Raw genomic sequence first — 115,343 nt, 5'->3', positions numbered from 1 at the left:
ATCGGCAACGACCTCATCGTATTTATAGTTTTGCTCGTCGCGGATGGGGGGATTGGAGCGGGTAAACTCATAGATTTTATCCACCTTGCCCTTATAATCCTTGAGCTTGGCATAGCGGCTATCCAACTTTGCTTTTACGGCATCTTAAGCCTGTTCGTAATAGGTTTCAAACTGCTCACAGAGTCCCTTAAGGGCAAAAACCTCTGCCGTATCTTCTTCTGTATGTTCTCGGCTTTTGAGCTTGCCAAAGATATCGCTTTGGGCATTTTTCAATCGGTCCAATAGCTGATCAAAGGTATCGACTAGTTTGACGGCCTGTTCTTTTGGGGCCTTAGCGCTAATATCCAGCTCATGTTTTTGGGCCGGGGCGGTAGCGGCGGCGGGAGCTTCTTCCGTGGCGGCTTCTACGGCCTCGGCAACAGCAGCTACGGCCAGTTCTAGTTCCATTTTAGCCTTGGCCAAGACGGGCGCCAACTTCTGCTGCATGATTTCGGGGCTCAGGCCTCCTTTTTTCAGCTCAATTTTGGCTTTGAGGCCTTCTTCCGTTTGCTCTAGGGCAAAGCTACCGCCTCCGGTCTTTTTCATCAAGTGAATTTTCTCCTGCTTCACTCTTTTAACGGCCTTTTGCATCTCCGCTTCCTTCTTAAAGGGAAGCATCAGGCTAATTTTTTTGGCCCCTAGTTTATAGTCGGCTAAGACCAATACCGCCTTGGCTTTTTTCCAATTGGCCTTTGCTTTTAGGGCCTTGAGGTAATCGGCGGGGGTCAGCTCCGACAGCTGATCTAAATTTAGTTCTACGGACATAATTTGACAATAATTAGATAGGTATAAGGTAGGTATTTTGGCTTTTTTTAATGTTCATCGGCAGGGACGACCACAAAGCAGTTTTCCTGCTGCAGCTCATCCACAATTAAGACCTTTTGGCCCTTCTTGATTTGTTTTTCTATGCTTTTGGCCGAAATCGTAGAGACCGAATCATTCACAAAGACCTTAATCTGGCCCATGCTATCTGGGGCAATCTCTGTGAGGACCGTCCCCACTTTTCCTTTATAATCTATCGCCTTTACCGAAGTATCTAACTTGGCAAAAATAGGCACCAAAGGCGATGACAAAATTTTCATGATTAAAGCACTGACCAAGATATTGGGCAAAAGAGAAATGAGGGCCAGCGTAATTGTATTCTCCGGATTGTAAAAGCTTCCCTCATGGTTCAATAAGACCGAAATGCTCCAAGCACTCAATATAAATAAGGAAAAGAGAATCATAAAGGGCAGTTTGCCCAAATTGAGAAAACGAAGCGTACCGATCCACCAAGAAACCTGCGCCCCGGCAGAAACCTCAGTATCTGCATCGGCATCTACATCCGCGTCTACATCTGCGTCTACATCCGCATCTACATCAATGTCTGCATCTACATCCACATCCACGTCTACATCTACATCTACATCTACATCTACATCTACGTCGACATCTGCATCTAGGTCCATATCAAAGCTCTCTATATCTAGAGCGCCCAATACTACCGACAACCAATATAAGATGACCAATACAAACAGAACGGTCCAAAGAAGATTGGAGGCCGATAAGGCCGCCTGGATAAGCTCCATCATAGGGGAATAATTAAATCTAGGGGTTCATGAACCTATTAAAATGAATAGACATCTAGCCTAAGGTTTCTTTCTTAACAAAGGTTCCCATTCTGTTAAGATGTCTTAAGGCCTTTAATTTAGCTCTTTTTGGGCGAATACCTAATATGGAAGGGCAAAAACTCTAGGCCTACGGCCTGAAACCCTATTTGGAGGATAATATTTTTTTGGGGCCTGCCGCCTTTGGCGGCCGGGCCCTTGCAGGGCTCGCAGCTCTGCTCGGCCCTGCGTCGCCTTCGGCTCTTTGGTCTGGCCTGCGGCCACCCTTTCAGGCCCCTAGGCCGTTTGGCCTGCGGCCCTGCGGGCCTGCTATCTGGGCCTGTAGGTTGAAACCTACAGCAACAAAAGGGGCCATGCTAAGCCCAATAAAAATGAGCCGACGGTTAAAACCATCGGCCCATAACGACTGCTAATACAAGCAAACAAGGGCTTTAGCCCGCCAGTTTGCACAGACCCGCAACCATGGGCTTCAGCCCATGGGAAAATACGCTCACTACCCCCTTAAGCTTCTATTCTTACTGCCCTGGGCTGAAGCCCAGGGTTGTTGACTGAGCGAACTGAGGGACTAAAGTCCTTGTTCGCTTTTTCTCTACCGTTTGGCTTTCGGCCATAGGCTGCAGATAGCGGCAAAGCCGCCATGGCCGAAGGCCAAACGGCCCAGCGCTGCGCAGGGGTGGCCGAAGGCCAGACCGAAGGCGAAACGAAGTGTAGCCTGAAGGGCCGAACAGACCTGTGAGCCCCGCAGCATAGCGGCGGCCGCCCGCCCTTTTTGGGGCGGCCGCGGGCCCCAAATTCTAGAACTTATATTGCATGACTAGCTTGAGGAAAAAAGGAGTTCCGGGCGTAAAGTGAATTTCCTCTACCGATTCGCTTTCATTAAAAAGGCGAGACTCGGTGGCAAACTGTGTTTCGTTCCATGCTGTATTAAAGAGGTTTTGAATCTGCACAGCAAAATCAAATTGTTTATACTCATAGCCTAGGTTGGCATCGACCAGGGTATACCCTTCTGCTACGATAGAATTATCTTCATTGGCGGGGCGGTCATTGATATGTCTTAGGTTGAGGCTCCCATACAGTCCGCTAGAGTGTTTATAATTCAGGCCTGCTTGGAGGGTGAAATCTGCTGCTAGGGGGATATAATCTTGGCCGACTTCCTCCTCTATACTTCGGGCGTGGGTATAATTGGCATCCAGATTAAAAAAGAGGGAAGTGACAGGTTGGTATCGATAGCTAAGGTCGATCCCTTGTCTTTGGCTACGGCCAGAGGGTTCTACAATACCGGCATCGCCTACATAGACAAACTCTTGTTCCATGTAGAGGTACCAATAGGCCATATTGAGGAACATTTTGGGGCTAATTTTCCAGTTATAGCCTAGATCAAAGCCATAGGTAGCGGGCAAGATTTCGTCTAAATTTTGGGCAATGACTAGGCGGCTATCATTGGAGTGGAAGCCCTTTCCTCCTTTGAGGTAGAGCTGCAAGCGATTGGACTGTTGGTAAGCGATATTGAGTTTTGGGCTCAAGATGCTTTTTGTTCTAGCGCGATGGTCATATTCGCTGCTCAGATGATTGGTATAAGCAAAATCAAAATAATCTAGGCGCAAGCTGGGCTGGATCAGCCATTTGCCAATATTTAATTTTGCGCCTAGATAAGCAGCGGCATTTTTTTCTTGGATATCGCCAAATTGGATTTGCTCCAAAACGGTTTGGCGGTTGATCGTATGAGAGAGTTCATTGTCTATAGATTCATCGGCTCTTAGTTGTAGACCGGCGATCAGGGCCCCTTCTAACTGATTAAAATGAAAGAAGCGATTATACTCTGTATTTAGGCCGTAGATATTTCGATCTTCTTGCTGTTTGATTTGGTCGCCATTGATGCTGTCTTCTAAGAAGAAGGTAAAATTAGAATAGAGTTCAAAATCGTACTTGCTCCAGTAGAGGCTCGTTTTGATCAAAGAATGCGCATCAATAATTTTTTTGTGCGCCAAACGAATATTTGTTCGGCTAGTTTGTCCGCCTTCGGTATCATCTATAGCTCCAAAGCGGCTAATGAGTCCTTGTTCTACTGCTCTTGTAGGGATTTGGCCCGAGGCGTCCCAACTACTTTGAAAATGCGAGGCCGTAATATTTATGTGATTATTTGGAGAGCTATTTAGGCTAAATTTAGCAAAGAGATTGAGCCGATCAAAGTGCTGGGGGCTTTCAAAATAGCCATCAGTTGCTTGATAATCGCTAGCAATATAAGCCGATTGCTTTCCGCTATTAAATAATTTAAAGAGCCCCAAAACACGAGCACTATTATATTGACCAGCTTCTAGTTTAATCAGATTATCTTCTAGGTAGTTTTTGGTTTTGAAATTGACATAGCCAGCTGTAGCAAAATTACCTTTTTGCTCATTGTAGCTTCCTTTTTCAAACTGAATTTGCTCTACCGTTTCAGGAATCAGAAAATGTAAATCTGCATAACCCTGCCCATGCGCATGAGAGACCATATTTACGGGCATATCATCTACCGTGATGCTCAAATCAGTGCCGTGGTCAATGTCAAAACCACGCAGAAATATCTGCTCGGCCTTGCCGCCCCCAGCATGCTGTCCAATAAAAAGGCCGGGCATTTTTTTTAATAAGTCTTGAGAAGATTTTACGGGCTGCAACTGCAAATCAATATCAGAAAGGAGCTGTAGGCTATTTACCTTATTGTTGATGACAACTTCTTCAAGCTCCACCGCCAAATCATCTAATTGTACAATTATAGAGCTGTCCGTTTGGACCACCAACAATACCTTAGGGCGATATAAAAGATGTCGAAACTCTAAAGTATCTCCAATAGCCACTTTTTCTAGCTGAAAACTACCCCGCAAATCACTATGGCTATGCTGCTGATTGGCCCTGTTGATAATGGTCGCCTCAGCAATAGGAGAAGAGGACTTATCTAGAATCTGCCCTTCTAGGGTTTGTGCATGCAAACTGAGCGAGAAGGCAAATAGTAAAGTGGTAAAAAAAATAAATTTCATTAGAATTTTGTTTAGTGAGCCCCCAAGATATTCAGTTTTATAAAAAAAGCAACCCCAATTGGCTGCTCCTAAAAAAACAAACAAGACTGTAGTTATCTAATCCTCTCTACGCCCCCCCCGCATCATCAAAAGGAGCTAGCGTATCCCCCCCTCTAACCAAATCCCTCCAGCAGATGCATCATCGCTAATGTTGTCCGGACACCAAGGCCCCATCTGATGATCAGTAGGCATACTCGTCGTTACGATCTCATAACAATCCGTTTCTGTCCCATCAGAAAGCGTACAAGGTACAATCGTTACGGTGGTGTTCGTATTCGCCGCCGTGAAATAACTGGACTCTACACTCACTACGGTTTCTTCACTACCCGAAATTCCTTCCTCTTCCTTTTTACAAGCCGAAGTGGCTACTGCTAAGCCCAAAAATAAAAAGGAAGCCGTTTTGAAGGATCTGTTCATAATCATCGCTTTTGGTATTCTTAAATTTAATCCCCCTTTAGACCCTCTTCCCCATATAATCCCCCCAAAGCAGATACCTACAATGCTTGCTTTTTATTCCCCCAAATCTTTCTTCTCTATACTCATTTTTTGGGCCTCCTGCCTGCGGCAGGCGCTACGTTTCGCAGCTCGCTCTTCGCTCGGCCCTTCGCCAGCTTCGCTGCCTCGGTCTGGCCTGACGGCCACTGCTGCACATCGCTAGGCCTGCTCATCCATTTTTTTTCTTTTAGCTTTTTTCTTCGGCAGTTTGGCTTTTGTTTTTTATTCGCCATAATTATCCCAACCAACAAAAAAAGCCCCCTAAACAGGAGGCTTTATAACTATTGCTGTAAATTTTGAGTGTTTCCCTTTAATGGCAAACCATTGAGCGGAAGCGGCTGCCAGCTACTTTCAGGGGTAAACATCCAGATCGTTTGGTCTTGCAGCCGAAGCATATAGACCGTTTGTTGATCTTGCATAAAGGCCTGAAAATCGGCAATTTGGTAATTGTCAGGCAGGCCTTTGCTGGAAGAAGGCTGCCAAGGATGACCCGGAACAAACCACCAGATCGATTGATCTTCTAGAACGGCCACATAGCGGCTTCCATCTCGAGCAGAGCGGCTATAAGCCACAAAATGAGCAATTTTATAATCTTTGGGCAGGCCATCATTGGAAGAGGGCTGCCAGGGATAGCCAGGGGCATGCCACCAAATCGACTCATCTTCTAGGACCACCACCGTACGGATGTCCTTATCTTCTAGTCGAGTATAGGTAGAAAAATGTTTGACTTGCAGTTGATTCATGGCGTACTATTTTTTAGGAAAGAGGTCCATTGCGGCGGCCTGTTCCAGCATAAAGTTGCGAGCGGCCTCATACTCATTGGGGATTAGGCCATCGAGGATCGCCTCACGGATGGCATTTTTGAGTTGGCCCACCGTTCTGGAGGGCTTAATCTGGAAGGTCTCCATAATTTCCTCTCCCGAAATGGGGGGCTGCCATTGGCGGAGGTGGTCCTTTTCTTCTACCTCTTGTAGGCGTTGGCGGAGGAAGATGAGGTTGTCGGCATAGCGGGCCAATTTTTTGGGATTGGCAGTGGTGCTATCGGCCTCACACATCAAGAGGAGGTCTTCTAGATCGTCGCCCGCCTCAAAGAGGAGGCGGCGAATGGCAGAATCGGTAATATTTTCTCGGTCCTGTGTGAGCAGAATAGGCCGTTGGTGCATGCTCACGATTTTCTGGACCTTTTTCATTTTTTGGTCCAATGGCAACTTAAAACGCTTAAATATTTTGGGGACCAATTTGCCGCCCACGGCCTCATGCCCGTGAAAGCTCCAGCCTTGGCCCTTAAAATAGCGTTTGGTGAGGGGTTTGGCAATATCGTGCAAGAGAGCCGACCAGCGCATCCAAAGATCATCGCTCTTTTCGGCCATATTATCGACTACCTTGAGGGTGTGCCAGAAATTATCCTTATGGCGGACCCCTTCTTTCTCCTCTACCCCATGCATAGCGTAGAGCTCGGGGAAAATCAGCTCGAGTAGGCCCGACTTAAACAGTAGGCTAAGGCCCAAAGAGGGCTTAGTCGAAAGCATAATCTTATTCAGCTCACTACTAATGCGCTCTTGAGAGATGATGTGAATGCGTTCCCGCTCTGACTGAATAGCAGCGAAAGTCTTTTCCTCAATTTCGAAGCCCAACTGGCTAGCGAAGCGGATGGCGCGCATCATACGGAGCGGGTCATCGGAAAAGGTGGTTTCTGGAGCGAGCGGAGTGCGAATACATTTTGTCTCTAGATCGGCTAGGCCGCCAAAGGGATCTAGCAACTGGCCAAAATCGGCTTCATTGAGCGAAATGGCTAAGGCGTTAATCGTAAAATCGCGGCGATTTTGGTCATCTTCTAGGGTACCATCCTCTACAGTGGGTTTGCGAGATTCGGGGCGGTAAGACTCCTTACGAGCGCCGACCAGCTCGATTTCCCAATCCTTATGATGCAAGGCGGCTGTACCGAAGCGGGCATAAGTGACCACCTTAGGTTGTGGTTTTAAGCATTTGGCGATCGCCTTGGCCAGTTCGATACCGCTACCGACACAAACGAGGTCGAGGTCCTTCCCCTTACTTGAGCGGCCCAAAAGGCGGTCGCGGACATATCCGCCAATCACATAAGTAGGAAAGCCCAGCTTCTGAGCGGCTTGGGCAATAGTCTTAAACAAGGCCTCCTCTTGGGCCGTCATCTCAAATTGCATAGGAAGGTGCAAACTATGTTTTCAAATAGATTAGAAGGCGCAAAGATAGCAAAATTAAGCGCCCTCCCCAATTAGGGTCGAATAAACTCCAATTCTTCCTTGGGGCCAATACGGACAATCGTAGAGGGGGCTACTTCTTGGCGGTCATCTTGGCCATACTCACAAACATAATCTACTTTTTCTATGAGGCTGGGCTCGATTTCGCCAAAATGGGCGGGGCTAGTTTGGCCGCTATAATTGGCAGAGGTAGAGACCACGGCTCGGCCAAAAGCGCGGATAAAATCTTGGCAAAAAGCGGATTGGCAGACGCGGATAGCGATGCTGCCATCGGCGGCTAAGAGTTCTTTGGGAAGATTCTTTGGTTGATCGTAAATAATGGTGAGGGGGCGTTCATGAAAGCTAATGAGCTTAGCGGCCTTGGGGGGAACGGGAAAAACGTATTGCTTCAGCATCTCGATATCGGAGACGAGGAGGATCAGGGACTTTTCTGCGGGGCGCTGCTTGAGCTGGTACAACTGTTCTACAGCGGCTACATTATGGGCATCGCAGCCCAGGCCCCAAATCGTGTCTGTAGGATAGAGCAGGCTCCCTCCCTTTTGCAGACAGGCTAAAATTGCTGCTTTTTCGTCTTTCATTCTGTAGTTATATTAGGTCTTAAATTATTGGTCCTTAAGCAAGGGGGCAAAAAGCTATACTTTAGTTCCCCCAGATGTTCCGCACAAAAGTAATAGGATTAATACTTTTTACCGCATTTAATTTTGGTCCATTTGGATGGGACAGGCGGCGAAGCCGCCGCAGGCTGAGCTGCCGAAGCAGGGCCGCGCAGCGGCAGACCAAAGCCCGAAGGGCTGCAGGGCCGAGCAGAACTGCGAGCTGCGAAGTGGAGCGACCCGCCCGCAGGGCGGGGCAGCCCCAAAAAAAAGAAAAGCCAGCCCTTCTTAAAGAAAAGCTGGCGAAAAATGTTTAGTAGCATTGCCAAAAGGCGGTATCTTCAAAGAGATACATGACGCCTGAGTCGCCGAGGTTAAGGTCTGGCGCCAGTCGCTCATCAAATTGGCCAATAAAAGCGCCATGATGTTCATCGCTTTGGAGCCAGAGCGGTTGGCCGCCCAAGTAAGAGCAATTGAACAATTGTTGGCGGATCGCCTTTAGGGCTTCATTGGGGGCTTCCCAGCCAAAAATTTCGCTAGGGAGCATTAGGGCTTTTTGCTGAATCATTTGGCTAGCAAGGGGCGCAATGGGCGGAGTATTGGGCATAGCGGCCTGGCCCGTATGAAAATGGAGTTGGCTAGAGTCATTGAAGGGTAAAAAAGCCTCATTATCTGCTGGATTCGCCACAAAAAGAGAGAGAAAATCGGCTGGGGGCTGAGGCAGCTGCCGCAAATCTAGGCGCAAAACATGCTGCATAGGCTGGCCTTGGCGCTCGGGCCAATCGGTTAACTGGCTGGCTTGGCCGCCATAATAAGAAAGGCTGGAGCCGCCTTCTTCTCGCCAAAGGAGGATAACTTTTTCTTGTTTTGCCTCAGGGTTTTGGGCAAAATAGGCCTGGGCGGCCTGTTGGAGTGATTCGTACTTATTCATAGGCTTAATCGATTTGTAAAATTCTGGAGACCAACTCTTGTAGTAATTGGCCCGACTCGGTTTGTTCGTTGAAAAAGTCGCCCACCTGCGGCCAGCCCACCCCTTTGGAGCGGAGATCATAGATTTTGAGCAGGGCGATAATGGCCTCTAATTGAGGCAGAGAGTAATTCTTCTGCACATAGCGATAATCGGCGAAGCGCTTTGTTTTTTGGCCCGGACGGCCGTAGGCTTTTTGGCCGATAGCTGCAGCAATACTGACATCATCTAGATTAGTCAGGAAGCGGCAGATATAAGCCTTACTAAAGAAATTGTAGAGTACCCCCGTGAGCATGGGCAGGGGGCCTGCTTTGGGATTAGCCTGATAGTACTTGACAATTCGCTGGGCCTTGAGGGCATCTTTTTGGGCTAGGGCCGATTGTAGCTCAAAGACATTATAATCCTTACTAATGCCAATATTTTTCTCAATTTCTGCCTTTCCAATTAACTGGCCTTTGGGCTGGTTAATCAGCAGCTTTTCGAGCTCATTGGCGATCTTGCTCAGATCGTTGCCCAGATACTCGGCCAGCAGCTGGCCCGCCTCTTCTTCTATTTGGGCGCCTTTGTCCTTGAGGTAATTGCGGATCCAATTGGGCAGCTCATTTTCATAGGGCTTTTTACTTTCAAAAAGGACCGCCTTGCCCGCTTTTTCGGCCGCTTTGAGGCTTTTGCCTAGCTTTTTGCGGCTATCGAGTTTTTTGTGCTTATGTAAAATAAGCAAAAGCGTAGTGGGCAAGGGATTTTTGACATAAGCCTCTAGTTGGTCCAAACTGCGCATACTTTGGGCCTCCTTAAGGACCACCAACTGCCGTTCGGCCAGCATAGGGTAACGGCGGGCAGCATCTAGAACCTGCTTAAAGTCGGTATCCTTACCATACAAAATAGTTTGATTGAAAGCTTTTTGGTCCTCAGAAAGGGCATGGGCCTCAATAAAGTCGGTAATTTCATCAATATAAAACTCCTCCTCGCCATGCAAGAAGTAGATTGGGGCAATTTTGCCCTGTTTAAAATCTCGGATAATTTCTTTGGGGCTAGCCATAAATTAGACATCAAAGTTGATACGGACAATGGGCGTAGTGGGCTTAGATTGGCAGCTGAGGATAAAGCCTTGGGCGACCTCCTCCTCATCTAGGGCCAGACAGCGTTCCATCTCTACGCTTCCTTCTTCTATCTTGGCCATACAGCTAGAGCAGGCGCCAGACATACAAGAAAAAGGCGCATCGGCCCCTACCCTACGCAAACCATCTAAGATAGATTCTTTCTTTTGCAAAACGACCTCAAAGTCTTCCCCATCGATGCGGGCATAGACCTTGGCATTGGCTTGAGCATTCACCTCATTTTTTGGGGCTTCATCGGCATTGAACCATTCTCTGTGAATTTGGTCGATGCCCAAGTTTTCGCCTGCTTTTTGGGCGGCATCCATCAGGCCTGCGGGTCCACAAAGATAAAGCGCTTTGGGGCGACCATCCTCTGCCTGATGCTGCTTGATAAAGCGGCTAGCCTTTTTGGCGTCAATTCGTCCCACTTCGCCCTTCCAGCTTCGGTTCTTTTTGGCAAATAGGCCCATAAAACCGCCAGAGGTTTCGGTTTTGGGTTGGCTGAGGATATGTTGAACAAGCAGTTGGCCAGCATAGCGTTTTTCCAAGCCGTCTAGCTCTTCTTTAAACAAAATGCTGTCTTCTGTTCTATTTTGATAATAGAGAAAAACCCGACTTTTGGGGGCCAGTTCGATCACAGATTTCAAGATAGACAAAAGCGGCGTCAGTCCGCTTCCGCCCCCAAAAAGGAAATAATCTTTCTTCTCATCGGCTTGGGGTTGGGCCACAAAATGGCCTTCTGGGGGCATGACCTCAATTTGGTCTCCTGCCTTAAGCTGATCGTTAATATGATTAGAGACTAGGCCCTTGGGCACTCTTTTGACGGCCACGGCCAGGTCTTGGTCTAGGGCAGGACTAGAGCAGAGCGAATAGGCTCGGCGTTCTTCTTGGCCATTGAGGACAAAACGAAGCGTAACATATTGGCCCGCAAGATAGCTAAACTGCTCCTTAAGCGCTTGAGGAATCTCAAAAACGAGCTTTACGGTATCGCTAGAAAGCGAAATGACTTCTTTTAGAGTAAGCGTATAAAACTGATGGGCTGCATCCATAAAAAAGCTTATTGTTCTTCTTGCACCTTTGCATTTTTTTGCAGATAGCTCTGCTTAAAAATGCCTCGGCTTTTCATCAAAAAATAATTATCAAAGGCGGCTTGCAAAGAGATGTCATACTCTTGCAAAAAGGCTTCATCGGCTACAGAGCGGATGAACATTTTATCTGTTAGGGCCAACAGACGAGGGTTGATATCGTTCATGATCCCGGCCTCGATTCCTTTTCGGTAGAAGGCTTCGGCCACAAAAAGGGCTCGGTCTTGAAAATCCCGCATTTTGGCCCAGAGCTCAGGATAAAGCTGTCGGCTATCAATGAGAAACTGATTGGACATTTCGGCCAGCATGACCGAGGCGGTTTTGATCACCTCAAAATAGCGTTCGCTAAAGGTAATTTTATCATCGCTCAATTGGTCCTCAAAGGCTTCAATTTCGGTAATTCGCAGACGAACGACCGCATCTAGGATCTCGGCTCTAGAGGCAAAATACTTATACAAAGTGGCCTTGCTAATGCCCAATTTTGCGGCAATATCGTCCATAGTAAATTTGGTCAATCCATTGCGAAGATAGACCGTAGAGAGTTGTTCGATCCAGCTAGCTTTAAGGCTAGGGTCATCGATTCGTTCTTTTTTGACTGGTTTTCGTCCCATATATTATTGGAGTAGCGGCTAAAAAACTTTTTTTCGGCCATAAAGTTACCAAGTTTTGCGCAATTATTTTTTGTTTTTTTGGGGCTGCCCCTGCGGCCTGCGGCCTTGGGTCGCTACGCTGCGCAGCTCGCTACTCGCTCGGCCCTTCCCCGCTTTCAGCGGCTCGGTCTGGCCTTCGGCCACTGCTGCGCATCGCTCATCCGTTGCCAGCCGCCCTCTGGGCGGCCAAAAGCAGGCCCTGCGGGCCTGCCCAGCGCTTCCGCCTAAGCCTTTTTGGAGCAAACAGAGGACTTGGCGCCATGGCCCAGCGCTGCGGAGTGGGTGGCCGAAGGCCAGACCGAGCTTTTTGAGCAAAGCGAAAAAAGCGAAGGGCCGAACAGACCTGTGAGCCCCGTAGCATAGCGGCGGCCGACCTAGGCAGAGCCTAGCCGGCCGCGGGCCCCAAAGCCCCAAAAAAGAAAAAGCCAGTCCTCTTTACAGAAAACTGGCTTTATATATAGTCTATTGATGATTCTCATAAAAAAAGGAGCCCGATCTACACCAGGCGCTCAACCACCTACCCTTGCTTCGTTTCCGACCTGGGGGAGTTCAGTAGGAGCTGCCCGTGTCTCTTGGCTCCGCTGCAAATATAAGTCGGCTTTTTAGATTTGCCAAATCTTTTTTGAGTAGGCTGCAAGAGATGCAGGCTAAGTCTTTTGGAATCAGGCAGAAAAAATTTTAAAAATTGCGGAATTAGATAGGGGGAAAAGCTTAAATTAAACATCTGTTTAATAAAAAAAGCCGTACTCAAAAAGAAAGCCTATGAAGAAGTTAGTTTTATTTGCCCTCCTCCTCGTTTTTGGTCCTTTGCAAGGGCAGCAATGGGAATTGGCCAAAGAAAAATCAGAGATATCCGTTTATAGTCGCCCTTTGGCGGGTTGGGAAATGAAAGAGAGTCGAGCCGAAATGTATATTTCGGCCAATTTAGAAGCGGTAGAAGCGGCCATTAAGCGGGCAGAGATGCGCAAAAAGTGGATGTATGAAACCCCATTGAATGAAAACCTAGAGCAGGTTTCTGATGATGAATTCTATGTTTATTATCAGGTAGATATGCCTTGGCCGATAGAAAATCGGGACAATGTGACGCATTATAAAATACATCGTTTATCGGCAACAGAATTACGGATTGACTTTAGGAGTTGTCCGAAAAAGAAGGCCAAACAGGCGGGTTTTATACGAATTGAGGAGATGCAGGGGCATTGGTATTTTAAGGATATGGGCCGAGGGAAATTATTTGTTCGGCAGCAGTTGGTGGCCCATGCTGGGGGGAGTATTCCGGCTTGGTTGGCCAAAAAGTCGGTCATTGAGGGACCATATAAAACGATGACAAAATTTAGGGCCTTATTGGAGTAGGGCCACAGCAAAAGGCCCCGCTAGCAGTAGCTAGCGGGGCCTTTTTTGTGACTTAAAATAAAAAAGAGGCTGCCCTTATTCAGGACAGCCTCCCCTAAAAACCCAAACAAATAAACACAAAGACAATTCAAAGATACAGCTCTTATTGTAAATGTCAAATTACAGACTAAAAATATCCCCCAAAAGGGGTAATTTTAACAATTGTTAAAAAACGATGTACCTACACCAAATTAACAACATCTTGGCTATCAATAACTTCAATGCCTTTTTCTTTTAGCTCGGCAATTGCATTTTTTCCATCTTCTGCTTGCATATTTACTGCTCTACAAGCATCTTGGACCAAATAAGTTTTGAAGCCTAGAGCCTGAGCATCTAGGGCCGTAAACTTGACGCAATAATCTAGCGCAAGGCCTAGCACAAAAACGGTTGTGACGCCTTTTTCTTTCAAATAATCGCCTAGGCCGGTGGCTTTTCTATGGCCATTATCAAAAAAGCCGCTATAGCTATCAATATCTATATCTGTTCCTTTTTGGAAGATCTTGGTAATTTGGCTTTGGTCCAATTCATCCACCAATTCGGCCCCATAGCTTCCCTGCACACAGTGAATGGGCCAAAGGATTTGCGCTAAGCCATTGAGGTCAATTACTTGCCCAGGCTGTCGAAAAAGGTGGTTGGCGGCAAAGCTTTTGTGGTTGGCGGGATGCCAATCTTGGGTAGCGATCACCAGCTCAAAATGAGGCATTAGGCTATTGGCGATAGGGATTACGGCATTGGCATCGGGGACCTCTAGGGCGCCATATTGGCAAAAATCGTATTGTAAATCTACTAAGATAACTGCATTCATAAGTTGCTCTCTTTAGTCTTCGGTCTCTCTGGGTTGAAAGCGAATTTCAAAGATGAATTCGCCTAAGCGTTCAGACAGCCGTTGATATTTTTCTTTATTAAATTTATAGAGGTAGGCGGGGCGGTGCGGCACATTCTGTTGCCGTTCTTGTTGCTCGAGCAGTCCCATTTTTAGAATTTTGGACCTAAAATTTCGGCGGTTGAGTTGTTGGCCCAAAATGGTTTCATACAAGTTTTGAAGATCAGTCAGGGTAAACTTTTCGGGCAAAAGCTCAAAGCCAATAGGTTTGTACAAGACCTTTGCTCGGAGTCGCTCCAAGGCCATTTCTAGTACTTTATTATGGTCAAAGGCCAAGGGTGGCAGTTCCGAAATCTTAAACCATTTGGCTTGTCGGGCATCAGAAGCGGCCTTAATGGGATGTTCCGATAAATTGACTAGGGCATAATAAGCCACACTAATCACTCGGCCCCTAGGGTCTCGATTTGGTGCACCAAAGGTATAGAGCTGCTCGATAAAGATATCTTTAATGCCCGTTTCTTCTTCTAGCTCTCGTTTGGCGGCCAAATCTAGGTCTTCGCCCATATCTACAAAGCCGCCAGGCAAGGCCCAATGTCCCGCAAAAGGGTCATCTGCTCGTTCAATGAGCAAAATGCGCAAATCTGCGCTATCGTCTAAACCAAAAACCACACAATCTACCGTAACCGAGGGTCTTGGATATTCATAGGTGTATGCCATATTTTTTATTCCTTATTGTTTTTTATTCTTCAGTCCCTCTATCAAGGCGGCTTTAGTTTGGGCCAAATGCGCTTCTAGCCCCTTGGGGTACAACTTAAAATCTACGCCCTGGAAAAGAGCCAAATCTTGTTCTGCAGTCTTACGAATTTCGCCTAAGCTAGGCAATTTATAGCAAAGTTCGCCTTTTCTAAATATGGGCTGCAAGAGATCTTCGTATTTTCGGCTATCACAAACTATACTGCGGCCATCTAGGCTTTGCAATTGGCCCAAAGGGCTAGTTTGCAACTCATCCCAAATCATGTCGCCATAGGGCCGCCCATCGGTCAAATAATAGCGGCGAACTTGTAGTGCGCCCGGATTAGAGATTTTAATTGGCGTATTGGAGAGCTTAATTTTATAGGCCCATTTGCTGTTTGCGTCCTTGCGCAAGGCAGCCAATTTATAGACGCCGCCTAGAGCGGGCTGATTCTGAGCCGTAACCAAATTAGTCCCCACGCCCCAACTATCAATGGCCGCGCCCCCAGCCTTTAAGGTCCTAATTTTATCCTCATTCAGGCTATCGCTAGCAATGATTTTCGTCTTTTCAAAACCCGCCTCATCTAGGCGTTTTCTGGCCCAAATACTCAGGGCCCGCAAATCGCCACTATCTAGGCGAATTCCTAGTAAATCCTGTCCTTGCTCTCTTAATTCTCTACCGATTTCAATGGCTTTGTCTACTCCCTTTTGCGTATCATAGGTATCCACTAGAAAAACGCAATTAGCGGGCATGGCCTGCGCATAAGTAGCAAAGGCTTGCTGCTCATCCTCAAAACTCATGACCCAACTATGCGCATGAGTTCCCTTTACGGGAATATCATAGAGCTTGCCTGCCAATACATTACTGGTTGCGGCCACTCCGGCAATATAAGCTGCTCGAGAAGCGGAGAGACCGCCGTCAATTCCCTGCGCTCTGCGCAAACCAAACTCTAGGACCGTATCGCCCTGAGCGGCCAAACAAACCTGATGCGCCTTGCTAGCAATTAAGGTTTGAAAGTTTAGGATATTTAATAATGCCGTTTCTAAATTGGGCCTGAATCAATGGACCACGAACCCGCAAAAGGGGTTCATGCGCAAAAACAACTCGGCCCTCGGGCACCGCATCAATATCACAGCTAAACTTCATGCGCTGTAGATAATTTAAAAAGGCTTCCTCAAATAATGGGCGGCCATCGGCCCCCTTCAAGCCCCCCAAATACTGTATATCATCTACCGAAAAGACAAAATCTTGCATATAGGCAATGGCATCTTCCAAGCCTGCTGTAATGGCATAATTGGCCCCAAAAGGATTCTTTCGGTAAAACCAATGAAAAATGGCCTCTTCTTCCTGCCGGCCCGCCTTCCAATAGCCGTAGGCCATAGTAATTTGATAGAGGTCGGTGAGCAGGGCCAAACTGCTCCGATAGCGCTTATTTAAACTGTTTTGCATAGGGATATTTTATTTTGTAGGAACAAGATAATTAGACTTAGTTTATTTTCCAAACTAACTTAGTTTATTTTTCAAACTAAGTACCCTAGCAATTAGTTCAACTGCCTTGAAATTTTAGGTTTAAAAAGACTTATATTATTGATTATCAACTATTTAATTTCTAGGTCCTTTTGCGGTGGGCAGGCGGCGAAGCCGCCGCAAAGGCGCGCAGCGCCTCGGCTGAGGGGTTGTAGCAGGGCGGCGAAGCCGCAGACCGAGGCGCTCTGCGCCGAAGGGCCGAGCGAAGAGCGAGCTGCGAAATGGCCCGACCCGAGCGAAGCGAGTGGGCAGCCCCAAAACAGCAGTAGAGGAGTTAAAAAAGAGGATAATATTGAGCCAGGGCGGCAATGGCCAAAAACAGCAATTGCCAAAGCTCTGCCCAGCGGCTATTTTTCCAGGCTTGCCATTGTAGCCCAAGCAAGAGCGCCATAGGGAGCAAGCAGGCGGTTAGTTGGGCGGGTATTCCTTGATAGGCCAAGAGCTGCAAGGGGGCAAAAAAGAGGAAGATAAAAATGAGTTGTAAAAACTTCTGCTCCTTAATGGTCGTCTTTTGCTTGAGGGTTTGAAAATTGGCCCAAGAGAGGAGAAAAATCAGCAAAGCCGCCCCAAAAGAGGCCAAAAGAAAAGGGTCATTGAAGTTAGAAAAATCTTGGGCGAGCCAATTGGAAAAGGCATAAGTTTGGGCAAAATCGCCCCAATGATCAAAGAGAAAATAAGCTGTGCCTGTTAAGAATGCGGGTATGCTGCCCGAGAGCAGAATGACGGAAAAATCTCGGATGCTGGCTGGTCGAAGGGTGACCCAGGCCAATAAAAAAGCGGGTAAATAAAGGGCAAAAGGCAGATAAAACTGCATACTCAGGCCCATAAAGAGCGCGGCATTAGAAAGCGGCAAAACCGAGTTTCTCTGCTCATAGGATCGGTAGAGATTATAGAAACAGAGCAATAAACTCAAATTGCCCAGTAAGACTGGCGAGAGGCCCAAGCTCTGAGGAAACAAAGCTAGGCCAAGCAAGCTGCTGATGGCCACAAAAAATGTACTCTGTCGGCCCAAGCGGAAGCGATTGACCAATTGGTTGAGCCCAAAAGTCAAGACAAAAGCGAGGAGCAAAAAAAGCAAATTGGCCCCTAGTCCACTGCCGCCAAAATAAGGCGCTAGTGGTCCCAACTGCGCCAAAGAAGCCGTATCGGAGAGAAAAAAAACGGGCAAAAGGAGTAAAACTCCATAAATCAAGACAAAAAAGCCGGTAATAATATGATTGTTGCGAAATAAAGAGAGCACCTTTTCTTTTTATAGGGTAGAGGTAATTTGTTCATTTAGGGCAAAATGGGCCTTTTGTCTAAAAGATGATGGACAAGATCTTAATTCTTCAGTAAGTTCATCAAAAAAGCCTAAATTTACGGTCCATTTTACGCCTGACCGCCCCAAAATACAGCTTCAGCATGCGAAATACAATCGGTTTTCTGCTTTTCTTTCTCCCTCTTTTTCTTTTGGCCCAAACCGAAGAAGAAGAACAAGCAAATCCCCCCCTCCAATTGGGGCAATTTTATGCCGATATACATATCAACTCGAGTAGTAAGCCCTACAACTCTCGGACTGGAGACATGGACTACACGATCTGGGAGCCCATTTTTCATGATTGTGGCTACGACCGTTCTAGCCAAATGATGCAGGCCCTAGGCCCCTATCTGCCCAAATACTCGCAGGCGCATTTTGCAGCCTTAGCGCAGGGACGTAGCCGCCTTAGCTGCATGGCGCTTTCTCCGGTAGAGCGCCCGCTCATCAATGGCTCTAGTTTTTATAATGACCGAAATAAAAAAGCGACTGTTTCTTGCATGACGGGCATTGTGGCCAACCAACTTTTTTTGCGCCAAAAAGAAATGGATTATTTTGCCGACCTACTGGGTAATATTGAGTATTTGCAACGTTTTGAGGGCGAAAAAAGCTTTTACTATTTTCAGGGCAAAAAGCATCAGTACGAAATTATCCGCAATGCTGGGCAGCTCGACTCGGTGCTGGCTAGTCCCTACCGCCTCGGCATCTTGCTGAGCATTGATGGAGGCCATAGTTTGGGCCACTCTATATATATAGATGAAAATATTACCAATTTGGAGGAGTATAGCGAGCTGATGCGCAAAAATATTCGCCGCCTAAAGGGCCTACTCCCCATTTCTGATAATACCGATGAGTATATCCAAACGCCAATTCTCTGGATTTCCTTGGCCAAAAACTATGAAAATGGCCTAGGCGGAATGGCCAATAGCTGGAGCCGCGACGAAATTAACGTCTTTGGTAAGGTCAAGGCGGTCAATAATGGCCCTAGCCGTCTGGGTAAAGAAATTATTGAAGAACTTACCGCCCGAGAAGGCCGACGCATCCTGATTGATGTGAAACACATGAGCTACCGCTTTAGAAAATATTATTATCAGGCCATTGAACGGGCCTCGATTTTGGGCGAAAAAATTCCCGTGGTTTGTAGCCATTGCGGCATTAGCGGGTTGAGTTGGCAGCAACGAAATTATAAACGCAAAGATGACGATAATAAAAATAATACCTCTTATCTGAATCACTGGACCCAAAATCTCTCGGAGGAGGACCTCATCATATTTATAAATCAGGCGGCCTAATTGGCATTCCCTTAGATGCCTCGGTTTTGGGCGGCCAGCTGGCCCTAGAAGAAATTCGAATGAGCCCCGAGGGCAGTTTGCAACGCAAAAAAGCGGAGTTGCACCTCTTTATGGCCAATGTACTGACGGTGGTGCAGCTGGTTTCTAAAAGTAGTGGCTACAACTCCAAGCGAAAAAGTGTTTGGGATATTATGGCCCTGGGTTCCGATTTCGATAACATCAAGCAACCCCTCACGGCTTATCCCGATGCCTCTTATACCGCCAAATTGGCTGAAGATATTGAGGCCTTTTTGGCCCAGCCCGAAAACATTAGCAGTCTATTTACTAGCCGCCAAATTGAAGAGCTGATGGAGGGCTTTAGCCCAGAAGAACTGACCGAAAAGATCATGTCCAAAAATGCCTATGACTTTATTAAAAAGCAGCTAGAGCTCCAACCTAAACTAACGGGTCCACAAGCCCAAAAATAAGCTGCTGTTTTTTATTTTTTGGGGGCTGCCCCGCCCTGCGGGCGGGTCGGGCTGTGTCGGGCTCGCAGGTCTGCTCGGCCCATCGGCAGCTTTGCTGCCTCGGTCTGGCCTTCGGCCACCCTTTCCATCCCTCAGCCTGCGGCGGCGAAGCCGCCTGTAGGGATCCAATACGAGCATTTAGCTATGAATATCAATCAATTTTTTCAGACAGCCAGCTGGCGCTTTGCCCTTGTTTTGGGCTGCGTATTGGTCCTTTTGGGCTCTGTTTACTTTAATATTACGATTGGGCAGCAACTAGAAACGGCAGAGCGGCAGCGCATGCGTACCTGGGCTCAGGCCCAAGAAAGCATTTTAAAAGCAGCCAACAATTGCGACCTCAGTTTTCAGAGCCAAATCATTAGCGAGAATGAAGATATTCCCATGATTTTAGTGGATGGGGATTACCGCATTATTGATGTGCGCAACTATGGGGATAGGAGCTGGCCCAAGGACCGAAAATACTTTGAGAAGGAGCTAAAAAAACTGAGAGAAAAGAGCCAGCCTATTATTTATGAGGTGCCCGAACTACAGCTCAAAAACTACGTTTATTTTCGGCAATCTAAATTAATTACCTATTTAGAGGTCTCGCCTTATTTGCAATTTGCTTTATTATTGGCCTTTATCATTATGGCCTATTTATCGATTAAGGCCCTTAAAGATTTGCAGCAAGAGCGCATCTGGTTGGGCATGGCCAAAGAAACGGCCCATCAGTTGGGGACCCCCACCAGCTCTTTGGTGGGCTGGATAGAAAACATTCGTTTGTTTTATCCCGAAGATGAAAATCTGGGCATGATGGCCGATGAAATGGCCAAGGATGTAGAACTGCTCAATCAGGTGGCCTATCGCTTTTCTAAATTGGGAGCTTCGGCAGAATTGAAAGAGGAAGACCTTTTGCCTCGCCTAGAAAAACTGTTGGCCTATAGTAAAGAGCGGGCCTCTAGAAAAGTGCAGTTTATTGCGCCCAACTTTGAGGAACTGGCCCCTATTTTAGCCCCCATCAATGGACTTTTATTTGATTGGGTCATTGAAAACCTCTTTAAGAATGCCCTAGATGCCATGGATGGACATGGCGAAATTGCCCTGCGGGTCTATCAGGTTCAGCAGCAAGTAATTATTGAAATTCAGGATAGTGGAAAAGGCATGCCCAAAAAACTGCATAAAAAGATTTTTCAGGCGGGCTTTTCGACCAAACAGCGAGGTTGGGGCCTAGGGCTCTCCCTCTCTAAGCGAATTGTAGAACAATATCATAATGGGCGCATCTATGTAAAAGAATCGATACCTGGAGAAGGGACCATATTTAGGATCCAACTGCCCACAAGCCTAGGCTAGGCCTTCTGCGGTTTGCAGGCCCAAAGGGCCGCAGGCTGAGGGATAGAAAGCAGTGGCCCAAAGGGCCAGACCCAAGCCGCCAAAGGCGGCTGCAGGGCCGAGCAGAGCTGCGAGCTGCGATATAGCCCGACCCGAGCGAAGCGAGGGGCAGCCCCAAAAAAAGAAATAAAAAACCCGAGATAAAGAAGCGCTAAAAAAGAAGCCCTAGACGGATCTTTTTTGCTTTTAAAAAGGCTGGCATAAGCCATTTATTTTTTGTATTTTTGTAGCTATGGAAGAAAATAAAAACAACTTAGATCAACAACAGCCCGAGGTTCAGAATGCGGACTATGGCGCCGATAATATTCAGGCGCTGGAAGGCTTGGAGGCCGTGCGTATGCGGCCAGGTATGTATATTGGTAGCACAGATAGCAAAGGCCTTCATCATTTGGTATGGGAAGTCTTGGACAACTCGATTGATGAGCATTTGGCGGGTTATTGCGATGAGGTGACGATTACCGTGCACCCCAATAATTCGGTTAGTGTTTTTGATAATGGTCGGGGGATTCCCGTGGGCATGCATCAGAAGCTACAAAAATCTGCCTTGGAGGTGGTCATGACCGTCTTGCATGCTGGTGGAAAATTTGATAAAAAGACCTATCAGGTATCTGGTGGTTTGCATGGTGTGGGGGTTTCTTGTGTGAATGCCCTATCTAGCTTTTTGAAGGCGGAGGTGCATCGCGAGGGGCAGGTTTATGTGCAGGAATATAGCTGTGGGATTCCGCAAACCGAGGTAACTGTGATTGGGCAGACCGATCGAACGGGGACCAAAGTGACTTTTTTGCCTGATGCCAGTATTTTTTCGGCCACCAATTATATTTATGAAAACTTAGCCAAGCGCTTGCGGGAATTGGCCTATTTGAACAAAGGTTTGCGTTTGATCATCATTGATGAGCGCAAATTGGAGGAAGATGGCAGTTTCAAGCGGGAGGAATTCTTTTCTGAAGGAGGGCTTAAGGAGTTTGTTCAGGAAATGGACAACAATAACAACCGAGATATTTTGTTGCCCGAACCTATTCATGTGATGGGAGAAGAAGAGGGCGTATTTGTCGAGGTGGCTTTTCAGTACAACAACTCTTATCGGGAGAACCTTCGCTCTTTTGTCAATAATATCAATACGATTGAAGGCGGAACGCATGTTTCTGGATTCCGCAGAGCGGTGGGCCATGAGCTCAAGAAATATGGAGAGCGGACGGGCTTGTTTGCCAAGGCCAAGGCGACTATTTCTAGTGAAGATTTTCGAGAGGGCCTCACGGCTGTAGTGGCGGTAAAGGTGCCCAACCCGCAGTTTAAGGGACAAACCAAGGGCGAATTGGGCAACCAAGAGGTCAATTCTATTGTCTCGGGGGCGGTGCGTAAGGCCTTTGCTCTTTACTTGGAGGAAAATCCTTCTACGGCTAAGTTAATTATTGACAAGGTGGTTTTGGCCGCTCGTGCTCGTACAGCAGCTCGCAAGGCCAGAGAAATGGTACAGCGCAAAAACGTATTGACGGGTTCTGGTCTGCCAGGTAAACTGGCCGATTGTTCGTCTAGAGATGCTAGCCTTTCTGAAATCTTTTTGGTAGAGGGAGACTCGGCGGGTGGAACGGCCAAACAGGGTCGTAGCCGTGAGTTTCAGGCTATTTTACCTTTGCGGGGTAAGATCTTGAACGTAGAAAAGGCCATGGAGCATAAAATCTACGAGAATGAAGAGATCAAAAATATTTTTACGGCCCTAGGCGTACGCATAGCCGAAAAAGATGGCGATCGTTATCTGGATACCGAGAAATTGCGTTACCACAAAATCGTCATTATGTGTGATGCCGATGTAGATGGTAGCCATATCGTTACCTTGATTTTGACCTTCTTCTTCCGCTATATGCGCCCCTTGGTAGAGAACGGCTATGTTTATATTGCTGCGCCCCCCCTCTACTTGGTCAAGAAAGGCAAAAAACAAGTTTACTGCTGGGATGAGGCACAACGCCAAATGGCGGTAGCCGAATTAGGCGGACAGGGCGTTGGCGTACAGCGCTATAAGGGTTTGGGTGAAATGAATGCCGAGCAACTTTGGGAAACCACCATGAATCCCGAAACCCGCACCCTTCGTCAGGTACAGATTGAAGATGCCGAAATGGCCGATGACACCTTTAGTATGCTGATGGGAGATGCCGTGCCTCCTCGCCGTAAGTTTATTGAAGAAAATGCAAAATATGCTAATGTTGATGCCTAGGATTTAGGCCTCTATAGAGCGAAAAGCGAACTTCCCGAATTGGGAAGTTCGCTTTTTTTTGGCCCTAGGCTGACACAAAAGCAGCAAAAACGGGCCAATAAGTTAAGTCTCTAAATTGTCACAGCAACTATAGATCTATAGTATTTTTTAGGGGCTACTAGATAAAAGGCCCAAATATTTTCTTTGGGCAAGCAAGCTGCTAAAATAGGGCAAAAAGGAAGTTTAGCCAATCTAACAAGGTAAAACCAGCTGAAAATCAGCCACTTAAAAGCAAAAACAGGCAAAAAAATACTTTTTTAGCTTTTTTATGACTTCTAGATTGTAAAAGAAATGTTAAGCTGATTTAAATAAAATCTGGCTTTTAGGGTAACATTTTGACTAAAAATGTCATAAACAACTATAAGACCCAAACAAATTGCAGATAATCAATTGATTTACGGTATAAAATTTATTTTAATTGTAGTTAACGACAGGAAATAGAGAGGACACTAAAGGACAAAAAAGCGAAGGAAGAGTGACAAGAATTAACCAAACTTAATTCTTAGCTATAGTAAAAAGACAGAATTTTATCTGCATTTGGGTTGTTTTTTGCGTATTATAGAGAAAAACAGAGCCCTATGAACAAACAAATCTCATTTAACCAGTTATTTTTTGCTTTTTCTAGGGAAGTAGAACTCCTCTGGAAATTTACAAAAACCGACCTTTTGGTCTCGGTGGTATCGGCTAGTATTTTTATGCTAGTGGCGCTTTTTTCGGCCGCTTCGGTTAATCTTCAGAGCCTGGCTTATTTTGGCCTAGGACTTTGCTACTTTATTTTTTACATATATCCTTTTGATATTAGTAATCAGTTGGAGGCCATAGAAGAAGACAGACTCAACAAGCCTTTTCGGCCCTTGCCTTCTGGCCTAATTAACGAGCAAGGCGCTTATTTTCGCTATTATTTAGGCACGGCCATTTACCTAATTTTAGGCGCCTTTTTGGGCGTATTTTATTGGTCGCTGCTTTGGGTAATTGTTACCTATATGCTCAATTTGCGCGGCTGGGATAAAAACTGGATCACAAAAAATTTTGTCTCTATGGGCTTGGGCACTGCTGCTCAGCTAGGCGCCGCCTGGCAAATTATTGGTCCATTTAGCAACTCGGCTATTATTTGGATCAGCTTAATTTCTTTTTGGGTGGCCCTGACTTCTTGCACCCAAGATTTTAGAGATGTAGAAGGCGACCGCAAAACGGGCCGCAAAACCCTCCCTATCTTAGTGGGCGATAAAAAGGCCAGAATCATTACGATGAGCTTTTGGGCCATTATGTCGCTTAGTGTTGGAATCGTCTATTTTCAGTTGCAAGAGGGACTATTTTGGCTAGATCTTGCTTTAATCTTGCCTGCATTAGCTACGCATCTATATATTATGTACCGCCTTTGGTTTTTGCGCAGCCCCAAAGCAGACGGCAAAACTTACCTCATCCAATGCCTCCTCTATTGCTACCTTTTGTTGCTATCTGTCTATATTTTTCTGTAGATTTTTAGGGGCTGCCCACTCGCTTCGCTCGGGTCGGGCTATGTCGTGGCTCGCTACTCGCTCGGCCCTGCGCAAAATTTCGCTGCGCTCATTTTGCTCGGTCTGCGGCTTCGCCGCACCACTATCTATCCCTCAGCCTGCGGCCCTTCGGGCCTGTAGGACGCCATAAAAAACAAAAGGCCAAAGAAGATAAATCAACTGAAAAAATACCGATGAGCGGCCCAGCGCTGCGCAGCCGTGGCCGCAGGCCAGACCAAAGCCCGAAGGGCTGCAGGGCCGAGCAGACCTGCGAGCGGCGCAGCATAGCGGCGGCCAGCAAAGCTGGCCGCGGGCCCCAAAACCTAGACATCCCCTCCCCTACCAAAGTAGCAGCGATAAGAAGTTGCTGCTTTTTTTTGTCAAAAAGCGGCCGCCTAATCAAAAATCTTACCAAATGAAAACTTAAATTTGATTTTAAGGGCTAAAAATAGTAACTTTAGTAAGTAAGCGGGCGTATATAGCCCCTATAACCCTTTTCGCACAGCCTATTTAAACGATAAATATATGCTCAAGCAACAGCAATCTCAGAAGATGATGCAAAAGCTATCGCCTCAGCAAATTCAGCTGATGAAGCTTTTGCAAGTGCCCACCGATATGCTAGAACAGCGGGTCCAACAGGAACTAGAAGGTAACCCTGCTCTAGAAATTGATGAGCACCAAAATGAGGAAGAAGAAAAAGAAGACCCCTTAGAGGAGGAATATTTGATTGGAAATGAGGAATCGGAGAAAAAAGAGGAAGAAGAAGAGCTCAATGACCCCGATTTTGAGGATTATTTGGAAGAATATTTAGGCGATGATGTTGCTTCTTATAAATTAGAGGTCAATAATTACTCGCCCGACCAAGAAGAAAAGACCATTCCCGCTGCTGTAGAATCTAGTTTTCAGGAACAGCTAGAGCGGCAGTTGGGCATGCGAGAACTGACGGAATCGGAGGAATTGATTGCGCGGCAGATTATGGGCAGCTTGGATGATGATGGTTATTTGCGGAGAGAGCCTATTGCCTTGGCCGACGACCTATTATTTGCCGAAAATGTTCGTTTTAGCGAGGCTGAAATCCTACGTGTTTTGGAGGAGGTGATTCATCAGTTTGAGCCCGCTGGAATTGGCGCTAGAGATTTGCGGGAATGTTTGCTTTTGCAATTGGACCGCAAACTACAGTCTGAAGAAGTGCAGCAATACTATGATGAAAAGGAAATGAAGAGCCTCAAATTGGCCCATCGAATTATCAAAGACTACTTTGAGCCCTTTTCTAAAAAGCACTACAAGAAGCTGATTCGCCAACTCAATATTTTTAGAGAGGACCTCAAAGAGGCGACCGATGAAATTTTGAAACTCAACCCCAAGCCCGGTAGCGTTTACGCTTCTTCTTCTAAGATTAAGAAATATGTAGTGCCCGACTTTATTATTGAGAACAAAAACGGAGAGCTAGACCTGCGCTTGAACAGCCGCAATGCTCCTGAACTTCGGATCAATCGGGAATATAAAAACATGTTGGAGGCCTATAGCGCCAGCAAGAAAGACAAAAAACAGCGAGAAGCCATCATGTTTGTCAAGCAAAAAATTGATGCCGCTCGTTGGTTTATTGATGCCATTCGTCAGCGTCAGGACACCATGTTTAGGACCATGTACACCATCATGAACTATCAGGAAGACTTCTTTTTGACGGGAGATGAGAAGCGCTTGCGGCCCATGATTCTAAAAGACATTGCCGAAATTACGGGCCTAGATATCTCGACCATTTCGCGGGTGGCCAACAGCAAATACGTACAAACTGAATTTGGGACCAAGCGGCTCAAGAGCTTTTTCTCAGAGTCTTTGCAGACCCAATCTGGAGAGGAGGTCTCTACCTTAGAGGTCAAGAAAATTTTGACCGAAATCATTGAGGCAGAGAACAAGCGCAAGCCCCTTTCTGATGAGAAACTGAAAACGGCCTTACAAGATAAGGGCTATAATATTGCTCGAAGAACGGTAGCCAAATACCGAGAGCAGTTGAATATTCCGGTGGCTCGTTTGCGTAAAGAAATTTAAGAAAAAAGCCCTGATCTTAAGGATCAGGGCTTTTTTGATTTATAGAACGGGGGTACCGTCTTTTCCTTTTTTCAGCATCAATTTAAGAAACTCCACATCGGGTAGGCGGCCATTGGCCTCTTCTCGGGGGAGCATTCGGCCGCTGCTACTATCTAGACGTTGGTGTGGAGGCGCAATAATAATGACCCTTTGTTTATTGGTTTGGGGGTCTCGGATAATAATGCGTTTGCCCTCCTGCATCAGTTCGCGTTCGGAGGGATTGGCCTTAAAGTTTAGAAAATAGAGGGCCGAAAAGCTGCAAAGGCTCAAGCTGGCCACTCCTATTTGGTAAAAAATTCTTTTTGACATCCTTATCGGCTTTAATCTCGATCTTGTTCTTGCATCCAAGAGAGCAACTCCCCAAAGCTTTTTTGTAGCGCTTGGCTAGCTTTGGGATCAGTTCCTTTTTCTTGCAGGTAAAGGTCGAATAGTCCTTCTGGGCTCAATTCTGCTAGGTCTTTTTCTGGACCTTTAGCCGCCTTTTCCCGGCTATTGAGCTCCGACTTTTGCTGCATAGAAATTAGCTCGGCGGCTTTGCCTTTCAGTATTTTGCGAAACTCTTGTTCTAGAGCGGGTAAAAACTGTGGCACTTCTAGTTCTAGCTTGAGTAAATCACTTACTTTTTCGCCTTGAGCGGGCAGTTTTTCCAGTTTGGCCCTAATTTTTTGCTCATCGCCCTTATAAAAGATTAAACGCCGAAGCAGCTTTAAGGGTTTCATTTTATTTTGGACCAACTTTCGGCCCTCAAACTCCAGCAACTGCACAGATTGAGCATAATTGATTTCATTGAAATCCATGGGCAAGATAGAGCCCGAATAACAGATCCGCCCCTGCTCCCCTAATTTTTGTGGGCGGTGCAAATGCCCTAGGGCCACATAATCAAAAAGGGCGGGAAAATCTTGGGCGGGAAAAAGGTCGGCCTGACCAATATGGATATAATCACTACGGCCATCTCGCTGCCCTTGGTCCACATATAAATGCCCCGTAGTAATTAGCGGAATATTCAGTGCTGTTTTATCGGCTAGCAGAGCGGCTAAATCTGCATAATGCTGTCGGATGGCCAAACGGAGCGCCTTAATTCGCTCTTCATAGGGTAGCATTTGGCCTTGTCGGAGCTCTCTTTCTCGCAAAAAGGGGACGGCCGCTACATAAGCTTGTAGTTCGCCCTGGGGATTTCGGACCTCAATGAGCTGTTCTTCTAAGGTTTCGGGCAAATTGGCCAATACCTTTATATTAAAGCTATCCAGCAGCAGTTTGCTACTATCCAAAAAATTAAAGGAATCGTGATTGCCCGCCACCACCACTACCGTATGACAAGAGGTCTGTTGTAGGGCTTTGAGGAAATTATAATACTGTGCCTGCGCATAATTGGGCGGCAGGTGTTGGTCAAAAATATCGCCGGCAATAAGGAGCAGCTCCACTTCTTCGGCAATAATAAGGTCTATAATCTGCTGAAGAACAGCCGCATGTTCCTCTTCTCTAGTTTGGTTGAATAATTTATGGCCCAAATGCCAATCGGCGGTATGTAGTACTTTCATCTTTGTTGCTTTGTTGCACAAGAAACAAAAAAGCGCTCGCTTTTTACTGAGCGAGCGCTGCTAATTGCTGAGATTTTAACCTTAAAGTGCTTCATCTGAAAGCCCTAACTTTTCTTTTAAAGCAGAGAGGCCATAATAATCGGCAAGCATTGGAGGATATCCACTCAAAACAGCGACAACTTCTGCTCTATTGAGGTAATTGTTTTGCTGAGATTCAAAAATTGTCAGTTGGTCAATCCTTGTTTGGGGCCAACTGAAATTCCGATAAACAACATAATTCATCTTTCTTAAATGGGCTACTGCAACTTCTCGCCAGTGACTTAGCTCCCAAGTTGTTAGATTCTGAAAACGAGAACTAGCTTCATTGCCCACCAAATTTTTATAGTTAATTTTTGTCCTAGCTGCTACAACTAATTCTTTAAAATCAATCTCATCAGCTAAATGCTTAATCGCTTCAAGCATCGGATAACTAATGTAGAGCTTACCTTCTTCTGTTTCATTCCTAAAGAACTCTAGCATTTCTACTATTTGTTCATCAGTAGCCATACGGTCGTGCCCATCATAATCAAAGAAAAAGTATAACTCACTAAAATCATTTCGGCCAAAGCCCTCTAATTGATTAGGATGACGGTTTTTTAGTAAAGTAAAGGTATCCAGAAACTCATCTTCTGAGCATTGCCGATAGAACGTATAAATATTTTCTCCATAGACTGTAAAGATGGTACTTTGCTCTATTAAATTCAATGCTTTTAAGCGCTCTCCAATCTGATTTTCTGCTCGGCCGCCCTCAAATACAAAAAGAATTCTACTCATAAAAGGCTCCTGCTTTATACATTTTTTCAATGTTATGCGCCTCTCTCAACTCTTTTGCCGTACTCGCAGCTAATGATTGTATCTTATTGGGCCACATCAAAAAATAACAATCAGGACGCAGTAAGTCATTCGTCATGATAGAGGTATTATGGGTAGTTAGCACAAACTGAACTTCAGACTCTTTAAGCAGTTCTACAATTGCTCGAGACAACTCATGATGATAAAAGGCATCAAATTCATCTATGAATAAAAAAGAAACGGGCTGCTCAGAACGCAAACGAAGACTCCAGGCATAAAAAAGTGCTAGTGCTTGCGTTCCCGTAGATGCAATATCGTAGAAGGGAATATGAACTCCGTCAAAATCAAAGGCAATAATTATTTTATCAAAAGTACTTACGGCCTCCAATCGACAATCTAAATTAGCCTTCTCATTTAAAAATAACTCAAAGTCTTTTAACTTCCCCTTCTTTATAATATCTGTTTCAATGTCCCAAACCCCATTTTCATAGCCTAAATAGAGGTTTCTAGATAAGGACCGATAAAAGAGCATTTTATTTACAAAGTCAAAAAACTCGGCCAATATCCGATTCTCTAAACTATCAATTAAGTTTGCATTCGTCTGAATATACTTTAATAACGATAAGTTGGGGTTATTCAACTCTTTGTTTAAACTTTCGGCTCCAGCTAGTTCAATTCTCGCTATAGTCCCTTGGCTACGATCTATTTCGGCCACAATTTGATCATTGATGATAAGTTGCTCTTTCAAAAGTAACCGAAAGCTCTTCTTTTCATAGGAATAAATAACTCGCTGCCGACCAAACAAAAATTCATACTTGAAAGTCGCCGCTCGAGTTTTATTGTATGCATTTAGATAACTGCTCTCTCCATAAGAGTTTTCCGCATCTGTGTGCTTATCCGTCAAATGCCCAACAATATCAAAAAGAGCCAAACCTAAATTTGATTTGCCCACTCCATTGTATCCATAAACAATGGCATTTTGTACTACTCCCTCTTTTACTGCAGAAGCATTAAAGTTGTAGTTCCTTGCATCTTCTAAGGAAAAGATAAAAGGCTCCTTAAAGTTCTTAAAATTAGAGACCGTAAATTTGCTTAGCATAATTGACACTTTGTTTGTTTGCTACAATAAATGAAAAAAAGCAGCCGTAAAAAAATTACGGCTACTTTTTCTCCCCTAATCCAAAAAATAAACGGGCTCATCCATGGCCCTTATTTTCTCCTTTATTTGCAAAAAGAGATGCAAGGGCTTTTGTGGCCGCCAATTCAATTCATTAAAAGGGGCCCCAAAATAAATATGCTCATGAAGATCATGGGCCTCCATTTCATCACTCAAATGCTGCCGCAAATTTAAAAAACAGCACCAGCCTTCTTCCTCATCCAGATCCTCTACAAAAGCTTCGTAGTAGGAATCGTCGCTGCCATGAAAATTTAATACATTTTCCATAATGAGCAGAAAATAACGAATCCCCTCCCCCTGCAAAAGGTCCAGCAGTTCATCTTTCAAACAGCCCATGTCATTGTTGAGGGTGTCGTTCCACTCTCCAATGAGCTCAATAATGGCATAGCCCCGCTCATAATCCACAAAAAGAATTTTGAGATAGAGGGTCTCCGAGCCAAATTCATCCCATTGCGGATGAATCAGGTAGTTGTAAATCTTATTCTCAAAATAGAATTCACTATACTCCCACCCATAAAATGGCGAACGCTCGTCTTGCTCTGCCATATATTCGTCTCGCCAACGAAAATGAGGTTCTATGCTGTGCATCTGTTTCTAATTAGTCGGAATAGCCTGGGGAGCAATGTTTACCCCATCAATACCATCGCGAATGAGGCTCTGAACTTGGTCTACGGCCCGTATAACATTGGCATAACCCTCCACATCAAAGGTGTTGGTGTTCGATTTGGGCAATATGTCGTTGATTTTTGGACCCGTTACCCCAATGGTCTGAAAAATATACCGCACCGAGGCCCGACCTAACTGTACGTTGGCCGCTAGCTGTGGTAGGTTGTTTAAGTCAATTTTTCGACTGGCTTTTTCAATATGCAAAAATAAGCGCACCCCAACGCCATAACGACTCTGGTCCTCTTCGCAGTCCATATCTTTGTATTGCATATAGTCCACAATGACGACCATTTCCTTTTTGCCCAACTGCATTTCTTTGCCAAAAAGGGCCAAGCTCCCCTGGTTGTTCTTGTTAAATTGATAAAATATTTTTTTCAATCCACCATCCAGATCCGCTACCGTTTTAGGTAGCTGGCAACCCGCTGGCGGCGCTACTACTTTGTATTCTTTAACCTCTACTTCGGGCATTTGTTCATCCACGGTTTCCCCTTCTCCCCCTTCTTTAGCTAGCTGATCACAAGAGGTCAATAGGAATAGCGCAAAAATAAGTACACTAAATTTTCTAATCATGTTGATGTTGTTCATTGGCCACATCCGCAAATGGGCGTTCTGTTAAGAGATTCCCAAATTTAACCTATTTCTGCTAAAGGATTTCATCTTTTATGAACTGTTTTTTGGGGGCTGCCCCGCCCTTTGGGCGGGTCGGGCTGTGCGGGGGCTCGCTGCTCGCTCGGCCCTTCGCTTTTTCGCTGCGCTCAAAAGCTCGGTCTGGCCTTCGGCCACCCCCTGCCATCCCTCAGCCTGCGGCCCTTCGGGCCTGTCCACCGCAAAAGTGGTATTCCTCGCTGCGCTCCTCATCCGTCAATATGTCCCCGCCCCCCCTCCCCTCCTCGAGATTCCCTAAGGAATCCCTTCGGGGAGGTTGGACCAATTGCTATTCCCCCCAAAGCCGAGCATTCACTCTAGGCTGCCAACGCTCCGCCCAAGAACAAGCATAACTCTGGCCCAAAAACTCCCGCACCCAACTGATCCCCTGCACCGCATTGGTTAACCAAATTTCATCCGCGGCCAGACAATCCGCTATACTGAGAGCTTTTTCCTCTACAGCAACCCCCTCCTGCCTAAATACATCCAACAAATAGGCCCGAAACACCCCCGCCACTGGCCCTTCCGAAAGCGCTGGCGTGGCCCATCGCTCGCCTTTCCGAATCCAGATATTGGCCGCTACGCTCTCTACTACACGGCCCCAAGCATTCAGTAAAATACAGTCATCAAAACCCGCCTCCTGCCTATATTTAGCCGCCATCACATAGGTCTGAGCACTCAATGATTTTAGAAAAGATAGGCCACCCGCCGCTATGGGCTGCCCTTCATAAACGCCCAGATACAGCCCCTTTTTGGGCCAGGGAAAAGCAGCCGCTTGCAGCGGCTGCTCCTCTACCGCATAGGCCAAACCGTTCTCTTCTGGTGTATAGAGGCCGCCTCCTGCCCGCCAGCAGCTCAGCCGAAGGCGGTAAGTTTCGCCCAAACGAATAAAGGAGGCTAATTGAAAATCCTCTGGGGCCAAAATGCCCAATTGGTCCAAACTGCGGCGCAGCCGCTGCTCATGCCAAGGCAATAAAGGGGCCCCCTTGGGCCCTAGCCGAATGCTCTCAAATACCCCATCTCCATACTTAAACCCTCTGTTATTCATGAGTATACATAAAAATGGCCTTGGAAAAACGCCAAAGCCAAATTACTTAATATTGTTTCAACAAACGCCCCCATTTAGAAGCCGCCTGCTTCATAAAGGCCCCCACTTCTTCTCTAGCCGTGCGGTCTGGCGCCTTCCAACGGGCCATAGAAAAGAAAGAGTGCTTTTGCTCTTCCTCTACCTCTGGCGGCAAAATCTCTAGCCAGCGGTCTACAGAAGTTCGCAGCTTTTGGACCTCCTCCAAAAGGGCCAACTCCTCTTTGATGTGCTTTTGCTGCAGTTGGTTGTCCAGACTTTGGGTAAATTGCCAGAGTAGGCCATAAGCCTCTTTGTAGCGACTCCGAATTTCTAAAATCTCGACCATATTCATGAGCATCTGCAAGTTGTAGCCAATGCTTGAGCGGCGCTTGCGCTGCCAATCCTCTGTAGTAAGGGCCAGACTCTCCTCTTTATAATCATAAATGGCCAAGTAGAGCATATTGACCCCATTGGCAGCAGCATAAAAATGCGGAACATCGGCGGCTTGGGCCTCGGCAAAGGCCATTTCTTGGGCTAGGTCTTCTGGAATATTACCAATGTACTCCGATTTATTATTTTGAGGCTGAAAACAGTCTACCTCAGCATCTATAAATTGCCCAAGGCTAAAGGCCCAAGCCGCCGATTTGTTGGTGGCCGCCCAAGACATAATGGGTGCCGTGCGGGCATGAGCCAAGACCCGGCCCTCCTTATTGGTCCAGTAAATTTTGGCCTCGGCCAAGTTGGTGCTGCAATCGCTGGCCTCCAACTGGGCCAAGCGCTCTGCTAATTTCTGTGTAGACATGATTTTATGCGGATTCAATGTTCTGTACTCTAATTTTTTGCGTCTAGAGGCGGGCGAAGCCCGCCCGGCCTAGCGATGGGGAGCAGTGGCCGTCAGGCCAGACCGAGCCAGCGAAGCTGGCGAAGGGCCGAGCGAATAGCGAGCTGCGGACCGTAGCGCCGACGAGCGAAGCGAGGCGGAGGCCCCTAAAACCAATTGGCTAATTCGTAATAAAAATTCTGAGCAATGGCGCCTCCCGTCCAAGCAAAATCAAAGGCTAAGGTAAAGAAAATGCCCCAAACAGCCCCCCAAAAGTGAGCATCATGCCCAATATTGTCATTGCCATTTTTGCTCATATAATGCGAGTAGGCCAAATAGCCCAAAGCGGCCACAATGGCGGGAGTGGGAATAATCAAAAAGAGCAAAAGCGTGCTGGTGGGCGCAAAAAGTACATAGGCCAACAAGACCGCCGAAACCGCCCCAGAGGCCCCCAGCGCATTGTAGCCATAGTTGTCCTTATGCTTCTCAAAGCTATAAAAAGAAGAGGCCGCTAGGGCCGAAACATAGAGCAAAAGATAGAGAATATGGCCCCAAATATTGCCAAAAACAAGGGTAAAAACCTGCTCCACCTGTCCCCCAAACTGATAAAGGACGAACATATTGAGGCCCAGATGCATCCCATCGGCATGGATGAGGCCCGAGCTAAAAAAGCGGTACCACTCCTTGCGGTTGGCAATGACCGCCGGATTAAAAATGAGCTGCGCATAAATCTCCCGCTTCTGAAAAGCTTGGAGAGAAATGATGACCGTAATGACCAAAATGGCCAGATTTACGGGCGTCTGACTAAACAAATTATCTAATAAAAGTAAGCTATTCATAATGCAGATTAAGCGTGATGATAGGGCAAGCCCCTTTGGATGCTAATGGCCCGATAGAGTTGTTCGAGCACAAAAAGGCGGACCATTTGATGCGAAAAAGTGAGTTTGGAGAGGCTCCAGCGGCCATTGGCGCGGGCATAAACCTCATCGGAAAAGCCGTAGGCCCCACCAATCAGATAAATGATGCGTTTGTGGCTCAATTGAAACTGCTGCTCTAACTTAGCAGAAAAAGCCAGAGAGTCAAACTGCTTGCCTCGCTCATCCAGCAGCATCAGGAAATCGCCCTGCTCTAGTTTGGCCAAAATCTTTTCGCCCTCCTTCTGTTTAATTTGGGCCTCTCGCATATTTTTGGCCCCCTTAATATCGGGAATAATGCGGCTCTCGAAGGGAACAAAATGCTTGAGGCGCTTTTCATAAATATCCATTCCCTCTTTGAGGTAGTTGAAGGCGGTGTTCCCAACCATCCAAAATTCTAGTTTCATCTCTTAGCGTTGGCGGCGAAAAAAATAACGGTCCTTGCTACGGACATTTAAGTTGGTGATCCAGAGCGACTGACTATCTAGCTTATTGATAGCAAAATATTGCCGTTTTTTCTGGGCATTATCAAAAGAAAGGCGGCGCTCCTCTAGGTACAAAGGCGCTTGCATGGGCACCACTAATTGGCTATCGCTAATTTGCCAAAAGATGCTATCGGGCAAATGAAAATAGTCTCGCCATTGTTGGCGGGCGCCATCAAAAAAGACATGATCTTCTAAGCGCCATTGGCCCTGCAAAAGCGGAAAAATATCGGTTTGTTCTAGGCTATCAAAAGTTTCCTCATAGCGAATAGGCTGGCCCAAATAAGCCGCATGCAAAAAGGGCGTACTCAACTGGAAGTCGGGAATCTCCAGCTCCTTATATTCCTCTAGGCCCAAGCGGATTTTCAGCTGCATGCTCCCGCTAGATTGCTTAAACTGCTCATGCGAGTGGAGCTGAAAACTCCCCGACAAATTGCGGTTGACGACAAAGCCCGTGCTGTCTAGGCCAGTCAAAACGGCCTCAATCTGCTCTGAAGGGAAGGTATAGCTACTATCTAGGGCAAAATTAAATAATGGGCCATTAAAAATGAGGTAAAGGCTGCTAGACCCGCCCTCCAAACTCAGTTGAATTAGGGTCTGCTGTCCCGATTGAATACTAAAGTCCTGCTCCGTATTCAGTCGAGCATAATAATGAATGCCTCCCCCTGCTTCTATACTTTCTTTTGGTCCATTTTGGCCGCAGCTAAAGAGGCCAAACAGCAAAACAAAAGCAACTAAAATTCTCATAACTTATCTTTTTCGGCCTGAATAAAAGGGGCCCAAAATTCGGGCTCATATTTTTCCCAAGCATGGCAACCAAAAGGCAATTGCTCCCCATTTTGGGCATAGGCTTTTGCTGGAGAAAGCTCAAAGGCGAAGCGCAGGGCTTCGGCTTCTTTGGGCCGCTTAAATTTCATGAAATAAGGTAGCACACAGGCCCAGAGAAAATCTTCATTTTTGCCCGTGGCCCGCAAAAGGCCGCCCCATTGCTTGGCCGCCTGAATAAAACGCTCAACTTTTCGGAGCGAAAAGCCCCCATTACCTACCTGCCCCTTCATCATATTGGCCAAATTAAATAGTGGGCGTTTGTCTACAGGGCTAGGCGGGGCCTCTATCCAAGGCGCCCCAATATAGTCATAATCTTGGGCCATCCAATGGGCCAATTCATCGCGAAAAACAAAGGCATCTAGCTGATAAATCAACAAATAGTCATAAGCTTGAAAACGGCGGTAAAAATCGGCCCTCAGCATCAAGCGATTATAGCCTTTTACCGAAGCAAAATAAGCAGGCTCAAAATATTCTACTGTAGCCTTGGGCGCATGGGCCAAATAAGGGGCCGCATCAAAGCCCTCTGCCGCAATAAAACTAAAGGGCTGCTTGCCCAAAACACGAACAGCCTGCCGAAGGGCAAGCAGTTCATTATCTGTGGGTTGCTCCCGATAAATCGGAATGCAAACAATGGCAGTTTTCATCTTATTCTTCTTCTGGATCGGCCTCTTTCAAAATCTCCCAAGTATGGTCTGCCAATAGCTTTACGGTAGCCAAAAAGCGGTGAAACTTATGCCCGGCCCAGCCCCATTCATCGGGACCCACCATAGACAATACAGCCTCCCCATTCTCTCGCTGATAGAGGTGATAAATGTGGTTAATTAAAGGCTTAAAGTTCATATCGGCCCCATAAATCATCTCCGAAACCGAGACCCGATCCTGCAATTTTTTGGCTTGCATGGCCAAGAGCTTGATCTGCTCCTCAATCTGAGACAGCTGCATCTTGGTTTGCTCCTGCATGGCCTGCACAGACAGCCCCTTGGTCCGCCCCTTGTCCATCGGCTTGATCACAGCGCCCCCCACCGTATGCGCATAAGGCAAAAGGTGCGGATTTTCTGCAATTTTATCGGGATCAATCGGGTTGATGAACTCTTTTTCCTTTTTCTCTTCTTTCATAATCTTGAAATTAGGGCCTAAAAATACGGATTGTTTTAATATTGTGGGTCTATACTGCTGTTTTTTTGGGGCCTCCGCAGCTTCGCTGCGGCGCTATGTTGCGGGGCTCGCTGCTCGCTCGGCCCTTCAGGCTCCACTTCGTTCCGCCTTCGGTCTGGCCTTCGGCCACCCCTCCACAGCGCTAGGCCGAAGGGCCGCCTGCCCATAGCTGCAGGTATTCTGGCGGAACGGTATCGGTCAGCCAAACGCCATTGGCCGATTGGTAGAAGGTATAGCCCGCGGCCTGCATCTTTTGGGCCTGCACCACCAAAAGGACCAATTTGCCATGCCGACGGCCCACATTTTCAGCAGTAGAAATATCTGCCGATAAATGGACCTGATGCCGATTCATTTTTAACAAGCCCTCTTTTAAAATGTTGTCTAAAAAACGCTGGGCCGTGCCATGATAAAGAATTTCTGGGGGCGCTTGGGCCGTATATCCCAACTCGATGTCTACAGAATGTCCCTGACTGGCTCGAATCTTGGTTTTTTCTGCATTAAAAGCAAAGCGCTTTTTGTTATTTTTGCAGACCACTTCTTCCAGCAACTCCCTATCTAATTCCTTATTATGGGCCTTGGCCGCTGCTAAAAGCTGCTCCACATCGAGCCAGCCGCCAGCTTCTAGGCTTAGCCCCAATAGCTCGGGACGATGACGCAGAATTAAACTTAGGAACTTAGAGGTTTTTACTAATCTTCTATTCATTTTTCGTTTTTTTGCGCTGATAATGAAGAATTTTGCCCAAAACGTTCCCCCAGCAAGGCCCTTTTTTATAACAAACTGCCTAGCGCTTGCCCAAAAGCCCGGCCTAGTGGCCTGAGGCTGGGGCTTTCCCCAGCCTATCGGCTGAGGGATGGATAGCAGTGGCCCAAAGGGCCAGACCGAAGCGCGCAGCGCTGAAGGGCCGAGCGAGCAGCGAGCTGCGGCACAGCCCGACCCGCAGGCCCAAAGGGCCGAAGGGGCAGCCCCAAAAAAATATATTAAGAAACTATTTCATCTATGCGATTAACCATCATGTTCTGCCTCGCCTGCCTTTTCTGTATGAGCAGTGTAGAGGCCCAAAAAAAACGGCCCAAATACAACCAAATCAATGCCGATGGCCAAAGAATTGGCTACTGGATTATCAAGGGAAAAGATGGGAAACCACTGGCCAAAGGCCGCTATAACGAAAATGGCGAAAAAGAAGGCCGCTGGCGCTTTTATATCTCTCCAATTGGCCGATATGCCGATGAACCCGATGTGGTGGGCCAATATGAAAATGGCGTAAAAAATGGCCGCTGGGAACTAGTAGACTCCCGAACAAAGGTCAAAATGAAAGGCAAATTTACCAACGACAGCATGAATGGCGTCTGGATTATCTATAACCACTTAGACGATAAACTAGCGGCCGGTAAATACCTCAATGGCATCCGACAAGACGAATGGTTGCTGTTTAAGGATGACCGCCTGATGGCCAAAGGCCGCTATACCGATGGCCAAAAAACGGGCCGCTGGCAATATGACTATTATATTGATAAGGGAAATGTCCACATTAAAGGAGAATTTGACTTTGGCCAAGAACGGGCCAGCGGAAAAATGGAATACTATAAGGTGGACCGACACCCCCGTTTTGGAACCGAAGAATTGCTGGTGGGAACGGGCTCCTTTCTCAATGGCCTGCGTGAAGGCCGCTGGATTGAATACAAAAGAGGCCTCAATGGGGGCGAACTAGTGGCCACTGGCTACTATGATGGCGAAGGCCGAAGAACCGGCCTTTGGAAAACTACTTTGGATGCCGAACCCTTCCGGCAAGAAACCTTTAATGACGGTAAGCGCCAAGGGGTCTTTAAGACTTACTATGATGATGGCACGCCAAAATATAGTACGGCCTATGAAGATGGCCTAGAACTGGGCTTTTTTACTAGCTATTATGAAAGTGGAGAAGTTAAGGCCAAGGGCGCACATACGATTCTGAAGGACCAAAAAGATATGGATACCCTCTTTTATAAAATTGAGCTTCCTTATGAATATAAATTCAAATTGGTGGACCAAGATTTTGAGCGCCTGAATTATAACGCCATCCAATGGATTGACAAAGTAGATTATTCGGTTTCTGCCGATAGTTTGGAAGAACGCTGGCAAGAGTACCTCAGCTATGGCTTGGCCAAGGAATTCCGCATCCAAAAGCTAACTCCTCGCAAACAGTATAGCGTTCGGATTGGGGAGTATGTGCAATACCATATCAACGGCAAAGAACATATTAAGGGGAAATACCTGCCCAAACTCATCATTGAGTACAATCCTTTGACGGGCCGCAAAGAACGTGGCTATGCCAAAACTGGCGAATGGGTAGAGAATGACCCTGTGGGTTATCTGCGTTTTAAATACTTTTTCAAAGATGGGGTTTTGGTCCGTATGGAAAATAATAAGGGCCGAAAAATCGACCCTTATACCTTTAAGGAATTAGAAGACTAAAAAGGTTCTTCCTCCTCTCCTACTAAACTAGGCGCTACTTCTACGTAGAGGCCCGAAAGAGGAAAATGTAAATAGCAGCTAGCGCTATAGCCCGCTTGGGCCAAGGCGTTTTTGGCTGCATACAATTTAGCTGCCGCTTCTCTGATGCGGTGGCTTTTTTGTTTCCAGCCCTCATAAGTATACAAAACATCCAGCATTAAGATTTGCCGTTCCTCTTCCTCAGAAAAGAAGTAGTAGTCTACCTGCCCCCTAAAAACCTGTCGGTCTTGCTGAAAGCGGAACCTTCTGGCCCGATGCAGCTGCATGGGTCCAAAAGCCCTTAGGCTCTGATGAAACTGCTGGCTCAAGCGCATCAATTGTAAGCTATTGAGCTGATGCTTGAGCTCAAAATCTTCTAATAGTTGTTGGGCGGTTTGTTCTCTCAAGCTCAGGGCATAATCCAATTGGTCGGCCCGCAAATAGAGCTGTAGCAATTGGCCCAAACGCTCTTCCTCCTCTTCGCTAATATCTTCTATGGGCAAACCAGGTACATAGGGGTACTCTCCAAAAATTGGCATTTCAATTTCGCCCATCAGTTGCTCTGCCGTTTCGGGCTGGGCCGCCAAATGGTCCTGCTCGCCCTTAAAGGCTTGCAAATAAGGGAAAACCTCCTCTTCTCGCTCCAGTTCCAAGGGATCAATCTCCTTAAAGAGCTCCAATTGCATCCGCTGAACGGGCAGGGCATTGCCCTTCCAATCCCAAATGCAAAAATCGCTATCGGGATCTACGGTTTGCATTTCCTCATCGCCCAAATGAAAGCTGCGGTTGAGCCAATTGAGGCCCCAATTCTTTTGCTGCAAAAAGATAGGCAAAGCCAGATAATCTCGGGCACGAGTTACCCCCACATAAAGCAAGCGAGACTCCTCCTGCAACTGCGCCTTTTTGCGCAGGGCGGTCTGTGGCAAGGCCTTGATGTTCTCTACCAAATTGGTTTTCTGGCTCTGCTTGCCGTAGGGATTGGGCCAAAAAGAAATCAGGCGATTGGCTAAAGGGTTTTTCAAGTCTACCTCTTCTTGGGTAGAAATCAACTGAAAGCCAAAGTAGTTTTCCCGCAGCGATTTCTCTAGCTCATAGCAAACCACAAAAGGCCATTCTAAGCCCTTACTCTTATGATAGGTCAATACATTAACTGCATCTTGGCTTTGGCTAGAGGCCTGCGCATCCAAACCCTCCCGCTCCAAATGGTCCAACCACAAGAGAAAGCCCCCCAAGGTAGCCGCATTATGCAAACGGTTGCAGTTTTCTTCATATTCTAGGGCCTTGCTGCGTAGGGCATCCAAATTGGCAAAGCGCTGATTGGCATTTCCCCAGCGAGCCACTACATTGCGGAGGTTCATCTTTTCGATGACCAGATTGACAATTTCGGTGGCGGACATTTCGGGCAGTTGTTGGGCCAAATGCAATAAACGCTTAATTTGTCCCGACTCCCCCCAAAGTTTATACTTTTTCTGCTCCTGCTCTCGCTCCAAATACTTCAGGTGATCCTTGACGATTTCCTCCAAGCTTTGCGCCTCTAAGAGGAGTTTGAGCTCGGCTACCGATAAGCTATCTTGCGGATTGAGAATAAACTTTAGGCAGGCATGCAACAAACTGGCTTCTGGCGTTTTGAGCAAGCCCTTTCGGGCAATGGAGGCTTTTAGGCCTTCTTCGGCCAGTTGCTCGGCGAGGTCCTGACAAGTTTGGTTGGAGCGGCAAAGTACGGCAATATCGCCCGCCTCTAATGGCCGCATTTGGCCCTTGCCTCTGGGCCGAATCATCCGCCCCTCTTTTAAGAGTTGGGCAATAGCATGCGCCAAGGCCCGATGCGGCCAAGGTTTTCCTGGCCGTCTTTTGCCTTCCTTAAAATCAATGACCCAATGCTCTAAGGCATGGCCCAAACCTTCCGGCTCTAGCTCTTTCTTAAAGGGCGGAGCTACCTCTAAGGCGACCCGCTCTTCCCCTAAATCTGGAAAAGCTTTGCAGAAAAGCCCATTGGTAAAGTGGACCAAATCCTGCCTAGAGCGCCAAGAGTTCCCCAATACTTGCATTTCACTGGCCTGTTCTACTACGGCCTGCATGAGCTCGGGGGCGGCTCCTCTAAAGCCATAAATTGACTGTTTGGGGTCGCCCACCCAAATCGATCGCTTGGCCAAACGGCTGAGGTCCAAAAAGATTTTGAGCTGAATGGGGTTGGTATCCTGAAACTCATCGACTAATAAAAGGTCTAGTTCTTCCTCTAGTACTTCCCGTACTAAGGGCTGCTCCAAAAGTTTGAGGATATAGACCTCCATATCCGTATAGTCAATTAGGCCTCGACTCGTTTTGTAGGTTTCGTATTCATCTATAGCCGCCTGCGCCAAGCTAAAAAGCTGCTCGATATATTGACTGAGGTCTTCCTGAAATTGGGGATGAGATTCATGCCCATCGGTCAATTCTTTGAGTTCTTCTACGGCCTCCTTACATTTTTTTGGGGCCTTTTCGCAGGCTTTGCCCAAGGCTACCCATTCCGACCAATGCAGATAGCCCCGAGCGCGAAGTTTATTCTGAAAACTTCGCAGTTTAGAGATGAGGGTTTGTCTAGATTTGGTCCCATCTTCTATTTCTAAAATGGCCGCCAAGGTATTTTCCAAATAGCTGCGCAACTGCTGATCTAAGGCCGCTGCGGTCTTGGCGCTTCGGCTAGGCAAAAGGGCCAAAAGGCTACGTACAGAAGCCGTAGCGCTTTCTTCCAAAGCTGCTGCATCTAGGTTGTTGCTTCGGGCCAAATCGGTTAGTTGAAGGATATCGCTGCGCCAATCTCGGCCATAAAAGCCCTGCTCTTCATAACCTAGGCGCTTGCTCAGCATTTCCATTTGCAGGCTGCGCTCTTCGGTCAAAATTGTCGATAGTGATTGGTTAAAAATCTGCGATTGCTCCCCTTCGGCAATGATGTCCATTTCGGGAGAAAGCCCCGCCTCAAAGGCAAAGCGCTTGAGCAACTGTACGCCCACCGCATGCACGGTCCCAATCATGGCCTGGCCCAATTCATCGGCTTCTTGGCTCATGCCTTCCTCCAATAATTTGACCCGCACCCGCTCTTTCAACTCCGCAGCAGCTTTATTGGTAAAGGTGGTGGCCAAAATTCCCGAGGCCCGCACTTCGGCGGGCTGCCCATCTTTGGGGATCAGCAGTTCGGCCATTTGTTGAGTGAGGGTGTAGGTTTTTCCACTACCCGCTCCAGCCGATATAATTTTCAGTTGCATTTTTTCTTGCATAGCTCATCTGTCTTCTTTAGCAGTTATAAACTGCTAGGTCCTTATCCTTCTGTTTCTTTTTTGCGAAAACTTAGGTTTTTTATACGCAATAAAGTTATCCCTTATTTTGGGGTTTTGCAACTGTTGTCTCTTTTATTTTTATTTGGGGCGTTACTCCTTTCAGTCGTCGAACTGGCGCCCCTATAGGGGCTGGTTGTCGGGGCTCGCAGATGTTTTGGGGCCTCCGCCTCCCTTCGGTCGTCGGCGCTACGTTTCGGGGCTCGCAGGTCTGCTCGGCCCTGCGTCGCCTTCGGCTCCTTGGTCTGGCCTTCGGCCACCCCTACACATCGCTAGGCCATAGAAACCACAAAACCCTGAACGGTCGCTCAATAACCGCTGAGCTATGGTTAATGATAGCTGGCAGATCATCAACGACCTCTGAGCTATAGTTAATGATGTCTGGCAGATCATCAATGACCTCTGAGCTATGGTTAATGATAGCTGGCAGATCATCAATGACCTCTGAGCTATAGTTAATGATGCCTGGCAGATCATCAATGACCTCTAAGCTATAGTTAATGATGTCTGGCAGATCATCAATGACCTCTGAGCTATAGTTAATGATGCCTGGCAGATCATCAATGACCTCTAAGCTATAGTTAATGATGTCTGGCAGATCATCAATGACCTCTGAGCTATAGTTAATGATAGCTGGCAGATCATCAACGACCTCTGAGCTATGGTTAATGATGTCTACTGCATTATTAACCATACTAAAAAGGTCATTTCCTAGCTCTTTGAATAAGTTCAGTTGTAAATAACTTTAACAAAACCTTTAGTAATATAAAGAATGGCTTCTGCCATAGCCCTAAAAAAAGGCGCAAAACCTAAGTTTTGCGCCTTTTGGGGGCCGAAGCAGGAGAGCCAGCTAAAACATAACTGTTGAGCGGCCTAGCGATGTGCAGCAGTGGCCCGCAGGGCCAGACCAAGCCGCCCTAGGCGGCGAAGGGCCGAGCAGACCTGCGAGCTGCGAAACGTAGCGCCGCAAGGCGAAGCCGCAGCGGAGGCCCCAAAACAGCAGCGAGCCCTGACAACAAGGACTTTAGTCCGCAGTTCGACGACCAAAGGGAGTAACCGTAGCGCCGACGACTGAAAGGAGTAACGCCCCAAAACCCATTAAAAATCTAGACGAAAGCGCAGGTTCACGCGGCGAGAAGAGAGATAATTGGGGATAGCATAGCTGGTATTTGTAAAATCCTTGACCCAGGTATTGGAGGCCACATTGCCCACCGCCATCAGGTTGAAAACCTCTAGGCTGAGCCAGGCTGAGCGCAGGTAGCGGAAGGGATTTTTGCTATCTTTTTTGAGGGCTTGTTCGGCCATAGCCAGAGATAAATTCTTGTCTTTATAGGCTTCTTGGGCCTTTTTGGCGCGGTCCCAAAGCGAGAGACTAAAGCCAATATCGATGCGATGATAAGGCGAATAGCGATAGAGGTTTCGGGCCACAATATTGTCTTTGGGCACCCCATAGTGCATGCCGCTACCCAAGGTAAAGGCCAAATTGACCTTGAACCACTCGGCGCCAGGCAGCTCATCTTGAAAATACATGGAGAAAATGAAGAGCTGATCGGTGGGTTTAGAGACATAATCCACACTGCTAGTATCGACAGTTTGGCCCTCTAGGGTATAGACCTTATGCGCTACGCCATTAAAGCTTTCGCGGGCGCGCAACAAAGAGAAATTAACCCATGATTCTAGGCCCTTGACCAGCTCGCCATTGAGGCGAAAATCCCAGCCCGTAACATAGCCCTTGGCCAAATTATCGCCATAATAGCGAATCCGAACATTGTCTACATCATAGGGAATTAGGTCCCATTGATGCTTATAATAAAGCTCTGAAATCAGCTTAAATTTGCGCTTATACCAGCTAAAATCCCAAACGACACCGCCCAAAATATGCACGGATTTCTGTGCGCGGACCGAAGTATTGATTTCGCCCTCCAAATTCCTCAACTCCCGATAAAAAGGCGGTTGATGATAGGCCCCGGCGGCCAATTTAAAGGTTAAATCCTTGCTCCAATGGGCCGTATCGCTCATGGCATGATGCTGCGAAAGGGGGCTATAATAAAGCTGAAAGCGGGGAGCCAGCAAAAACTCTTCGTTCAGGCTCCAATAACTGGCCCTTAGGCCGAGGGTGGTCCGCAAAAAGTGTTGATCATTTTTATACTCCCAAGTATTTTGTAGAAAGGCCGAAAAGCGATGCGTCAATAGCTGCGTATCGGTCCGAATGTATTCAAAAATAGGCATGGCCGTCGTATCAAAAGGGAGGGTATAGCCCAAAGAATCGAAGCTGGTCCATTCCTTTAGATCATCACGGATAAACTCATTTTTATAGGTCAGGCCCCATTTTAAGAGCTGTTTACTCTCGGTAAAAGTCGAGTCATTGAAGCGCTCATGGCTATAAGCGCCCACATATTTGGCCTGAATCACATTGGCAGTCAGGTAGTTTCGGGCATATTGATGGGTTTCGCCATAGGCCAAAGTGCCCACCACATCGCCAAAGTTATCGGCGCCAAGGCCAGTTTCCACCTCCTCCAAGCGATAATTATTGATCACATCAATGCGTTCATCCTCTTGCGATTGGTAGTTGGAAAATAAGATGCGGTGGCGGCTATTTTCTTGAATGGTCAGCTTTTTTTCTGGAACCGTTTTGACCTTCAGCTCTCCGCTATAGGCTAGGGCGGTCCCCATCATATAGGTATTAAAGCTAGAAATTTCTTGGCCCTCAAAAAGCGAGCTGAGGCGTATCGCATAATTGTATAAGCCGCTTGTGCTAGCCGATTCTTCGGGAATCAGTTGAAATTGGGCCGTATTATAATTTCCGATGGCTTCTATTTGCCAGTTTTTGCCCAAATCATAGATCAAATCGGTCTGCAGGTCTAAAAATCGGGGTACATACTCCCCCTTAATATCTAGGCTCGACAATAAATACTGGGTCGTTTTATAGCGGGCGCCCACCGTATAAGTCAGGGCTTTATTTCCCTCTGTTCTGCCCCCCAAATAGAGCGATCCGCCCAATAAACTCCCGCTTGCTCTGGCCTCAAAGCGGCTAGGGCGGCGATAGCGGACATCTAAGACCGAAGACATTTTCTCGCCATACTCAGCCTTAAAGCCCCCAGAAGAAAAGGCCAATTCGTCGAGCATATCGGGATTGGGAAAGCTCAGGCCCTCCTGTTGGCCCGATCGAATAAGCAGTGGGCGATAGATCTCAAAGCCATTGACATAGACCAGGTTTTCATCATAATTTCCACCTCGCACCGAGTATTGAGAAGAAAATTCGTTGCGATTCGCCACCCCTACGGCCGTATACAGAAGCACCGACTCTAGGCTCATTGTAGTCGTTGGAATATTCTGAATATCCTCTCTAGACACCCGCAAAGCATCTGCTTCCTTATCCGAAAACGACTCTACGATCACCTCTGGAACGGCATCATCCAACGTTTGCAGGGCAATATCTAGGCGCAAAACTTCCTCCTCTTTTAGGCGCAGGCCTCGCTTCTCATAACGTTGAAAACCCAGATAACTAGCCATGAGTTTGAGCCGAGGACCAGCGGGCAAACTCAGGTCATATCGGCCATCCATATCCGTCACCAGCCCAATGAGCAGTTCATCATTGAGGTACACACTGATAGAAGCCGAGGGCAGCGGCTCTCCTGTTTGCGCATCGGTCAATTGGCCGATGAGTCGGCCTTTTTGGGCCAATAAGGGGAGCGAAGCCAAGAAGAAAAAGAAAAATATTAAGCGAGACATAATTTATTTTTGTGCAGAGAGAAAGAGCGCATTGGCGGCCCATACTTTTTATCAACGTAGCTAGGGCCTAGTTCGCAAGATACAGAACTGTTTTTCTTTGTCCCTTTTTCTGTTTTGATTTTTTGGGGCCTGCCGCCTTCGGCGGCCGGGCCCTTGCAGGGCTCGCAAGTCTGCTCGGCCCTGCGGGCTTCGCCCTTGGTCTGCCGCTGCGCGGCCCCCTTACAGGCCCCTAGGCCGGCTGCGCCCTTTGGGCGCGGCAAGGCCTCGCTTCGCTCGGCCCTGCAAAAAAAAGCCGCCAAGGAATTTTTCCTTGGCGGCTGCGCCTGCTCCTTTTGGACCAATTACTTCGCTTGAAAGATCCCCATGCCCAAAGGCATAAAATCCGCTTCATCCGTAATTTGATCTTGGAGACCTAGACAAAGCAGGCCGTTTTTCTTCAGGCCAGTATAGCAATGGTCTAAAATCTTTTTTCGGTTTTGTTCATCATAGCGTTTAATCACCTCCGAACAAATAATGAGATCATATTTATTTCGGCTAGGGACCATCTTGCAGAAATTTCGGCTGCTATAGCTCAAGTTTTTCTGATAACGCGAGCTAAGACGGTTGGGGCTAGAGCTACTCAGATACTTTTTATAATTTCCATTTGGAAATAGCGCTAGAAACTTAGTCGCCAACTGTTTGTCTAAATCTGTATACGCTGCTTTTTTGGCAATTTTCAAAAGGCTAGGGTCTACATCTGTGGCCTCAATCTTAGCCGACAGCCCCATTTCCTCTAGCAAAAGGACCAAACTGTGCAGGCCCTCGCCCCTTCCTACTTGCATATACAAAATATGCAGATTTCCGCTTGCTTTTTCTTCTAGCAACTGCTTAAAGTGTCGCCATTGAGAAAGGGTATGAAAAAAGCTATTATCTCTAGCCTGCAAAAAGCGAATTGTTTTTTGGCCCAAATCGGCATTGCGCAAAATTTGGCTCCAAAGCGAAAAAATAGAGTTAATCTGTTCTTCTTCCATCAGCAACTCTACTCTTTCATTTAGAAAACTTGGGGAATAGCCTTTAAAGTCTGCACCAAATTTATTGGCCAAACCAGAAAGCAGAGAGTCAATTTCTTCGGTTCTTACCATCATAATAATTCCTTCTTTTTATAAATTCGACGGCTCAAGCAATAGGGTTCAAAATAATCTTGTCCAGCTTTGGGGAGTACATCATAATAGCCAATAATCAAATAGCCATTTGGCTTGAGGCTTTGATGAAAACGCTTGAGGCTGTTCATTTTGAGCCGCTCGTCAAAGTAAATCATGACATTGCGGCACAAAATCAAGTCGAAATCTTGGGGGTAATCGTCTTGGACAAGATTGTGTTGAAAAAAGTTAATCTTCTTCTTCAAGTTAGGGTGCATACAGAAGTCCTTTTGGTCTTCTGTTAAAGTAACGTAAGCTTTGGCCCTATTGCGAGGGCTAAACTCTTCATAGTTTTTAAAAAAGCGGCCTTGGCTACTGCTATAATAGCAGCCCTTTTTTGCTCGATCCAGCATTTTCTGGCTAAGATCAGAGGCCCAAATTTCGGCCTGTTGCAAAAAGTAGCTCTCTTTGAGCAAAATCGCCATACTGTAGGCTTCTTCGCCAGAGGAACAGCCTGCATGCCAAACCTTCATGGACCTTCTAGACTTAAACTCTGGCAAGAGTTCATCTCTTAATCCTCGCCAGAGCTCTGGATTTCTGAAGAAGGCCGTTAAATTGACCATCAACTCATCTACATAATGTTGAATCATTTGGCGGTCCTTCAAAATATGTCCCCAAAGCTGTGTGAGTAGGGTATAATCATAACGCAGCATCAGGCGAGAAAGTCCTCGTTTTAAGGATTTTGCTTCATATCCGCTAAAATCCATACCAAAACGCTGTTTAACTGCAGAAATAAAAGCAGCTAGTTCTTCATCGCTAGCTGGCGCAGGTGTAGAAAACTTCATGGCTTATTTTATCCTATTTTTGGGTAGCTGTTCCCCAGCTACGGTCCAATAAATACAGACCGGCTTGGGGATGCCCTCTGCGCTAAAAGATAAGCGAAAAGACCAACTCTCGGCGCTTATCTCTTTCCAGTCTTTAAATACTGGGGGTAAACCATAAATTAAGCCCTCATAATAGTCGGCAAAGCTGGCCAAAAAATTCCCCGAAAGGATGTTGTCCAGTTCGAGAAAAAAGGCTTCTTCCATTTCGGCAGGGACGGCCGCCCCTGCTTGGGCCAAAATGGCTTGTTTCCAAGCCTGAGGAATGAGCAAGAAAGATGCGCCTACAATTGGGCCTTTCAGCTGGGTTTGCCAACAACTCCCCTCCTCCGGAAGTTGGTCCAGGCAGTCTATGCCCAAGTAGTTTACCTTTTTCCCACTATAGCTCTGCAAAAGCTCCAGCATTTTGGGTACAGCAGCCAATAGCAACTGACTAAATTCTTCTTGTTTACGCATCCCGTTCTCGCTTGAAGTCCTCAAATAGTGTGTCTATGGTCAATAGCAAACAAACTTCGCCATTGCCCAAAATCGCAGCTCGTCTAAACAAAGGATGCTGGTCTAAGGGAGGAGCTAATTTGCGTTCAAAAATCTCTTTTTGTTGCTGCAAACGATCTACCCAAAGGGCCATTCGCTGACCTCCATAATGCAAAAGTAAGAGCTGAAGCTCCGCCTCTGCATCTAGCTCGGCTATGCCTTCTTTTTTTTGCCCAAATACCTGGGCCAAAGCCCGAATCGGATAAAAGTCGCCCTCATAGTTGCACATCCAGTTCTGGCCCACCCACTCTAAAGATTTGCGCCTAATGCTCAAGACCAAATCCGCCATATCAATAGGCAGGGCAAAGCTTTGTCCATCTTGCTCAAAAAGGAGCACGGTGCGCATGGCCATAGAGTAAGGCATTTGCAAACAAAAGGTACTTCCTTTACCTAAAACAGTGGACAAACTCAGTTTGCCCCCCAAAGATTGTAGGGCATTCCGAACCGCATCTAGGCCCACCCCCCTACCCGCCAAATCGGTCAATTCACTGGCCGAAGAAAAACCCGATTTAAAGAGGTACTCAAAGCATTCTTCATCACTCAATTTGGCTAGCTGGGCCGCAGTTAGCCAACCTAATTCAATGAGTTTTTGCTCAATTTTTTTACGGTCTACGCCCGCTCCATCATCAGTCAACTCAATAACAACCTGGTCCTTATTGGTCCTTGCCTGCAACAATAATGTCCCTACTTCCTCTTTGCCCGCCAATAGGCGTTCCGCTGGCTTTTCTATGCCATGACTCATCGCATTGCGCAACAAATGTTGTAAGGCATCGGCAATAACGGGCAAAAGGTTGCGGTCAATCTCCGTCTGTCCTCCCCGAATCTCTAAGCGGGCCTTTTTGCCCGTTTGTCGACACAAATCACTCAAGATTCTCGGATATTTGGCAAAGAGCAACTGCAACTCAGACATCCGCAATTGCATAATCTGGTATTGCAGCTCTGTACTCAGCCGATGTAAGGTCAAAAAGCGATAATCATTGCCTTTTTCCTGCTGATCTTCCAACATCAATCGGTCCTTTTCTATACTGAGCTCTCCCACCAAATTGAGCAGCTGCGTTAGCCGTTCTATGGGCACTTTCAAATGGTCCGAAAGCCGAATATCTCGAGGAGCCGATAGGTTTTCGGCGGGCTCTTTAGGCGCTTCTTTTTCTTCAGAGGTAGGCAGCACCTCCACCCTATTTCCCCGCTTTTTAGCCTTTCGCAAGGCTACTTTTAGCTTGGTGCTAAAGCCTTTATAGGCCAGTTTTTCTTCCGTCCGAATGGCCGCAATTAAATCAGAAAGTAGGTCACTGCTTCGCAAAAAAAGCGCAATATCATCGGGCCAAAGCGGAAATTCTCCAGCCTGTAAAGCCTTAAAATAATCTTCCAAAAGATGACTCACCGCCGCAATGCCCTCATAACCTAGGCCCATAGCATTCCCCTTTAGGGTGTGCGTCAACCTAAAAATAGGGGCCCAGAGGTCTTTGCGCTCGGGACTAGCTTCTAGCTGCAAAAACAAGGCTTCTAGTTCCGCCTGCTGCTGTTCTGCTTCTGCTAAAAATATCGCCTTGTACTCATCTCCTGTTTCCAACTGTTTTGCTTTTACTGAGTTTAACTGTTTTTTTGGGGCCTCCCGCCTCGGCGGGCGGTTACTCCCTTCGGTCGTCGAACTGCGGCCTAAAGGCCTTGTTGTCGTTCCGCAGCTCGCTGCTGTTTTGGGGCCTCCCGCCTTCGGCAGGCGCTACGTTTCGCAGCTCGCTGTTCGCTCGGCCCTGCGCCGCCTGCTGCGGCTGGGTCTGGCCTAATGGCCACTGCTGCACATCGCTAGGCCGTTTGGCCTGCGGCCAGGGCGGCTTTGCCGCCTACTCCATATCTAGTAATTGGACCAAAAAGGGCGGAATAGCCGAGAGAGACAACTCCCTTCGGCTGGCGCCTATTCGTTGGGCGGCTCGGGGCATTCCATAAATGCTAGAGCTAGCTTCATCTTGGTTGATCGTAAAGCCGCCAGCCTCCTTAATGGCCAATAAGCCTTTGGCCCCATCGGACCCCATTCCCGTAAGCAAAACCCCCAAAAGAGTTTTTCCGATCACCTCTGCAGCCGACTCAAAAAGGGCATCGACAGAGGGGTAATTATAGGAGGGATGTCTTCTTTGGCTCCAAGCAAAAAGGTAGTCATTAGGAGTTCCCTGCAAGAGCAAATGATGATCTCCAGGGGCCAAATAGACCTGATTGGGTTTTGGACGTTCTCCATTTTGGGCCAGACTCACCTTTAGTTTCGACAACTTTTGTAGGCGGCGGGCAAAAGCGGGCAAAAAGGCCTGCGGCATATGCTGGGCAATAACAATAGGCAGCGGCCAATTTTCGGGCAATTGGGCCAAAATAAACTCTAGGGTGGCGGGACCGCCAGTAGAAGCGCCCAACAATAGCATTTCGTAGGGCAAATCTGTTGAAAAAGAGTGTTTGGCTTGGCTAGCAAAAGCCTGTGGTTTTTGGGCCAAATTAGTGGCTAGGGCCGCCTTAATTTTTTGGTCCAACTCTAGACCAAAATGCTGCAAATTGCCATTGCGCAAAGAGGGCTTGGCCAGTACATCGGTGGCCCCAGCGGCCAAGGCTTTGAGCAAAAGCTCTTCGCCTTGGCTAGCTGCAGAGAGCAACAAAATGGGACAAGGGCAGTTTGATTTCATAATTTGCTCTACCCCATAAAGGCCGTCGTAATCGCCCATAAAAAGGTCCATCAGGACCAAATCAGGTTGAAATTTGGCGGCCATTTCTGCGGCCTCCTTACCATCTCTGGCTTGGCCCACAATATCATAGCCTCGATTAGTGCCCAACCAAGAACGAATCAGCTGGCGCATCACAGCCGAATCTTCGGCCAAAAGGATGCGTTTGGGCTTATTCGGTAGTTTGGTCATTGAGGCATTTATTTGCAATCTCTAGTAATTCTTCTGGGGTAAAGGGTTTGACCAAATAGGCGGAGGCCCCCAATTTTAGGCAATCTTGAATAACAGACTCTTGGCCTACGGCGCTAATCATAATGACTTTGGCGTTTAGTTCTTCGGCTTGGAAAACCTCTAGAATATCGCTACCGATCATATCGGGTAGAATATTATCTAGGGTAATGAGGTCGGGTTCTAGGAGCATGGCCAAATCAATAGCTTGTTCGCCATTGGCGGCTTGGCCAACCACTTCATATTCTTCTTCTGCGGCCTGAAAAGACTTGAGGATCAGGCTACGCATATAGAGCGAATCGTCTACAATTAAGACTTTCTTTTTCATAATGGATTTTTGAGGAGGGTGGATAATTAAAAATGAACTTAGGGCCTAGCCCTTTATTTTTTGGCGAGCCTTGGCGAGTTTTTTGGCCAAAGGCCCTTTGTATTGGCCTAGCGATGTGCAGCAGTGGCCCGCAGGGCCAGACCCAGCCAGCTTGCTGGCGCAGGGCCGAGCGAATAGCGAGCTGCGAAACGTAGCGCCCGCCGAAGGCGGGAGGCCCCAAAACAGCAGCGAGCTGCGACAACCAGCCCCTATAGGGGCGCCAGTTCGATGACCAAGGGGAATAAACGACAACAAGAACTTTAGTTTGCAGTTCGACGACCGAAGGGAGTAACCGCTGCAGCCTTGCTGCAGAGGCCCCAAAACAGCAGCTTAAATTTTATCAATATCTAGAAGCACCGCAATTCCTTTTGGGGTTTGAAAAAGGGCCTTGATATAGGGATTATTTTGGAAGAGCCCATCCGCTTTTTGGAGATCTTGGAGATTCACCTTGAGGGTTTCGGGCAGTTTGGGGATGAGTAGGCCTTGTTTTTTATCCTTTTGTTGGAGGACCAGAAAGAAGTCCGCCTTTTGTTCGGCCCCTATTTTTTGGTCGAGCAAGTTAAAGATATTGATGGCTGCAAGGATCTCTCCACGGACATTGACCACCCCTTGGATATGGGCCTGCGCCTTGGGAATTTTGGCCATAGGGGGGCAGGGCAGCACTTCTTTAGCGGCCGAAATGGGGAGGGCGTAGGTCGTTTCTCCAAGCTCAAAGCTCACCAATTGGATTTGCGGACCTTCGGTTGTGTCGCTCATTTTTTTGCGTTCCTCTTGGGCGGCCTGTTGCAGTTCATCCAGCGAGATATAGGCCTGTTGATTTTCCTCTTTGGGCATATTATCTCAATTTAAACTTCAGAATATTCTCTTGGAGTTGGGTAGCCACTTCGGCCAGGTCCTTACTGGTTGCTGAAACCTCATTCATCCCTTGGCTGAGCACTCGGGTAGAATTGGCGACCTGTTCGGTACCGTAGGCGGTTTCCTCGGCGACCACGACAATTTTCTCGATATTTCGGACTGTAGCATCAATAGCCTCCTTTTGTTGATTGCTAGAATAGACGATACTTTCCGAGAGGCTAAACGTTTGGTTATTAGACTCTTGAATATCCTTAAACACCTCTTCGGCCTCCTTAGAAGCTTCTCCGCCCGACTTCACATTTTCCTCCATCAGCTCGATAGCTCGGCTGGCGGCATAGATATCCTTTTGGACCTCTCGGATAATGCGTTCGATATTGACGGCAGAGCGGCGGGAGCCCTCGGCCAGTTTGCGAATTTCCTCGGCGACCACGGCAAAACCTCGGCCGGCTTCACCGGCTCTAGCGGCTTCGATAGCGGCATTTAGGGCCAGTAAATTGGTTTGCGAGGCGATATCCGTAATAATGCTGAGCGTGCTTGCAATTTCCTCGGAGCGGTTGGAGAGCACCGAAATAGACTGGGCTGTACTTTGGGCAGATTGGCGGATCGACTCCATATTATCGACCATCAATTTGAGGGTAGCTAGGCCTTCTGAGGAAGAACTTTGGCCCTTATGAGCGGCTTGGTTAATCAGCTCGGCCTTTTGTTTCATCAGGTTAGCGGCCTTGAGCAGCTCATCCATTTGCTTGCTGGCCTCATCGGTTTGTTGGGCCTGTTGTTGGGCTCCTTGGGCCATTTGTTGAGTTGCGGAAGCGGCTTCTTTGGTTGTACTTTGCATTTCCTCGCCCTTGGTCAGCATTTCTTCTGAGGCAGTAGCCAGCAGATCGGCAATTTGGGCCGTATTTGTGAGCAGGCCATTGAGGCTAAGGATAGCTTGGTTGATTCCTTCGCTAAGATTGCGGATATCGCCTTGAGCTTCTATATCGAATTGGCCAGTGAGGTCGCCCTCTGCCAATTGGTCGATAATTTTGCCGAGTTGGCCAATGGGTGTAGAGACTGATTCGAGCAGCATATTGACAGAATCGACCAGCATTAGCCAGTCGCCACTTGCATTTTCTAGCTTGAGTCGAGCGCCCAGATTACCTTCTTGGCCTGCGGCGGCCACCACACGATTGACTTCTAGGACCACCTCTTTTTGGCGGCTAATATCATTAGCTATTTTGACCACCTTAGTCACTCGGCCCGATTCATCTTCTACGGGAGTATAGGCCGCTAGGATAAAAATATCTTTTCCTGTTTTAGAGATGCGGCGGAACTCCCCTTCTTGTTTTTGGCCCATAGAGAGGTCGGCCCAAAACTGCTGATATTTATCACTATTTCGGTAGTCGGGATCCACCAGCATAGAATGATGATGGCCGAGTAACTCTCGTTTATGATGGAAGCCCATCAATTGGACAAAATTATCATTAACATCTAGGATATTTCCATTTGGATCAAACTCAATTCGGCCAAAAGAGCTATCTATAGTTTCTCGGAGGGCCTCTGCATTGAGTGAAATAGCTTTTTGTTTTGTGATATCTAGGGCAATTTTAACAATCTTGCTCACCTTTCCCTCTTGGTTTTTGACTGGGGTATAAGCGGCTTGGATCCAGACATCTTCGCCCTTGATATTTTGGCGTTTAAACTCCCCTTCTTGGGTTTGGCCTAGGGCCAAAGACTGCCAAAACTGTTGATACGCTATAGATTTTTTGTAGCTATCGCTCACAAAAATAGAGTGATGTTTACCGATGACCTCTTGGGCCGAGTTGAAGCCCATGAGTTGGGCAAAATTATCATTGAGATAGAGGATATTTCCGAGAGGGTCAAACTCAATACGGCCAAAAGACTTGTCGATAGTCAATTGCAGGGCTTGAGAGCCGGCTTGCATTTGGGCCTGTTCGCTTTGGTCTTCGAGGAAAAGCAGATAGCGTTTAGTTTCTGCTTCATTTTTCAGTTCTTGAATATGGACGCGCAAATGAGATACGCCTTCAAATAAGCCATAAAGCTCATAGACTTTTGCTTGCCGTTCTCCTTTGCGGTAAGCTTGTAGGGCCTGCGGCACAAAAGGCAGGCAGATGCTGCTATACTCACCAATGAGTTGGCTTGCCTCCTGCTTTAATAATTCTGTAGCAGCTTGATTTACTACCGCTATCCGAAGGTCTTCGGATAGGATAATTGCAGGCGTAGGGAGCTGCTCATAAATTTGTTGATAGTTCATGCTAATTATTTCTATATCTCTCTAAAAAAGTAAGTGCTTCTTTAGAGGAGGGAACGGGGGAATACATTCTATTTGTTTAACGAGAAAATGAGCTAAAGGGGGTGCTCTTTACTCGCATTATTCTGCCAGTAAATTTCTCTTTAGACAAAAGGGCTAGCAAGACTTCATACATAAAATGTGGGAGGGCAGAAATAGCAAAGGCCTCGCAGAGCGAGGCCTTTGTATCTTTTGAATGCTCATTTAATAATAAGCAAAAACAATTAGACTTTCAAATTATTTAGACTAATTCTTCCCTACTTTTATATACCCTTCATCGCCAGGATTGAGGCGGAGGAAAGACAGGCCGGGGCCTTCTGTAGCCTTGAGTTTTTGTTTATTCTTATCATAGAAAGTAAACCACATAGTATAGCCCTCATCGGTAGTTTCATACATGAGGTCGACATAGCGGGCGGCCGTAGTAGAAGTAAGCATTTCGCAGGTTACCTCATCGGGCATTAGGGTTTTGAAGCTTCCTTTTTTGTGTTCCTGATGAATGATTGTCAGGTCGCAGGCGGGGTTCTTAATCAGGTCCTTACGGATATCGAGTTTAGGGAACTTGCTTTTTTTCCAGGCATTGATATACTTTTCGGGTTCTTTGAGGTAATACACCTCTTGGCGAAAGCTATCGCGATCAATTTGCACATACTGTTCGATGCGTTGATCGAGTGGGCTTTCTTTCATATCGGGAGAAAATAGTTCGAGATAGACCCAAAACTCTCCTGGGCGGTCATATTGGAAAATGGGAACCACCACAAACTCTTGGGGGGGTTCGGCGCTATTTTCTTCTAAAAGTTGTTGACGATTACTAAAGTGGCCTACTAGCTGTGATTTTAGGCGGTCAAATTTGTTAAATATTTTGGAGATCTCCTCTGGAGTTTTGCTTGACTTTTCATAAAGTGAATTACCTGCTTTTTTACCGCCAGTACAAGCGGCCAAAGCAAATACCAAGAGCAAGATCGCCCATAGCTGTTTTTTCTGCATAAGATTGATGATCGGTTATTGATGGAGACTACTCTCCTTCTTTTGAAGATGATTCCTTGACTGGGATAAGTGCTGTGTCTTTAAGTTCATCAGCTAATTTCTTGCCCAAATAGTTATCAATAATGTGGTGCATCCAATAAAGCAAAGGCGTTAGGAGGATGGCCACAGTAAATTTATAAATATAATTAACGGTTCCTACAGCAATGATGCGGTCAAAGGTCCAATCGGCGCCTAGGCCAAAAGCGATATAAAGGACCACAAAGCTATCAATAAGTTGAGAGACCAGGGTAGAGCCCGTTGCTCTCATCCAGATGCGGCTTTCTCCGGTTGCTCTTTTGATGCGTTGAAAAACGATTACATCTACAATTTGGCCCACTAAAAAGGCGGTGAGCGAGCCCACGATAATCCAGAGTCCTTGTCCAAAAATAGCTTGAAATGCGACTTGCATATCTTCTGGTCCTCCATTGCCTGCTCGGCTGCCTGGCCACCAACTGGCGGGCACCAGTGCAATACTCAGAAAGACCATTAAGAAGGCGTAGAGAATAAGGACCACGGCCCCCTGCGAGAGGAAGCGCACCCCTTTGGCGCCAAAATACTCATTGATGACATCGGTCATAATGAAAACAACGGGCCAAAGTAAAACACCAGCCGTAAGATCTAAATTGAGTTCATAGCCTAGAATCATCAATCCTAGGGGGTCAAAACCACCGCTAGCCTCTAGAGAAAAGATTTTCACGCCAATAAATTCTGCAATAATTGCATTGGCAATAAAGAAACCTCCTAGGACCAAAAATAAACGGTTGGCCTTATATTGAATAATATGATTCATGTTCCTAAGATTTTAATTGTGCTTGAGTTTGTTTGCGCCAGCTCAACATGAGCTTTTTAGAGAGTTCCTCTGCAAAATTGTGCATTTCTCGCATTTCTTGTAAAGAGGCAAAGCGCAACTGGTGCATTATGAAAATCATGGTTCCGTTCGATTCGATATAGTGCGTGGGCTGGCTCTCCAAAAAGTCGAGCAAATCTGTATCAAAAAACTCACGCATATCTTTTTCGCTTGGGCCACGCAAAAGGTAGCGATGCGAAAATTGGGGATGGGATCTAAAGTTGACATCCTTATAAACCGATAATTGCGCGCCTATTTTAGTGGGGCCTTTTTCGGCCTCCAAAACAAAAAGCGGTGCATTAAAGGGAAGGTGCAACAAGATAATACTACTATGATAGGCCTGCGCATTGAAAAGCGCCCCCTGGGCAAAGGTCAAATCACAACTCTCCCATTCAAAAAAGAGTTGGTAGTTCCCCTTAGCCATATTGAGTTTATATTCAATGGGCCGAGTCTGGAAAAAACTAAACTGCTTGAGCATATTCACCTCCCAACTCAGTTCGGGCCAAAATTGCCCGCTTTTTGCCTCTGCCAATTCGCCCAAAGCCTGCTGCCTTTTGGTCAGCTGTGGCTTTTTGTTTTCGGGCAATACGTGCATGGCATTGGGGTGACGCGAAGAGGTTTCATGCGCATCTAGACCAATAATATCAAAGTTGAGGTTGGGCAAATCATAGCGCTCTACCTCCTCATTGAGGTACTCCAAAACCGCCGAGTCTACCAAACGAGTATTAGAAAGGTCCAAAATCAAGAGGTCCTTTTTGTTGGCCGAACGCAGCGTATTTTTTAGCTGTAAAATATTGATGAAGTTGATGACGCCCTTAATGGCCACATAAATCTGCCCATCGGCCCGCTCTTCTACCTGAATATCGGGGCGCAAAAGGTAACGCCAAAACTGCTTAAACTCTAAATTAGATTGGCTATACTGCAAGAAAATAGTCACGGCAAAACCAAAGGCAATTCCCCAAAGTAAGCCGTTAAAAAGAATCATGAGTAGGGTCGAAATAAGGACCACAAACTGCTCTAACCCTAGACGGAAAGTATCCTTAAAGATTTTTGGAGAAGCCAATTTATAGGCCGTAAAAATAAGCAAGGTCGCCAGTGCCGCCAAGGGCACCCCCTTAGCAAATACAGGCAAAAAGAGCACAAAAATAACCAACATCAGGGCCTGAAATAAATTGGCCCATTTTGTTTTTGCCCCATAATACATAGGCACGGCCGTAATCACGGGCAGGCCACCAATACAGGCCGAAAAAATACTGCTCAATCCACAAGCAAAAAGATCCTTATTCAGATTGGTTTGTCGACCCAAAGGATCAATTTTATCCATAGCCTTGGCCGAAATTACCGTCTCAATAGACACAATCAGGGTGATGGTGACCACAATTTGCCAGAAGTAAAAATGATCCCACTTCGAGAAGTCGGGATAGACCACATTTTCCCAAATATCCTCAGGTAAATTGACCAATAAATCGGGGCCCAAAGCAAAACTTTGGCCCATGGCCTCCACCGTATGCGGCTCATCCAAATTGAGCACATAAGCCATAATCATACTGAAACCAATAACCCAAACTGGGCCCGGAATCATCTGTATCCAACGGTTTTTGGTATAGGCCTGCAAGACCAAAAGGGCCACCGAGCCCAAGGTAATCAGCCCCACAATAGGGTTTTGGCGCAAAAAGAGCTCTGGAATCTCCTCCAAGCTCTCCATGGGCGTTAGGGCCCAGCTCTCGGCGCCTAAGGCCACCGGCATCTGTTTACCCAAAATGATCAGCCCAATAGCGCCTAAAACACCATAAATAACCGATCTAGAAAATATATCTCCATAACGGCCCAAACGAAGAAGGCCGAAGAGCATCAAAAACACTCCAGCTACTACTGTGGCCGCTAAAAAATACCGAAATCCCGCCAAGGCATTGCCATCTCCCAAGAGCTCTATACAACTCAGGGTGACTACAATTAAACTAGCTGCGGGGCCATTCATGGTCAATTGGCTACTCCGAAAAAGAGTGGCAATCAACCCACCCATAATAGCCGAAAATAAACCGGCCATGGGCGGAACTCCCGAAGCTAGGGCAATCCCTAGGCAAAGCGGTATGGTGACCATAGCCATACTAAATGCAGCCACTCCATCCTCTTGCCAGGAAGGTTTGGCCTGCAGCCAGTTGCTACGCCATTCTTGCCTAAATTTTTGTCCTATCATATCTGCTTTCCGTACTGCGAATAATGGGGTCTTTGCATCAGCTTGCGTTTTGCAGACTGCTTGTTCTTCTTTGTTTTTTGTTTTTTTGGGGCTGCCCCTGCGGCCTACGGCCTTGGGTCGGGCTCTGTCGTGGCTCGCAAGTCTGCTCGGCCCTGCAGTTTTTTCGCTGCGCTCAAAAACTTGGGTCTGCGGCTGCGCCGCACCACTTTCCATCCCTCAGCCGATAGCCGCCGCTCTGCCTCTGGCCCAAAGGCCAGAATATTGGGGGGGAGGAAGCTATAGAAAACGCTAGGGGCTAAAATAGGGAAAGACTGCCCTACTTCGACGACCGAAGGGAGGAGCAGTCTACAGGGCGCTTTAGCGCCCGCAGGCCTAGCTGCCTGTAGGGGTGCCGCGAAGCGGCAGACCTAGGCGGCAAAGCCGCCGCAGGGCCGAGCAGACCTGCGAGCCCCGCAAGGACAACAAGCCCTTCAGGGCGCAGTTCGACAACCAAAGGGAGTAACCGCCGCAGCGAAGCTGCGGAGGCCCCAAAAATTACTCAAAAATATTGTACTTAATCATGAGTACGACATTCTGATCAATTTTGCGTTTATAAGAGTGCTCATCCATCAGTTTGCGGACCAAATGGATCCCCAAGCCACCAATTTCGCGCTCTTCAATCGACTTGCTCAAGTCAGGCGGCGTTTTTTGGAAGGGGTTAAAGGGCAGGCCACGATCCGAAATTTCGAGTAATAGCTTGCCGGCTTGCAACTCTATTTTAATGTCGATGAGTTGGAGGCGATCCTCATCCTCAAAGCCATACTTAATAATATTAGATAATAGTTCATCGAGGACAATATTGACCTTGAGCATAACCGGCATAGGAATGCGATGCTCATGAGCAAACTCCTCAAAGATAATCATGGCTCGTTGGACCTCAGAAATTTCGTTCTTGATACAGAACTCCTTATCGTAGGTGGCCACGGCTTGGCCTTTGCCTAAGAAGCTCAGGGCGATAGCCGTAATATCATCAAACTGCTCTCGTTCCCCCTTGAAAATTTGGGTAGCTTGAACAATGCGTTCTACGGTAGGCTGGGCCTGTTCATCGGGATATTGTTTGAGCAATTGTTGTAGGCGCTCGTCCGAAAACAGCTCATTTGCCTCATTATGGGCCTCTGTAATTCCGTCGGTATAGGCAAAAACCAGATCATCGGTTTTGAGTTCTATAGTAGACTCTCGATAGACGAGGCCCTCCATAGCGGCCAAAACGGGGCCATGTAATTTGCTCAGGCGTTCGAGTTCGCCATCGGCTCGGCGGATATAAGTGGGGTTGTGTCCCGCATTAGAATAAGTAAACTGCCCAGTTTGCACATCGAGAATGCCCATAAAGAGCGTCACGAACATCGACTTGGGGTTATCCTTAGCCATTTCGGTATTCACATAAGTGAGAATACTAGCCGTAGATTGCTCTGTACTTGCTCTTGATTTGAGCAGTGTTTTACAGACCGCCATCATGAGGGCGGCAGGAACGCCTTTACCAGAAACGTCTCCGACCACAATAGCGAGGTGGCGATCATCGAGGAAATAAAAATCGTAGAAATCGCCTCCTACTTCTCGGGCGGGGATGAGTTGGGCGAAGACCTCAATTTCATCTTTATTGGGAAAAGCGGGAAAGCTAAGCGGCAGCATACTAAGTTGGATATCGCGGGCTACATTCAGCTCGTTTTCCATCCGTGCTTTGGCCAAAGTAGCCTTACGGAGATTTTCTGAAGACTCGAGTAATTCTTGGGCCAGCTCCTCCTTTGTTTTTAGGTCTAGGATATTAGAGGCGGCGCGGAACTTCCCTTCAAAATCTTCTCTGAGGCGAAAATGCTTGATTAGCAAGAGCTCGCTACTATTATTGGTGGGTTGGATTTCGTCAAAGAAAGCAGCCAAGAGGCGTTCTTCCTTAGCCGATCTTTGCACCTGAACGCTGAGTGTAATTTTTTCTCCATCGCCTTTGAGCTGCACCTCTACCTCTTGGGGGTAGGGCAATTTGCGCAAATAGGAAGAGATAGAATTACTTAGGGTAGTGACTGTAATGGCGTCTACAGTCAGCAACTCTGCCACACTAAAGACTTTATGTCTGAAGTGGTAAATATCTTCTATGGCTTGTATTCGAATATGGCTAGTGTGCAAGAACATAAGCAGGTTATTTCAGGAGGTTAAGGTAGACTATAGAGAGATCATCATAGCTACGTCCATAGTTTTCGATAATATCTGATAAGAGTTCGGGCGTTCCTCTGAGGGGCCAACTCTTACGGTAAAGGGGGCGTCCTTTAATACCATCCGAATACATCATCAGGGCATATCCTGGCAACAATTGATGCTCAGTGATTTGGAACTGCCGGGCTCTTTGGCCCAGCACGCCATCCTTAGACACCAGCAATTGTTCTTGTTGGTGTTCGAGAATTCGGACCACGACATTGCCCAGTCCGATATACTCTAAGCGACCATCTTCATGCAGGCGGCAAACCGCTAGGGCTGCGCCTCGGCTTGCTTCAAAGTGGCGGTGAGCCTTTTGGAGCAATTCGTCTAGCGGAAGATAGTGATATTTTTTCAGATAGGCTTTAAGCTTATCTGACATTTCTGCGGCTTTTGGGCCATGGCCAAGGCTATCAATCAGGGCCAAGAAGATAGAACTTTCTTCTCTGTGGACCAGTACTGCATCTCCACAGCACTGCTCTCCTCGGCAATTTCGCCAAGAATAGTGTAACTGGAAGTATTCGTCCTCATATCGTCTGACCCAACTCATGATTTATAAATTACGATGCTCACCTCGGTTCCCTTACCAAACTCGCTTTTGATGTTAAATTCATCCATCATTCGGCGAACGCCAGGAAGGCCAAGGCCTAGGGTTCCGGAAGTACTAAAACTATCTTGTAGTGCGGCCTCAATATCTTCAATTCCGGGTCCTTGATCTATGGCCACCACCCTTACGCCTAGGCGGGGATAGTTGATCTTTTCTATATTAAAATAGCCTTCTTTAGCATACTTTAAAATATTATAGCCCAATTCAGACACAGAAGTACTCAGCTTAGCTACTGCAATAGTAGGAAAGCCTAGATCCTTAAGCAAATTGCTTGTTTTATGGATCGTGAGATGTAGGTCCATCTCTGTACGAATATGTTGTCTAAAAACAAGTTCCATTATAACTTAGATAAGTATTCTAGGGCCAATTTAAGATCTGCCTCTACGGCTAGGGCATCAAAAGAAATGTCTAGACCGACAATAGTGGCGGTTAGACCGGGAGAGAGTCCACAAAGCACAGGGACCAGACCTACAATTTTGAGCGTTCGCATCAGTTGCAGCAGACTTTCTAGTTCTTCTGCATCGATGAGCTCCAAACCAGAGAGATCAAAAGCTACCCCCTTGTAGTTTTGGCCTTGGATCTGATTAAAAAGGCGATCTTTTAAGGCGTTCAAGGCAGGAGCTGTTAGCTCATACTGAATAGGAACAATCAATTTGTCCTCTGAGCGCTGTACAGGTATTCTATGGAGTTGTTCCATCTATTTTTTAATTTGTCGAAGTTCTAAGCCAGTCAGTTTATAGGCTTCATTTAAAGCGGCCCGCATAGTGCCCTCCGTGATAATTTCATCAATTTGCACCCCTAGCTCTACAATAGTTTGGGCCACTGCAGGCGAGATGCCTGAGATAATACAATCGCAGCCCATCAGGCGAGAAGCTTTAGTCATTTTAATGAGGTGGTTGGCTACAGCGGTATCCACTACAGCAATTCCACTAATATCTAAGATAAAAACTTTAGCGGCCGTTTGCCCCACCTTATCGAGCATACTGCTCATCAGCTCCTGAGCACGTTTAGAATCAATAATTCCCACTAAAGGCAATAATAAAATATGCTCGGCGATTTGGGCTACAGGGGTAGACATTTCTCGCAAAGCTTCATTTTGCTCCTCTAGGCGCTCCTTCATGATTCTGTTGTAGGTATCTACAACAATATAGACATCTAAAGACACCCGTCGGTGATAGGCAGTAGACAAAGCTACGGTCTCTACCCTCAAAGCATTAAATTCGTCTTCAAAGAGTTTATTGAGTATCATGACGGCATCATAATACATATCTAAAGGCAGGCCGATGCGGGCATGTACCTCTCCGATGCGTACTCGCTTATGCAAATAAGCATCATCTAGGTCATCTTCCCAGAAAGAGCGCCAGTGCTCTATTTGCAGCTGCTTGACCTTAGCGATATAGTCTTCAGAGTGAAAGTAATCCTTAAACTTTGGAAACTGATACATATGCTCATACAGCTCATCAATGATAACTGGCAAGCGGTCTAACATCTGTTTAGAAACAGTTTGCAAAAGTGCTAACTGATCATCTTGGATAAAGAAGCGGCTTTTAAGATTAGAGGAGGTCAGTGACATTTTAGTAGAATTTATTCTTGGGGCTCATGGGGAAGGAGTTAGGGGCTCCTACTTATTCTCCCTTAAGCGAATGCCGCCATAGCTGCATCTAGGTCAGGTTGCACATCCATGATGCTGCTAAATCCCGACATATCAAGAATTTCGGTAACGACCTCATTGGCATTACAAATTTTAAGAGAGCCACCTAGGCCCAACATTTTTTTGGCTGTGGCCAAAAATACACGTAGTCCCGCACTACTCACAAATTTGGTTTGGTCCAAATTGAAGATGACTTTGCTATGTGCATTGATATGCTTATTGATTTCGGCCTCGGCAAAGCTAGCGGTTCCTGTATCTAGGCTGCCCTCAAAGCTAAGGACCAAAATGTCATTTTTTGTGGTTACGTGAACTTGCATAATTTCTATTATCTATTAAACGAATGTACGGTTATCTTTTCTTTAAATTATTGCCCCCCAATCAACTATCCAACAAACCCAAACGATCGGCAAAGTGCCAAAGCTCTGCTCTGCTCTTCAGGCCCAGCTTTTTGCGCAATTGCTTGAGCTGAGTTTTTATGGTAGCTTCTTTACGGGCCGAAAATTCAGCAATTTCTTTTGCCGTCTTTCCTTCTACCCAATATAATAACAATTCTCTTTCTCTTGCACTTAATTGAGCATATTTATCTGTATCGACCTGCTTGGCCAGCTCTTGCTCGAGCATTTCTTTAGAAAACTGATAGGCTCCTAAGGGGCCAAACTGTATAGCTCGGATAGACAACTGCCCTGTATCGGCCTGATAATGGGCCAAATCTACCTGCCAGTTTCCCTCGGTTTTGCGCTGACACAACTGCCAGTGATGTCCCCCCTCTTCTTGATTGAATATGGGCTGGCAGCCTCCTCCCCAGGGGCCTTCCTGGGCTCCAGTTTGCAAGCGACAAAGCAGCGATTGCTGTCCACAAACAAGGGGAGCAAATAGGCAATAATTAACGGGCTCTTTTTCTTGCATTAGCCTGCTATTTTAGGGTAAATCTCAAAAGCTTGTATAAAGCGCATATACTCATGAAAACTGCTAAAAGGCAGCTTGGCCCGCAAGTTACTAAGATGTTGCTTAACCGTTTCGCTAGAGCAACTGAGTAGGCTTGCCGTTTGCTGCATGCTTTTGCCCTGCCCCCAATGCGCTAGGACCTCTAGCTCTCTAGGCGATAGGCGCCGATAATGCTCATAGTACCGCAGCTGCAAACTGCTAATTCGGAGCTGTCGTTTTAGCCGCTGGCTCCAAATGCCCGCCTCATTGACAGGGACACTGAGCGAAAACACCCAGTTCCCATCCTGCGAGGGCTGATGAGAGGCCAAGCGCAGCTGATACTCTTTGGTCCAAACCGAACGCAGTTTGACCAATAACTGATAAGGATTTAATTCCTTTTTCCAGTCTCGCCAACGCTGCAGCCGAAGATAATGCGCCAAGCTGCTCGGCTCTACAAAACTAAGAAAACGCTCTCGGCCAAAGCTGACTAAATCTTCTTCCTCGGCTACTCCATAAAATTGCCTAAAACTTTCATTGACATAGGCAAAATCAAAGCGGCGAGCATGCATAACCGCCACCGATAAAGGGCCAGGCATCCCATCAAAATAATGACTTAGGCGCTCTAAGTCTCTGCTTAAGCTCCAGGTTTGCAACTCTAATAAAAGTTGTTGCTCTTTATCTGTATGTTGTTTGATGTTCATATTTTGGTCTTTGCGCTTTAAAATAGGTCTTTATTTATTTTTTTTAGTAAAAACACCCCCCTTTTGGGGGATTTATTTTGATTTTCTCTCCAAAGAAATGCTCCTCTCTTCGACGACCAAAGGGAGGAGCAGCTTGCAGGGCGCAAAGCGCCCGCAGGCCTAGCGATGTGGAGGGGTGGCCGAAGGCCAGACCGAGCCAGCTTGCTGGCGATGGGCCGAGCAGAGCTGCGAGCCCCGAAACGTAGCGCCGACGAGCGAAGCGAGGCGGAGGCCCCAAAAACCACTAGACAATCTTCAATAAAGCCGCAATACAGCGGTCTATTTCTTCTTTTGTATTTTCATAGGAAAAAGAAAGGCGCAAACTGCGTAATTCATCGGGCACCCCCAGCGCCGACAAGACCCGAGAGCCCTTGAGTGCGCCCGAGCTACAAGCCGAGCCACCAGAGGCGCTAATGCCCGCCAAATCGAGCTTGAAGAGTAGCATATCGGTGGGGAGCTCGCTCTGAAAATTGACCGAAAGCACCTTATAGTGACTCTCTCCCTGCCAGTCGCCATTGAAGGACAGCCGCTCTCCAAAATGAGTTTGCAGCTGCTCGATGAGGTAGCTTTTTAGGTCCGAAATATGCGCCCGATGCTCCGACATTTCGGCTAAGGCCAAATCAACAGCTTTGGCAAAGCCCACAATGCCCGCCACATTCTCGGTGCCCGAACGCAGCTGCCGCTCTTGGCCACCGCCAACAATCAGGGCCGGAATATGAATGCCCTGGCGAATGTATAAAAAGCCTACGCCTTTGGGCCCATGCAACTTATGCGCAGAACCCGACATAAAATGGATGGGTGCCATTTGCTTGACATCTATGGGGTAATAACCCAGGGTCTGCACCGTGTCGGTATGAAAATAGGCGCCAAACTCTTGGCAAAGAGCAGCAATAGCGGCAATGTCGTTGAGGGTGCCCAACTCGTTGTTGGAGTGCATAAGGCTGACCAGCACCTTGCCCTCGGCCTTGGCCAAAAGAGTCCGCAATTGGCCCAAATCGGCCCGACCAAACTGATCGATCGCTAAATCAATGCTCTTGACCCCAGCATCCTGCATCTGTCCAACAGAATTGCGTACGCAAGCATGCTCAATTTCGGTAGAAATGATGGTCTTGACGCCCAAGGCCGCTACCGCCCCCTTGATCGCCGTATTGTTGGCCTCCGAACCACCAGAAGTAAAAAATAACTCCGAAGGCTTGGCCCCAATGGCCCGAGCAATATTGCGGCGAGATTTCTCTACAGCCGCCCTAGCCGCCCGTCCCTCGGCATGAATAGATGATGGATTGCCATATTGCTGACGCAAAAAAGGGAGCATAGCCGTAAGGACCTCCTCCCGAAGGGCCGTCGTTGCCGCATTGTCAAAATAAATTCGTTGCATAAGATGTTGTTGTTTGCTGTATAAATGATAAGTTCGCCCCAAAGGCTAACTCAACAATAAGAAAGGTTGCGCATCCCTAAAGAATGTGCAACCTTTTATTTTCTCTCAAAGAACTGTTAAAACCATCTGCTAAATAGCAAAAAGCCTCCAATTAAGCCATGATGATCTCGCGAACATCAGACTTGATTTTATTTGCCAAGTTTTGAGCCGTTACAGAAGAAGCACTCTCCGTATAAATGCGAATGATCGGCTCTGTATTCGACTTTCTAAGATGGATCCAGTTCTCATCAATGAAGATCTTGAGCCCATCAATTGTATTCTTAGGATAGTTGACATACTTTTTCTCTAAAGCAGCTAGCAGTTGGTCTATGTCAATTTGTGGCGTCAACTGAATTTTATCCTTAATGATGACATAATTGGGATAATCTGAACGCAAAACCGAAGCCCGCTTATCTGTGCTCGCCAAAAATGACAAAAAGAGCGCAATACCTACCATGGCGTCTCGACCATAGTGCAAGGCCGGATAAATGATTCCGCCATTGCCCTCTCCTCCAATAATCGCCTCTACTTCTTTCATCATCTGCACCACATTGACCTCTCCAACAGCAGAAGCCGTATACTTGCCCCCATGCTTTTTAGTCAGTTCGGCCAAAGCTTGAGTAGAAGATAGGTTCGAGACGGTGTTCCCGCCCCCTTCTTGGCCCAAAATATAATCGGCTACCGCCACTAGGGTGTACTCCTCGCCAAAGGGCTCTCCATCTTCACAGATCAAAGCTAAACGATCAACATCAGGGTCTACCGCAATACCCAAATCTGCTTTTTGCTTGAGCACCTCGGCCGATAAGGCAGAAAGGTTCTCTGGCAAAGGCTCTGGATTATGCGCAAAACGCCCCGTAACCTCATCGTTAATCGCAATCACCTCGCAACCCAACTGCTCCAATAAAGGCACCATAGAAATAGCGCCCGTAGAGTTGATGCAATCAATGACTACCTTATATTTTTTCTCCTTAGTCAATTCTGAACGAACCAACTTGAGCTGCATAATCAAATCAATGTGCTTCTGAATATAGCCCACTTTCTTGCGGCAAGTCCCCAACTGGTCCACCTGCGCATACTCCACTTCTCCAGAAGAAATTAAACGCAAAATCTCACTGCCATCTCTAGCCGAAATAAACTCGCCCCGATGATTCACAAACTTTAAGGCATTCCACTCCTTCGGATTGTGACTGGCCGTCAAAATAATCCCGCCATCAGCCTCTTCTTGCATAACCGCTACCTCTACCGTAGGCGTAGTCGACAAACCAAGGGTATAAACATTTACCCCCATCATCCGCAAAGTCGCCGAAACCAACTGCTCGATCAACTCTCCAGATACTCTCGCATCTCTTCCCAATACTACCGCAGGCGCATCTTTGCCCGTCTCTTGCTTAATCCAATAGGCATAAGCCGCCGTACTCTCTACCAAATCTTGAGCGGTGAGGTTCTCTCCTACTGCACCCCCAATTGTTCCCCGAGTTCCCGAAATTGATTTTAATAGTGCCAAAAGCTCTAGCGTTTACGTTTAAATTAAAAATGTCTCCCTAATACCTCATACTCAATGAAATCCTAGAAGTTCTCCCCCATCTCAAAGCCCTTTCCCTAAAGAACGCTTTCAAATTTTGCCCAAAAATAGTTTTTTTATTTATCATTGTACAGTGATCCGATTCAAAACTCCCCTTTTTCTTTGCTTCTTCCAAATCATCCTACTATGCGGCCTACTTTTTTCCTGCTCCTCGCCCTCTCGCTCCTCCTAATCAATTGCCAAAAAGAAACGGAATCCTTCCCCGATTTCGAGCTTAGCTATTTCCCCACCGATAGCGGACATTATGTGATCTATCAGGTAGATAGCATTTATTATAATGATTTTGACCGGACTATCGACACGGTTTCTCTACTCATTAAGGAGGAAGTCGGCGGCCAAGAAACCGATAACCGCAACCAAAGCTACCAACGCCTCAACCGATATTATAAAAGAGATAGCTCCCCCTGGCAACTGGCCGAGGTCTGGGCCATCCAAATTGAAGGAAGCTTTGCCTACCGCATAGAAAATAATCAACGCTATATCAACCTGAGCTTCCCCCTAAAAATGAACCGCCAATGGGATGGCATTCCCTATATCCGCAGAGATACCGTGATTAGTATCCCCGGCGGCAGTATCGATATTTATAAGGATTGGGACGCCTTCGAGATTATTGAACTAGATGGCAGCTATACCTATAATGGCCAAAGCTTCGACTCCGTACTGACGGTCCTGCAAGTCGATAAAATCAATAATATTGAACGCCGCTATAGCCTAGAACGATATGCCAAAAATTATGGCCTCATCTATAAAGAACAACTGATCTTAGATACCCAATGCAACGGAAATATCGCCAATTGTATCGGCATCCCCTGGGAACAAAAAGCAGAAAAAGGATATATCCTCAATATGACTTTCCTCGCTTCTAATTAACAAAGCAATGGCCCATCTCTCTCCGCAGAAGATGGGCCATTCTTATTCTTTTATGTGCTATTTGGGGCCTCCGCCTCGCTACGCTCGTCGGCGCTACGCTTCAGGGCTCGCTATTCGCTCGGCCCTTCGCCAGCAAGCTGGCTCGGTCTGGCCTAACGGCCACCCCTCCACATCGCTAGGCCTGCGGGCGCTTCGCGCCCTGCTAGACCAGGCTCGCTGCGCTCGCCAAACTGGACCAATAGACTAGGCCGCCTTTTCTTTCCGCCGACGAAATAAGCCCATCGGGATAGATAGAGCCAGCAGCCCCCCCAAAGCATAGGGCCAGTAATCTGCCCAACGCCCCTTTTTGGCCAAGGGAATCGGACGAGGGTCGCCCAATTGTATAAAGGCCGCCCAATAGGCCGGATGCGCCAAACTAGGCTCCCCAATCCCATTCAAATAATCTAGTTTGGCCAAACGCAATGCCATGGGCTTGTTCGCCCCCTCTTGCAAATGACTGTAAAAACGCTGCATAATATAGGCCGTGCTCTGGTCATTCACCTGCCACAAACTAGCCACAATAGAAGAACTGCCCGCAAACTGAAAGGCCCGAGCCAAAGATAATAAACCCTCTCCCGACTGATATTCTCCCGTCCCAGTCTCACAGGCAGAAAGGACCAATAGATTACTATTAACCTGCAAACGCCCCAACTCCCAGGCCTCCAAAAAGTTGTCTTCTGTACTATCTGCCGTTTCCGTAAATACTAATGAAGATAGAAAGGGCTGCCGCTTCTCTAAGACGCCATGTAGGGCCAAATGCAATAAGCCATAGCCCTCCTGCTGATGCCGCTTGAAGTTGAGCTCACTAGCCTCCTGCTCATACAAAAACCGCCCATCAAATAAGGCTTCTAGATAGGCCACTTCTTTTTGGGCCGCTGGCAAAGGCCCCAATACAGAACGACGGTTTTCTAGTAAAGGACTTCGCAAGGCCTGAGCTTTTTCTCCCCCAGCAGCATAGCTGCCCGCAAAGGCCAATACTTTATTATAGGGATATAAAGGGCGCCGACTCTGCTCCAAATACAGTTTAGCCGAAGATTGATAACTAACTTCCCAATCTTTGATTAGGTAGGGTATCTCAGCATAAGGCGTAGAAAGCGCTACCTCCCGACTCAATAAGGCCTCAAAGGGCAAATAACTCATCGGCCCATCTAAAACTAGGGTTAAACGCTGCCCCTTTTGCTCGGCCAATATGGGCCAAAGTAGTTGCTCACTCACCGAAAGGGCTAGCTTTAGGTAGCGCTCTCGACTCCCCTCTGCATCATTTAATAGCGAAGTAAAGGCCTGCATTTCTTTTTGTAGGGCCAAGCAGTCCTCGGCCAAGCCTTCTTGCTCCAACTCATAGAGCTGTAGCTTTTCCGAACTGAGCGCAAAGGCATACAGCCCCTCTTCAGACCAGAAATAGGCCAGTAGTAATTCCTCTTTGGCCAATTGCTGCTGTAAGGCCCCTACATCCAATGCCGCTGTCTCTAATTGCTGGGCAAAGTAGTCGGAAAACTGCTGCTTGACGGTCTTCTCAAAGGCCGTAATAGCCAACTCCTGCTGCGCAATCTGCGCATCCAAAGCCTGCTTTTCTGAAGACTCCAAGCTGCGGGCCCGCTGCTGCTTAAGGGCCATAAACTCCTCTTCTAGGGCCGCCCTTTGGTCCAAAATGCTGTCGGGCAATTGTAGGCCCCAAGCCCCCAACTGCTGCTCTTCCTGAAATAAAACCGCCTTTTGCTCTTCCGCCAACTGAAACAAACTAGCCGCTGGCTGCTTGCGCAATAACTGCAACTGAAACTGCCGATTGAGCAAACGCTGCCCCAAACTTAAGGTCCGCTGCTTATCCCCCTCATGCCGAAGCTCCTGACGGATTTTGCGGTTGTAGTCTAAGGCCAAACCAAGGTAAAGGGCCGCAGAGTCTAAACCATTTTCCAACTGCCCATTATCTCTATACAGCTGACTCAAAGCCTCTAGACTTTGAACAAAAAATGCAGGATGCCAATAATCGGCCTCTAGTAACTCTTCTGGCGCTAGCCAATTTTCATTTTTTGCATTGGCCTGAATAACCTCCCAAAATCCCTCTTTAGCCAGCTCATAATCCTCATTATAGTAGTGTAATCGGGCTATAGAATATTGATTTTGTAGTAAACCAAGTTGATTCTTGGCCATTTTTCCTTTCCTCAGGGCTAGGGCTTCTTGCATATATTGCATGGCCTTTTTTCGCTTCCCCATTTTAAAGTAGGCCACAGCAGTATTGTTTAGACTGACGGCATACTCTAGAGAGGGACCAACTACTTTTTTTTCTTCCCGAAGCAACTCCTCATAATTGGCAACAGCAGCCTCTATTTCACCTAAGCTGCTCAGAATCGCCCCATAATTAGCCTTTAGCTCAAAGTACAAACTATGCTGCTTACCCAAACTAGCAGAAATAATGGCGAGGGCCTTTTCTTCATTTTCCTTGGCCAACTTTAACTGTCCATCTAAGGCCTGTACCCCAGCCAAAAAATCAAGGTCCATAGCATAGTAATAATGTTCTTTGCCATAAAAAGCCTCATCAATAGCCATTACTTGAGCATGAAAAGATAAGGCCTTACTTAAGGCCCCCATATCTTTATATAGTTGCGCCAAATTATTAAGGAAGGTGCTTTCGCTTTCCTCATCGAGTAAACTATCGGCCTGCAAAAGCGCTAAGCCTTCTAAAAAGTAGTGCTCTGCATCGCTTAAAGCATCATTTTGATAAGCTATGGCCCCCAACAAATTGTAAATTTTACTTTTATCCTCTTTACTTTCTAGCTGAAGTAAGCTTTGTTCTAAGGCCTTTTTAGCCCGTTTGTAGTCACCACTATAATAAAGGTAGCAAGCCCAGGTATAATAAAATTTAGCGTAGTAAGGGTCTGTTTTAGGACATTCCGCCAAGGCCGTAGAAAGTAGCGATTTGGCCATATCCCACTGTTCCTGCTCTATAGCATAATAGGCTAAACTGTTTTGCCAGTAGTATTTTTCTTTTCCTGCTTGGGCTCGATCAATCATCTGCTCTAAGTAAAATATAGTGAGCTTAGCAGGAGCTTTGGCTTCTAAAAACTGATACACACTATCCGCATAGCTGTCGTAATTGGGGGCACTGCTGGCCAGACTTAGATAGCGATCTACTATAGGCGATAACTCTTCTTCGCTTTCTAGTAGTTCTTCATAGATCTGTTGGGGAGAGTTTTGGGCCTGCCCCAAAAAAGGAAGGCAAAACAAGAGGAGGGGAACTAGGGCTTTCATCTGTTTTCTTTGTTCTGTTTTCAAAATACTAGGCCTTAACTTAGCCGCCTAGGGCTGGGCATAAAAGGCCCGAAGGGCCGTCGGCTGAGGGGCTGTAGCAGGGCCGCCGAAGGCGGCAGACCAAAGCCCGCAGGGCTGCAGGGCCGAGCAGAGCTGCGAGCTGCGCAATGGCCCGACCCAAGGCCGCAGGCCGCAGGGGCAGCCCCAAATTCATTTAAAAATCTAATCCTATGGCCAAGTCAAAGAAGTCGGCCGTGATGCCATGCGCCTTGATGCGTACCGCCAAATAAGGCGTATACTTATGCTTTAGGGACGAAAAAGGATAGTAGGCGATGCTCGCCCGAGTATAGGGGAGCCTGACGACCGGTTCTGTAATATAATAACCAACTTGCAATCCAAGGCCAATATTGCCCATAATCCACTCATGTCCAGCCCAAAACAACAAACGCTGCGCCTTTTGTCGAGCCTCTTGGGCCGTTAGGGTCAGGTTGCTCAACCAAAAGGCCTCTACCCCGCTATGGTACTCCCCTAAAAGGCCAAAACGCAGACTTTTAGTGGCTGCATAGCGATAACTGCCGTAAACTGTGGCACTGTAGAGGGCAAACTTTGGCCCCCGCTCGGTACGGCGCACCTCGGTCATGCCTAGACCAAAATCAGCCCCCAAGCCCCATCTTTTTGGCGGTTGATAATCCGCTGGGGCAGGCCGATAGTCCTCTGACTGCAAGGTATAGGGCCGATAACGCAAACCCAAATGAAAACTAGCCGCATTGATGCCCAAATTGGGAAACTGAGAAGCCCCATTGGAGTAATGCGTAAAGCTAAAAGAAGGCTGCAAAAGCAAACGAGAACTCAAGGGCCATTGAAAGCCCAAACGCAAAGCCGTGTTGTTGTTCCAATGCGAACCAATAATGTTGTTGTCGGGATTCCTAAAACTATTGCCATAATTCGATACATAAGCAATGCCTAGGCCCAAGCGAGCATAAATCTCCCAGTCGCCAGAGCGCCAAAAAGGAAACTTGAGCTGCGGCATCAGCCCAATGCCCCACCCCAAACGAGCATCCGCAAAGTCTTGAAAGGATAAAATGAGCCCAAACTCTGGATAGCCCGCCAAAGCGGACCAATCCTTTTTGCCATGACTCTGATACAACCAGTTAATCTCGCCCCCTAAGGTAGGCGGCAAACGGTCTACTGGAATATTGATGTACTCCCGATGTTTGACTAAGCCCCCATAATGCAGGCCCATTTCCCAACTATGCCCCTGCTGAGACCAACTGATAGAGGCCCAAGATAAAAGTATAAATAGTAGTAGCTGCCGCATGCTGTTTTAGCCCAAAGATAGGGCTTTCTCCTGAAGTCCTGAAAGGAAATAAGGCTTTGGGGGGGCTTAAGCCCTAAGGAGAATTAAGGAAGGTCCTCGCCAGGACCTGTCTAAGTCCTAGCGACCATTAAGAGACATCCTCCAGAGGATCTGCCTAGGTCCTAAGGAGCATTAAAGGAGGTCCTCGAGAGGACTTAACTAGGTCCTACTGACCATTAAGTGAGGTCCTCAAGAGGATCTAGACAAATCCTAGCGACCATTTCAGAAGGTCCTAGCGACCACCTCCATAGGTCCTAGGCTGGGGGTAAAAGAATCCCCCTGAGGGGGTTAAGCCCCCCTTTCGAGGGGTTCGGCACCCCCTCTGTAGGGGTCCAGTCCCCCCTCCAAATAATTGGCTAAAATCATCTACAGAGGGAAGAAAAACAAAGCCCCAGACTACGGTTAGTTTGGGGCTTTATTGCTTTAAATAGACTAAGGGACCAAAGTAATAGGAACAAACTCCTGCACATAATTTCCTTTATGATCTATATGGCAGCGGATTTCCAGTTCTGCTGCTCGAGGGAGGCTATCGGTATAAACCCAGCTAGTATCAATAGCCAATAAACCATCATGGGTATGCAGGCCTGCCGAGAAGAGCAAATCATAAGTGCTTGTATCTAAGACATAGAGCTCATAGCCGTGCATTTCCCAATCTTCTGCCGAAAAATTGGCCTGTATCTGAATCGTTTCTCCCCTACGGAAGGTATCCCCAGGCTGAGGGCTCAACAGAAAGCGATCTACTTCTTCTTGGCTGGGCGCTATAGGCGGCTTTTCGCAAGCCAATAGGGCCAAGCTCAAAAGCAGACTGAGCATAATAAGATAACGCATAATATTATTTGTTTAGAAAAGATAAATCGCTCGGAGGCTAGCCTGCCAGCGGCCATATACATAGCCTTCTCCTAGGGCTTGCTGAATGGGCAGTTGGGCCTCTACCCCAAAGGCATAGTTTTGCAGAAAGAGGTCGGCCCCAAGACGGCCCCAAAGGGCCCAGCCATAAGTGAACTCTTCGGGAATATTACCCCGATAATCGGGGTTGCGATATTCATAGCGCAGGCCAGCCTGATAAGAGATAGAATTGCCCTTAATCTTTTGGCGGTAGAAGCCGTATAAGTTGGTATTCCAGCGGTCCCCAAACTCATAATTGGTCTTTGGCGCTGCCGTATTCAGGGTATAGCTCATTTCTAGGCCACCGCCCCAGCTTCGGTACTGCCAATTATAGAGCAGCATAAAGGGAAAATCCCAAGAGCCGGTTCCCATTTGCAGATTGGCGGGCAGCAGCTCGCCATTGGCAGATTGGCGTTGATATTGGCCCGTGGGCAACTTCAGGCCGAGGCCCAATTGCAAAAAGTGGCGCAGCTTATATTCTGCACTATCCGTATTATTATAAAGGGTAATATTGGCTTGCAGACTGGCATCGCCTAGGCCCTGATTATAGCTCCATTGGCCGCCCTCATAATTGCTATAATGCTGATAGGGCAGACTAGCAAACAATTGCAACCGATTTTTAAGCAAGCCATAGCGGCCCCAAATCTCGGCCCTTTGCAGATAATCCCAGGCTTCTAGGGCCTCGCCTTCCTCCAACAAATAGGGCGGATGCTCTGTATAATACTTCTGAAAACGATATCGAAGGCCCATAAACCGACTACGATAATTGGGCAGTAGGCCAAACACATTATCTCCAGCCCCACTGCCGCAAACATCGCAGGCCAACAAACTAGGGGCAGACAACAGGAGAAAAAAGAGAACAGAGAGTAAGCGCATAGATCGGTATTTTGCTCCTAGGCAGCAGGGCCGCCAGGAATTTCTTTATCTTGCGCAAAGATAACTTATAACTACCATGAAAGAAAAGAAAAAAAACAATTGGCTCGAAAAGCTAAAGAAGAGTACTGATTTATTTTGGTCCGAAACCTACCCCGCCAAAACGGCCGAGGAAAAACAAGCCTACTGGAGCGCTTTGGTCCAAAAGGCCCTCAAAGAAGCCGAAAAGAACGGGGAGGAGCTTGGCCAGGTGTTTAGCCCCAGTTGGTGGCAGGAGATTAAGGCGCAAGATGCTCAAGCTTGGGACTATCTGGCCCAAAGTTTTCCAAAAGCAGATTTTCCCGCTATCTGGAGCGCTTGTCCAGAAGATTAGGATTTGGGGCCCGCGGCCGGCTAGCCTTCGGCTAGGTCGGCCGCCGCTATGCTACGGGGCTCACTCTCTGTTCGGCCCTGCAGCCGCCTGCGGCGGCTTTGGTCTGGCCCTTCGGGCCACCCCTCCGCAGCGCTGGGCCTGCGGCGGCTTCGCCGCCTGCTAGCTGTAAATTCAATTGATGAGGGGGCTTCCGCTCATTCCCATAAGATGGCAAAGCAATACCTTTAAAAAGGGCCGAAGGCCCGCGGCTGAGGGGCTGTAGCAGGGCCGCCGCAGGCGGCAGACCGAGGCGGCAAAGCCGCCGAAGGGCCGAGCAGACCTGCGAGCTGCGCAATGGCCCGACCCGAGCGAAGCGAGTGGGCAGCCCCAAAAGAAGAAAAGTAAAAACAATCACATAAAGAAGATGAAAAATAGCTTATTATTAGTCTGTTTATGGTTGAGCGGACAGCTGATGGCCCAGCTTCCTGAGGCCCAATTTCCCTTAATCGGGAGCAATGGGCAGCCCCTTGAGCTAGCTTGGCAGGGCGGACTCAACTCGCCACAACTCTCTACTGCCGACCTAGACGGCGACCAAGCCCCAGAGCTCATCTTATTTGACCGAGTGGGCCAAACTATTGATATTTATAGCTTGCAAAGCGATGGCAGCTATTTGCCTCGGCCAGCGCTGCGCTCCGCCTTTCCACTTGCCGAACTACAACACTTTATGCTCGTGAGAGACTACAACTGCGATGGGATTCCGGACCTCTTTAGCTACTTTCAGGATATTGGCCTGGGGCAGACGGGGATCATTGCCTATAAGGGAGAGCTCAATTTGGCGGGGCAGCTCAGTTGGAGCACTGCTGGAGAAAAACTATTCTACAGAGATGTCCAGGGCCAAAGAGAAACTATCTTCCTGAGTACCATAGATATTCCCGCCATTGATGATATAGATGGAGATGGCGACCTTGACATCCTGACCTTTAACCCCTCTGGAGGCTATATTGAATACTTTAAAAACCAATCTATAGAAGAAGGGCATGCCTGCGATAGTCTGCATTTCACCTTAGCCGATGACTGCTGGGGGCGGGCCTATGAAAGTGGTTTGCAGGCCGAACTGGACCTTAGTCCAAGAATAGATAGCTGTGCCAATTGGGCCGGTTGGACCGCCCTGAGGCCGCAGTCGGGCCGTCATGCGGGCTCTAGTCTGCTTAGTTTGGACCTAGATGGCGACCAAGACAAAGACCTCATTCTGGGCGACCTCTCTTTTCCCAATCTCATTGCCTTGCGCAATGGCGGGCAAAACGATACCGCTTGGTTTGACCAACAAAATGTAAACTTTCCGACGGGCCAAGCGGCAGCCGTAGAGCTTTTTCCCGCCGCCTTCTATGAGGATGTAGATGGGGACGGCATCAAAGACTTTTTGGCCAGCAGTAACCGAGACTTTGCCTCGGAGGACCGCAGTTTATTACTCTATAAAAATACGGGCAGCAACAGCCAACCGCAGTTGCAGCTACAAAGCAATCATTTTTTAATTGAAGAGATGTTGGACCTAGGCACCAATGCTTTTCCGCTTTTAGCCGATTGGGATGGCGATGGCGACCAAGACCTCATTTTGGGACATTATGGTAGCTATCAGGCCGGCAACAACTATACGGCTGGACTTTGGTACTTTGAAAACCAAGGCAGTGACCTTCAGCCCAGCTTTAGGCAGCAGAACGATGATTTGGGCCAATTGCGGCAATACAACCTGCATCGTTTGGTCCCTACGGCAGCCGATATAGATGCCGATGGCGATTTGGACCTTTTGGTCGGTTTGGATGATGGGCAATTATACTTCTTGCAGAATACGGGCTCGGCTCAAGCGCCACAACTAGCCACGCCCCTGCCCTATCAGGGCATTGATGTGGGCCAAAATGCGCATCCACAATGGGTAGACTTGGACCGAGATGGCGACCTAGACCTAGTTTGTGGAGAGAAAAATGGCAATATCAACTACTTTGAAAATACAGGCGATAGCAGTCAGGCCCAGTACTCGGCTAGCCCGAGCACAAACAGCCTAGGCTTTATAGATACCCGTCAGCCGGGCTTTACAGAAGGCAACTCGGCCCCCTTCTTTTTAGATTTGGGTCAAGAATACCGGCTATTTGTGGGCGGCCAAACTGGGGAGATCTGGAGCTACGACAGCATTGAGCAGAACATTTTGGGGGCCTACCGCAGCATTAGCCACCCTTTGGACCAAATTGATGAGGGTTGGCAAACGGCCATAGCCGCCTCTACGGCCTTTGGGCAGGGACAAACGACCTACTTCATTGGCAACCGCAGAGGAGGTGTTTCGGCTTACTATCAGCTAGTGAGCAGCAGCCTAGCCCCTGCCCCCTTGGCCCCGCTAAACATTTGGCCCAATCCGACTCAAGGCATCATTCAGCTAGAGGGGCCATCCTTGGCTAAAGGGCAGCAACTCTGCCTTTACAGCCCCTTGGGCCAATTGGTCTATCAGCAGCCCTTAAATGGACAAAACCAACAACAGCTCGACCTTTCTTTTCTTGAAGCTGGACAATACATTTTAACCATAAAAAGTAAAACAGGCAGCCCTTATTATCAAATACTTGTTTTATATTAAAAGTGACTTAAAAAACTCATTTAAAATCTCTTGCATTATGCATAAACTACTTTTACTCCCTCTTTTGCTCTTCGCTGGCCTTAGCTTTGGCCAAACCGTAGAGCCTTGGGTTCCCCCAGTGATCAATAGCAATGGGGATACCCTTCTATATGGCGCATTGGGTGGCTTAAATACTCCACAGTACTCAGAATTAGACCTCAACAATGACGGTAAAATGGACCTATTGGTCTATGATCGTTCTGGGCAAATTGCCTTGACCTTTCTCAATGAAGGTGGGCCCAATGAAATCAACTATAAATACGCCCCCAAATACCAGAAGAACTTTCCGCAGGGGACCCGCAACTTCATGCTGGCCCGTGACTTTAACTGTGACGGCATTGCCGACCTCTTCTTCTTTAATCAACCCCCCTTTACCTCTGGCGGAATTGGCGTCTATAAAGGACGCTACAATGCCGATAATGAGCTAGAGTTTGACCTTTACAATCCCTTATTGGAATATACCCACCCTCAGTTTGGGGTCAGCGATATCTTTATTTTTAATCCCGATGTTCCCGCCATTGAAGATATTGACTTTGATGGCGACCTAGATATTGCCGCCTTTACCCTAGACTTTACCTTTCAGCGGAATGTCTATTACTACCGCAACACCTCTATGGATGATGGACATGGTTGTGACTCGCTCAACTTTATTCTGGAGCACGAATGCCATGGCATGTTCTCGGAAAGTGGCTTTGATAATGTGGGCATCTTGAGTAATGATGTCGATAGCTGTGCGGGCAATCCCTATTGGGGACGGATGGCCAACCCTCGGCATATTGGGTCTACGGTGACCTTAGTAGACTGGAATGCCGACCGCAAAATGGACCTGCTCATGGGCGATGTGAGTGTAAACACGCTCAATATGCTTACTGCCGAGATTGTTAATGACACCTTCCTCTTTGTTTCTCAAGACATCACTTACCCTAGCTATGATGTTCCTGTAAATGTATTTAGCTATCCCGCAGGCTACTTTGTAGATGTAGACAATGATGGCGATAAAGACATGATTGCCAGCCCCACCGAGCTAGCTACAGGAGAGGCCGTTACCGACTCTGTTTCTTGGCTCTACCTCAACAACAGCCCCGACTCAACTATGCAATTGGAGTTTCAGCAAAAGGACTTTATGGTGGGGCAGATGATTGATTTGGGCATGGGAAGCTTCCCCACAATTGTGGATGTCAATGCCGATGGCCTTTTGGACCTAGTGGTCGGGCATTTTGCCTATACCGACACCTTTAATGTCTTTAGTACTAGCCTACATTATTATGAAAATGTAGGTACCGCAACAGCTCCTGTCTTTCAGTTGATGGATGAAGACTTTGCAGGCTTAGCTAGCTTGGGCGAACAGTCTTTTGTCCCTACCTTTGGCGATATTGACGGCGATGGCGACCAAGACCTTTTGGTCGGTTTGGTAGATGGCACCTTAGACCTTATTGAGAATACCGCAGGGGCCAACCAGGCTATGATTTGGGGCAACCGCACAGATAGTTTTGCGGGCATTGATGCGGGTAGCGTCGCTTATCCGCAACTTATGGATTTGGACCGAGATGGCGACCTCGACCTTGTGGTCGGTAATGATATTGGCCGAATGTACTATTATGAAAATGATGGAGACGCCAATACCCCCGACTTTCCAAGCAGCCCAAGCAGCAATGCCTTTGGTTTTGACCTCACGGCCTATGGGGGCAGCTTGGCCGCGCCACATTTTGTAGATCTAGGGACCGACTTTGAGCTCTTTTTGGGCTATGATGACGGCAAAATCCTACAGTTTAACAATATTGATGGTAATGTAACGGGCCTTTATGACACCCTCAGTCTAGACTTTATGGGCTTTTGGCAGGGAAGAAACAGCAGCATTGCCGTGGCCGATCTGGATGGAGATGGCGAGCGCGACTTTGTGCTGGGCAACATCCGCGGGGGGCTTTCTTTTTACCGCCCTTCTTATGTAGATACCACAACTAGCCATAATGTATTGGCCCAAAGCAGCAGCTTTAGCCTCTTTCCCAACCCTAACCAAGGCGAATTTGTCGTAAAATGGGAAGCGCCATTAGCAGCGGGGGGACAGCTCTTTTTGTTTGACCTCATGGGCCGCCTCATTGAGCAGCAGCAGTTGGTCCAAGGGCAGCAGTATAGCAGCTTTCAGTTGACGGACTTGCCCGCTGGGCAGTATTTGTTGCAGTATCGCAGCAAAACGGGCCAACAAGAAGTACAAAAACTAATTATTCGATAATGATTTGGGGCTGCCCGCTCGCTTCGCTCGGGTCGGGCCATTGCGCAGCTCGCAGGTCTGCTCGGCCCTGCAGGCTTTTTCGCTTTGCTTCAAAAGCCTTGGGTCTGCCGCCTTCGGCGGCCCTGCTACAGCCCCTCAGCCGATAGGCGGCTGAACAGCCGCCTCTTGGCCGAGCCGCCCTAATTAAATTGACGAATGGACCAACTTGGCCAGCGCTCTGCAGAGCGCTGGCCTTTTTATTTGCGCATCGGGCGGGCCCAGCGCTGCGCAGCCGTGGCCGAAGGCCAGACCCAGCGGGCGCAGCCCGCGCAGGGCCGAGCAGACTTGCGAGCGGCGGAGCATAGCGGCGGCCAGCTTGCTGGCCGCGGGCCCCAAAAAAAACAGAAGAGCCCACAGCAAAGCCATTGAATCTTTGTATTTTGGCCAGACTGCAAAAAACAATTATGAAAAAGAAAAATGCGATACAGCAATACCTACAAACCATTCCGCATATTGTGCGCTATGTTTTGTTAGGGGCTTTAGTTTTATTTATTAGCCTCTTTTTTCCCAACAACATCCGTTTGGATTATAACTTTGAGCCGGGAGAAAGTTGGCGTTATGAGGACCTCAGAGCACCTTTTGCCTTTCCGATTAAGAAATCGGAAACCCTATTGGCCCAAGAAAAGGAATATTTGGCCAAAGACTTCATGCCTTATTATCGCTTGAATGCGGCCTTGGGCCAAGAGCAAATTGCGAGCTTTGAAACGGCTTTTGCCCAGCGCTACCAGCAATTGAATGATAGTATTCGGGCCCTAATAGATAGTAGCCAAGCCCAAGATTTGGGGCAAGGCCTGCTGGCCAAAACCTATGAGCAGCACATCATTGAGTTGGCCAGCCAGCATCAGGCAGAGGGCAAAGAGCTGCAATTTCGCCTCATTGAACAGCAAGTAGAATTGGGGGAGCATCAGGCCCTCGACTTCCTTTCGCAGCGGGAGGCCGCCCAGATTGTGGTCGATAGCTTGGGCCAACTGCCCCAAAGCTCGGAGCAAACCGAGCTCCTTTTGGCCCTATTAGACAGTTTGATGGCCCAGGCCGACATCAACTACGATGCCTCCTTGACCGCCAAAAACAAAGCCTTAGCCATTGATAATGTCTCGCTGACCAGAGGGATGGTCAAGGCGGGCGAGCTAATCATTCGACGAAATGAATTGGTAGATTCTACGGCTTATGCCAAGCTAATTTCCTACAAAGAAAAATATGACCAAGAGATCAACCAGCACAAAAACGGCTTTTTGATTTATTTGGGCTACCTACTCTTGACCTTGGCCCTGATTGCTATTTTTAGTATTTTCATGCGGACCTATTCGCCAGAGCTCTTTAACAACAACCAGCACCTAAGCCTTATTTTGGTCTTTATTGCGGGCTACTCCTATCTATCTTTTGCGGTAGACCAACTGCCAGAGCTGAGCTCTTATCTGATTCCCTTTTGCATTGTGCCTATTGTCATCAAGAACTTCTTTTCGGCTCAGATGGCGCTCTTTACGCATATTGTGATCATTCTGATTGCGAGTATGCTGCTTTCGTTGGACTATCAATTTATTTTGGTCCAGATTATTGTGGGCATGGTGGCCGTATTGACCAAGCGAAAAACCCGTTATTTGACCGACTTCTTTTTTGCGGTCCTTTATATCGGAATAGCCTATGCCGCTTGTTATTTAGGGCTAGAGCTCATTCACAAAGGGGCCTTTTCGCCTGTTTTGGCCGAAGATGGTCGCTTGATTGAAGAGGGTGTAGAATGGGGCAACTTGGGTTGGATTAGCTTTAACGTCTTTTTGACCCTACTCACCTACCCTTTGATTCCCTTGCTAGAACGCATCTTTGGGCTTATCTCTGAAATCACTTTGGTAGAACTTTCGGACCTCAATAAGCCCTTGCTCAAAGAGCTATCGCTCAAAGCGCCGGGCACCATGCAACACTCCTTGCAGGTGGCCAACTTGGCCGAAGCCGCTTGCTCGGAAGTAGGGGGAAACGCCCTACTCGTCAAGGTTGGGGCCCTTTATCATGACATTGGTAAAATGCTCAATCCGCCTTACTTTATAGAGAACCAAAACCAATATAATCCGCATGAGGAATTGACTTATAAAGAAAGTGCGGCTATGATTATTGGGCATGTGACCGAGGGCGTTAAGTTGGCCAAAAAATACCGTTTACCTCGGGCTTTGGTTGATTTTATTGCCACGCATCACGGCAGCACAAGAGTAGAATATTTCTATCGGATGTACCAAAAGGAGAATCCTGACTTAAATGTAGACCCGGCCGACTTTACTTATCCTGGACCAGCCCCCAGAAATAAAGAAGAGGCCATATTGATGTTGGCCGACTCTATTGAGGCGGCATCCAAAAGCTTAAAAAATCCTACGGGCCAAGATATTGACCAATTGGTAGATAAAATTGTCAAGTTCAAATTAGAGCTGGGCCAATTGCAAAACACAAACATTACCTTTAAAGAACTCGATCAAATTAAGGCGGTATTCAAGAAAATGCTTCGCAGTATCCAGCATGTGCGCATTGAGTACCCCGAAGAACAGAAAAAGAAATCTGAATAACTATGGGCTATATTATCCGTGCCATGAAACCCCAAGATGCCAAGGCCTTTATTGAGCTATTGCAAACCACCGATGCCGAAAGTAACTTTATGTTGCAAGAGCCTGGCGAGCGGCAAATGAACAGCTTTCAGCTGCGCATGGCGGTTGCTACGGGCATTCATCGCATCTTTTTGGCGGTAGAAGAAGAAAGCGGCCGCTTTATTGGCCATATTGCGGGCAGCTTCCCCTATGGTCGGGGCGAGCGCATTAAGCATGCTATGCATATTGGCATCTCGGTCCTCAAAGAATTTTGGGGCCAAGGGCTAGGCAACGCCCTCTTTGCCGCCCTAGAAGATTGGGCCCAAGAAAACGGCATCCATCGCCTAGAGCTCACCGTCATGACCCATAACGAAAGAGGGGTCGCCCTTTACAAAAAACGAGGCTTTGAAATAGAAGGCACCAAAAAACATTCGGCCAGAGTCAATGGCGAGTACATTGACGAATATCTAATGGCTAAACTCTTTTAAACGCTACCTAAATTATGTCGCTAAACATATTAGTTACCAATGACGACGGCCTAAGCGCCCCGGGTATCCGCGCCCTAGTAGAAGTGGCCCAAGAATTTGGGCAGGTCTATGTGGTGGCCCCCGATAGTCCGCAATCTGGACAAGGGCATGCCATTACCCTAGAACACCCCCTCCGCCTCAAAGAACAGCGGATTTTTGGCCCTAAGATTCCCGCCTATGCCTGCTCGGGCACCCCAGTAGATTGTGTCAAATTGGCCAAGCATGTTTTGCTTAAAAATGAAGATATTGACCTCTGCATTTCGGGCATCAACCATGGCTCCAATGCCTCGATCAATATCATTTACTCCGGCACGATGTCGGCCGCTATGGAGGCTTCCGTAGAAGGGATTCCCTCTATCGGTTTTTCTTTGCTCGACTATAGCATTGAGGCCGATTTTTCGGCCGCTAAAATCTATGCCCGCAAGATTATTAAGCAGGTCCTAGAACAAGGCCTAAAAGAAACGCTTCTCCTCAATGTCAATATCCCCAAACTACCCGCCGATGCCATCAAAGGCATTAAGGTTTGCCATCAGGCAGAGGGGCATTGGGCCGAAGACTTTTTGGAAAATACCGACCCCATGGGCCGCACGTACTACTGGCTCACGGGCAAGTTTACCCTCGCCAAAGAAGACGAAAATGCCGACGTCTGCGCCCTAGAAAATGGCTATGTTTCGGTGGTGCCTTCTATGCACGACCTCACGGCCTATCCCGCTCTAAATCATCTCAAATTTCTGGAAGAAGTATAAGCTATGCAACTGTTTAAAGATCAATTGGTATATGGCTTGGCTTGGGGACTCATTACGCCCCTGATTAGCTTTGCCCTCGTCTTTGCCATCAATAAAGTCCTACTACAATCAGGAGCGCTAGATACCTATGCCACGGCTTGGCCGGGCTTTAAGGACAGCACGCTCCACCTGATTGCTATCTGCGGTAACCTGATTCCCGTGGCCATAGCCAACCGCCGCCGATTCGATGAATTTACCCGAGGTATTATGTTGCCCACGGTTATTCTGGCCTTTGTCTGGATGTTCTATCACAATCCACTCAATATCTAGAATTTGGGGCTGCCCCGCCCTGCGGGCGGGTCGGGCTGTGTCGTGGCTCGCAGGTCTGCTCGGCCCTGCAGTTTTTTCGCTACGCTCAAAAAACTTGGGTCTGCGGCTGCGCCGCACCACTTTCCATCCCTCAGCCGGCTGGCGCTGCGCGCCCAAGCTCAACAAAGGGCCAAATTGGCCCAAAAAAAGGCCTTCGTCCAAGGGACGAAGGCCTTTTCCCGTCTAAACGCAAAGCCTAAAACTCTATCGGAATGTTCTCGTATCGCTTTCTGATGAGCTGCTTTTTATAATCATCCATCATCCGCTTCATCCTTGGGCTAAAAGATATCGCCCGCTGAATGTTCCGACTCACAAATACATTGTTGGCCCCATGCAAAACATCCATCCATTTACTCGACATAGACCGCAGAGCAACCGAAAAACTACTCTCCGGATAAGCAATATAATGCCAATAACCAGAAGGCATAAATAAGGTCTCTCCAGGATAAAGACTCAGTTTATAGCCCTTCAATTGCTGAAGATTGGGGTAATCCTCCTCCTCATACTCCTCCAAACGAGAAAAATCAATTAAAGAATGTGTAGTCAAAGGTATCTGATAGAGGTTCTCCCCCTGAGAACGATCAAAAAGTAAAATATCTTTCCGCCCTAAAAACTGTGACAAAAAGACATTCGAATAATCAATATCGTAATGCATACGAGTGGCACTTTCTGGACCACCAAAAAAACAAAAGCGATAGTTTAAGAAGTGTACCCCAATTGAAGGCTGCTCAATATGCTCAATCAGCTCTGGATGCTCCTTAAAAATGTCAAACAAAAAAAGTCGATATTCACTCGGCTTATTCTCTCTTAGGTAAACCAAGAAATCCCTAAATGGAATCTCCAAGTCCTCTTTAGTTTGCACATCCAAGGCTTGGCCATTCTTATAGGCATTACTATACACTTTCACGAGATCATCTCCCGCTACTTTCTCTAAAAAATCATAGTCCCAATCTCTCATTTTCCATTGGGCCGTAAAATCTGTAAATACACAGGGAATCTGCTGCTCATAATAGGGTCGAAAGGCTTCTTCTGTCGCAGAAATCCGGTCAATTGCTTTGAGCTCCATAGTATTATCAATTTAAGTTAATCATATGGCTATTCTTATAGTATTTCTGCCAATTACCCACTTTTTATTCTTAATTTCTCTTTCAACTTCGTTAAAAAATCAAAACTATCGACCATAGCCGTATTTTATAAGACGATTTCAACTATAAGTCGTTTGATTTTTCTTAAGCTAAAGAAATACTATTTTCATAGCTTGAGTTGTTAAAGAAAAACTAATTTGAATGAGTGGACAAGCTATCCATTATACTCATTTTATTCCCCAACCCTTTACTCCACAACTTATGCGATTATCCTTTGTTTTTGCAGCGGCCTTAATGGCCTTGGTGCTTGGCGCTAGCACTATTGACTTAGACCAGCTAGATAACTACGCCAACCAAAGCGTTCCCGCTTATATTCAGCTGGACAATTTGCCCGCAGGCCAACAGATGAGTGATGCGGTGGCTACTTTAGGCCGTGTTTTATTTTATGATAAGGCACTCTCGGCCAACAGCACAATTTCTTGTGGGAGCTGCCACAAGCAGGCATTCGCCTTTAGCGATACGGCCAAACAATCTTTAGGCTTAGATGGCGGGCTCACGGGCCGCCACTCCATGCGCCTGATCAATGCCCGCTTTGCCGAGGAGGTAAAGTTCTTTTGGGATGAACGTGCCCTGAGCTTAGCCGAGCAGACCACACAACCCATTCAGGATCATATAGAGATGGGTTTTTCGGGCAGCAATGGACAGCCTGATTTAGATTCTCTTATTCGCCGCCTTAGTGCACTCCCTCGCTACCAACAACTCTTTACCTTTGTTTATGGCGACACCATTGTTACAGAGGCGCGTATGCAAGAGGCCCTCTCTCAGTTTGTGCGCTCTATCCAATCTTTTGATAGCCGTTTTGACCAAGGTTTGGCCCAAGCCAATGGCAACATCAATCAGAACTTTGGTAATTTTACGGCCCAAGAAAACCAAGGAAAACAGCTCTTTCTTGCCCCCCCCCACTATTGGCGGAGCGGGCTGCCAAGGTTGCCACCGTGCCCCAGAATTTGATATTGACCCAGCAACCAACAACAACGGCATCATTGCTACCGCAGATGGTACGGGCACAGATCTGACGAATACCCGGGCGCCTTCTTTGCGAGATATTCTCAATCCTCAGGGGCAGCTCAATGGGCCCTTGATGCACAATGGGAACATCAACAACCTTCAGCAGCTGATCAATCATTATAATGCGGTTCCTCAAAACCCCAACAATAGCAACCTAGATGCTCGTTTGTCTGGTCCTAGGGGACAGCTAAACTTAACGCAGACCGAAAAAGATGCCCTAGCCGCCTTTTTGGCTACCCTTTCTGGCAGTAATGTCTATACCGACCCCAAATGGTCCGATCCCTTTGTTGGGGGCCTAAGCATTATTCAGTCTACGGCAGTGGCCCAGATGGAAAATGCCCTAGAGCTACGCCCCTACCCCAACCCAAGCAGCAATTTGGTCCAGCTAGACTTGCCCGAGGGCCCCTGCCAAATCAGCATTTATAATATGGCGGGGCAGCTTATGCAGCGGCAAGAGAGCGAATCGGCCCAAATCCAGCTTAACATTTCGGATTTGCCAGCGGGCTCCTACCTCCTAGAGGTTCGTCAGTGGCTAAAAGGTCGCCGTGGCCTTAGTCGAATACAAAAAATCTAAGCGATTGCTTACCTTTGGTCCATGATTCGCTTTTTTCTTATCTTTTTGATTAGCATTTTGGGCCAAAACAGCAGCTTATACCTACAGCGCTACGCCCATTTTTCGGCAGTATTGGCTTCGGCCGCTCCGAGCTTGGGCTTAGCGCTTTTTTTGTTTTTATGGCCCTATCCCTTGGATGATTTTTGGCTAGAAGAGTTGCCTCTTATTTTTTTTGGGGCTAGTTTTGCGGGCATGTCGCAGGGGCATCGCTTGCCCAATTTGCCCAGCCAATTGGTTTCGGCCCTAATTTTTGCGGCCCTCATTTTTGCCCAGAGTCAATTTTTTAAGGGCTATGGGGGTGCCTTGGGCACATCGGCCTGTATTGCGGTTTTGGGTAGTATGGCCCTGCAAGAGCTTTATGCCTATGGCAAAAAGAAATGGAATCCTTAGTTTTTTTATTTTTGGCCTTTATTCGGTCTAGCAGCGGGCGAAGCCCGCGCAGGCTGAGGGATGGATAAGGGGGGCCGAAGGCCAGACCGAGCTTTTGAGCGTAGCGAAAAAGCGAAGGGCCGAGCAGACCTGCGAGCCCTGACACAGCCCGACCCGGCCGCAGGCCGGGGCAGCCCCAATTCAATCATATCATTTAAAACCTAGTTATATCATGAGATTTCAGCAAATGAAACTGCTTCTGCTTTGTCTACTGCTTAGTACTCTGGGCAGCAGCCTAATGGCCCAATCGAAAAAAGAGTTATTGGCCCGAATTGAAAAGCTAGAACAAGAGAGCCTGAACCAACTGCGGATGTTGGAGCAACAGGCCGGCCTACAAGAGGCCCTAAACAACAGCATTGCCCGCCAAGACTCTATGATGGCTAGGCTGTTGGCCCTAGAGAGCTTGACGAAAAAGATGAATCGGGAGCTGCTCTTGAAAGAAGAGAAAATTGCGGCCTTGGAGCAGGCGATTCCCCGCCCAAAAATGGAATTTGTACAAACAGTCTATGATTTTGGCGAGCTAGAAGCGGGGCAAAAAGTAGAATTTGAATTTGAGTTTCAGAATACGGGCAATATGCCCCTGCAAATTTTTAGTGCCCAAGGGAGCTGTGGTTGTGTGGTGCCCGAATATCCCAAAAAGGCCTTAGAAACGGCCGAAAGAGGCAAAATTAAGGTCGTATTCAATAGCAAAGGCAAAAAAGGCCTGCAGCGAAAAACCATTACGCTCAAAACAAATCTGCCTCAAGAAAAGGTAGAGCTATTGATTTTGGCGGATGTAAAAGCGCCTAAGGAGTAAAGGCAAGGGCAAAGCAACCACAGTTGTTTTGCCCTTTTTTGGACCAAAAAATGACATAAATATGGAGATTTTAGCCAACCCTTCCTCCTGCTTATTGTTGAAAAAACTGTTACTTTTGCGCCTTAACAGCCTATTTTTGGGCCAGTAAGAAGAAATGAACAATGTCTAAACAAGATGATCAGGCCCCAAAAGGGCGAAAAAAACTCAAAAAAGATGGGCTCAAGCGAGCCTTCAAACTACTTGCTTATATCAAGCCCTACCGTTTTGCTTTTGGGCTTTCGCTCATTTTGCTCATGCTGGGTAGCTCTGTCTTTTTGGTTTTCCCTTGGGCTGCTGGAGAGCTACTCGCCATTGCCGACCCCGACCGAGAGGCCGCCTATGGCCTCACCTTTAATAGTATTGGTTGGTTGCTTTTGGCCTTGCTGCTTTCTCAGGCTAGCTTTTCCTATATCCGCACCCTGCTCATTACCTATGTGAGTGAAAAATCGATGGCCGATATTCGGAAAGACCTATACAGCCAATTGATTCGGCAGCCTATCCACTTTTTTGAGCAGCGCCGAGTGGGCGAGCTATCTAGCCGGGCCACCACCGATGTACAACAACTACAGGATGCCATCTCGATTACCTTGGCCGAATTTATTCGGCAGCTGATTATCTTGATTGGCGGCTTGAGTTTTATTGCCGTTATTGCCCCCAAGCTGACCTTAATTATGCTAGGGACCTTTCCGGTGGTCATTATCATTGCGATGGTCTTTGGTCGATACATTCGCAAACTGTCTAAAAACCGCCAAGATGAATTGGCCGCGACCAATGTGATTTTAGACGAAACGCTTTCAGCCATTGCGGTGGTCAAGGCCTTTACCTCTGAATGGTTTGAGCGGAAGCGCTACGGCCGTTCGGTAGATAATGTGGTGCAGATTTCCCTGCGTTTTGCTCGAGTTCGGGGACTTTTCATTGCCTTTATTATTGCGGTCCTTTTTGGGGCTATCTTCTTCATTCTTTGGATTGGAGCCAGCATGATTGACGAGGCAGACCCCAACGGATTTCACTCTGATGACTTTGTCCAGTTTATTACCTATACGGCTCTTTTGGGTGGTTCGCTCTTTAGTTTGGGGAACTTCTACGAGCAGTTGGTGCGGGCCGTGGGGGCCTCGGAGCGCATTCTAGATATTTTGGAGCAAGATACCGAGATAGCCGCTGAGGCGCCAGAGGGCGAGCTTCGACTTCAGGGAAATATCCGCTTTGAGCAGCTGGCTTTTAGCTATCCTTCTCGGCCTGATATTCAGGTGCTCAAAAATATCAACTTTGAGTTGGCCGCAGGCGAAAAAGTGGCCCTAGTGGGCAGTTCTGGGGCTGGAAAATCGACTATTGTGCAGCTTTTGCTGCGCTACTACCAACAACAGCAAGGAAAAATCCTGATTGATGGCCAAGATATTAGTGGCTATAATTTGAGCCAATTGCGTCAGAACATGGCCATTGTGCCTCAGGAAGTAATGATGTTTGGCGGAACAATTCGAGAAAATATTGCCTACGGAAAGCTAAGCGCCAGCGAGGAAGAGCTCATTGAAGCGGCCAAAAAAGCCAATGCTTGGGAGTTCATCCAGCAGTTTCCAGAGGGCTTAGATACTATTGTGGGCGAAAGGGGGATCACGCTTTCGGGCGGACAGCGCCAACGGATTGCCATTGCTCGGGCCATTCTCAAGGACCCCAAAATTTTGCTTTTGGATGAGGCCACCTCGGCCCTAGATGCCGAATCTGAGCGGCTGGTCCAGGATGCCCTCAACACCCTCATGCAGGGCCGCAGCTCAATCATTATTGCCCACCGCTTGGCCACTATTCGAGAGGTGGACCGCATTTATGTGTTAGAACATGGCGAGATCATTGAGCAGGGGAACCACCAAGAGCTCAGCCAAAAAGAAGATGGGGTTTATCAACAGCTGGCCAAGTTACAGTTTGAGCATTAAGCCTTAGCAAAAAGCCATTCCTAGTTGTAGGGATGGCTTTTTTTATTGTTTTTTTGGGGCCTGCCGCCTTCGGCGGCCGGGCCCTTGCAGGGCTCGCAGGTCTGCTCGGCCCTGCGTCGCCTTCGGCTCCTTGGTCTGCGGCTGCGCCGCCCCCTTTCAGGCCCCTAGGCCTGCGGCCCTTCGGGCCTGTAGCACAAATTTTTGGGAGACTGTTTGAAATTTTGTGTCTGCCCTTTACTGCGCCTAGGGACAAGCCCCTAGGCGACTATTGGCCAAATCATAGCCAGCTAAGGCCCAAATTTTATTCTGATACAGAAAATCATGAACAGTCCCGAATAGTCCTAACAAAAAGCTAGGTCGAGCTAGTGGCGTCTTAGGTCGAGCTAACAAAAAGCTAAGTCGAGCTAGGAATACCTGAGGTCGAGCTAACTAAAAGCTAGGTTGAGCTAGTAACGTCTTAGCTTGGGCTAACTAAAAGCTAGGTCGAGCTAGGAACAGCTGAGGTCGAGCTAACAAAAAGCTAAGTCGAGCTAGGAATACCTGAGGTCGAGCTAACTAAAAGCTAGGTTGAGCTAGTAAAATCCTAGCTTGAGCTAACAAAAAGTTAGCTCATTATCCTTTAGCGATAAGTTCATTAAGTCAGCACTTTAACTTATTAGTAACAATTGGGCCTTTAGGGGTTTAGCAGGCGGCGAAGCCGCCGCAGGCCCAGCGCTGCGGAGGGGTGGCCGAAGGCCAGACCCAAGCCGCCGCAGGCGGCTGCAGGGCCGAACAGACCTGTGAGCCCCGCAGCATAGCGGCGGCCAGCCTTGCTGGCCGCGGGCCCCAAAAAAAGGAAAAACATTGTGTAGATAAATCTGTTTTTTAGGGCAAAGCGGTTTAGAATCTAGCCTAAAAAATTTAGCTTTGTGGCACAGCTAACCGTTCTTACCCTTTGACTACTTAAGCAGTTAAAAACCAAAGAAGTAGTAAGTATCAACTCAACTCTTTAAAAAAGGCAAAATTTTATTTTGCTCAAAAGCTAAACGCCGATGTCTATTTTCCAGCATCCCGATCGTTTTGTGCAGCGTCATATTGGACCAAATGCAACAGAGCTTCAAGATATGTTGAAGCAAATTGGCCTTCCGTCTTTAGAGGCCCTTATTGCGGAGACTATCCCTGAAAACATTAGAAGAGCAACGCCCTTGCAACTGCCTGCGGCCCTTTCTGAATCGGACTATTTGGCCGAGCTCAAAGAAATTGCCGCCAAAAACAAGCTATACAAAAGCTATATTGGTCAGGGCTATTATCATACGCTGACGCCCAATGTCATTTTGCGTAACATCTTTGAGAATCCGGGATGGTATACCCAATATACCCCCTATCAGGCGGAGATTGCCCAGGGGCGTTTGGAGGCTTTGCTCAACTATCAGACGATGGTCAGTGATTTGACGGCTTTGCCCGTAGCCAATGCCTCTTTATTGGATGAAGCCACTGCGGCGGCCGAGGCCATGACGATGTTTTATGGAATTAAGAATCGGAAAAACAAGAAAAATCCAGCCAATCAACTTTTGGTTAGCCGAGAAATTTATCCGCAGACCCTAGACGTACTCAAGACCAGAGCGGAGCCTTTGGGGATAGAAATTGCCGTGGCCGATCCGGAGCGCATGCGCTTTAAGGACCCTGAAATCTTTGCGATTTTGTTGCAATACCCCAACTCTAGAGGAGAAGTGAAGGACCTTCGGGCGACGGTAGAGCGGGCCAAAGCCGCGGGCATTTATGTCATTGTAGCCGCCGATTTGATGAGCCTCGCCTTATTGAAAGCCCCTGGAGAATGGGGTGCCGATGCCGTAGTGGGCAATACGCAGCGCTTTGGGGTGCCTATGGGTTTTGGTGGACCTCATGCGGCTTATTTTGCGACCAAAGAGGAGTTTGTCCGTCAGATTCCGGGCCGTATTATTGGAATGTCTTTGGACCAAAAAGGGCAGCCCGCTTTGCGGATGGCCCTACAAACCAGAGAGCAGCATATTCGCCGAGATAAGGCGACCTCTAATATCTGTACAGCTCAGGCTTTGTTGGCCATTATGGCGAGTATGTATGCCGTTTATCACGGACCTGATGGCATTCGCAAAATTGCCGAGAATATTCATCGACATGCGCAGGTTTTGGAGACAGAGTTGAGCCGTTTGGGCTTTCAGCAACTAAATAAAGCCTATTTTGATACCTTGCGAATTGATGTCTTGGAAAAGGCCGAGCAGGATAAGCTGCGGGAATTGGCTTTGGCCCAAGAAATCAACTTGTTTTATGATATGGGCCGTTATGTGCAAATTTCGGTAGACGAAAGCACAAAATTGACAGACATTGCCCAATTGGTTAATCTATTTACCCAACTCAAGGGACAAAAATCGGAGGCTACAGCCGAGCAATTGGCCGAGCGCTATGCGGCTGCTTTTGCCTCGCCTAAAATTCCTGAACAGCTTCAAAGAGAAAGCGATTATTTGCAGCATCCCGTCTTCAATAGCTATCAGTCAGAGAGCCAGATGATGCGTTATATCAAGCGCTTGGAAAATAAAGATTTGTCTTTGGTGCACTCTATGATTTCTTTGGGATCATGTACCATGAAATTGAATGCGGCCAGCGAATTGATTCCCGTTTCTTGGCCCGCCTTTAGTCAGATGCACCCTTTTGCGCCCTTAGATCAGGCGGAGGGCTATCTGCAAATCTTTGATGAATTGGAGCGTTATTTATCTGATATTACTGGATTCACGGCCTGTTCGCTACAGTCTAACTCTGGTGCGCAGGGAGAATACAGTGGTTTGCTCAGCATTCGGGCCTATCATTTGGCCCATGGGCAATCGCAGCGCAACATCGCCTTGATTCCCTCTTCGGCCCATGGCACCAACCCCGCCTCTGCGGTCATGGCTGGCATGAAGGTCGTGGTGGTAAAATGCGATGAGAGAGGCAATATTGATGTAGAGGACCTCAATAAAAAGGCCGACAAATACAAGGATCAGCTCTCTTGCCTAATGGTTACTTATCCCTCTACGCATGGGGTATTTGAGACGGCCATTCAGGAGATTTGCCAAAAGATTCACGATTGCGGCGGGCTGGTCTATATGGATGGGGCCAATATGAATGCGCAGGTGGGCCTAACGGCTCCTGGCCTCATTGGCGCCGATGTTTGCCATTTGAACTTGCACAAAACCTTTGCGATTCCGCATGGGGGTGGTGGACCTGGCATGGGCCCCATCTGCGTCAATGATAAGCTCAAGCCTTTCTTGCCCAAGCACTATATTTCTGATCAGGTAGGTGGCGCCCAAGGCACCAAAGCGGTGGCTGCAGCCCCCTGGGGATCGGCTAGTATTTTGCTCATTTCTTATGGCTACATCCGTATGTTGGGAGCGCAGGGTTGTACCGATGCCACGGCCTATGCGATTCTAACCGCCAACTACATCAAGGCCCGTTTGGAGCAAGATTATGATGTATTGTATACTGGTGAAAAAGGTCGGGCGGCCCATGAATTGATCATTGATTTGCGCAAATTTAAGCAGTTGCATGTTTCTGCAGAAGATGTGGCCAAGCGCCTCATCGATTATGGCTTTCATGCCCCTACCCTTTCCTTCCCGGTGGCTGGCACCATCATGATTGAGCCCACCGAATCGGAAGATAAGGCCGAGCTAGACCGCTTTTGCGATGCGCTCTTGCAAATCCGCCGAGAGATTGATGAAATTGCTAGCGGTGCCGCTAGTACAGAAGATAATGTCTTAATCAATTCGCCACACACCATTCACGAGCTCAGTGCTGACGAATGGAACCATAGCTACTCCAGAAGCAAAGCCGCTTATCCCCTCCCCTTTGTGCGGGAGAATAAGTTTTGGGCCTCTGTGCATCGGGTCAATGGTGCCTATGGCGACAAAAACCTGATTTGTACTTGTCCCCCGCTCAGCAGCTATGAAAATGAAGCAGAATGCGAGGCTTAATGGCCTAAGCATAGCCTTAAATTAGATAGAGCAGATACGGTTAAAGGTATCTGCTCTTTTTTTATGGTTTTGGGGCGTTACTCCTTTTAGTCGTCGAACTGCGGCTTGCAGCCTTGTTGTCGCCTCCCTTCGGTCGTCGGCGCTACGTTTACTCCCTTTGGTCGTCGAACTGCAGCCTAAAGGCTTTGTTGTGGCCTGCGGCGGCTTCGCCGCCTGTCCCCTGCAAACTAGCGCAACAACTGAAAAGCTGCCCAATAATAAGGGTGGGCATAGCGTCCTTTTTCTTTTTTCATCAGGGCCAACTGGGCTTTTCGCAGAGCGATGGGGGGCGAATCTCCTGCGAGATAAGCCTCATAAAACAGCTCCATAAAAAGGGCCGTAACTTGGTCGTTCACGCTCCAGCGGCTGCCCATAAAATAGTCTACTCCCGCTTGCTGAAAAGCGGTGGGCAGGCCGAGCAGGCCCTCTTGGCTAGTCATTTCGCCTAGGGCGGTTTGGCAGGCAGAGAGGACCAACAGTTCGCAGCCTTCTAGCTCTAGGCTGAGTAAATCAAGGGCTGTGAGAATGCCGTCGGCTTCGGCCATAGAGCTGCTAGCGGGGCCTTGCCAGCTCAGGTTGGCCCCGGCAAAGACCAAACCCGAGCGCATCAGGGCTTGTTCTTCCTCTTGGATCAATTGTTTTTCTAGGCTAAGTTGTCGGCTACTTTCTTCAAAGAAAATTCCGCCTTCATCGCCTTCTTTTGGGCGTTCAAAAAAGTAGGCATGAGTGGCCAGATGAATCAGGCGAAAACGCTTTTCTTGCAGCAGTTTTAAAAAGTGTACTTCATTGGCCGAGCCGCGGGTCAATTTATCGCTTTCCCAGGCGGCATTATATAGGGCCACTTCTAAATCCTCTACTTCTTCTAGGCTAGCGGGCAGGGGATCCCAAGGCAGCCAGGGGCTACGTTTGGGTTTGAGGCCAAAATCCACTCCCCCCATTAAAAAGGCTTGTTTGCTAACATAAGACTGGGGCTGTTTTTTTAATTTATGAAAGCTACTATAATAATGCAGTTCATAATCTTCTATGAGGTAACGTTCATTATGGCTTTGCAGAATGGCTTCAAAAGAAAGCGGCTGCAAGATGGCGGGCAATTGGAAATGCAGGCGGTTTTTATCTGCTAGATGTGGGCGCAGGGGTTGCCAAAGCTTTTTATCTAACAATTGGCTTAGTCCGGGAATAGACAAATAGCTGCGGTTAATATCCTTTATTGTTTTGAGTCTAAAGATATGTGATAAGACAGACGCTATGGCTTCTTCGGTACAGAGCTCTTGCCAAATGAGCAGACTATCTTGGCTAAAGATCAGGGCGGCAAACTTAGCATCGCTTAGCCAAGCTTGGCCATTATGGTCTTGATAGTGTAAAATATTGATGGCCATTTCGGTACTATCTAATTGGGCTTGTAGTTGTTCTAGGGTATAATTTTGGGCTAAAAAGGGGATATCATTTTGGCGAAGGGCGGCCTTTAGTTCTTTTTCTAATGCTTTTACGGCTGCTTTTTGTTCGGCTTGTTGGAAGCGGTGGGCCGCCTTTTTTTTACTGAGGCGATAACTATGCGCCAGCTTTTCTACGGCTTCGGCCCAATCCATTTTGAGGTCTATTAAATGGGGAGACCTTAGGGATTTTAGGGCTTGTCTAAAGGCGGTGGCCTCCTCTTGGCCCCTAGCTTGGGCGGCTAATTGGAGTTGGGCCAAACATTTGAGCCATTTTTGTTGGGGATGTCTGCTCACCCAAGCGGTAAAGCGGTTAATTTCGGGGGCGAAGCTTTGTTGGAGCCGCAAAAACTCTTGGTAGCTACTATATTGGGCCAATTCATCAATCTCTTGGATCAGGTTTTGGATATAAAGCTGCATGAGGGTTTCGCTTTGATCCAATTGGCCTTGACTTTCATAGAAATAGGCCATTTCTCCGGCTAGGCTGAGCGTGAGGGGATGATCCTGGCCCAAATTCTTTTTTCGATTTTGGTAGAGTTCTTCATAGCGTTTTTTGGCCAGGCTGTTTTTCCCCATTTTCCAGGCATTTTGGGCCAGGGCGGCCATTAGGACTTCTCTTTGGTAGGCGGTAGTGGGGCCAGTAAGGGCTAGCGCCTCTTGGAACAGTCTTTCGGCCTTTTGGCCCTCCTTATTTTTTTGGGCCAAGATAGCGGCTGCATAGCGCCATTGGAGATTTTCTGCTAAGGGGATATTTTTTTGCTGCAAAATTTTGTCATAAATTCGCTGAGCGGCCATCAACTGTCCTTTAAGCTGATAGACCTCGGCCAATTGGGCTAGGAGCTGCAGGCGGTCGAGGCTAGGTGGGCCGAGCAAGGGCGGGAGTTGTTCTTGGGCCTGCATCAGAAAGAGCTCGGCGGCTTCATATTGGCCAGCGAGCTGTTCTAGGCGGGCCAACTGCTTATAGAGCAATTGGCTTGAACCCAAGCGGAAGCCTGCTTGTTCATTTAGTTGTAGGGCCAGAGCGCCATACTGTCGGGCTTGTTCGATATGGCCCAATTCAAAATGCAGTTCAAAGAGCAGCAGCAGGCTATTGTAGTGAGCCGAATTGGCTTGGTCTTTTGTGGCATTGAGGGCTTTGTGGGCCAGAAAAAAAGCTTGTTTTTCTTGGCCCAAACTCCATTTTTGCCGAGCTTGTTGCTGTAGGTCCTCTACCTGGGCCCAAAGGCCAAAAGGGAGAAAAAAGAAAACAAAAGGGAAGAGTAATTTCATAGGTGATTTGCTGTAATTGGAGAAAGCAGGCGGCGAAGCCGCCGCAGGCCTAGTGATGTGCAGCAGTGCGGCGCAGCCGCAGACCCAGGCAGCTCTGCTGCCGCAGGGCCGAGCAGACCTGCGAGCTGCGAAACGTAGCGCCGCAAGGCGAAGCCGCAGCGGAGGCCCCAAAAGATAAGTAATAGTCAAAAAAAGAGAGCATGCAAGGAATACAATATATAGACCGCAAAACGGGAGCGCTTTGTGAGGAGCGGCCGCCGGCGGAAAAATACATTCGGTTTTTGTATCAGAGTCCGTTGGGCAAACTGCCCTTAGAGTTATTGGTGCGCAGAAAATTTTTGTCGGCTTGGTATGGTCGACGGATGGACAAGGAGAAATCGGCGAAAAAGATTGCTGATTTTGTGGCCGCTTATAACATTGATATGAGCGAGGCGCTGCGGAGCGTGGAGGAATTTGAAAATTTCAATGCATTTTTTTGTCGAAAGCTACACCCTTCGGCTCGGCCTATTGGGGAGGGTTTGGTTTCTCCGGCCGATGGTAAACTGCTTGCTTTTGAGCATATTGATGAGCTGCGTGCTTTTTTTGTGAAGGGGCAGGCCTTTAATTTGAAGCGTTTTTTGGGCGATGAAGCCTTGGCGGAGCGTTATGCCAAGGGGAGTTTATTGATCATTCGCTTGGCGCCGCATGACTATCATCGCTATCATTTTCCCTATGCGGGGCAGGCTGAGGAGGCCCAGCAGATTATGGGGCGTTACTATTCGGTTTCGCCTTATGCTTTGGCGAGGAATTTTGTGAAAGTATTTTGCGAAAACAAAAGGGCCTATAGTATTCTAAAAACGGCTGATCGGGGCGATATTTTGTTGGCTCCGGTGGGGGCCACCATGGTGGGCAGCATACATTTTAGTTATCCGCCCAATGCCCAGCTAGAAAAGGGGCAAGAAATGGGTTATTTTGCCTTTGGGGGCTCTACGGTGGTTATGCTTTTAGAGCCGGGGCAATTTGAATTGAGTGCAGATTTATTGGAAAACAGCCGTAGAGGGATGGAAACCGCGGTTCGGATGGGCGAGCAAATTGGGAAATAAGTATAATACCTAAATTTAGATTTTGCCCAAATGGCCTAGAAAAAAAGTTATTTCTTGCTGTAGATTTGCAATAGAGCAAAAAGAAATACTTGCTCTAACTTCAATTAAGTTTGGGGTAAATCATGGGGATTACAGAGCAGCTACTTTGGGGAAAGTAGCTGCTCACTTTTTTTGCCCCTATGCGTTTTGAAAATTTGGAAATAGATTGTAGTTTTAGCATGCTATTTTAAACACTATTTCTCATTTATCCCATAAATTTAAAGTAATGGCCGATTATACAAAGGACCTAGAACAGTTGGTAGATATCCTTTTGATGGAATTCAATAAGCAGTTTAACGGCAGCATGATTAACCCTCATGTAAAGTCTTACTGGAGCAAACTAAAGACTCGTTTGGAGGCTGATGTGGTGACTGCCCTAGAGCAAAAGCCCATGGAAGAAAGCAGCAAGGAGCTCCTTAATAAGACCTTGGCAGAGAAATTTACCGACCAGCGTTTTTTGGCGCATACGGCTATGTTTATGAACCAATATGAGCGGACCAAAAAGTAAGCTTGGCTACTTTTGGAAAAGCCCCCTTTTTTCAGGATAGAGAAAAGGGGGCTTTGTTATTGGCCTTTCTTTTGTTAATCTTGAGCTCTGTTAAATATAAACAAAAGCTTGCGGGACATTCATCTAAGGGCAAAACTCTTGCGTTCTTGTGTTGTCAGCAAACAAAACTATTGCTCCAATAGTCTTGTCCTCCCCCAATTAAGACAGCAAGCTGTCTATAAAATATAATTTGTTATATGTTCAGAATTGCCACTACTTTAGTTCTTTCTATTTCTGGAATCTACCTCGCTTGTAGCTCCAGTACGCCCCAAAACCTTAGCTCTAAATCTGCCGATAGCGCTACCTTTGAGCTGAAAAGCTTTAGAGGAGAAAGCGAGGAAACCGAAGAAGAAAGCCCTTTGTCTAATGTCAATTGGATGACTTATGAGCAGGCCGTTGCTCAACTCCAAGCCGATAAGGCCGCTGGCCAGAAAGGCAAAAAAATCTTCATCGATATTTATACGGATTGGTGCGGCTGGTGTAAGCGAATGGACAAAAATACCTTTCAGCAAAAAGAAATTTCGGCCTATCTCAACAACAACTTTTATCCAGTAAAACTAGATGCCGAATACCGAGAAGATATTCTCTTTGCGGGCAATACCTTTAAGTATATTCCCCAGGGCCGCAGAGGCTACCACCAGCTGGCCGCCGTCTTATTAGATGGCAAAATGAGCTACCCTACGGTGGTTTTTCTCAATGAGGACTTTCAGCTCATTCAACGCATTCCGGGCTATCTAGAGGTCGGTATTTTTGATACTATTTTACACTATTTGGCCGAGGATCACTACAAAAAAACCCCCTGGGAACAATTCCAACAAGAATACAAAAGCACAGTCCAACGCTAAGAGATGGACCAAGCAAACTAAAAAGGGCAATCAGTTTTTTCGCTGATTGCCCTTTTGCTTTTTATGTTTTCTTTTTTTGGGGCTGCCCCTTCGGCCTTTGGCCTTGGGTCGGGCTCTGTCGTGGCTCGCAGGTCTGCTCGGCCCTGCAGTTTTTTTCGCTACGCTCAAAAACTTGGGTCTGCGGCTTCGCCGCCCCACTTTCCATCCCTCAGCCAAGGCGCTTTGCGCCTTTCTAGATGCAAAAACGGAAGCTATTTAATCAAGGCGCCATCTTGCATGTCCTTCCAGGGTTGGAGCAAAGAGAGGCTACCATCTGGATTTTCAGCTGTCAAAATCATGCCTTGCGAAACAATTCCTCTGAGTTTTCTAGGCTTCAAATTGACCACCATCACCACCTGTTGGCCTAAGAGCTCTTCGGGCGTATAGAATTTGGCCAAGCCAGAAACTACGGTTCGTTTTTCTCCGCCCAAGTCTACCTCAATTTCCAGTAATCGATCTGCTTTTTTCACCTTTTTGGCCGAGATCACCTTGGCCAAGCGCATTTCTACCTTTGTAAAATCATCAAACTCGATCTCGGGCAAACGCTTTTGGTTGGCTTCTTCTTGGGCTTTGCGCTTGGCCTCCGCCTCTAAAGCTTTGAGCCGATCTTGCAACAACTGCTCTTGTTGCGCAATCAAATCGGACCAGCGCTTATCTTTCTTATTATTGATTTTGGCAAAGATGACTTTGGGTTCTGCCAAAGCATGGCCCACAGCCAAAAGGCTTTGGCCTTCAGCCAATTTTGCTTTCAAGCCCTCCCAATCCAAATCCGCTGACCAGTTGAGGAGCTCTTGCATTTTCTTGGCGACAAAAGGCAAAAATGGCTCTAGCAAGATATTGAGGCAGGCGGCAATTTGTACCCCAAGGGCCAAAACGGTTTGCACTTCTGCCGCTTTGGGGTTCTCTTTGGCCACTTTCCAAGGCGAGTTATTTTGGAACATTCCATTACCCAAACGAGAGAGTTCTAGGACCGTTTGAATGGCTTGGCGCAATTCAAAAGCCATGATTTCTTTTTCCAAACGCTCTACCAAAGGCAGGATTTCTGTTTGGCAAAACGTTTTGTAGCTGCTTTCACTGCCCACCTCAGATCCCTGAATCAGCAAATCTAAATCGGCCGCAGGCAATTTGCCCGCACTATATTTTTTAATAAAGCTGAGCACTCGGTTGAAGAAGTTCCCCAAGTTATCGGCTAGCTCATTATCGTGTAGGGCCACAAATTCCTCCCATTTGAAATCGCCATCTTTGTTTTCGGGCAAGCTGCGAATCAAGGCATAGCGCAGCGCATCTTCCTTATTGGGAAATTCGGCAAAGTCTTGCAAATATTGATGCTGCTCAATCACCCAACCTCTTGATTTAGAAAACTTTTTGCCCTCTAAGTTCAAAAACTGATTGGCGGGAACATTTTTTGGCAAAACATAATCGCCTGCCGCTTTGAGCATGGCGGGAAAAACCACACAATGGAAAACAATATTGTCTTTTCCAATGAAATGGATCAATTCGGTATCCTCTCCTTTCCAGTAATCTTCCCAATTTTTGCCTTGCTCCTCGGCCCAAGCCTTAGTGGCCGAAATATAGCCCAAGGGGGCATCAAACCAAACATAAAGCACTTTGCCCTCGGCATTTTCAATGGGTAATTTGATTCCCCAATCCAAATCGCGAGTAATGGCTCTGGGTTGTAGGCCGCCCTCGATCCAAGAAAGGCATTGGCCCAAAACATGCTTGCGCCATTGGCTGGGATCATGCAATTGCTGGCCATCGACCTGCCCTTTTTCCACCCATTCTTTGAGCCAAGCTTCATGCTGGTCCAAACGGAAATACCAATGCGTAGTTTCCTTTAGCACAGGCGTTTTTCCACTCATCGTAGAAATTGGATTGATCAATTCTGTAGGCGAAAGCGTAGAGCCACATTTTTCGCATTGGTCGCCAAAAGCTTCCTCATGTCCACACTTAGGGCAAGTCCCCTGAATATAACGATCGGCTAAAAACTGCTTAAAGTCTTCATCATAATATTGCTCTGTGGTCTTTTGCTCAAACTGATCGCCTTTTTCCAACAGCTGCAAAAAGAAATCTTGGGCCGTTTTATGGTGCAGCTCACTACTCGTCCGATGATAAATGTCAAAAGAAATACCGAGCTGCTCAAAGGTTTTTTTATTGAGTGCATGATAATGGTCAATAATTTCCTGAGGACTCCGCCCCTCTTTTTTGGCCCGAATCGTAATGGCTGCGCCATGCTCATCAGAACCACAAACAAAGGCCAAATCTTTGCCTTGTCGGCGCAAGAAACGGGCATAAATATCGGCAGGCAAATAGGCCCCCGCCAAATGGCCAAGGTGCAAGGCCCCATTAGCATAAGGAAGGGCTGCAGTAAGGGTATATTTCTTTGACATATCTCTTTTTGTAAAGTCTCGAATCAAGGGCGCCAAAATAAAAAAAAGCCCTTAAAAAAGGGCTTTTCAAGGGGCTTATTTAGCATCTCTTAGCATGACCGTAAGGCGGCTACTACAAATGGGGCGCTCTTTTTGGTCCTGCAATTCGATCGCCCAAAAATGAACCTGACGACCAATGCGAATCGGGCGACAAATTCCCACTACTTCGCCTCCTTCAGGCACCGAACGCAAATGGCTGGCATTGATTTCTAAACCCACGGGCTGCTTTCCACTATCCTCATTTATACAAAGGACCGAGGCCACAGACCCCAGCGTTTCGGCCAAAACAACAGAAACTCCCCCATGCAAAATCCGCGCTGGCTGCACCTGATTGGCCGTCACGGGCATTCTGGCCTTCAAATAATCCTCCCCAATTTCTATAAACTCAATACCCAAATAACTCACCACAGTATTTTCCGATAACTGATTGAGCTGGGCCAGGCTGGCTGTTCTTCTCCAAATAGACATAACTGTAAATATTTGATTGATATAATGCTGTTTTGGGGCCCGCGGCCGGCTAGCCTTCGGCTAGGTCGGCCGCCGCTATGCTGCGCGGCTCGCAGGTCTGCTCGGCCCTTCACAAAACTTCGCCAAGGCTCGTTTTGTTCGGTCTGGCCTTCGGCCACCGCTGCGCAGCGCTGGGCCAATAGTGGCCTAGGATTAAAAAAACATTAATCCGTCGCAAGATAAATAAACCAATCGGTATTTTTTGTAATTTTACAGTATAAGCAACAACAGCCATGAAAAAATCGGCCAAAACAAGGCAACATATTATAGAAACAACGGCTCCTATTTTTAACCAACAGGGCTATATCGGCAGCAGCTTAACAGACCTTTGCCAAGCCACAGGACTAAGCAAGGGGGCCATTTATGGCCACTTCCAAAATAAAGAAGAATTGGCCCTAGCGGCCTTTAATTACAACTTGCGCCAACTTAGCCAAGCCATCATGAAAAGGGTTGATGCCGAAGATCGACCTAGCGATAAACTAGCGGCTATTCTCCAATTTTATCAGGATTACCACCATTTCGCCATCCCTTTTGGGGGTTGTCCTATTCTTAATTTGGGGATAGATGCCCAGGGACAACATCCTCAATTTTTGGCCCGAGTAGTCGAGGTGATTAAAAAACTAGAAAGTCATATTCGCCGCCTAATTTTAGCCGCTATGCAAGCCGGAGAGTTTCGGTCCAACTTAGATGAGCAAAAAATTAGTCGGCAGATTTTTTCCCTTTTAGAGGGCGCTATTTTCATGACGCTTAGTCTAAACAACAGCCAATATTTACTGGATGCCACAGATTTGGCCCAAGAAATACTCAGAGATTGTCAGCTATCCCCTGCTCCCCTACAATAAATAAAACCAATCGGTATATTATGGAACAACAAGCACAGCCAGCTGGAGAATTGGGTAATTTTTACAAAAAGCAAGAATTGCCCTTAGCCGTAAAAGCCTTGCGCTTTTATTTCCGCCATTTGGGCAGTTTTGCCCCCAATTATTCTACAAAGTTATTTTGGAAGCTCTTTACTCGGCCCAATCCTCGTAAAATTAAGGATTGGCATAAGGAGTTTTTGGCTACGGCCAAAAACAAAAGCCGATTTGAGGTAGAGGGCCATGAATACTGTTTGTTTGAATGGGGGGAAGGACCAAAAACCATTATTTTGGCCCATGGTTGGGAGGGCATGACGCCCGATTTCAAGCGGCTCATAGAAGCCCTTTTGGCCCAATCTGATGATTACCGCATCATTTCTATTGATTTTGCGGCTCATGGGGCGGCGGCTGGACAAAGGAGTAATTTGCCCATTTTTATGATGGGTCTAAAAGAGCTGCTTCGCAAAGAGAAAGAAGTGTATGCCTTGATTGGGCATTCTTTGGGGGCTTGTGCCTCCTTTTTTGCGGGACTAGAAGAGCGAAAAGAGGTCCATATCCAAAAATTAGTAATGATGGGCGCCTATCCTATTCCCTATCATTTCTTTCTAACTTTCAAGGAGTTCATGCAAGTACCCGATGCGCTTTTTCGCAAAATATTTAATAAAATCCAAGGACAAATTGACTGGGATATTTCGCAATACAATATGTATGAGCAGCGCTATAAACTGCCTGTAGAGGAGATCCTTTTGGTGCATGACGAGCTAGATGAGGTGGCTAGTTTTGAAAAGATCAGGGCCCTGGCGGCGGGTTGGGATAAAGTAGAAGTCTTTTATGGTCGACATGGAGGGCACTCTCGTCATTTTCGCCACAAAGAGGTGGTTGAAGTAGTGAGTAATTTTGTGGGCAGAAGAAAAAAGGCATTGGCCAATTAGGTCCAAACCTGCCTCCTACAGGCCCGAAGGGCCGCAGGCTGAGGGATGGACAGCAGGGCGGCGAAGCCGCAGACCAAGCAAAATGAGCACAGCGAAATTTTGCGCAGGGCCGAGCGAACAGCGAGCTGCGAAACAGCCCGACCCGAGCGAAGCGAGTGGGCAGCCCCAAAAAAAACGCCCCCTAAAAAAGGGAGCGTCTAAAAAGGAGTGACATGGAGCTATTCCTAAGGATTTGGAATGAGCTCTTGGTAGTAAGCTTGTCCTTCACCTACGACTTGTAGTTGAAAGAGTTTGGGCAAATCGGCCGTATTTAATTCGGCTTGTGCATGAGCAAAATTTTGCTGCAGCAACAATTGGCCCTGAAGGCTATAGACCTCTAATCGGAGCAATTCTTTGCGGTCTTGCTCCATCTTTTGGATGCGGAGATAATCTCCTTGGCGATAGAGGGTAAAGCTTTTATTTTGCTGCCAATTTTCGACCTTAACGGTTGAGTAGCTAATGTCGTTTTCGGCAAAGCCGATAAACTTGAGGCGATAATAATTATTGCCCCAAAGCGGCTGTTTATCGACAAACTCATAATTTGCGCTTTGATGCGGGTCATTTTGGGCGCTTAGGGAATAAAGGTCCTCAAAGAACATATCGTCATCAGCTCGTTGCACCACAATTTGGTTCATATCGTACTCACTTTCTGTTTGCCACTGCAAGAAAATCCCTTGGGAGAGGTCTTTTTCTAGTCTAAAATCGGTTAACTTGAGGGGCAGGCTTGCCTGAGTGGCCGTATAAATATTATAAATACGGAGCTCTGTGAGCAAGCCTAAAGTGGGGGCATTTCTGCGGACCTCAATGCGCTCTAGGGTTTTACCTGTGGGAATATTGAGGACCAGTTGAAATCGGCCAGAGCCTGCTCCTAACAAATTAGCGGACAAAAGAGGAGAGCTATTATCGAGCAGGCTGCTGCTGCCATCAGTATACTGCACCATTAGGGCCAAGCCGTTATTATCCCAAAGATTGCTGCCTAAATCTAGGTCTAAATCGGTTAGGGCAACCTCCTGCAACTGAACAAGGACCGCATCGGGGGTACCATCGGCATCGCCTAAAAAGTCGGTATTAGGGCTAGCGTCCCAATCGTACTCGACATATTGGTACTCGGTACCCAAGAGGCTGAGGCCAATGTCCCAGCGCATTTGTGCATACTGAGAGTTAGGGTCATTTCCTAAGCTAGCGGCATGCGCCTCATTGAAAACTCCACAACTGAGGCAAAGAGTTAGAGCAAGGCCATTTTGGCCAGAGTTTCCGGTAAATCGGCTAGCGTAGTAGCGGTTGGTAGGCATGCCCTTAATATCATAGACTTCTAGGGCTGAAGGTGTTATACCAAGACCTAAAGAAACTAAGGCGCCTGTTCGGATGCGGATCCCATCGACATTAGCCGTTGGAATCTGAATGAGCAAATTAAATCTAGAGCTAGCCGCATCAACCACATCTAGCTCGGCCAAAGAGGTTCCGGAGCTACCGCCATAGGTACTCACGACAGTTGTTCCGTTGAGCAACTCAACTTCTAGGCGGTCGAAAACTAGGCCATTGGCTAGAGTTCCTAAAAGACCTGCTAGAATGCTATTATCGCTAAAAGCGAGGTCTAGACGAAGTTCTGAGCCCACCGCTAAGGGGGCCGCAAAAGAATAATCTTGAGAAACGTAGCCAACTGTCGAAAGAGGCAGAGCGCTGGGGTCGATTAAGGCAGCCGTGCTCGTGCTCGCATCAAAGGCCATTTCGGCTTGATTGACAAAGCAGCCGACACAGCTCAATGAAGTTTGCGTGCCGCCAGTAGATACTGGCTTTTGGGCCCAAAGAAAAAGGGGAAGGGCCAAAAAAAGAAGGGCTAAGATTGGGGATTTCATATCTTAGGTTTTTTGAGGTGAAAAAAACCTTGTTGTAATCATCCATTTTTGGGGTATGTATGTCTTTTACGGCAAGTTTTTAATTTTGTTTCATAAATCACTACAAACCAACAACTTAAGATAAAAATAACTGTCACAAGAAAGCATTAGCAATTGCTTCATAAGCCGCATAAAATAGGCCTTTGCCTATATTTTAGGTCAAAAATTAAGAATATTCTATCTACATAAATTATTTTTTTTAAAGTAAAAAAAATACAAATTAACTGATAAACATATGTCAAAACCTGCTTATATAGAATTTGCTGCCAAAGACTTAGCGGCCACTAAAGCCTTTTTCCATAAGGTATTTCAGTGGTGTTTTGAGGACTATGGTCCAGCTTATACGGCCTTTTTTGCGACTAATTTTGAGGGGGGATTTTATAAAGCGCCCCTAGCCTCTTCGGTAAAATCTGGGGGCGCCCTCTTGGTCCTTTATGCCGAAGATTTGCCTGCTTGTTTGGCCCAAGTAGAGGCTGCAGGGGGAGAAATCAGCCAAGATATTTTTGTTTTTCCTGGCGGGGCTCGTTTTCACTTTATAGAGCCCAGCGGCAACGAATTGGCCGTTTGGTCAGAACAAGCCAGCCCGCATGTCTAGGCCTATTCGATACGTTTGGGACCAAAGCTGCCAAGACTACTTTTTGGCCCATATTCAATCGCATCATGGCGAGCTGATCAAGGCTTTTTATCTCTTGGCGCCCTATCTGCAAAGCATAAAAAAGGGGGAGGCCATTTTGTACTTGCGGGCGGAGCATTGCCGCATTTTGCGGCAATGGGCCGAGCTCGAAGAGCTTCTTTTTCCTAGCCTTGGCGAAACAGCCGAAGAACTAGAAGAATACATCCAGTTGTTTTGCCAAACTCCGCCCCCCAAAGAGCTGGCCCAAGAGCTGCGGCCCTATCTCGACCGCTACTTGCTGAGCTTTGAAGAGGCCCAAGATATTGCCCAAATTTACTTAAGTAAGCATCAGCCTTTGGCGCAGTTGAGCGGGCATGGACAGTGGCTGCCCGAATGGCTATTGGATGCGAACCTCTACCCTATTAAGGAGCCCGTTTGGGTAATTTTTGCCCAGAAAAAAAGCAAATTTGAGGGGGCTGCAGAGTATAGTTTAGTCATCTCTTGTCGAGAAAAAAAGCTCGCTGATATTCGACTCATTTAAGTTTCACCGCTAAAATTTATCTTTATGCAAGAGCTCGCGCCCTATTTGGCCAGCAGTTATTTTATAGAATCTGACCATCCTGATATTCAGGAATTTGCAAAAAAAGTTAGTGCCCAAGCAAAAACCCCAGCCGAAAAAGTACAGGCGCTCTACTATGCCGTTCGAGACGGTTGGAGCTACTACCCTTATCATCTTCGCCTAAAAAAGGAGGCCTTGAGGGCCAGTTATATTTTGCAAAAAGACTATGGTTATTGCGTCGAGAAATCGGTCCTTTTTGCCAGTTGTCTTCGGGCCATAGGAGTTCCCGCCCGCCTCGGTTTTGCCAATGTGCGCAACCATTTGGCCACTAAAAAAGTAGAGGAATATCTGCGGACCGACCTGATGGTTTTTCATGCCTACACCGAGGTTTTTTTGCACAATCGTTGGATCAAACTCACCCCCGTTTTCAATAAAACGCTTTGCGAGCGCCTTAATGTGGCCCCTCTAGATTTTAATGGGCAAGATGAGGCCATTTTTCAAGAATCGGATAAATCTGGACAGCCATTTATGAGCTACGAAAAGGAGTATGGTCATTTTGCAGACCTCCCTCTTGCGCTTTTTATTCAGGAGCTCCGCCATTATTATCCTCATATTTTTGAGCAGCGGATTCAGAGCAAAGACATTATTGTTGATTTTTGATTTTTTTGGGGCTGCCCCGCCCTGCGGGCGGGTCGCTCCACTTCGCAGCTCGCAAGTCTGCTCGGCCCTGCAGGCTTTTTCGCTTTGCTTCAAAAGCCTTGGGTCTGCCGCCTTCGGCGGCCCTGCTTCGGCAGCTCAGCCTGCGGCCCTTCGGGCCTGTAGGACCAAAAAAAGCTTGAACCTACAGAGGTTCAAGCTTTCTATTGTTTAGGGCTAGTCTTTTAGCCAATTTTTGATTTGTTCTAGGGAGCAGCCAATAATTTGCGCAATTTGTTCTAGGGCTAAGTTGGCGGCCTGCATTTGTTTGGCCATGGCTTTTTTGGCCTTTAGCTCACCTTCCTCTCGTCCTTGTTCGAGTCCTTTTTCTAAGCCTCTTTCTTCTCCTTCTTTTAGGCCTTCTTCCCGTCCTTTTTCTAGGCCCTCCTCTAGGGCGGTGTCGATAGCATTTTTAATATCTCGATGCTTTTTGAGGGAGACCTCATAATTTTGGCGCTCCTCAATAGAGTAGCTGGCAATTTCGGCGGCATGGAAAAGCCCCGTGAAAATGCGCTCTTGCAAAGCCGCGGGCCGATCTTCTAATTTGGCCAAATAACGGAAAAGATAAAGCCATTTATCCTGTAGATCTTCTAGCTCATCTAGGGTTTTGGTGAAATTAGGCAGCTCGATATAAATATAGGTAAGGTCTTCAAAGAAGGGTTCTTTGTCTTGGTCCTTGAGCTGTACATAGCGAATCACTCGATTATGGGGATTGGGCTGATTGATCTTAAAATCAAGAATGCAGATCGTATAAATGGGCCAGAGCTTAAAATTCCAATCGCCCCGTTCGGATTGTTCTTGAATGGCGAAGGTGCTATAAAAAATAGAGCGATCGATGAAATGATTTTGCTTGCTGCGTTGCAGCTCAATAATAAACTGCTCGCCTCGGCTGCTGGTGCAATAGATGTCAAAAATAACTTTTCGGTCCAGAAAACTGGAAGGCAGGCGTTCGCTAGGGAGATATTCGAGATCCTCCACCTGATGCTTTTCGGGCAGCAACTGATTGAGAAAATGGATGAGTAGCTCCTTATTGGCGGCCTCGCCAAAAAGCTTCTTAAATCCAAAATCGGTTAGTGGATTGATATAGCGATCCTTGATCATCTTTTTTTCTTCTTTTCCCAAAATTAAGGTATTTAAATGAGGTGCTAAAAAAATGCAGCACTAAAAACTGCGTATACCACCAACTATAAGGACTGAAAACCAGATGGTTAACAGTTAAATACACTTAATTTAAAATTTGGGCCAAATTTGCGGTTTGGGGGCGCGAAGCGCCTGGCCTAGCGATGCGAAAGGGGGCGGCGAAGCCGCAGACCAAGGCCGTCAGGCCGCAGGGCCGAGCAGACCTGCGAGCCCTGAAGCGTAGCGCCCGCCGCAGGCGGGAGGCCCCAAAAGAAAAGCCCTTAAATTTTGTTAAAAAAGTGTTACTGTTTAATTTTAACATACTAAAATTTTGGGCATAAAGGGCGAGCTATTTTACGCCTAAAAACTTAGTTAAAGGCTAGGAATAAAGGCCCTTGCGTTAAAAATGGTACTTTTGGGCCTACTTAAGTTTTAGTTCCCGAGGCTGTAAAAAAAATTGGCTTGGCACGAAAGTAGACTGAGAGCAAACCAAATAAAACGGACATACATACATAACTTAAACCTTAATTTATGCGATCATTTATTTATTCAGTATTAGTGCTTCTGCTCTCTTTGGGGAGTTTGGGGCAGCTACAGGCTCAGGAGAGCGATGGCTATGGCGGTCATTGGTTTTTGGGCGGTGGTGGAGGTGTTGCTTGGCAGCAGAGCGACGCTTGCACGCAACTGGGAGGTGGTTGGACCATCTACCTAGGAAAGAACATTTATTACAGTCCGAGCAGGCCCTTATCTTTAGATTTGCGAATGCGTTATATGGGGACCGTGACCTATGGGCAGGACGATCAGTTGACCGATATCAGCAACAACAGTTTGTTGAATGGGCAGTCTAATTCTTTGTTTGACCCTGATTATTCGGTGAGTAATGGGGGAAGCAACTTTGTGTACCACAACCACCGCACCGCCTTTAATGATTTGTCATTGGAAGCTAGAATCAACTTTGAGAACCTACGTCGCAATCACAACATCTGGTTATCGCTTTATGGTGGAATTGGATTGGGTTGGTATCGGGTAGCTTATGATCAGTTGGACCAGCGTGTTTTTTTGGATGATGAGTACATCAACCTTTATAATAGTGTAGCGGGAGACTCGACCTTAAGCTCTTCTGAGATTGTGGACCAGCTTGTGGGTGGCCGTGATGGCGACTATGAGACCTTTACCGATGGTTGGGGAGATTATAGCGTCATCTTTACGCCTTCTGTTGGTTTTGAGTTGGGATATTGGGTAACGCCTCGTTTTGCTATTGGTTTTGGGCATCGAGTGAACTGGACCTTAACGGACAACTTTGACGGGGTTGTTCGGGATGGCAACAATGAGATTCATCATTTTTCCAATTTCTTTATTCATGGTCGTTTGACGGACCATCATGAGGAGGAAGTGAAGCCTTTGCCAGATCCTCAGGCGGCGCCTCCGCAGGTAAGCTTTACGAACCCTTCGGGCAGTTCGGCCACGACCAACAACAGCAGTTATACTGTACGGGCGACTGTTCGGAACGTACGTTCGGCCAGTGATATTCGTTTTATTCAGAATGGGCAGGTAATTGACAACTTTAGCTATAGCAATGGGAATTTTCAAGTAACGATTCGATTGCAGCAGGGAGCCAACAACATCAACATTCGGGCAAACAACCCCTCTGGAACCGACCAAGATGTGGCCACTATTAACTACGAGCCTATTATTCGTCAGGATCCTCCCCCCAGCGTAGTCATTACGACTCCCTCGGCCAATCCTTATACCACAAGCAGCAGTTCTGCTAGTGTAAGAGCGACCATTCGCAACGTAAACAGCAGCAACAATGTAAGTTGTACGCTAAACGGTCAATCGGTTAATAACTTTAGCTTTAGTGGAAGCAGCTTTAGCTTGAGCAATATTTCTTTGCAAAATGGCAGCAACACGGTAGTCGTATCGGCTAGTAATAATGCGGGTCAGGCCTCTGACCAGACTGTTATTATTTACAAGCAGCCTGTAAACAACAATACAAACAACCCCAATCCCCCTACGGTAAACATTACGAGTCCTTCTTCTAATCCCTATAACAGCTCGAGCAGCAGTGCGACCATTCGTGCGACTATTCGCAATGTTCGGAGCAGCAGCAACATTAGTTTCACCGTAAATGGTCAGGTAGTTCGCAACTTTAGTTTTAGTGGAACTAGCTTTGTGGCGAGCAACATCAACTTGCAGCAAGGAAGCAATAACATTGTCATTACAGCTAGCAACAGCGATGGAAATGGTTCGGATCAGACGAGCATTATCTATCAGCCAGTGCGCAATGCTACACCTCCCACGGTAAACATTACGACACCTTCGGCCAATCCATACAACAGCAGTAATAATAATGCGACCATTCGGGCGACCATTCGCAATGTACGCACTAGCCGCGACATCAGCTTTACCGTAAACGGTCAGGCCTCTAGCAGCTTTAGCTTTAGCGGAACTAGCTTTGTGGCCACGGGCATCAACCTACAGCAGGGCAATAACTTTATTGTTATTTCGGCCAGCAACCAAGATGGCAATGCTTCGGATCAAACGACCATTATTTATCAGCCGCAGCGTACCCCCACACCTCCTACGGTAAACATCACTAGCCCTTCAGCAGATCCTTATACGGCTTCTACTAATCGGGCGACGATTCGGGCGACGATTCGCAATGTGAACAATAGCAATGATGTGCAAATGCAGGTAAATGGGCAAACAATACGCAACTTTAGCTTTGCGGGGACCAACTTTGTGGCGACCAATGTGAATCTACAGCAAGGTAATAATGTAGTCGTGATTTCGGCTAGCAACCCAGATGGTACTGCTTCAGACCAAACCACGATTATCTACAAGCCGCAGCGCAACCCCAATCCACCTACAGTAAGTATTACAAGTCCTTCTGCCGACCCTTATACCTCTAGCGCTAGTCAGGCAAACATCCGCGCAACCATTCGCAATGTGAATAATAGCAATGATGTGCAAATGCAGGTAAATGGGCAAACAATTCGTCGATTTAGCCTCAGCGGCAGCAGCTTTAGCGCCAATAATGTTTCGCTACAACAGGGTAATAATGTAGTCGTGATTTCGGCCAGCAACCAAGATGGTACCGCTTCGGACCAAACCACCATTATCTATAAGCCACAGCGCGTAGCTACCCCACCTACAGTAGATATTACTACGCCCTCGGCCAATCCTTATAATACGCCGAGCAATACAACGACAATTAGAGCCAGTATTCAGCATGTAGATAACAACCGTGCAGTTCGCTTTAAGGTAAACGGACAAACCGTTCGCAACTTTAGCTTTAGCGGAACTAGCTTTGTCGCTAATAATGTCCGCCTACAACAGGGGAATAATACGATTGTCGTTTCGGCCAGCAACCAAGATGGTAATGCTTCGGACCAAACCACGATTATTTACAAGCCGCAGCGAGTTCCCACTCCCCCTACGGTCAATATTACAACTCCTTCAGCTGATCCTTATACAAGCACAAGCAATAGCACAACTGTAAAAGCTAGCATCCAGCATGTAGGCAGTAGCAGTAATGTTCGCTTTACGGTAAACGGACAAACCGTTCGCAACTTTAGCTTTAGCGGAACTAGCTTTGTCGCTAATAATGTCCGCCTACAACAGGGGAATAATACGATTGTCGTTTCGGCCAGCAACCAAGATGGTAATGCTTCGGACCAAACCACGATTATTTACAAGCCGCAGCGAGTTCCCACTCCCCCTACGGTCAATATTACAACTCCTTCAGCTGATCCTTATACAAGCACAAGCAATAGCACAACTGTAAAAGCTAGCATCCAGCATGTAGGCAGTAGCAGTAATGTTCGCTTTACGGTAAACGGACAAACCGTTCGCAACTTTAGCTTTAGCGGAACTAGCTTTGTCGCTAATAATGTCCGCCTACAACAGGGGAATAATACGATTGTCGTTTCGGCCAGCAACCAAGATGGTAATGCTTCGGACCAAACTGTAGTGATCTTTAAACCGCAGCGTATTTCTACTCCACCCACAGTGAAGATTACTACGCCTTCGACAGATCCTTACAACAGCCCGAATACCAATACTCGTATCGTTGCTACAACTAGCAATATTAGCCGCAAATCAGAAATTAGCTTTAGCCTGAATAATCAGAATGTGTCTAATTTCAATTTTGCCAATAATACAATTACTGCTTCGGTAAATCTTAAGCAAGGAAGCAATCAAATTAGTATCAAGGTGCGCAACCAAGATGGTAGCGCTACTGATCAAACCGTGATTACCTACAAGCCAGCACCTGCACCTACGGTGAGAATTACCTCTCCTTCTGCCGATCCACATACAGTGGCCCAAAACCAAGTCGATATTCAAGCCGATGTCTTTAATGTCAATTCAGCCAATGATATCCGCTTTACAGTGAATGGCCAAACCAACCGCAACTTCCGCTTTAGCAACAATAAGTTTACAGCCCCCAATATCCGATTGAATACGGGCAATAATACCTTTGTCGTTAGCGCAAGCAATGCCCAAGGCAATGCCTCTGACCAAACCGTGGTGATCTATCAACCCGCTCCACAACCACCAACAGTAGATATTACTACGCCCTCTAGCAACCCTTATACGGCCGCTAGCAATAGCACGACAATTCGGGCCACCATCCGAAATGTAAGTAGCAGTAGCAATGTCAGCTTCTTGGTGAATGGTAGAGCTGTGAGTAACTTTAGCTTTAGTGGAACTAGCTTTAGCGCAACCAATGTCCCCCTACGCCAAGGCAATAATAGCATTAGCATTTCTGGACAAAATAGCGCTGGTACCGCTAGCGATGCCGTTACCCTGATCTATAAACCCGCTCCAACTCCAGATGTACGCAACCTCAATGTAATTATTAGCCCCAACCTCAATAAGTGCTTCGCCGCCGTTTCGGCCGAGGTCCTTAATGTGAGCAGCAAAAATGAAGTGAGCTTCCAAGTTAATGGCCGTAGAGTTTCTGACTTTACCCTAGCCGGTAGCCGCTTAAACGCCCGCGTAGATGTAAGCAATCTCGGCTCTGGCGCTATCACGTTTACCGTTTCTGCACAAACTACCGGCGGTAGCGACTCCGAAAATAAACGCGCTAGCCTAGCCGATTGCTCTCTCAATGTTTCTGGCGGAAACTCTAGCACCATCGGCGGAAATAACAATACCAAGGATCCTCGAAATTCAGGAGGAAATAATGGCGCCAATAGCCGCCCCAAACCTTCTGTTACCTTTACTAGCCCTCGCCTTGGAACGAGCTCGGTCCGTACCGTCAATGTTCGCGCTACCATCACGAATGTAGACAATCGTAGCCAAGTTCGCTTTAAGCTCAACGGCCAGAATATGTCGAACTTCCAACTTTCAG

General features: G+C 47.3%; 93 protein-coding genes and 2 pseudogenes (2 of these 95 cut by a window edge). 31 read left to right on the top strand and 64 right to left on the bottom strand.

Annotation, left to right across the window (positions count from 1 at the left end):
• The 12 genes and pseudogenes from OP864_RS13150 to OP864_RS13095 form a co-directional block, all read right to left on the bottom strand.
• Nucleotides 1-126 carry the 5' portion of a C2 family cysteine protease gene (locus tag OP864_RS13150; RefSeq protein ID WP_270098619.1) on the bottom strand. The gene continues 687 nt to the left of window position 1, outside the view, so 126 of the gene's 813 nt are visible here — the first part of the coding sequence; its start codon is at nt 124-126; its stop codon lies beyond the left edge, outside the window.
• An 18-nt stretch (nt 127-144) separates the two neighbouring features.
• On the bottom strand, nt 145-804 hold the full coding sequence (locus OP864_RS13145) for a hypothetical protein (protein ID WP_270098618.1): 660 nt from the start codon (nt 802-804) through the stop codon (nt 145-147).
• A gap of 47 nt (nt 805-851) precedes the next feature.
• The gene (locus OP864_RS13140) at nt 852-1,610 is read right to left on the bottom strand and encodes an NfeD family protein (RefSeq protein ID WP_270098617.1); all 759 of its coding nucleotides are present in this window, start codon (nt 1,608-1,610) and stop codon (nt 852-854) included.
• Nucleotides 1,611-2,440: 830 nt separating this feature from the next.
• On the bottom strand, nt 2,441-4,660 hold the full coding sequence (locus tag OP864_RS13135; RefSeq protein ID WP_270098616.1) for a TonB-dependent receptor: 2,220 nt from the start codon (nt 4,658-4,660) through the stop codon (nt 2,441-2,443).
• 144 nt (nt 4,661-4,804) lie between these two features.
• Nucleotides 4,805-5,116 (bottom strand): annotated as a pseudogene (locus OP864_RS13130) (YHYH protein); the annotation flags it as partial.
• 359 nt (nt 5,117-5,475) lie between these two features.
• Nucleotides 5,476-5,937, bottom strand: coding sequence for a hypothetical protein (locus tag OP864_RS13125; RefSeq protein WP_270098614.1), 462 nt, complete (start codon nt 5,935-5,937; stop codon nt 5,476-5,478).
• Nucleotides 5,938-5,943: 6 nt separating this feature from the next.
• Nucleotides 5,944-7,374, bottom strand: a complete 1,431-nt coding sequence (locus tag OP864_RS13120; RefSeq protein WP_270098613.1) for a CCA tRNA nucleotidyltransferase — start codon at nt 7,372-7,374, stop codon at nt 5,944-5,946.
• 71 nt (nt 7,375-7,445) lie between these two features.
• The gene (locus OP864_RS13115) at nt 7,446-8,009 is read right to left on the bottom strand and encodes an L-threonylcarbamoyladenylate synthase (protein ID WP_270098612.1); all 564 of its coding nucleotides are present in this window, start codon (nt 8,007-8,009) and stop codon (nt 7,446-7,448) included.
• 328 nt (nt 8,010-8,337) lie between these two features.
• Nucleotides 8,338-8,955, bottom strand: coding sequence for a hypothetical protein (locus tag OP864_RS13110; protein WP_270098611.1), 618 nt, complete (start codon nt 8,953-8,955; stop codon nt 8,338-8,340).
• 4 nt (nt 8,956-8,959) lie between these two features.
• Entirely contained in the window at nt 8,960-10,030 is a 1,071-nt protein-coding gene (gene holA / locus OP864_RS13105) for a DNA polymerase III subunit delta (protein WP_270098610.1), read from the bottom strand.
• Between the two features lie 3 nt (nt 10,031-10,033).
• The gene (locus OP864_RS13100) at nt 10,034-11,137 is read right to left on the bottom strand and encodes a ferredoxin--NADP reductase (RefSeq protein ID WP_270098609.1); all 1,104 of its coding nucleotides are present in this window, start codon (nt 11,135-11,137) and stop codon (nt 10,034-10,036) included.
• An 8-nt stretch (nt 11,138-11,145) separates the two neighbouring features.
• Nucleotides 11,146-11,784 carry a TetR/AcrR family transcriptional regulator gene (locus OP864_RS13095; RefSeq protein WP_270098608.1) on the bottom strand — a complete coding sequence of 213 codons (639 nt, stop codon included), beginning with the start codon at nt 11,782-11,784 and terminating at the stop codon, nt 11,146-11,148.
• A gap of 801 nt (nt 11,785-12,585) precedes the next feature.
• Here OP864_RS13095 and OP864_RS13090 point away from each other — a divergent pair.
• The gene (locus OP864_RS13090) at nt 12,586-13,176 is read left to right on the top strand and encodes an START domain-containing protein (RefSeq protein ID WP_270098607.1); all 591 of its coding nucleotides are present in this window, start codon (nt 12,586-12,588) and stop codon (nt 13,174-13,176) included.
• 220 nt (nt 13,177-13,396) lie between these two features.
• On the opposite strand, the gene pncA is transcribed toward OP864_RS13090, so the two are convergent.
• The 4 genes and pseudogenes from pncA to OP864_RS13065 form a co-directional block, all read right to left on the bottom strand.
• Nucleotides 13,397-14,020: a bifunctional nicotinamidase/pyrazinamidase gene (gene pncA / locus OP864_RS13085; protein WP_270098606.1), complete on the bottom strand. Its 624-nt coding sequence runs from the start codon at nt 14,018-14,020 to the stop codon at nt 13,397-13,399.
• 12 nt (nt 14,021-14,032) lie between these two features.
• Complete coding sequence (locus tag OP864_RS13080; protein WP_015693578.1) at nt 14,033-14,755, bottom strand: NUDIX hydrolase; 723 nt, start codon at nt 14,753-14,755, stop codon at nt 14,033-14,035.
• A 12-nt stretch (nt 14,756-14,767) separates the two neighbouring features.
• Nucleotides 14,768-16,220, bottom strand: a pseudogene (locus OP864_RS13075) (nicotinate phosphoribosyltransferase).
• Between the two features lie 352 nt (nt 16,221-16,572).
• Nucleotides 16,573-17,538, bottom strand: a complete 966-nt coding sequence (locus tag OP864_RS13065) for a hypothetical protein (RefSeq protein ID WP_270098604.1) — start codon at nt 17,536-17,538, stop codon at nt 16,573-16,575.
• Nucleotides 17,539-17,699: 161 nt separating this feature from the next.
• Between OP864_RS13065 and OP864_RS13060 the strand changes: the two genes are divergently transcribed.
• The 6 genes from OP864_RS13060 (at nt 17,700) to rpoN (ending at nt 26,551) form a co-directional block, all read left to right on the top strand.
• Nucleotides 17,700-18,884, top strand: coding sequence for an amidohydrolase family protein (locus OP864_RS13060; protein ID WP_270098603.1), 1,185 nt, complete (start codon nt 17,700-17,702; stop codon nt 18,882-18,884).
• Between the two features lie 26 nt (nt 18,885-18,910).
• The gene (locus tag OP864_RS13055; protein WP_270098602.1) at nt 18,911-19,351 is read left to right on the top strand and encodes a hypothetical protein; all 441 of its coding nucleotides are present in this window, start codon (nt 18,911-18,913) and stop codon (nt 19,349-19,351) included.
• Nucleotides 19,352-19,534: 183 nt separating this feature from the next.
• The gene (locus tag OP864_RS13050; protein WP_270098601.1) at nt 19,535-20,719 is read left to right on the top strand and encodes a sensor histidine kinase; all 1,185 of its coding nucleotides are present in this window, start codon (nt 19,535-19,537) and stop codon (nt 20,717-20,719) included.
• 271 nt (nt 20,720-20,990) lie between these two features.
• On the top strand, nt 20,991-22,967 hold the full coding sequence (gene gyrB / locus OP864_RS13045) for a DNA topoisomerase (ATP-hydrolyzing) subunit B (protein WP_270098600.1): 1,977 nt from the start codon (nt 20,991-20,993) through the stop codon (nt 22,965-22,967).
• Nucleotides 22,968-23,584: 617 nt separating this feature from the next.
• The gene (locus OP864_RS13040) at nt 23,585-24,484 is read left to right on the top strand and encodes a UbiA family prenyltransferase (protein ID WP_270098599.1); all 900 of its coding nucleotides are present in this window, start codon (nt 23,585-23,587) and stop codon (nt 24,482-24,484) included.
• A 543-nt stretch (nt 24,485-25,027) separates the two neighbouring features.
• Complete coding sequence (rpoN, locus tag OP864_RS13035) at nt 25,028-26,551, top strand: RNA polymerase factor sigma-54 (protein ID WP_270098598.1); 1,524 nt, start codon at nt 25,028-25,030, stop codon at nt 26,549-26,551.
• Nucleotides 26,552-26,590: 39 nt separating this feature from the next.
• Here rpoN and OP864_RS13030 read toward each other — a convergent pair whose 3' ends face one another.
• The 14 genes from OP864_RS13030 to OP864_RS12965 form a co-directional block, all read right to left on the bottom strand.
• Nucleotides 26,591-26,899 (bottom strand): hypothetical protein, encoded by a 309-nt coding sequence (locus tag OP864_RS13030; protein WP_270098597.1) that lies wholly within the window; start codon nt 26,897-26,899, stop codon nt 26,591-26,593.
• An 11-nt stretch (nt 26,900-26,910) separates the two neighbouring features.
• On the bottom strand, nt 26,911-28,128 hold the full coding sequence (locus OP864_RS13025; RefSeq protein ID WP_270098596.1) for an exonuclease SbcCD subunit D C-terminal domain-containing protein: 1,218 nt from the start codon (nt 28,126-28,128) through the stop codon (nt 26,911-26,913).
• An 81-nt stretch (nt 28,129-28,209) separates the two neighbouring features.
• A complete protein-coding gene (locus OP864_RS13020) occupies nt 28,210-28,941 on the bottom strand; it encodes a hypothetical protein (RefSeq protein WP_270098595.1) in 732 nt (243 codons plus the stop codon).
• Nucleotides 28,934-30,058, bottom strand: coding sequence for an ATP-binding protein (locus OP864_RS13015; RefSeq protein WP_270098594.1), 1,125 nt, complete (start codon nt 30,056-30,058; stop codon nt 28,934-28,936). The genes OP864_RS13020 and OP864_RS13015 overlap by 8 nt, the downstream gene beginning before the upstream one ends.
• A 75-nt stretch (nt 30,059-30,133) precedes the next feature.
• Nucleotides 30,134-30,724, bottom strand: a complete 591-nt coding sequence (locus OP864_RS13010; protein ID WP_270098593.1) for a hypothetical protein — start codon at nt 30,722-30,724, stop codon at nt 30,134-30,136.
• A 6-nt stretch (nt 30,725-30,730) separates the two neighbouring features.
• Nucleotides 30,731-31,372, bottom strand: coding sequence for a hypothetical protein (locus OP864_RS13005; RefSeq protein ID WP_270098592.1), 642 nt, complete (start codon nt 31,370-31,372; stop codon nt 30,731-30,733).
• A 364-nt stretch (nt 31,373-31,736) separates the two neighbouring features.
• Nucleotides 31,737-32,495: an aminotransferase class IV gene (locus OP864_RS13000; RefSeq protein WP_270098591.1), complete on the bottom strand. Its 759-nt coding sequence runs from the start codon at nt 32,493-32,495 to the stop codon at nt 31,737-31,739.
• Nucleotides 32,496-32,541: 46 nt separating this feature from the next.
• On the bottom strand, nt 32,542-33,315 hold the full coding sequence (locus OP864_RS12995; RefSeq protein ID WP_270098590.1) for a hypothetical protein: 774 nt from the start codon (nt 33,313-33,315) through the stop codon (nt 32,542-32,544).
• Nucleotides 33,316-33,500: 185 nt separating this feature from the next.
• On the bottom strand, nt 33,501-34,172 hold the full coding sequence (locus OP864_RS12990) for a rhomboid family intramembrane serine protease (RefSeq protein ID WP_270098589.1): 672 nt from the start codon (nt 34,170-34,172) through the stop codon (nt 33,501-33,503).
• An 8-nt stretch (nt 34,173-34,180) separates the two neighbouring features.
• Nucleotides 34,181-34,654 (bottom strand): 23S rRNA (pseudouridine(1915)-N(3))-methyltransferase RlmH, encoded by a 474-nt coding sequence (rlmH, locus tag OP864_RS12985; protein ID WP_002657003.1) that lies wholly within the window; start codon nt 34,652-34,654, stop codon nt 34,181-34,183.
• 3 nt (nt 34,655-34,657) lie between these two features.
• Nucleotides 34,658-35,476: a hypothetical protein gene (locus OP864_RS12980; RefSeq protein ID WP_270098588.1), complete on the bottom strand. Its 819-nt coding sequence runs from the start codon at nt 35,474-35,476 to the stop codon at nt 34,658-34,660.
• A complete protein-coding gene (locus tag OP864_RS12975) occupies nt 35,473-36,201 on the bottom strand; it encodes a DUF5672 family protein (RefSeq protein WP_270098587.1) in 729 nt (242 codons plus the stop codon). Before OP864_RS12975 ends, OP864_RS12980 begins: the two co-directional genes overlap by 4 nt.
• A 1-nt stretch (nt 36,202) precedes the next feature.
• Nucleotides 36,203-36,673 carry a DUF2452 domain-containing protein gene (locus tag OP864_RS12970; protein ID WP_015693558.1) on the bottom strand — a complete coding sequence of 157 codons (471 nt, stop codon included), beginning with the start codon at nt 36,671-36,673 and terminating at the stop codon, nt 36,203-36,205.
• A 181-nt stretch (nt 36,674-36,854) separates the two neighbouring features.
• The gene (locus tag OP864_RS12965; protein ID WP_015693557.1) at nt 36,855-37,415 is read right to left on the bottom strand and encodes an RNA 2'-phosphotransferase; all 561 of its coding nucleotides are present in this window, start codon (nt 37,413-37,415) and stop codon (nt 36,855-36,857) included.
• A 294-nt stretch (nt 37,416-37,709) separates the two neighbouring features.
• Here OP864_RS12965 and OP864_RS12960 point away from each other — a divergent pair, with 294 nt between their 5' ends.
• Nucleotides 37,710-39,164 (top strand): toxin-antitoxin system YwqK family antitoxin, encoded by a 1,455-nt coding sequence (locus tag OP864_RS12960; RefSeq protein ID WP_270098586.1) that lies wholly within the window; start codon nt 37,710-37,712, stop codon nt 39,162-39,164.
• Here OP864_RS12960 and OP864_RS12955 read toward each other — a convergent pair.
• The 24 genes from OP864_RS12955 to glmM all read right to left on the bottom strand — a co-directional run bounded on the left by OP864_RS12955 (nt 39,161) and on the right by glmM (nt 68,327).
• Nucleotides 39,161-42,436 (bottom strand): UvrD-helicase domain-containing protein, encoded by a 3,276-nt coding sequence (locus OP864_RS12955; RefSeq protein WP_270098585.1) that lies wholly within the window; start codon nt 42,434-42,436, stop codon nt 39,161-39,163. The genes OP864_RS12960 and OP864_RS12955 overlap by 4 nt on opposite strands.
• 319 nt (nt 42,437-42,755) lie before the next feature.
• Complete coding sequence (locus OP864_RS12950; RefSeq protein ID WP_270098584.1) at nt 42,756-43,187, bottom strand: hypothetical protein; 432 nt, start codon at nt 43,185-43,187, stop codon at nt 42,756-42,758.
• A gap of 404 nt (nt 43,188-43,591) precedes the next feature.
• Nucleotides 43,592-46,225: a TonB-dependent receptor gene (locus OP864_RS12945; RefSeq protein ID WP_270098583.1), complete on the bottom strand. Its 2,634-nt coding sequence runs from the start codon at nt 46,223-46,225 to the stop codon at nt 43,592-43,594.
• Between the two features lie 341 nt (nt 46,226-46,566).
• Entirely contained in the window at nt 46,567-47,349 is a 783-nt protein-coding gene (locus tag OP864_RS12940) for a CheR family methyltransferase (RefSeq protein WP_270098582.1), read from the bottom strand.
• A complete protein-coding gene (locus OP864_RS12935; protein ID WP_270098581.1) occupies nt 47,346-48,188 on the bottom strand; it encodes a CheR family methyltransferase in 843 nt (280 codons plus the stop codon). The genes OP864_RS12940 and OP864_RS12935 overlap by 4 nt, the downstream gene beginning before the upstream one ends.
• Before the next feature lie 3 nt (nt 48,189-48,191).
• Nucleotides 48,192-48,680 (bottom strand): hypothetical protein, encoded by a 489-nt coding sequence (locus tag OP864_RS12930; RefSeq protein WP_270098580.1) that lies wholly within the window; start codon nt 48,678-48,680, stop codon nt 48,192-48,194.
• On the bottom strand, nt 48,673-50,328 hold the full coding sequence (locus OP864_RS12925; protein ID WP_270098579.1) for a chemotaxis protein CheA: 1,656 nt from the start codon (nt 50,326-50,328) through the stop codon (nt 48,673-48,675). The genes OP864_RS12930 and OP864_RS12925 overlap by 8 nt, the downstream gene beginning before the upstream one ends.
• Nucleotides 50,329-50,599: 271 nt before the next feature.
• Nucleotides 50,600-51,649, bottom strand: a complete 1,050-nt coding sequence (gene cheB, locus OP864_RS12920; RefSeq protein ID WP_270098578.1) for a chemotaxis-specific protein-glutamate methyltransferase CheB — start codon at nt 51,647-51,649, stop codon at nt 50,600-50,602.
• Complete coding sequence (locus tag OP864_RS12915) at nt 51,630-52,013, bottom strand: response regulator (protein WP_270098577.1); 384 nt, start codon at nt 52,011-52,013, stop codon at nt 51,630-51,632. The genes cheB and OP864_RS12915 overlap by 20 nt, the downstream gene beginning before the upstream one ends.
• 369 nt (nt 52,014-52,382) lie before the next feature.
• Nucleotides 52,383-52,886 carry a chemotaxis protein CheW gene (locus tag OP864_RS12910; protein ID WP_270098576.1) on the bottom strand — a complete coding sequence of 168 codons (504 nt, stop codon included), beginning with the start codon at nt 52,884-52,886 and terminating at the stop codon, nt 52,383-52,385.
• Nucleotide 52,887: 1 nt separating this feature from the next.
• Nucleotides 52,888-55,161, bottom strand: coding sequence for a methyl-accepting chemotaxis protein (locus OP864_RS12905; protein WP_270098575.1), 2,274 nt, complete (start codon nt 55,159-55,161; stop codon nt 52,888-52,890).
• Between the two features lie 282 nt (nt 55,162-55,443).
• Complete coding sequence (locus OP864_RS12900; RefSeq protein ID WP_270098574.1) at nt 55,444-56,181, bottom strand: chromophore lyase CpcT/CpeT; 738 nt, start codon at nt 56,179-56,181, stop codon at nt 55,444-55,446.
• Between the two features lie 28 nt (nt 56,182-56,209).
• Nucleotides 56,210-57,010 carry a queuosine precursor transporter gene (locus tag OP864_RS12895; RefSeq protein ID WP_270098573.1) on the bottom strand — a complete coding sequence of 267 codons (801 nt, stop codon included), beginning with the start codon at nt 57,008-57,010 and terminating at the stop codon, nt 56,210-56,212.
• A 4-nt stretch (nt 57,011-57,014) separates the two neighbouring features.
• A complete protein-coding gene (locus tag OP864_RS12890; RefSeq protein ID WP_270098572.1) occupies nt 57,015-59,264 on the bottom strand; it encodes a SulP family inorganic anion transporter in 2,250 nt (749 codons plus the stop codon).
• 534 nt (nt 59,265-59,798) lie between these two features.
• The gene (locus tag OP864_RS12885) at nt 59,799-61,427 is read right to left on the bottom strand and encodes an ATP-binding SpoIIE family protein phosphatase (RefSeq protein ID WP_015693538.1); all 1,629 of its coding nucleotides are present in this window, start codon (nt 61,425-61,427) and stop codon (nt 59,799-59,801) included.
• Between the two features lie 7 nt (nt 61,428-61,434).
• Complete coding sequence (locus OP864_RS12880; protein ID WP_270098571.1) at nt 61,435-62,037, bottom strand: SpoIIE family protein phosphatase; 603 nt, start codon at nt 62,035-62,037, stop codon at nt 61,435-61,437.
• The gene (locus OP864_RS12875; protein WP_270098570.1) at nt 62,034-62,432 is read right to left on the bottom strand and encodes an anti-sigma regulatory factor; all 399 of its coding nucleotides are present in this window, start codon (nt 62,430-62,432) and stop codon (nt 62,034-62,036) included. Before OP864_RS12875 ends, OP864_RS12880 begins: the two co-directional genes overlap by 4 nt.
• The gene (locus OP864_RS12870) at nt 62,432-62,791 is read right to left on the bottom strand and encodes an STAS domain-containing protein (protein WP_002657047.1); all 360 of its coding nucleotides are present in this window, start codon (nt 62,789-62,791) and stop codon (nt 62,432-62,434) included. The genes OP864_RS12875 and OP864_RS12870 overlap by 1 nt, the downstream gene beginning before the upstream one ends.
• Nucleotides 62,792-63,667, bottom strand: coding sequence for a protoglobin domain-containing protein (locus OP864_RS12865; RefSeq protein WP_270098569.1), 876 nt, complete (start codon nt 63,665-63,667; stop codon nt 62,792-62,794).
• Nucleotides 63,668-63,729: 62 nt separating this feature from the next.
• A complete protein-coding gene (locus OP864_RS12860) occupies nt 63,730-64,062 on the bottom strand; it encodes an STAS domain-containing protein (RefSeq protein WP_041329686.1) in 333 nt (110 codons plus the stop codon).
• A 61-nt stretch (nt 64,063-64,123) separates the two neighbouring features.
• Nucleotides 64,124-64,651: a helix-turn-helix transcriptional regulator gene (locus OP864_RS12855; protein WP_270098568.1), complete on the bottom strand. Its 528-nt coding sequence runs from the start codon at nt 64,649-64,651 to the stop codon at nt 64,124-64,126.
• Nucleotides 64,651-65,370, bottom strand: coding sequence for a helix-turn-helix transcriptional regulator (locus OP864_RS12850; protein WP_270098567.1), 720 nt, complete (start codon nt 65,368-65,370; stop codon nt 64,651-64,653). Before OP864_RS12850 ends, OP864_RS12855 begins: the two co-directional genes overlap by 1 nt.
• Before the next feature lie 283 nt (nt 65,371-65,653).
• Nucleotides 65,654-66,784 carry a cysteine desulfurase family protein gene (locus OP864_RS12845; RefSeq protein WP_270098566.1) on the bottom strand — a complete coding sequence of 377 codons (1,131 nt, stop codon included), beginning with the start codon at nt 66,782-66,784 and terminating at the stop codon, nt 65,654-65,656.
• A 151-nt stretch (nt 66,785-66,935) separates the two neighbouring features.
• Complete coding sequence (gene glmM / locus OP864_RS12840; RefSeq protein WP_270098565.1) at nt 66,936-68,327, bottom strand: phosphoglucosamine mutase; 1,392 nt, start codon at nt 68,325-68,327, stop codon at nt 66,936-66,938.
• 204 nt (nt 68,328-68,531) lie between these two features.
• Here glmM and OP864_RS12835 point away from each other — a divergent pair, with 204 nt between their 5' ends.
• Nucleotides 68,532-69,275 carry a hypothetical protein gene (locus tag OP864_RS12835; RefSeq protein WP_270098564.1) on the top strand — a complete coding sequence of 248 codons (744 nt, stop codon included), beginning with the start codon at nt 68,532-68,534 and terminating at the stop codon, nt 69,273-69,275.
• 243 nt (nt 69,276-69,518) lie between these two features.
• Here OP864_RS12835 and OP864_RS12830 read toward each other — a convergent pair whose 3' ends face one another.
• The 4 genes from OP864_RS12830 to OP864_RS12815 all read right to left on the bottom strand — a co-directional run bounded on the left by OP864_RS12830 (nt 69,519) and on the right by OP864_RS12815 (nt 75,678).
• Complete coding sequence (locus tag OP864_RS12830) at nt 69,519-72,560, bottom strand: CHAT domain-containing protein (RefSeq protein WP_270098563.1); 3,042 nt, start codon at nt 72,558-72,560, stop codon at nt 69,519-69,521.
• Nucleotides 72,561-72,774: 214 nt separating this feature from the next.
• Nucleotides 72,775-73,878 carry an acyloxyacyl hydrolase gene (locus OP864_RS12825; RefSeq protein ID WP_270098562.1) on the bottom strand — a complete coding sequence of 368 codons (1,104 nt, stop codon included), beginning with the start codon at nt 73,876-73,878 and terminating at the stop codon, nt 72,775-72,777.
• 471 nt (nt 73,879-74,349) lie between these two features.
• Entirely contained in the window at nt 74,350-74,745 is a 396-nt protein-coding gene (locus OP864_RS12820) for a hypothetical protein (protein ID WP_270098561.1), read from the bottom strand.
• Nucleotides 74,746-74,757: 12 nt separating this feature from the next.
• Entirely contained in the window at nt 74,758-75,678 is a 921-nt protein-coding gene (locus OP864_RS12815; RefSeq protein WP_270098560.1) for a transporter family protein, read from the bottom strand.
• A 76-nt stretch (nt 75,679-75,754) separates the two neighbouring features.
• Here OP864_RS12815 and OP864_RS12810 point away from each other — a divergent pair, with 76 nt between their 5' ends.
• From OP864_RS12810 to OP864_RS12780, 7 genes are all read left to right on the top strand, one after another.
• Entirely contained in the window at nt 75,755-76,048 is a 294-nt protein-coding gene (locus OP864_RS12810; protein ID WP_270098559.1) for a hypothetical protein, read from the top strand.
• Between the two features lie 403 nt (nt 76,049-76,451).
• Nucleotides 76,452-78,647, top strand: a complete 2,196-nt coding sequence (locus OP864_RS12805; RefSeq protein ID WP_270098558.1) for a T9SS type A sorting domain-containing protein — start codon at nt 76,452-76,454, stop codon at nt 78,645-78,647.
• Between the two features lie 37 nt (nt 78,648-78,684).
• Nucleotides 78,685-80,916 (top strand): FG-GAP-like repeat-containing protein, encoded by a 2,232-nt coding sequence (locus OP864_RS12800; RefSeq protein ID WP_270098557.1) that lies wholly within the window; start codon nt 78,685-78,687, stop codon nt 80,914-80,916.
• A 443-nt stretch (nt 80,917-81,359) separates the two neighbouring features.
• Nucleotides 81,360-83,501 carry an HD family phosphohydrolase gene (locus tag OP864_RS12795; RefSeq protein ID WP_270098556.1) on the top strand — a complete coding sequence of 714 codons (2,142 nt, stop codon included), beginning with the start codon at nt 81,360-81,362 and terminating at the stop codon, nt 83,499-83,501.
• A 2-nt stretch (nt 83,502-83,503) separates the two neighbouring features.
• Nucleotides 83,504-84,007 carry a GNAT family N-acetyltransferase gene (locus tag OP864_RS12790; protein WP_270098555.1) on the top strand — a complete coding sequence of 168 codons (504 nt, stop codon included), beginning with the start codon at nt 83,504-83,506 and terminating at the stop codon, nt 84,005-84,007.
• A 14-nt stretch (nt 84,008-84,021) separates the two neighbouring features.
• Nucleotides 84,022-84,792: a 5'/3'-nucleotidase SurE gene (gene surE, locus OP864_RS12785; RefSeq protein WP_270098553.1), complete on the top strand. Its 771-nt coding sequence runs from the start codon at nt 84,022-84,024 to the stop codon at nt 84,790-84,792.
• A 3-nt stretch (nt 84,793-84,795) separates the two neighbouring features.
• Nucleotides 84,796-85,101, top strand: coding sequence for a hypothetical protein (locus tag OP864_RS12780; RefSeq protein ID WP_270098552.1), 306 nt, complete (start codon nt 84,796-84,798; stop codon nt 85,099-85,101).
• A 235-nt stretch (nt 85,102-85,336) separates the two neighbouring features.
• Here OP864_RS12780 and OP864_RS12775 read toward each other — a convergent pair whose 3' ends face one another.
• Entirely contained in the window at nt 85,337-86,206 is an 870-nt protein-coding gene (locus OP864_RS12775) for a cupin-like domain-containing protein (RefSeq protein WP_270098551.1), read from the bottom strand.
• Between the two features lie 220 nt (nt 86,207-86,426).
• Here OP864_RS12775 and OP864_RS12770 point away from each other — a divergent pair, with 220 nt between their 5' ends.
• The 6 genes from OP864_RS12770 to gcvP all read left to right on the top strand — a co-directional run bounded on the left by OP864_RS12770 (nt 86,427) and on the right by gcvP (nt 95,054).
• Nucleotides 86,427-87,236: a cytochrome-c peroxidase gene (locus tag OP864_RS12770; protein WP_270098550.1), complete on the top strand. Its 810-nt coding sequence runs from the start codon at nt 86,427-86,429 to the stop codon at nt 87,234-87,236.
• Nucleotides 87,175-87,867, top strand: a complete 693-nt coding sequence (locus OP864_RS12765) for a T9SS type A sorting domain-containing protein (RefSeq protein ID WP_270098549.1) — start codon at nt 87,175-87,177, stop codon at nt 87,865-87,867. The genes OP864_RS12770 and OP864_RS12765 overlap by 62 nt, the downstream gene beginning before the upstream one ends.
• 21 nt (nt 87,868-87,888) lie before the next feature.
• Nucleotides 87,889-88,296: a hypothetical protein gene (locus tag OP864_RS12760; protein WP_270098548.1), complete on the top strand. Its 408-nt coding sequence runs from the start codon at nt 87,889-87,891 to the stop codon at nt 88,294-88,296.
• Nucleotides 88,297-88,507: 211 nt separating this feature from the next.
• The gene (locus OP864_RS12755) at nt 88,508-89,131 is read left to right on the top strand and encodes a DUF1573 domain-containing protein (RefSeq protein ID WP_270098547.1); all 624 of its coding nucleotides are present in this window, start codon (nt 88,508-88,510) and stop codon (nt 89,129-89,131) included.
• 161 nt (nt 89,132-89,292) lie between these two features.
• Nucleotides 89,293-91,095, top strand: coding sequence for an ABC transporter ATP-binding protein (locus OP864_RS12750; RefSeq protein WP_270098546.1), 1,803 nt, complete (start codon nt 89,293-89,295; stop codon nt 91,093-91,095).
• A 1,031-nt stretch (nt 91,096-92,126) separates the two neighbouring features.
• A complete protein-coding gene (gene gcvP, locus OP864_RS12745) occupies nt 92,127-95,054 on the top strand; it encodes an aminomethyl-transferring glycine dehydrogenase (RefSeq protein ID WP_270098545.1) in 2,928 nt (975 codons plus the stop codon).
• A 227-nt stretch (nt 95,055-95,281) separates the two neighbouring features.
• Here gcvP and OP864_RS12740 read toward each other — a convergent pair whose 3' ends face one another.
• Nucleotides 95,282-97,792, bottom strand: coding sequence for a CHAT domain-containing protein (locus tag OP864_RS12740; RefSeq protein ID WP_270098544.1), 2,511 nt, complete (start codon nt 97,790-97,792; stop codon nt 95,282-95,284).
• Between the two features lie 200 nt (nt 97,793-97,992).
• Between OP864_RS12740 and OP864_RS12735 the strand changes: the two genes are divergently transcribed.
• The 3 genes from OP864_RS12735 to OP864_RS12725 all read left to right on the top strand — a co-directional run bounded on the left by OP864_RS12735 (nt 97,993) and on the right by OP864_RS12725 (nt 100,305).
• Nucleotides 97,993-98,874 carry a phosphatidylserine decarboxylase gene (locus tag OP864_RS12735; protein ID WP_015693506.1) on the top strand — a complete coding sequence of 294 codons (882 nt, stop codon included), beginning with the start codon at nt 97,993-97,995 and terminating at the stop codon, nt 98,872-98,874.
• A 265-nt stretch (nt 98,875-99,139) separates the two neighbouring features.
• Nucleotides 99,140-99,421, top strand: a complete 282-nt coding sequence (locus OP864_RS12730; protein WP_015693504.1) for a hypothetical protein — start codon at nt 99,140-99,142, stop codon at nt 99,419-99,421.
• Between the two features lie 236 nt (nt 99,422-99,657).
• On the top strand, nt 99,658-100,305 hold the full coding sequence (locus tag OP864_RS12725) for a thioredoxin family protein (protein ID WP_015693502.1): 648 nt from the start codon (nt 99,658-99,660) through the stop codon (nt 100,303-100,305).
• A 251-nt stretch (nt 100,306-100,556) separates the two neighbouring features.
• On the opposite strand, the gene metG is transcribed toward OP864_RS12725, so the two are convergent.
• Together metG and OP864_RS12715 are read right to left on the bottom strand one after the other, a co-directional pair.
• Nucleotides 100,557-102,731 carry a methionine--tRNA ligase gene (metG, locus tag OP864_RS12720; protein ID WP_270098543.1) on the bottom strand — a complete coding sequence of 725 codons (2,175 nt, stop codon included), beginning with the start codon at nt 102,729-102,731 and terminating at the stop codon, nt 100,557-100,559.
• 75 nt (nt 102,732-102,806) lie between these two features.
• Complete coding sequence (locus OP864_RS12715) at nt 102,807-103,238, bottom strand: hotdog fold thioesterase (RefSeq protein ID WP_270098542.1); 432 nt, start codon at nt 103,236-103,238, stop codon at nt 102,807-102,809.
• A gap of 272 nt (nt 103,239-103,510) precedes the next feature.
• Here OP864_RS12715 and OP864_RS12710 point away from each other — a divergent pair, with 272 nt between their 5' ends.
• Both OP864_RS12710 and OP864_RS12705 read left to right on the top strand, forming a co-directional pair.
• On the top strand, nt 103,511-104,119 hold the full coding sequence (locus OP864_RS12710) for a TetR/AcrR family transcriptional regulator (protein WP_270098541.1): 609 nt from the start codon (nt 103,511-103,513) through the stop codon (nt 104,117-104,119).
• Between the two features lie 20 nt (nt 104,120-104,139).
• On the top strand, nt 104,140-105,066 hold the full coding sequence (locus tag OP864_RS12705; protein ID WP_270098540.1) for an alpha/beta fold hydrolase: 927 nt from the start codon (nt 104,140-104,142) through the stop codon (nt 105,064-105,066).
• A gap of 224 nt (nt 105,067-105,290) precedes the next feature.
• Here OP864_RS12705 and OP864_RS12700 read toward each other — a convergent pair whose 3' ends face one another.
• Nucleotides 105,291-106,961 carry a peptidase S8 gene (locus OP864_RS12700; RefSeq protein WP_270098539.1) on the bottom strand — a complete coding sequence of 557 codons (1,671 nt, stop codon included), beginning with the start codon at nt 106,959-106,961 and terminating at the stop codon, nt 105,291-105,293.
• A 274-nt stretch (nt 106,962-107,235) separates the two neighbouring features.
• Here OP864_RS12700 and OP864_RS12695 point away from each other — a divergent pair, with 274 nt between their 5' ends.
• From OP864_RS12695 to OP864_RS12685, 3 genes are read left to right on the top strand one after another with little or no spacing between them, the layout of a single operon-like run.
• Complete coding sequence (locus OP864_RS12695; RefSeq protein WP_270098538.1) at nt 107,236-107,595, top strand: VOC family protein; 360 nt, start codon at nt 107,236-107,238, stop codon at nt 107,593-107,595.
• Nucleotides 107,588-108,154 (top strand): hypothetical protein, encoded by a 567-nt coding sequence (locus tag OP864_RS12690; protein ID WP_270098537.1) that lies wholly within the window; start codon nt 107,588-107,590, stop codon nt 108,152-108,154. The genes OP864_RS12695 and OP864_RS12690 overlap by 8 nt, the downstream gene beginning before the upstream one ends.
• 24 nt (nt 108,155-108,178) lie before the next feature.
• Complete coding sequence (locus OP864_RS12685; RefSeq protein WP_270098536.1) at nt 108,179-108,832, top strand: transglutaminase-like domain-containing protein; 654 nt, start codon at nt 108,179-108,181, stop codon at nt 108,830-108,832.
• Between the two features lie 213 nt (nt 108,833-109,045).
• On the opposite strand, the gene OP864_RS12680 is transcribed toward OP864_RS12685, so the two are convergent.
• Nucleotides 109,046-109,969: an Rpn family recombination-promoting nuclease/putative transposase gene (locus OP864_RS12680; RefSeq protein ID WP_270100807.1), complete on the bottom strand. Its 924-nt coding sequence runs from the start codon at nt 109,967-109,969 to the stop codon at nt 109,046-109,048.
• A 549-nt stretch (nt 109,970-110,518) separates the two neighbouring features.
• Between OP864_RS12680 and OP864_RS12675 the strand changes: the two genes are divergently transcribed.
• On the top strand, nt 110,519-115,343 hold the 5' portion of the coding sequence (locus OP864_RS12675; protein WP_270098535.1) for a beta strand repeat-containing protein. It continues 326 nt past the right edge of the window; only the first 4,825 of its 5,151 coding nucleotides appear in the window; it begins with the start codon at nt 110,519-110,521; the stop codon falls past the right edge of the window.

It is taken from the genome of Saprospira grandis (assembly GCF_027594745.1).
Lineage (GTDB): Bacteria > Bacteroidota > Bacteroidia > Chitinophagales > Saprospiraceae > Saprospira > Saprospira grandis.
This window is presented reverse-complemented; position numbering and strand designations above follow the sequence as displayed.

Excerpts from the sequence above, each read along its gene's own strand:
- OP864_RS12810 (WP_270098559.1), top strand. The coding sequence starts at position 75,755 with ATGAAAGAAAAGAAAAAAAACAATTGGCTCGAAAAGCTAAAGAAGAGT.
- OP864_RS12690 (WP_270098537.1), top strand. The coding sequence starts at position 107,588 with ATGTCTAGGCCTATTCGATACGTTTGGGACCAAAGCTGCCAAGACTAC.
- OP864_RS12805 (WP_270098558.1), top strand. The coding sequence starts at position 76,452 with ATGAAAAATAGCTTATTATTAGTCTGTTTATGGTTGAGCGGACAGCTG.
- OP864_RS13030 (WP_270098597.1), bottom strand. The coding sequence starts at position 26,899 with ATGTCAAAAAGAATTTTTTACCAAATAGGAGTGGCCAGCTTGAGCCTT.
- OP864_RS13010 (WP_270098593.1), bottom strand. The coding sequence starts at position 30,724 with ATGCACAGCATAGAACCTCATTTTCGTTGGCGAGACGAATATATGGCA.
- OP864_RS12865 (WP_270098569.1), bottom strand. The coding sequence starts at position 63,667 with ATGTCACTGACCTCCTCTAATCTTAAAAGCCGCTTCTTTATCCAAGAT.
- OP864_RS12760 (WP_270098548.1), top strand. The coding sequence starts at position 87,889 with ATGATTCGCTTTTTTCTTATCTTTTTGATTAGCATTTTGGGCCAAAAC.
- OP864_RS13005 (WP_270098592.1), bottom strand. The coding sequence starts at position 31,372 with ATGATTAGAAAATTTAGTGTACTTATTTTTGCGCTATTCCTATTGACC.
- OP864_RS13060 (WP_270098603.1), top strand. The coding sequence starts at position 17,700 with ATGCGAAATACAATCGGTTTTCTGCTTTTCTTTCTCCCTCTTTTTCTT.
- OP864_RS12820 (WP_270098561.1), bottom strand. The coding sequence starts at position 74,745 with ATGCGTTATCTTATTATGCTCAGTCTGCTTTTGAGCTTGGCCCTATTG.
- OP864_RS12770 (WP_270098550.1), top strand. The coding sequence starts at position 86,427 with ATGAGTGGACAAGCTATCCATTATACTCATTTTATTCCCCAACCCTTT.
- OP864_RS13090 (WP_270098607.1), top strand. The coding sequence starts at position 12,586 with ATGAAGAAGTTAGTTTTATTTGCCCTCCTCCTCGTTTTTGGTCCTTTG.
- OP864_RS12995 (WP_270098590.1), bottom strand. The coding sequence starts at position 33,315 with ATGTCTACACAGAAATTAGCAGAGCGCTTGGCCCAGTTGGAGGCCAGC.
- OP864_RS12800 (WP_270098557.1), top strand. The coding sequence starts at position 78,685 with ATGCATAAACTACTTTTACTCCCTCTTTTGCTCTTCGCTGGCCTTAGC.
- pncA (WP_270098606.1), bottom strand. The coding sequence starts at position 14,020 with ATGAATGCAGTTATCTTAGTAGATTTACAATACGATTTTTGCCAATAT.
- OP864_RS12950 (WP_270098584.1), bottom strand. The coding sequence starts at position 43,187 with ATGGTTAATAATGCAGTAGACATCATTAACCATAGCTCAGAGGTCGTT.
- OP864_RS13110 (WP_270098611.1), bottom strand. The coding sequence starts at position 8,955 with ATGAATAAGTACGAATCACTCCAACAGGCCGCCCAGGCCTATTTTGCC.
- OP864_RS12965 (WP_015693557.1), bottom strand. The coding sequence starts at position 37,415 with ATGAATAGAAGATTAGTAAAAACCTCTAAGTTCCTAAGTTTAATTCTG.
- OP864_RS13015 (WP_270098594.1), bottom strand. The coding sequence starts at position 30,058 with ATGCTAAGCAAATTTACGGTCTCTAATTTTAAGAACTTTAAGGAGCCT.
- OP864_RS12695 (WP_270098538.1), top strand. The coding sequence starts at position 107,236 with ATGTCAAAACCTGCTTATATAGAATTTGCTGCCAAAGACTTAGCGGCC.
- OP864_RS13050 (WP_270098601.1), top strand. The coding sequence starts at position 19,535 with ATGAATATCAATCAATTTTTTCAGACAGCCAGCTGGCGCTTTGCCCTT.
- OP864_RS12790 (WP_270098555.1), top strand. The coding sequence starts at position 83,504 with ATGGGCTATATTATCCGTGCCATGAAACCCCAAGATGCCAAGGCCTTT.
- OP864_RS13020 (WP_270098595.1), bottom strand. The coding sequence starts at position 28,941 with ATGAGTAGAATTCTTTTTGTATTTGAGGGCGGCCGAGCAGAAAATCAG.
- OP864_RS13100 (WP_270098609.1), bottom strand. The coding sequence starts at position 11,137 with ATGGATGCAGCCCATCAGTTTTATACGCTTACTCTAAAAGAAGTCATT.
- OP864_RS12750 (WP_270098546.1), top strand. The coding sequence starts at position 89,293 with ATGTCTAAACAAGATGATCAGGCCCCAAAAGGGCGAAAAAAACTCAAA.
- OP864_RS12930 (WP_270098580.1), bottom strand. The coding sequence starts at position 48,680 with ATGCGTAAACAAGAAGAATTTAGTCAGTTGCTATTGGCTGCTGTACCC.
- OP864_RS12700 (WP_270098539.1), bottom strand. The coding sequence starts at position 106,961 with ATGAAATCCCCAATCTTAGCCCTTCTTTTTTTGGCCCTTCCCCTTTTT.
- metG (WP_270098543.1), bottom strand. The coding sequence starts at position 102,731 with ATGTCAAAGAAATATACCCTTACTGCAGCCCTTCCTTATGCTAATGGG.
- OP864_RS12880 (WP_270098571.1), bottom strand. The coding sequence starts at position 62,037 with ATGAGTTGGGTCAGACGATATGAGGACGAATACTTCCAGTTACACTAT.
- rlmH (WP_002657003.1), bottom strand. The coding sequence starts at position 34,654 with ATGAAACTAGAATTTTGGATGGTTGGGAACACCGCCTTCAACTACCTC.
- OP864_RS13000 (WP_270098591.1), bottom strand. The coding sequence starts at position 32,495 with ATGAATAACAGAGGGTTTAAGTATGGAGATGGGGTATTTGAGAGCATT.
- OP864_RS13095 (WP_270098608.1), bottom strand. The coding sequence starts at position 11,784 with ATGGGACGAAAACCAGTCAAAAAAGAACGAATCGATGACCCTAGCCTT.
- OP864_RS12870 (WP_002657047.1), bottom strand. The coding sequence starts at position 62,791 with ATGGAACAACTCCATAGAATACCTGTACAGCGCTCAGAGGACAAATTG.
- OP864_RS12940 (WP_270098582.1), bottom strand. The coding sequence starts at position 47,349 with ATGATGGTAAGAACCGAAGAAATTGACTCTCTGCTTTCTGGTTTGGCC.
- OP864_RS12740 (WP_270098544.1), bottom strand. The coding sequence starts at position 97,792 with ATGAAATTACTCTTCCCTTTTGTTTTCTTTTTTCTCCCTTTTGGCCTT.
- OP864_RS12955 (WP_270098585.1), bottom strand. The coding sequence starts at position 42,436 with ATGCAAGAAAAAATGCAACTGAAAATTATATCGGCTGGAGCGGGTAGT.
- OP864_RS12875 (WP_270098570.1), bottom strand. The coding sequence starts at position 62,432 with ATGGAACTTGTTTTTAGACAACATATTCGTACAGAGATGGACCTACAT.
- OP864_RS13115 (WP_270098612.1), bottom strand. The coding sequence starts at position 8,009 with ATGAAAGACGAAAAAGCAGCAATTTTAGCCTGTCTGCAAAAGGGAGGG.
- OP864_RS12730 (WP_015693504.1), top strand. The coding sequence starts at position 99,140 with ATGGCCGATTATACAAAGGACCTAGAACAGTTGGTAGATATCCTTTTG.
- OP864_RS12710 (WP_270098541.1), top strand. The coding sequence starts at position 103,511 with ATGAAAAAATCGGCCAAAACAAGGCAACATATTATAGAAACAACGGCT.
- OP864_RS13040 (WP_270098599.1), top strand. The coding sequence starts at position 23,585 with ATGAACAAACAAATCTCATTTAACCAGTTATTTTTTGCTTTTTCTAGG.
- OP864_RS13140 (WP_270098617.1), bottom strand. The coding sequence starts at position 1,610 with ATGATGGAGCTTATCCAGGCGGCCTTATCGGCCTCCAATCTTCTTTGG.
- OP864_RS12845 (WP_270098566.1), bottom strand. The coding sequence starts at position 66,784 with ATGCAACGAATTTATTTTGACAATGCGGCAACGACGGCCCTTCGGGAG.
- OP864_RS12855 (WP_270098568.1), bottom strand. The coding sequence starts at position 64,651 with ATGCAAGAAAAAGAGCCCGTTAATTATTGCCTATTTGCTCCCCTTGTT.
- OP864_RS12825 (WP_270098562.1), bottom strand. The coding sequence starts at position 73,878 with ATGCGGCAGCTACTACTATTTATACTTTTATCTTGGGCCTCTATCAGT.
- OP864_RS12850 (WP_270098567.1), bottom strand. The coding sequence starts at position 65,370 with ATGAACATCAAACAACATACAGATAAAGAGCAACAACTTTTATTAGAG.
- rpoN (WP_270098598.1), top strand. The coding sequence starts at position 25,028 with ATGCTCAAGCAACAGCAATCTCAGAAGATGATGCAAAAGCTATCGCCT.
- OP864_RS13025 (WP_270098596.1), bottom strand. The coding sequence starts at position 28,128 with ATGAAAGTACTACATACCGCCGATTGGCATTTGGGCCATAAATTATTC.
- OP864_RS12905 (WP_270098575.1), bottom strand. The coding sequence starts at position 55,161 with ATGAACTATCAACAAATTTATGAGCAGCTCCCTACGCCTGCAATTATC.
- OP864_RS12975 (WP_270098587.1), bottom strand. The coding sequence starts at position 36,201 with ATGAAAACTGCCATTGTTTGCATTCCGATTTATCGGGAGCAACCCACA.
- surE (WP_270098553.1), top strand. The coding sequence starts at position 84,022 with ATGTCGCTAAACATATTAGTTACCAATGACGACGGCCTAAGCGCCCCG.
- OP864_RS12780 (WP_270098552.1), top strand. The coding sequence starts at position 84,796 with ATGCAACTGTTTAAAGATCAATTGGTATATGGCTTGGCTTGGGGACTC.
- holA (WP_270098610.1), bottom strand. The coding sequence starts at position 10,030 with ATGGCTAGCCCCAAAGAAATTATCCGAGATTTTAAACAGGGCAAAATT.
- OP864_RS12775 (WP_270098551.1), bottom strand. The coding sequence starts at position 86,206 with ATGGAGCTCAAAGCAATTGACCGGATTTCTGCGACAGAAGAAGCCTTT.
- OP864_RS12945 (WP_270098583.1), bottom strand. The coding sequence starts at position 46,225 with ATGTCTCGCTTAATATTTTTCTTTTTCTTCTTGGCTTCGCTCCCCTTA.
- OP864_RS12990 (WP_270098589.1), bottom strand. The coding sequence starts at position 34,172 with ATGAATAGCTTACTTTTATTAGATAATTTGTTTAGTCAGACGCCCGTA.
- gyrB (WP_270098600.1), top strand. The coding sequence starts at position 20,991 with ATGGAAGAAAATAAAAACAACTTAGATCAACAACAGCCCGAGGTTCAG.
- OP864_RS12860 (WP_041329686.1), bottom strand. The coding sequence starts at position 64,062 with ATGCAAGTTCACGTAACCACAAAAAATGACATTTTGGTCCTTAGCTTT.
- cheB (WP_270098578.1), bottom strand. The coding sequence starts at position 51,649 with ATGACCAAACTACCGAATAAGCCCAAACGCATCCTTTTGGCCGAAGAT.
- OP864_RS12900 (WP_270098574.1), bottom strand. The coding sequence starts at position 56,181 with ATGCAGAAAAAACAGCTATGGGCGATCTTGCTCTTGGTATTTGCTTTG.
- OP864_RS12910 (WP_270098576.1), bottom strand. The coding sequence starts at position 52,886 with ATGCCCAAAGAGGAAAATCAACAGGCCTATATCTCGCTGGATGAACTG.
- OP864_RS12915 (WP_270098577.1), bottom strand. The coding sequence starts at position 52,013 with ATGAAAAAGAAAGTCTTAATTGTAGACGATTCGCTCTATATGCGTAGC.
- OP864_RS13135 (WP_270098616.1), bottom strand. The coding sequence starts at position 4,660 with ATGAAATTTATTTTTTTTACCACTTTACTATTTGCCTTCTCGCTCAGT.
- OP864_RS13145 (WP_270098618.1), bottom strand. The coding sequence starts at position 804 with ATGTCCGTAGAACTAAATTTAGATCAGCTGTCGGAGCTGACCCCCGCC.
- OP864_RS12960 (WP_270098586.1), top strand. The coding sequence starts at position 37,710 with ATGCGATTAACCATCATGTTCTGCCTCGCCTGCCTTTTCTGTATGAGC.
- OP864_RS12735 (WP_015693506.1), top strand. The coding sequence starts at position 97,993 with ATGCAAGGAATACAATATATAGACCGCAAAACGGGAGCGCTTTGTGAG.
- OP864_RS12970 (WP_015693558.1), bottom strand. The coding sequence starts at position 36,673 with ATGAAAGAAGAGAAAAAGGAAAAAGAGTTCATCAACCCGATTGATCCC.
- OP864_RS12830 (WP_270098563.1), bottom strand. The coding sequence starts at position 72,560 with ATGAAAGCCCTAGTTCCCCTCCTCTTGTTTTGCCTTCCTTTTTTGGGG.
- OP864_RS12885 (WP_015693538.1), bottom strand. The coding sequence starts at position 61,427 with ATGTTCTTGCACACTAGCCATATTCGAATACAAGCCATAGAAGATATT.
- OP864_RS12980 (WP_270098588.1), bottom strand. The coding sequence starts at position 35,476 with ATGAGAATTTTAGTTGCTTTTGTTTTGCTGTTTGGCCTCTTTAGCTGC.
- gcvP (WP_270098545.1), top strand. The coding sequence starts at position 92,127 with ATGTCTATTTTCCAGCATCCCGATCGTTTTGTGCAGCGTCATATTGGA.
- OP864_RS12680 (WP_270100807.1), bottom strand. The coding sequence starts at position 109,969 with ATGATCAAGGATCGCTATATCAATCCACTAACCGATTTTGGATTTAAG.
- OP864_RS12685 (WP_270098536.1), top strand. The coding sequence starts at position 108,179 with ATGCAAGAGCTCGCGCCCTATTTGGCCAGCAGTTATTTTATAGAATCT.
- OP864_RS12895 (WP_270098573.1), bottom strand. The coding sequence starts at position 57,010 with ATGAATCATATTATTCAATATAAGGCCAACCGTTTATTTTTGGTCCTA.
- OP864_RS12890 (WP_270098572.1), bottom strand. The coding sequence starts at position 59,264 with ATGATAGGACAAAAATTTAGGCAAGAATGGCGTAGCAACTGGCTGCAG.
- OP864_RS12725 (WP_015693502.1), top strand. The coding sequence starts at position 99,658 with ATGTTCAGAATTGCCACTACTTTAGTTCTTTCTATTTCTGGAATCTAC.
- OP864_RS12795 (WP_270098556.1), top strand. The coding sequence starts at position 81,360 with ATGAAAAAGAAAAATGCGATACAGCAATACCTACAAACCATTCCGCAT.
- OP864_RS12715 (WP_270098542.1), bottom strand. The coding sequence starts at position 103,238 with ATGTCTATTTGGAGAAGAACAGCCAGCCTGGCCCAGCTCAATCAGTTA.
- OP864_RS13125 (WP_270098614.1), bottom strand. The coding sequence starts at position 5,937 with ATGAATCAACTGCAAGTCAAACATTTTTCTACCTATACTCGACTAGAA.
- OP864_RS12835 (WP_270098564.1), top strand. The coding sequence starts at position 68,532 with ATGCGGCCTACTTTTTTCCTGCTCCTCGCCCTCTCGCTCCTCCTAATC.
- OP864_RS12705 (WP_270098540.1), top strand. The coding sequence starts at position 104,140 with ATGGAACAACAAGCACAGCCAGCTGGAGAATTGGGTAATTTTTACAAA.
- OP864_RS13120 (WP_270098613.1), bottom strand. The coding sequence starts at position 7,374 with ATGCAATTTGAGATGACGGCCCAAGAGGAGGCCTTGTTTAAGACTATT.
- OP864_RS12815 (WP_270098560.1), bottom strand. The coding sequence starts at position 75,678 with ATGCGCTTACTCTCTGTTCTCTTTTTTCTCCTGTTGTCTGCCCCTAGT.
- OP864_RS12755 (WP_270098547.1), top strand. The coding sequence starts at position 88,508 with ATGAGATTTCAGCAAATGAAACTGCTTCTGCTTTGTCTACTGCTTAGT.
- OP864_RS12935 (WP_270098581.1), bottom strand. The coding sequence starts at position 48,188 with ATGAAGTTTTCTACACCTGCGCCAGCTAGCGATGAAGAACTAGCTGCT.
- OP864_RS13080 (WP_015693578.1), bottom strand. The coding sequence starts at position 14,755 with ATGGCATACACCTATGAATATCCAAGACCCTCGGTTACGGTAGATTGT.